Annotated in this window: 106 protein-coding genes, 1 tRNA gene, 1 other RNA gene and 1 pseudogene (2 of these 109 running past the window's edge); 27 read left to right on the top strand and 82 right to left on the bottom strand. The window is 72.3% G+C overall.

Translation table 11 applies throughout. From position 1 onward, the window contains the following. From ACWD6N_RS01600 to ACWD6N_RS01585, 4 genes are all read right to left on the bottom strand, one after another. Positions 1-163, bottom strand: the 5' end (the start) of a protein-coding gene (locus ACWD6N_RS01600; RefSeq protein ID WP_387323525.1) for a PPOX class F420-dependent oxidoreductase. Its footprint begins 626 nt before the window's first position; 163 of the gene's 789 nt are visible here — the first part of the coding sequence; its start codon is at positions 161-163; the stop codon falls past the left edge of the window. Positions 164-260: 97 nt separating this feature from the next. Continuing rightward, positions 261-1397: an epoxide hydrolase family protein gene (locus ACWD6N_RS01595; RefSeq protein WP_387323522.1), complete on the bottom strand. Its 1137-nt coding sequence runs from the start codon at positions 1395-1397 to the stop codon at positions 261-263. 129 nt (positions 1398-1526) lie between these two features. Continuing rightward, entirely contained in the window at positions 1527-2054 is a 528-nt protein-coding gene (locus ACWD6N_RS01590; protein WP_387323519.1) for a WapI family immunity protein, read from the bottom strand. A 55-nt stretch (positions 2055-2109) separates the two neighbouring features. Continuing rightward, the gene (locus ACWD6N_RS01585) at positions 2110-3258 is read right to left on the bottom strand and encodes a hypothetical protein (RefSeq protein ID WP_450004364.1); all 1149 of its coding nucleotides are present in this window, start codon (positions 3256-3258) and stop codon (positions 2110-2112) included. 240 nt (positions 3259-3498) lie between these two features. On the opposite strand from ACWD6N_RS01585, the gene ACWD6N_RS01580 reads away from it, so the two are divergent. Next, positions 3499-5049: a gluconokinase gene (locus tag ACWD6N_RS01580; RefSeq protein WP_449938805.1), complete on the top strand. Its 1551-nt coding sequence runs from the start codon at positions 3499-3501 to the stop codon at positions 5047-5049. A 69-nt stretch (positions 5050-5118) separates the two neighbouring features. Continuing rightward, complete coding sequence (locus ACWD6N_RS01575) at positions 5119-6498, top strand: serine hydrolase (RefSeq protein ID WP_450004363.1); 1380 nt, start codon at positions 5119-5121, stop codon at positions 6496-6498. A gap of 7 nt (positions 6499-6505) precedes the next feature. Here ACWD6N_RS01575 and ACWD6N_RS01570 read toward each other — a convergent pair whose 3' ends face one another. The 9 genes from ACWD6N_RS01570 to ACWD6N_RS01530 form a co-directional block, all read right to left on the bottom strand. Beyond that, positions 6506-7291, bottom strand: a complete 786-nt coding sequence (locus tag ACWD6N_RS01570) for a hypothetical protein (protein ID WP_387323511.1) — start codon at positions 7289-7291, stop codon at positions 6506-6508. 116 nt (positions 7292-7407) lie between these two features. Further along, on the bottom strand, positions 7408-8166 hold the full coding sequence (locus tag ACWD6N_RS01565; RefSeq protein WP_450004362.1) for a MerR family transcriptional regulator: 759 nt from the start codon (positions 8164-8166) through the stop codon (positions 7408-7410). Between the two features lie 50 nt (positions 8167-8216). Then, positions 8217-10568: a putative bifunctional diguanylate cyclase/phosphodiesterase gene (locus tag ACWD6N_RS01560; RefSeq protein WP_450004361.1), complete on the bottom strand. Its 2352-nt coding sequence runs from the start codon at positions 10566-10568 to the stop codon at positions 8217-8219. Positions 10569-10836: 268 nt separating this feature from the next. Beyond that, complete coding sequence (locus tag ACWD6N_RS01555) at positions 10837-11817, bottom strand: CHRD domain-containing protein (protein WP_450004360.1); 981 nt, start codon at positions 11815-11817, stop codon at positions 10837-10839. Between the two features lie 636 nt (positions 11818-12453). Further along, a complete protein-coding gene (locus ACWD6N_RS01550) occupies positions 12454-12687 on the bottom strand; it encodes a zinc-ribbon domain-containing protein (RefSeq protein WP_354962831.1) in 234 nt (77 codons plus the stop codon). Positions 12688-12798: 111 nt separating this feature from the next. Next, positions 12799-13677 carry an SRPBCC domain-containing protein gene (locus ACWD6N_RS01545; protein WP_449937757.1) on the bottom strand — a complete coding sequence of 293 codons (879 nt, stop codon included), beginning with the start codon at positions 13675-13677 and terminating at the stop codon, positions 12799-12801. Further along, positions 13670-14227: a helix-turn-helix domain-containing protein gene (locus ACWD6N_RS01540; protein ID WP_354962829.1), complete on the bottom strand. Its 558-nt coding sequence runs from the start codon at positions 14225-14227 to the stop codon at positions 13670-13672. Before ACWD6N_RS01540 ends, ACWD6N_RS01545 begins: the two co-directional genes overlap by 8 nt. Positions 14228-14318: 91 nt before the next feature. Further along, complete coding sequence (locus tag ACWD6N_RS01535; RefSeq protein ID WP_354962828.1) at positions 14319-15662, bottom strand: class I SAM-dependent methyltransferase; 1344 nt, start codon at positions 15660-15662, stop codon at positions 14319-14321. Beyond that, on the bottom strand, positions 15659-17056 hold the full coding sequence (locus tag ACWD6N_RS01530) for an FAD-binding oxidoreductase (protein ID WP_354962827.1): 1398 nt from the start codon (positions 17054-17056) through the stop codon (positions 15659-15661). The genes ACWD6N_RS01535 and ACWD6N_RS01530 overlap by 4 nt, the downstream gene beginning before the upstream one ends. Before the next feature lie 93 nt (positions 17057-17149). Here ACWD6N_RS01530 and ACWD6N_RS01525 point away from each other — a divergent pair, with 93 nt between their 5' ends. Together ACWD6N_RS01525 and ACWD6N_RS01520 are read left to right on the top strand one after the other, a co-directional pair. Continuing rightward, positions 17150-17620, top strand: a complete 471-nt coding sequence (locus tag ACWD6N_RS01525; protein WP_450004359.1) for an aminoacyl-tRNA deacylase — start codon at positions 17150-17152, stop codon at positions 17618-17620. Positions 17621-17669: 49 nt separating this feature from the next. Continuing rightward, positions 17670-17954 carry a DUF427 domain-containing protein gene (locus ACWD6N_RS01520; RefSeq protein WP_354962825.1) on the top strand — a complete coding sequence of 95 codons (285 nt, stop codon included), beginning with the start codon at positions 17670-17672 and terminating at the stop codon, positions 17952-17954. A 38-nt stretch (positions 17955-17992) separates the two neighbouring features. Here the strand turns inward: ACWD6N_RS01520 and ACWD6N_RS01515 are convergent, their stop codons facing one another. After that, the gene (locus ACWD6N_RS01515) at positions 17993-19297 is read right to left on the bottom strand and encodes an MFS transporter (protein ID WP_354962824.1); all 1305 of its coding nucleotides are present in this window, start codon (positions 19295-19297) and stop codon (positions 17993-17995) included. A gap of 53 nt (positions 19298-19350) precedes the next feature. Here ACWD6N_RS01515 and ACWD6N_RS01510 point away from each other — a divergent pair, with 53 nt between their 5' ends. Next, the gene (locus ACWD6N_RS01510) at positions 19351-20358 is read left to right on the top strand and encodes a GlxA family transcriptional regulator (RefSeq protein ID WP_387323493.1); all 1008 of its coding nucleotides are present in this window, start codon (positions 19351-19353) and stop codon (positions 20356-20358) included. Positions 20359-20382: 24 nt separating this feature from the next. On the opposite strand, the gene ACWD6N_RS01505 is transcribed toward ACWD6N_RS01510, so the two are convergent. The 8 genes from ACWD6N_RS01505 to ACWD6N_RS01470 form a co-directional block, all read right to left on the bottom strand. After that, a complete protein-coding gene (locus ACWD6N_RS01505; protein WP_354962822.1) occupies positions 20383-20844 on the bottom strand; it encodes a hypothetical protein in 462 nt (153 codons plus the stop codon). A 28-nt stretch (positions 20845-20872) separates the two neighbouring features. Continuing rightward, a complete protein-coding gene (locus ACWD6N_RS01500; protein ID WP_354962821.1) occupies positions 20873-22825 on the bottom strand; it encodes a vWA domain-containing protein in 1953 nt (650 codons plus the stop codon). Between the two features lie 2 nt (positions 22826-22827). Further along, positions 22828-24288 carry a sigma 54-interacting transcriptional regulator gene (locus tag ACWD6N_RS01495; protein WP_354962820.1) on the bottom strand — a complete coding sequence of 487 codons (1461 nt, stop codon included), beginning with the start codon at positions 24286-24288 and terminating at the stop codon, positions 22828-22830. A gap of 56 nt (positions 24289-24344) precedes the next feature. Beyond that, the gene (locus ACWD6N_RS01490; protein ID WP_450004358.1) at positions 24345-25421 is read right to left on the bottom strand and encodes a hypothetical protein; all 1077 of its coding nucleotides are present in this window, start codon (positions 25419-25421) and stop codon (positions 24345-24347) included. A 76-nt stretch (positions 25422-25497) separates the two neighbouring features. Next, entirely contained in the window at positions 25498-26148 is a 651-nt protein-coding gene (locus ACWD6N_RS01485; RefSeq protein WP_450004357.1) for a response regulator transcription factor, read from the bottom strand. Beyond that, a complete protein-coding gene (locus ACWD6N_RS01480; RefSeq protein ID WP_450004356.1) occupies positions 26145-27389 on the bottom strand; it encodes a histidine kinase in 1245 nt (414 codons plus the stop codon). Before ACWD6N_RS01480 ends, ACWD6N_RS01485 begins: the two co-directional genes overlap by 4 nt. Before the next feature lie 64 nt (positions 27390-27453). Continuing rightward, positions 27454-27960 (bottom strand): hemerythrin domain-containing protein, encoded by a 507-nt coding sequence (locus ACWD6N_RS01475; RefSeq protein WP_450004355.1) that lies wholly within the window; start codon positions 27958-27960, stop codon positions 27454-27456. Next, entirely contained in the window at positions 27957-28937 is a 981-nt protein-coding gene (locus tag ACWD6N_RS01470; protein WP_450004354.1) for an aldo/keto reductase, read from the bottom strand. Before ACWD6N_RS01470 ends, ACWD6N_RS01475 begins: the two co-directional genes overlap by 4 nt. A gap of 70 nt (positions 28938-29007) precedes the next feature. On the opposite strand from ACWD6N_RS01470, the gene mgrA reads away from it, so the two are divergent. Further along, entirely contained in the window at positions 29008-30006 is a 999-nt protein-coding gene (gene mgrA, locus ACWD6N_RS01465) for an L-glyceraldehyde 3-phosphate reductase (RefSeq protein ID WP_450004353.1), read from the top strand. Between the two features lie 27 nt (positions 30007-30033). Here the strand turns inward: mgrA and ACWD6N_RS01460 are convergent, their stop codons facing one another. The 3 genes from ACWD6N_RS01460 to ACWD6N_RS01450 form a co-directional block, all read right to left on the bottom strand. After that, entirely contained in the window at positions 30034-30963 is a 930-nt protein-coding gene (locus tag ACWD6N_RS01460) for a lytic polysaccharide monooxygenase auxiliary activity family 9 protein (protein ID WP_450004352.1), read from the bottom strand. 135 nt (positions 30964-31098) lie between these two features. Then, a tRNA-Ala gene (locus ACWD6N_RS01455) sits at positions 31099-31171 on the bottom strand. A 109-nt stretch (positions 31172-31280) separates the two neighbouring features. Beyond that, positions 31281-31871, bottom strand: a complete 591-nt coding sequence (locus ACWD6N_RS01450) for a YqgE/AlgH family protein (protein WP_354962813.1) — start codon at positions 31869-31871, stop codon at positions 31281-31283. 364 nt (positions 31872-32235) lie between these two features. Here ACWD6N_RS01450 and mdlC point away from each other — a divergent pair, with 364 nt between their 5' ends. Next, entirely contained in the window at positions 32236-33831 is a 1596-nt protein-coding gene (mdlC, locus tag ACWD6N_RS01445) for a benzoylformate decarboxylase (RefSeq protein WP_450004351.1), read from the top strand. Between the two features lie 27 nt (positions 33832-33858). Here the strand turns inward: mdlC and ACWD6N_RS01440 are convergent, their stop codons facing one another. The 11 genes from ACWD6N_RS01440 to pruA form a co-directional block, all read right to left on the bottom strand. Continuing rightward, a complete protein-coding gene (locus ACWD6N_RS01440) occupies positions 33859-34815 on the bottom strand; it encodes a hypothetical protein (protein WP_450004350.1) in 957 nt (318 codons plus the stop codon). A 55-nt stretch (positions 34816-34870) separates the two neighbouring features. Then, on the bottom strand, positions 34871-35374 hold the full coding sequence (locus ACWD6N_RS01435; protein ID WP_450004349.1) for a hypothetical protein: 504 nt from the start codon (positions 35372-35374) through the stop codon (positions 34871-34873). A gap of 134 nt (positions 35375-35508) precedes the next feature. Beyond that, positions 35509-36198 (bottom strand): hypothetical protein, encoded by a 690-nt coding sequence (locus tag ACWD6N_RS01430; protein ID WP_450004348.1) that lies wholly within the window; start codon positions 36196-36198, stop codon positions 35509-35511. Positions 36199-36317: 119 nt separating this feature from the next. After that, positions 36318-36693: a transfer-messenger RNA gene (ssrA, locus tag ACWD6N_RS01425) on the bottom strand. Positions 36694-36797: 104 nt separating this feature from the next. After that, a complete protein-coding gene (smpB, locus tag ACWD6N_RS01420) occupies positions 36798-37277 on the bottom strand; it encodes an SsrA-binding protein SmpB (RefSeq protein WP_354962808.1) in 480 nt (159 codons plus the stop codon). A 149-nt stretch (positions 37278-37426) separates the two neighbouring features. After that, positions 37427-38302: a permease-like cell division protein FtsX gene (gene ftsX, locus ACWD6N_RS01415; protein ID WP_354962807.1), complete on the bottom strand. Its 876-nt coding sequence runs from the start codon at positions 38300-38302 to the stop codon at positions 37427-37429. Between the two features lie 67 nt (positions 38303-38369). Further along, entirely contained in the window at positions 38370-39050 is a 681-nt protein-coding gene (gene ftsE / locus ACWD6N_RS01410) for a cell division ATP-binding protein FtsE (protein WP_030331491.1), read from the bottom strand. A 118-nt stretch (positions 39051-39168) separates the two neighbouring features. Next, the gene (gene prfB, locus ACWD6N_RS01405) at positions 39169-40290 is read right to left on the bottom strand and encodes a peptide chain release factor 2 (protein ID WP_450004347.1); all 1122 of its coding nucleotides are present in this window, start codon (positions 40288-40290) and stop codon (positions 39169-39171) included. A 64-nt stretch (positions 40291-40354) separates the two neighbouring features. After that, positions 40355-40870, bottom strand: coding sequence for a PadR family transcriptional regulator (locus ACWD6N_RS01400; RefSeq protein ID WP_354962805.1), 516 nt, complete (start codon positions 40868-40870; stop codon positions 40355-40357). 143 nt (positions 40871-41013) lie between these two features. Beyond that, complete coding sequence (locus ACWD6N_RS01395) at positions 41014-41817, bottom strand: tryptophan 2,3-dioxygenase (protein WP_354962804.1); 804 nt, start codon at positions 41815-41817, stop codon at positions 41014-41016. Between the two features lie 58 nt (positions 41818-41875). Beyond that, positions 41876-43504: an L-glutamate gamma-semialdehyde dehydrogenase gene (gene pruA / locus ACWD6N_RS01390; protein ID WP_450004346.1), complete on the bottom strand. Its 1629-nt coding sequence runs from the start codon at positions 43502-43504 to the stop codon at positions 41876-41878. A gap of 352 nt (positions 43505-43856) precedes the next feature. Here pruA and ACWD6N_RS01385 point away from each other — a divergent pair, with 352 nt between their 5' ends. Next, on the top strand, positions 43857-44909 hold the full coding sequence (locus tag ACWD6N_RS01385) for a hypothetical protein (RefSeq protein WP_450004345.1): 1053 nt from the start codon (positions 43857-43859) through the stop codon (positions 44907-44909). An 18-nt stretch (positions 44910-44927) separates the two neighbouring features. On the opposite strand, the gene ACWD6N_RS01380 is transcribed toward ACWD6N_RS01385, so the two are convergent. Beyond that, complete coding sequence (locus ACWD6N_RS01380) at positions 44928-45437, bottom strand: DUF6912 family protein (RefSeq protein WP_387323466.1); 510 nt, start codon at positions 45435-45437, stop codon at positions 44928-44930. 216 nt (positions 45438-45653) lie between these two features. Between ACWD6N_RS01380 and ACWD6N_RS01375 the strand changes: the two genes are divergently transcribed. Beyond that, the gene (locus tag ACWD6N_RS01375) at positions 45654-45881 is read left to right on the top strand and encodes a helix-turn-helix transcriptional regulator (RefSeq protein ID WP_354962800.1); all 228 of its coding nucleotides are present in this window, start codon (positions 45654-45656) and stop codon (positions 45879-45881) included. Positions 45882-45982: 101 nt separating this feature from the next. After that, a complete protein-coding gene (locus tag ACWD6N_RS01370; protein ID WP_387323461.1) occupies positions 45983-46738 on the top strand; it encodes an Rv3235 family protein in 756 nt (251 codons plus the stop codon). A gap of 346 nt (positions 46739-47084) precedes the next feature. Here the strand turns inward: ACWD6N_RS01370 and secA are convergent, their stop codons facing one another. After that, positions 47085-50009, bottom strand: a complete 2925-nt coding sequence (gene secA, locus ACWD6N_RS01365; RefSeq protein ID WP_450004344.1) for a preprotein translocase subunit SecA — start codon at positions 50007-50009, stop codon at positions 47085-47087. A 169-nt stretch (positions 50010-50178) separates the two neighbouring features. Here secA and ACWD6N_RS01360 point away from each other — a divergent pair, with 169 nt between their 5' ends. After that, on the top strand, positions 50179-51330 hold the full coding sequence (locus ACWD6N_RS01360) for a GNAT family N-acetyltransferase (RefSeq protein WP_450004343.1): 1152 nt from the start codon (positions 50179-50181) through the stop codon (positions 51328-51330). Next, positions 51327-52439 (top strand): GNAT family N-acetyltransferase, encoded by a 1113-nt coding sequence (locus ACWD6N_RS01355; protein WP_450004342.1) that lies wholly within the window; start codon positions 51327-51329, stop codon positions 52437-52439. Before ACWD6N_RS01360 ends, ACWD6N_RS01355 begins: the two co-directional genes overlap by 4 nt. A 78-nt stretch (positions 52440-52517) precedes the next feature. Here ACWD6N_RS01355 and hpf read toward each other — a convergent pair whose 3' ends face one another. The 8 genes and pseudogenes from hpf to efeU form a co-directional block, all read right to left on the bottom strand. Then, positions 52518-53162 (bottom strand): ribosome hibernation-promoting factor, HPF/YfiA family, encoded by a 645-nt coding sequence (hpf, locus tag ACWD6N_RS01350; RefSeq protein WP_387323449.1) that lies wholly within the window; start codon positions 53160-53162, stop codon positions 52518-52520. 247 nt (positions 53163-53409) lie between these two features. Next, a pseudogene (locus tag ACWD6N_RS01345) lies at positions 53410-54122 on the bottom strand (ComF family protein). Positions 54123-54126: 4 nt separating this feature from the next. Continuing rightward, complete coding sequence (locus ACWD6N_RS01340) at positions 54127-55905, bottom strand: LpqB family beta-propeller domain-containing protein (RefSeq protein ID WP_387323617.1); 1779 nt, start codon at positions 55903-55905, stop codon at positions 54127-54129. Positions 55906-55916: 11 nt separating this feature from the next. After that, positions 55917-57575 carry an MtrAB system histidine kinase MtrB gene (mtrB, locus tag ACWD6N_RS01335; protein WP_387323614.1) on the bottom strand — a complete coding sequence of 553 codons (1659 nt, stop codon included), beginning with the start codon at positions 57573-57575 and terminating at the stop codon, positions 55917-55919. Positions 57576-57686: 111 nt separating this feature from the next. Continuing rightward, positions 57687-58376, bottom strand: coding sequence for an MtrAB system response regulator MtrA (gene mtrA, locus ACWD6N_RS01330; RefSeq protein WP_109818783.1), 690 nt, complete (start codon positions 58374-58376; stop codon positions 57687-57689). A gap of 217 nt (positions 58377-58593) precedes the next feature. Continuing rightward, positions 58594-59871 carry an iron uptake transporter deferrochelatase/peroxidase subunit gene (efeB, locus tag ACWD6N_RS01325; protein ID WP_387323445.1) on the bottom strand — a complete coding sequence of 426 codons (1278 nt, stop codon included), beginning with the start codon at positions 59869-59871 and terminating at the stop codon, positions 58594-58596. Between the two features lie 25 nt (positions 59872-59896). Beyond that, positions 59897-61030 (bottom strand): iron uptake system protein EfeO, encoded by a 1134-nt coding sequence (efeO, locus tag ACWD6N_RS01320; RefSeq protein ID WP_387323442.1) that lies wholly within the window; start codon positions 61028-61030, stop codon positions 59897-59899. Between the two features lie 22 nt (positions 61031-61052). Then, positions 61053-62012: an iron uptake transporter permease EfeU gene (gene efeU, locus ACWD6N_RS01315; RefSeq protein ID WP_387323439.1), complete on the bottom strand. Its 960-nt coding sequence runs from the start codon at positions 62010-62012 to the stop codon at positions 61053-61055. A gap of 157 nt (positions 62013-62169) precedes the next feature. Here efeU and ACWD6N_RS01310 point away from each other — a divergent pair, with 157 nt between their 5' ends. Continuing rightward, positions 62170-62328, top strand: a complete 159-nt coding sequence (locus ACWD6N_RS01310; RefSeq protein WP_354962789.1) for a hypothetical protein — start codon at positions 62170-62172, stop codon at positions 62326-62328. 84 nt (positions 62329-62412) lie between these two features. On the opposite strand, the gene ahcY is transcribed toward ACWD6N_RS01310, so the two are convergent. The 11 genes from ahcY to ACWD6N_RS01255 all read right to left on the bottom strand — a co-directional run bounded on the left by ahcY (position 62413) and on the right by ACWD6N_RS01255 (position 72678). Further along, on the bottom strand, positions 62413-63912 hold the full coding sequence (ahcY, locus tag ACWD6N_RS01305; protein ID WP_387323436.1) for an adenosylhomocysteinase: 1500 nt from the start codon (positions 63910-63912) through the stop codon (positions 62413-62415). 275 nt (positions 63913-64187) lie between these two features. Beyond that, entirely contained in the window at positions 64188-65351 is a 1164-nt protein-coding gene (gene manA, locus ACWD6N_RS01300) for a mannose-6-phosphate isomerase, class I (protein ID WP_387323433.1), read from the bottom strand. A 3-nt stretch (positions 65352-65354) separates the two neighbouring features. Continuing rightward, positions 65355-66362, bottom strand: a complete 1008-nt coding sequence (locus ACWD6N_RS01295) for a cation diffusion facilitator family transporter (protein WP_450004341.1) — start codon at positions 66360-66362, stop codon at positions 65355-65357. Between the two features lie 67 nt (positions 66363-66429). After that, positions 66430-67626: an SIS domain-containing protein gene (locus ACWD6N_RS01290; protein WP_450004340.1), complete on the bottom strand. Its 1197-nt coding sequence runs from the start codon at positions 67624-67626 to the stop codon at positions 66430-66432. Next, positions 67623-67808 (bottom strand): Trm112 family protein, encoded by a 186-nt coding sequence (locus tag ACWD6N_RS01285; RefSeq protein WP_210793188.1) that lies wholly within the window; start codon positions 67806-67808, stop codon positions 67623-67625. Before ACWD6N_RS01285 ends, ACWD6N_RS01290 begins: the two co-directional genes overlap by 4 nt. 61 nt (positions 67809-67869) lie before the next feature. Then, complete coding sequence (locus ACWD6N_RS01280) at positions 67870-69255, bottom strand: phosphomannomutase/phosphoglucomutase (RefSeq protein ID WP_354962784.1); 1386 nt, start codon at positions 69253-69255, stop codon at positions 67870-67872. Between the two features lie 68 nt (positions 69256-69323). Beyond that, the gene (locus tag ACWD6N_RS01275; RefSeq protein ID WP_450004339.1) at positions 69324-70382 is read right to left on the bottom strand and encodes a hypothetical protein; all 1059 of its coding nucleotides are present in this window, start codon (positions 70380-70382) and stop codon (positions 69324-69326) included. Between the two features lie 163 nt (positions 70383-70545). Beyond that, a complete protein-coding gene (locus tag ACWD6N_RS01270) occupies positions 70546-71250 on the bottom strand; it encodes an endonuclease V (RefSeq protein WP_450004338.1) in 705 nt (234 codons plus the stop codon). A 50-nt stretch (positions 71251-71300) separates the two neighbouring features. Beyond that, entirely contained in the window at positions 71301-71576 is a 276-nt protein-coding gene (locus tag ACWD6N_RS01265) for a hypothetical protein (RefSeq protein ID WP_450004337.1), read from the bottom strand. 96 nt (positions 71577-71672) lie between these two features. Continuing rightward, on the bottom strand, positions 71673-72275 hold the full coding sequence (locus tag ACWD6N_RS01260; protein ID WP_450004336.1) for a DinB family protein: 603 nt from the start codon (positions 72273-72275) through the stop codon (positions 71673-71675). A 46-nt stretch (positions 72276-72321) separates the two neighbouring features. Continuing rightward, positions 72322-72678: a hypothetical protein gene (locus ACWD6N_RS01255; protein ID WP_450004335.1), complete on the bottom strand. Its 357-nt coding sequence runs from the start codon at positions 72676-72678 to the stop codon at positions 72322-72324. On the opposite strand from ACWD6N_RS01255, the gene ACWD6N_RS01250 reads away from it, so the two are divergent. Then, positions 72656-72931, top strand: coding sequence for an SUKH-3 domain-containing protein (locus ACWD6N_RS01250; RefSeq protein WP_450004334.1), 276 nt, complete (start codon positions 72656-72658; stop codon positions 72929-72931). The genes ACWD6N_RS01255 and ACWD6N_RS01250 overlap by 23 nt on opposite strands. Here the strand turns inward: ACWD6N_RS01250 and ACWD6N_RS01245 are convergent. Then, on the bottom strand, positions 72928-74367 hold the full coding sequence (locus ACWD6N_RS01245; protein ID WP_450004333.1) for an aldehyde dehydrogenase family protein: 1440 nt from the start codon (positions 74365-74367) through the stop codon (positions 72928-72930). The two genes, ACWD6N_RS01250 and ACWD6N_RS01245, sit on opposite strands and share 4 nt — an antisense overlap. 140 nt (positions 74368-74507) lie before the next feature. Here ACWD6N_RS01245 and ACWD6N_RS01240 point away from each other — a divergent pair, with 140 nt between their 5' ends. Together ACWD6N_RS01240 and gabT are read left to right on the top strand one after the other, a co-directional pair. Beyond that, entirely contained in the window at positions 74508-75944 is a 1437-nt protein-coding gene (locus tag ACWD6N_RS01240; protein WP_450004332.1) for a gamma-aminobutyraldehyde dehydrogenase, read from the top strand. A gap of 5 nt (positions 75945-75949) precedes the next feature. Continuing rightward, positions 75950-77221 carry a 4-aminobutyrate--2-oxoglutarate transaminase gene (gene gabT / locus ACWD6N_RS01235; RefSeq protein ID WP_450004331.1) on the top strand — a complete coding sequence of 424 codons (1272 nt, stop codon included), beginning with the start codon at positions 75950-75952 and terminating at the stop codon, positions 77219-77221. Positions 77222-77305: 84 nt separating this feature from the next. Here gabT and ACWD6N_RS01230 read toward each other — a convergent pair whose 3' ends face one another. The 6 genes from ACWD6N_RS01230 to ACWD6N_RS01205 all read right to left on the bottom strand — a co-directional run bounded on the left by ACWD6N_RS01230 (position 77306) and on the right by ACWD6N_RS01205 (position 82704). Then, positions 77306-77971 (bottom strand): hypothetical protein, encoded by a 666-nt coding sequence (locus ACWD6N_RS01230; RefSeq protein WP_450004330.1) that lies wholly within the window; start codon positions 77969-77971, stop codon positions 77306-77308. Positions 77972-78033: 62 nt separating this feature from the next. Continuing rightward, positions 78034-78705 (bottom strand): M15 family metallopeptidase, encoded by a 672-nt coding sequence (locus ACWD6N_RS01225; RefSeq protein ID WP_450004329.1) that lies wholly within the window; start codon positions 78703-78705, stop codon positions 78034-78036. Continuing rightward, on the bottom strand, positions 78702-79832 hold the full coding sequence (locus ACWD6N_RS01220) for a D-alanine--D-alanine ligase family protein (RefSeq protein WP_450004328.1): 1131 nt from the start codon (positions 79830-79832) through the stop codon (positions 78702-78704). Before ACWD6N_RS01220 ends, ACWD6N_RS01225 begins: the two co-directional genes overlap by 4 nt. After that, a complete protein-coding gene (locus ACWD6N_RS01215) occupies positions 79829-80857 on the bottom strand; it encodes a threonine ammonia-lyase (RefSeq protein ID WP_450004327.1) in 1029 nt (342 codons plus the stop codon). Before ACWD6N_RS01215 ends, ACWD6N_RS01220 begins: the two co-directional genes overlap by 4 nt. Before the next feature lie 120 nt (positions 80858-80977). Next, positions 80978-82042, bottom strand: coding sequence for a sensor histidine kinase (locus tag ACWD6N_RS01210; RefSeq protein ID WP_450004326.1), 1065 nt, complete (start codon positions 82040-82042; stop codon positions 80978-80980). Then, a complete protein-coding gene (locus tag ACWD6N_RS01205; RefSeq protein WP_354962769.1) occupies positions 82039-82704 on the bottom strand; it encodes a response regulator transcription factor in 666 nt (221 codons plus the stop codon). The genes ACWD6N_RS01210 and ACWD6N_RS01205 overlap by 4 nt, the downstream gene beginning before the upstream one ends. Positions 82705-82857: 153 nt before the next feature. On the opposite strand from ACWD6N_RS01205, the gene ACWD6N_RS01200 reads away from it, so the two are divergent. The 3 genes from ACWD6N_RS01200 to ACWD6N_RS01190 are packed head-to-tail and all read left to right on the top strand — an operon-like array spanning position 82858 to position 86033. Next, complete coding sequence (locus ACWD6N_RS01200) at positions 82858-84141, top strand: GAF domain-containing protein (protein WP_450004325.1); 1284 nt, start codon at positions 82858-82860, stop codon at positions 84139-84141. A gap of 42 nt (positions 84142-84183) precedes the next feature. Next, positions 84184-85689: an aldehyde dehydrogenase gene (gene adh, locus ACWD6N_RS01195; protein WP_387323379.1), complete on the top strand. Its 1506-nt coding sequence runs from the start codon at positions 84184-84186 to the stop codon at positions 85687-85689. Next, positions 85689-86033 carry a DUF779 domain-containing protein gene (locus ACWD6N_RS01190; protein ID WP_449935967.1) on the top strand — a complete coding sequence of 115 codons (345 nt, stop codon included), beginning with the start codon at positions 85689-85691 and terminating at the stop codon, positions 86031-86033. The genes adh and ACWD6N_RS01190 overlap by 1 nt, the downstream gene beginning before the upstream one ends. A gap of 157 nt (positions 86034-86190) precedes the next feature. On the opposite strand, the gene ACWD6N_RS01185 is transcribed toward ACWD6N_RS01190, so the two are convergent. The 8 genes from ACWD6N_RS01185 to ACWD6N_RS01150 all read right to left on the bottom strand — a co-directional run bounded on the left by ACWD6N_RS01185 (position 86191) and on the right by ACWD6N_RS01150 (position 94869). Continuing rightward, on the bottom strand, positions 86191-86925 hold the full coding sequence (locus tag ACWD6N_RS01185; RefSeq protein ID WP_354962947.1) for a G5 domain-containing protein: 735 nt from the start codon (positions 86923-86925) through the stop codon (positions 86191-86193). A gap of 222 nt (positions 86926-87147) precedes the next feature. Next, positions 87148-88161 carry an agmatinase gene (gene speB / locus ACWD6N_RS01180; protein ID WP_354962766.1) on the bottom strand — a complete coding sequence of 338 codons (1014 nt, stop codon included), beginning with the start codon at positions 88159-88161 and terminating at the stop codon, positions 87148-87150. Next, positions 88158-89360, bottom strand: coding sequence for a saccharopine dehydrogenase family protein (locus ACWD6N_RS01175; RefSeq protein ID WP_450004324.1), 1203 nt, complete (start codon positions 89358-89360; stop codon positions 88158-88160). The genes speB and ACWD6N_RS01175 overlap by 4 nt, the downstream gene beginning before the upstream one ends. Then, positions 89360-90781, bottom strand: a complete 1422-nt coding sequence (locus ACWD6N_RS01170) for an NAD(P)/FAD-dependent oxidoreductase (protein WP_450004323.1) — start codon at positions 90779-90781, stop codon at positions 89360-89362. The genes ACWD6N_RS01175 and ACWD6N_RS01170 overlap by 1 nt, the downstream gene beginning before the upstream one ends. Next, a complete protein-coding gene (locus tag ACWD6N_RS01165; protein WP_450004322.1) occupies positions 90778-91620 on the bottom strand; it encodes an ABC transporter permease in 843 nt (280 codons plus the stop codon). The genes ACWD6N_RS01170 and ACWD6N_RS01165 overlap by 4 nt, the downstream gene beginning before the upstream one ends. Beyond that, entirely contained in the window at positions 91617-92531 is a 915-nt protein-coding gene (locus ACWD6N_RS01160; RefSeq protein ID WP_354962762.1) for an ABC transporter permease, read from the bottom strand. The genes ACWD6N_RS01165 and ACWD6N_RS01160 overlap by 4 nt, the downstream gene beginning before the upstream one ends. After that, entirely contained in the window at positions 92528-93679 is a 1152-nt protein-coding gene (locus tag ACWD6N_RS01155) for an ABC transporter ATP-binding protein (protein ID WP_450004375.1), read from the bottom strand. Before ACWD6N_RS01155 ends, ACWD6N_RS01160 begins: the two co-directional genes overlap by 4 nt. A gap of 5 nt (positions 93680-93684) precedes the next feature. Next, entirely contained in the window at positions 93685-94869 is a 1185-nt protein-coding gene (locus tag ACWD6N_RS01150) for a polyamine ABC transporter substrate-binding protein (protein ID WP_354962761.1), read from the bottom strand. A 206-nt stretch (positions 94870-95075) separates the two neighbouring features. On the opposite strand from ACWD6N_RS01150, the gene ACWD6N_RS01145 reads away from it, so the two are divergent. The 3 genes from ACWD6N_RS01145 to ACWD6N_RS01135 all read left to right on the top strand — a co-directional run bounded on the left by ACWD6N_RS01145 (position 95076) and on the right by ACWD6N_RS01135 (position 98989). Beyond that, a complete protein-coding gene (locus ACWD6N_RS01145; protein WP_089017637.1) occupies positions 95076-95588 on the top strand; it encodes an Lrp/AsnC family transcriptional regulator in 513 nt (170 codons plus the stop codon). A gap of 663 nt (positions 95589-96251) precedes the next feature. Beyond that, entirely contained in the window at positions 96252-97598 is a 1347-nt protein-coding gene (locus ACWD6N_RS01140) for an aspartate aminotransferase family protein (protein ID WP_354962760.1), read from the top strand. Next, positions 97583-98989, top strand: a complete 1407-nt coding sequence (locus ACWD6N_RS01135; RefSeq protein WP_450004321.1) for an NAD(P)/FAD-dependent oxidoreductase — start codon at positions 97583-97585, stop codon at positions 98987-98989. Before ACWD6N_RS01140 ends, ACWD6N_RS01135 begins: the two co-directional genes overlap by 16 nt. A 28-nt stretch (positions 98990-99017) precedes the next feature. Here the strand turns inward: ACWD6N_RS01135 and ACWD6N_RS01130 are convergent, their stop codons facing one another. Further along, a complete protein-coding gene (locus ACWD6N_RS01130) occupies positions 99018-99407 on the bottom strand; it encodes a DUF3499 domain-containing protein (RefSeq protein ID WP_450004320.1) in 390 nt (129 codons plus the stop codon). 153 nt (positions 99408-99560) lie between these two features. Here ACWD6N_RS01130 and ACWD6N_RS01125 point away from each other — a divergent pair, with 153 nt between their 5' ends. Further along, positions 99561-100010, top strand: a complete 450-nt coding sequence (locus tag ACWD6N_RS01125; RefSeq protein ID WP_252419275.1) for a metallopeptidase family protein — start codon at positions 99561-99563, stop codon at positions 100008-100010. 54 nt (positions 100011-100064) lie between these two features. Here ACWD6N_RS01125 and ACWD6N_RS01120 read toward each other — a convergent pair whose 3' ends face one another. The 6 genes from ACWD6N_RS01120 to ACWD6N_RS01095 all read right to left on the bottom strand — a co-directional run bounded on the left by ACWD6N_RS01120 (position 100065) and on the right by ACWD6N_RS01095 (position 106651). Beyond that, complete coding sequence (locus ACWD6N_RS01120) at positions 100065-100322, bottom strand: WhiB family transcriptional regulator (RefSeq protein WP_007455784.1); 258 nt, start codon at positions 100320-100322, stop codon at positions 100065-100067. Positions 100323-100791: 469 nt separating this feature from the next. Next, the gene (locus ACWD6N_RS01115; protein WP_354962757.1) at positions 100792-101121 is read right to left on the bottom strand and encodes a phospholipase; all 330 of its coding nucleotides are present in this window, start codon (positions 101119-101121) and stop codon (positions 100792-100794) included. Between the two features lie 16 nt (positions 101122-101137). Beyond that, positions 101138-102532: a DUF4331 domain-containing protein gene (locus ACWD6N_RS01110; protein ID WP_354962756.1), complete on the bottom strand. Its 1395-nt coding sequence runs from the start codon at positions 102530-102532 to the stop codon at positions 101138-101140. Positions 102533-102582: 50 nt separating this feature from the next. Further along, positions 102583-102861, bottom strand: coding sequence for a hypothetical protein (locus tag ACWD6N_RS01105; protein ID WP_074316956.1), 279 nt, complete (start codon positions 102859-102861; stop codon positions 102583-102585). Positions 102862-103021: 160 nt separating this feature from the next. Further along, positions 103022-105532: a bifunctional FO biosynthesis protein CofGH gene (locus tag ACWD6N_RS01100; protein ID WP_354962755.1), complete on the bottom strand. Its 2511-nt coding sequence runs from the start codon at positions 105530-105532 to the stop codon at positions 103022-103024. Positions 105533-105715: 183 nt separating this feature from the next. After that, positions 105716-106651, bottom strand: coding sequence for a hypothetical protein (locus ACWD6N_RS01095; RefSeq protein WP_354962754.1), 936 nt, complete (start codon positions 106649-106651; stop codon positions 105716-105718). A gap of 98 nt (positions 106652-106749) precedes the next feature. On the opposite strand from ACWD6N_RS01095, the gene cofD reads away from it, so the two are divergent. Further along, complete coding sequence (cofD, locus tag ACWD6N_RS01090) at positions 106750-107751, top strand: 2-phospho-L-lactate transferase (RefSeq protein ID WP_450004319.1); 1002 nt, start codon at positions 106750-106752, stop codon at positions 107749-107751. Next, complete coding sequence (locus ACWD6N_RS01085) at positions 107748-108836, top strand: coenzyme F420-0:L-glutamate ligase (RefSeq protein WP_354962752.1); 1089 nt, start codon at positions 107748-107750, stop codon at positions 108834-108836. The genes cofD and ACWD6N_RS01085 overlap by 4 nt, the downstream gene beginning before the upstream one ends. 16 nt (positions 108837-108852) lie before the next feature. On the opposite strand, the gene ACWD6N_RS01080 is transcribed toward ACWD6N_RS01085, so the two are convergent. Beyond that, positions 108853-109839 carry a winged helix-turn-helix domain-containing protein gene (locus ACWD6N_RS01080; protein WP_450004318.1) on the bottom strand — a complete coding sequence of 329 codons (987 nt, stop codon included), beginning with the start codon at positions 109837-109839 and terminating at the stop codon, positions 108853-108855. Between the two features lie 361 nt (positions 109840-110200). Between ACWD6N_RS01080 and ACWD6N_RS01075 the strand changes: the two genes are divergently transcribed. Beyond that, positions 110201-110818, top strand: coding sequence for an NUDIX hydrolase (locus tag ACWD6N_RS01075; protein ID WP_354962750.1), 618 nt, complete (start codon positions 110201-110203; stop codon positions 110816-110818). On the opposite strand, the gene ACWD6N_RS01070 is transcribed toward ACWD6N_RS01075, so the two are convergent. Both ACWD6N_RS01070 and ACWD6N_RS01065 read right to left on the bottom strand, forming a co-directional pair. Continuing rightward, positions 110787-111878 (bottom strand): mannose-1-phosphate guanylyltransferase, encoded by a 1092-nt coding sequence (locus ACWD6N_RS01070; RefSeq protein WP_354962749.1) that lies wholly within the window; start codon positions 111876-111878, stop codon positions 110787-110789. The genes ACWD6N_RS01075 and ACWD6N_RS01070 overlap by 32 nt on opposite strands. A gap of 62 nt (positions 111879-111940) precedes the next feature. Further along, positions 111941-113086 (bottom strand): glycosyltransferase family 4 protein, encoded by a 1146-nt coding sequence (locus tag ACWD6N_RS01065; RefSeq protein WP_354962748.1) that lies wholly within the window; start codon positions 113084-113086, stop codon positions 111941-111943. Between the two features lie 154 nt (positions 113087-113240). Here ACWD6N_RS01065 and ACWD6N_RS01060 point away from each other — a divergent pair, with 154 nt between their 5' ends. Continuing rightward, positions 113241-113492 carry the start of a TIGR03089 family protein gene (locus ACWD6N_RS01060; protein WP_354962747.1) on the top strand. 438 nt of this gene lie beyond the right edge of the window, so 252 of the gene's 690 nt are visible here — the first part of the coding sequence; its start codon is at positions 113241-113243; its stop codon lies beyond the right edge, outside the window.

Raw genomic sequence — 113492 nt, 5'->3', positions numbered from 1 at the left:
GCAGCAGGGTCACGCCGATGCCGAGTTGGAAGGCGCCGATGTCGTGCACGAAGTGCCGGTGTGGCGGGAAGTCGGCCCAGGCGCTGAACGAGGCCGGCGCGAGCAGCGCCCACACCCCGACGACCGCGCTGGCCAGGCCCAGCAGGGCGGCGGCGGACCGCACGATTGTTCTCATACAGACCTGACGGGGCGACGCTTGCGGGCGTGACAGACCAAGAGCGGAGCCGGGCCGACGACCGACCCGGCTCCGCCACCTGTCACTACGGACGCAGTGAGGTGAAGAACTGCCTCAGCTCACCGGCGAGCAGGTCCGGCTCCTCCAGCGGCATGAAGTGCCCGCCCCGTCCGGGTTCGCTCCAGTGCCGGATGTCGGTGCAGGCCCGCTCGGCGATGGAGCGGGGCATGTTGGCCTGCGAGGGTTCGGTGCTCACCGTGAACGCGGCGGGCACGGTGATGTCGGGCCGCGGGGTGTTGTGGTCGAAGTCGACGTACTGCCGGAACGACGAGCCGATCGTGCCGGTGGCCCAGTAGAGCGTGATGATGGTGAGCAGGGTGTCCCGGTCGAAGCTGTTCGCCAGGTCACCGTGGTTGTCGCTCCAGTCCCGGTACTTGTCGACGAGCCAGGCGGCCAGCCCGACCGGGGAGTCGACCAGCGCCGCCGCGAGGGTGTCCGGCCGGGTGCCCATGATGGCGCTGTAGCCGCCGTCGGTCTCGTCGTACGCGGCTTCGGCGTCCAGGTAGGCCTGCTCGGCCGCGGACAGCGGTCGGGCGTCGAAGCTGGCCGGGAACGGTGGATGGATCATGTGGATGCCGGCCACCTGCTCCGGGTACAGGGCACCGAGCCAGCCGGTGACGACCCCGCCGACGTCGCCGCCGAAGGCGCCGTAACGCTCGTAGCCGAGCACGTCGGTCATCAACTCGTGCAGCGTCCGAGCGAGCATCGCGCGGGTCACCGGCTCGTCGGGTACTTCCGAGAAGCCGAAGCCGGGCAGCGACGGCACCACCACGTCGAAGGCGCCACCATGCCCGGCAGGGTCGGTGAGCCGGTCGACCAGCGGCAGCATCTCGACGAAGCTGCTGGGCCAGCCGTGGCTGAGGATCAGCGGCAGTGTCGCGGGCGCGCCGGCCGGACGGGCCGCGCGGACGTGCAGGAAGTGCAGGTTCCGGCCGCCGACGACGGCCAGGTGGTGCGGGTACGCGTTGAGCTCCGCTTCGCGGGCCCGCCAGTCGAACCCGTCGCGCCAGTAGGACACCAGGTCCCGCAGGTAGTCGGGGTCGGCGCCGCCCTGCCACGGCTGGTGGCCGCTGCGGTCGGTGAAGCGGGTACGGGCCAGCCGGGCCCGCAGGTCGTCGAGGACCGCATCGGATACGTCGATACGGAACGGGGAGAAGGTCATTGGTCCTCCGATAAGGAGGGCGCTCCCCGACGCGAAAGGTCAGCTGAGGGGGATGGCCGAGAAGAGCGCCCAGGAATGACGGTTGGTGATCACCGGGCTCACCTCCTCTCGTGGCTGACGAAGATCACTCTAGCCGAGCGGGCCGGGCATCGGATTTCGGGCCGGGAATCGGGACGGCGCGCGCGGCGGGTACGCCTCGCAGTGCTCGGTCCACTGCTCGGCGGCGACGGCCAGCACGTCGGCGGAGACGGTGAGGATCAACGGGTAGATCGCGGTGGACGGCCGGCGCATCCACGGCGGCAGTGACTCGGCGGAGAACTCCACGATCAGCTCCAGCCGGCGGCGGCGGATCACCCGGCTCCGCAGGGCCAGGTTGGGTTCGGTGAAACGGACCATCGCCGGTGCCGGGCTCGACCCGGCGGCCGCCTTCGCCTGCCCGCGCAGCCAGCCGCTCAGCGCGCGGGCCTCCTCGACCATCAGACTCGGGTAGTGGTGCGACCAGGTCTGACCGTCGGCGGTGCGGGCGTCGACCTCGATGAGCAGCCAGTCGTGCCAACCGGGCGCGGCCCGGTCGGTGTCGTCGGGCGGGTCGATGCCGGGCTGGTAGCCGACCGGGCGGATCCGCACCCGGGCGCCGTCGTCGGACCGGATCTCCACCCGATGATTCTGGCCGACCGAAGACGACGGTAGTATCGAAACCGGTATTAAACGGTCACTTCGTCACAGTTCGCCGCACGCCTCGGTGCTCGGCACACGCGTTCGACCGGCCGCCGGTCAGGCTGACCGAGCCGTCACGGCACTGCACCAGGTAGCCCCGGCCGGCCCAGAACTGCGGCACACAGTCGAACCAGTCACACACCTCGGCGGCCGGCCGGCGGATGCGGGTGCCGCCGCAGAAGTCATACCCCAGGGGGTTCACCGGCGCCCCGCAGCGCGGGTCGCGCGTCGCGGTTGGCGACGGGCGCGGCGCCTTCACCGGCTTCGGCGATGCGCGGGGCGCCAGCGGCGTGGCCGCCGGGCGGACCAGCGCGGGGACCACGCTGGGGGTGGGCGCGGGGGTGGCAGCGACCGCGACCTCGGCACCACCGGTCGGGTCCGACGGGTCCGACTCGATCAGCGCCGCCGGCACCAGGAGCGCGACGGCCGCGGCCACCGCGACGGTCCGCCGCCCACCGGGCACCAGCGCGGAGAGCCGGGCCTGCGCGGGCGTGGCCGCGGCCGGCCGGAACGGCTTGAGCTGGGCGTGCTCGGCGATCAACTCGTCGAGCTGGGCGAGCACCGTGGGGCGCTGCTCGATCGCGTCGGCGAACGCCAGCGTGAGCTTGAACCGGAAGTCCGCCGCCGCGTCGGTGGGCAGCATCAGCCCGGAGGTACGCCGCCGGTCCAGCACCTGGATCAGGGTGACCGGCGCCGCCGGGTCGTGCGCCAGGCCGGTCATCCTGCCGTACGCCCAGTCGCGCCGGCCGCGACCGCCGAGCAGCACCAGCCGACGGCTGGTGATCACCGCCATGCCGGCGTCGGTGACCCGGACGCCGTCCGGGCGGCGCGGGCGCAGCGGCCCGGACGGCGAGGCGACCGTGAGATCCGGCGCGGGCAGCACCGTGGTGTGCCGCACCTCGACCAGTTGCACGGCCGGCAGCGCCCAGAGCACCACCTCGTCGCCCGCCAGCTCCAGCGGCAGGCCCGCGCCGGCCGCCGCGGAGCCCTGGAAGTCAGCGGCCAGGGCGCGCAGCCGGCGCAACTCGTCGTCGCGTCGCCGCCACGCCGCCTCCGCGCCGCGGAACGTGCTGACCCGCCGAACGTTCTGCCGGTGCGCCCACCGGTACCGCCATGTGGAACCCGTCGAATCAGTCTTTGCCACGCCGACTCCTTCGCCGCGCAGGCCACCAACCGGGGTGTCACACGTGTTAACAGCGGCGGCGCGCCACCCGGACACGCCAGAAAGGGGCGAAGTAGCCGATCGGCGGATCGAACAGCACGATAGGGCGATAGTGCTACCGACGTTCATGCGGTCCGGCGTGCCGCCGGTCGCTGTCTCGGTAACGTCAGCCGCAGCCGGGTGGCGACGCCGCGACACCGCCGTGCGGAGGGGGTGACGATCGTGCCGCAGAGCATCCGGCCCGGGGTGGTGATCGGCGTCGACGTCGGCACCACCAGCACCAAGACCGTCGCGTACGACACCGGCGGGCGACAGCTCGCCAGCCAGTCGGTCGGCTACCCGCTCGACGGTCCGCAGCCCGGGTACGCCGAGCAGGACCCGCACCTCATCCTCGACGCGGTGCTGGAGTCGATCCGCGTGGTGGTGGCTGAGCTGGACGAACCGGCGGTCGGGCTGTCGTTCGGCTCCGCGATGCACAGCCTGATCGGGCTCGACCCGGCCGGCAACCCGCTCACCCCGTCGTTGACCTGGGCCGACGCGCGAGCCACCCGGCAGGCCGAGCGCCTGCGGGCGGTGCCGTCCGGCCTGGCCCTGCACCGGCGGACCGGGACACCGATGCACCCGATGTCGCCGCTGCCCAAGCTGCTCTGGTTCGCCGAGCAGGAGCCGAAGCTCTTCGAACGGGTCGCCCACTGGGTCGGCATCAAGGACTGGGTGCTCCTGCGGCTCTGCGACGCGCTGGTCACCGACCACTCCGTCGCCTCAGCCACCGGCCTGATGGACATCCACAGGCTGGAGTGGGACAGCGAGGCGCTGGCCATCGCCGGCATCACCGAGGACCAGCTGCCCCAACTGGTCTCCACCACCACCGTGCTGCCCGGGCTCACCCCGCAGGCCGCGGCGGCGACCGGCCTGCCGCAGCGCACCCCGGTGGTGGTCGGCGCCGGCGACGGGCCGCTGGCGAACCTGGGCCTCGGCGCGGTGCGCCCCGGCATGGTGGCCTGCACGATCGGCACCAGCGGCGCCATGCGGGCGACGGTCGAACGGCCTGGCGTGGACCCGCTCGGCGGGGTGTTCTGCTACGCGCTGACCGAGGACCGCTGGGTCGTCGGCGGCGCGATCAACAACGGCGGCATCGTGCTCCGCTGGGCCGGTGAGGCGCTCGCCCCGGACCTGGGCGAGCGCTCCGAGAAGGAGCTTGTGGCGCTGGCCGCCCGGGCGCCGGTCGGCTCGGGCGGGCTCATCATGCTGCCCTACCTGCACAGCGAGCGGGCGCCGCACTGGAGCGCGCTGCCGCGCGGCGCGTACGTGGGGCTGACCCACGCGCACCGCCGGGAGCACCTGATACGGGCCGCGCTCGAGGGGGTCTGCCAGCAGCTCGCGCTGGTGCTCAGCTCCGTGCGCGCGGCCGGCAACGAGGTCCGCGAGATCCGGGCCGGCGGTGGCTTCGCCCGCAGCGGCCTGTGGCGGCAGATGCTCGCCGACGTGCTCGGCCTGCCGGTGAGCTTCCCGGCCGGGCCCGAGGGGTCGGGCTTCGGCGCGGCCCTGCTCGGCATGCAGGCGCTGGGCCTGATCCCCAGCATCGACGTGGCCACCGACCTGGCGCGGATCGAGGAGACCGTCCGCCCGGACCCGGCCGCCGCCGCCACGTACGCGGCGCTGCTGCCGCTCTTCGCCGAACTGTACGACGCGCTGGCGCCCACGTTCTTCTCCATGCGCCGGCTCGCGCCCAGCCTGCCCACGGAGCGCTTCCCCACGGCGCCACCGACCTGACAACCGCCCGGACGGGTGACGCCGATCCCGACGACCCCACCCGCCGCTCACGCTCCATATCGTGCAAACGTGAGAAAAAGCGACAAGAAGCACTCATCTTCTCAGCTGGTCACCCCCACCCGCGTACCCCGGAAGTGGCTGATCGCGGCGGTCGCGCTGATCATGGTCGCGACGACCGGGCCGGCCACCGCGAACGGTCCCGGCGCGGGGCCGGAACACCAGGGCGAGCCGGGGTACGGGGCCGAGCAAGCGGACGGGGTCGGGCAAGCGGACGGAGCCGACCCGGGGGACGAGCCCGGGGCGGAGCCGACGCCGGAGCGGACGCCGACCAGCGAGGTGTCCTGGCTGTCGTTCCCCGGCGGGGTGTTCGCGGTGGACTCGCTCGGGCACACCGTGCGGTACCGGGCCTGCGACGGCGACACCGGCCGGGTCGCCGACCCGGACATGCGCGTCGACGCCGGGGTCGCCAGTGGCGAGGTCACCGTCGAGGGCAGGAGCTACCGGTACCGGGTGCCGCTGATCGGGCGGAGTCAGGGCACGCTTGCGGTGACCCGGCACCACCACCCGCCGACCGAGCTGACCGGCGTGGTGGTCACCAGCCCACAGCCGCCCACCGATCCGGTCGCGGGAGCCCGGCTGTTCCCGCTCAGCGGGCAGCTCGCCCGGGTGGTCGCCGACGCGAGCCTCAACCCTGCCGGGGTCACCGTCCGGGACCTGTCCGGCCAGTACGGCGATCAGCAGATCGCGGTCAACGGCTCGCTCCGCCCCAAGGCGGCCAGCGTGATCAAACTGTGGATCCTGGTCGAACTGCTCCGCCGCGTCGACTGTGGACAGGTCTCCCTCGACGACGGCGTACTGGTCACCCCGGCCGACGTGGTCGGCGGCACCGGTCAGCTGCAGTTCGAGACGTTCCCGCAGGTGGTCACCCTGCACCGGCTCGCCCAGTACCTGATCAAGTACAGCGACAACATCGCCGCGAACGTGCTGATCACCTACCTGGGCGGGTTCGCCCCGGTCAACGCGCTGATCGACTCGATGAACCAGCGGTCCACCATCCTGGCCCGCCGAATGCTCGACAGCGCGGCGGCCCAGCGCGGCGAGGAGAACTACACCAGCCCCGACGACGTGGTGTCGTTGCTCGGCGCGGTCTGGGACGGCGAGATCCTCACCCCCGCCTCCCGCGACCTGATGATCGGCTTCATGCGGGAACAGACCCTCAACACCAAGATCCCGGCGGCGCTGCCGCCCGGGGTGCCGGTGGCGCACAAGACCGGTGACCTGCCGGACGCCTCGCACGACGTCGGCTACTACCTGATCCCCGGCTCGGAGACCGCCGTCGCGTTCCTCACCGCCGGGCCGATGGACACCGGCGACGAGACGGTCCGCCGGATGGCCCGCACCGTCTACGACTACCTGGTCACCCCGACGGACGGGGCCTATGAGGAGTGAGCCGGGCTCAGGCGCCGGGGATGTTCGCCGGCGGGTCCTCGCCGACCAGGTCGGCCGCCGGCGGCTCCGCCGTCACCGGGAGACCGAAGTCCGAGTACGTCAGGTCCAGCTGCGCGGTCTGCGACTGCTCGCTGGCCAACTCGATCCGGTAGCGGACCAGCCGCCCCTGCTCGTCGACGGTGGCGGTGAACGGCACTGCCGCGGCCCGGTCGCCGAGCACGGCCCCGACCCCGCTGCCCAGCACCGCGCCGCTCTCGCGCAGGTCCAGCGTGCCGGCGTATTCCCGGACTCCGGTCTGCCGGACCTGGGCCGGCGCGGTCAACGTGCCGGCCAGTCGGGTGTTGTCCAGGCCCTGCTTGGCGGCGGGCGCGCCGGGGGCGCCGACGTGCCACCAGGTGCGGCCGTCCCAGACGGGGACCCGGCGGTCCGGGGCGGAAACCCGCACGTAGACGTCCGGCCCGGTGGTCAGCCGCTCGATCTTCACCTCGCCGGTCGGCACCTTGAGGGAGGTGGTCTCCAGGCCGCGCCGCGCCTTCGGGTCCCAGAGCACCACCGTGCCGTCCCCGCCCGCCTCCCCGCCGGCGCCCAGGGTCAGCTTGTAGGTCTGCTGGTCGATCTTCGTCGCCGCGGCGACCAGCACGCTGACCGGGTCGGTCGCGGCCGGGGCGGGTGACGCGCCGGCCGCCGGGCGACCCGCGTCGGGCTCGTCGCCCCCGGCGACCAGGGCCCACACCCCGGCGGCGATCGCCACGACCAGAACGGCGCCCGCGGCGACCAGCTTCGGCTTGTTCACGGTCATCTCCCCCGAGCGGCGCGCCCGCCGGCCGGTGGCCGATCGACGCTGACCGCGGTGCGGTCCGGCCAGACTAGCCGGACCGCACCGACCCCTGTTTCCGGTCGGCCTCCCGATCAGGCGCGGCTGATCGCGTTGGCGTGGATCGCCTCGTTCAGGTACGCCGCCAGCCCCGGGGCGATGTCCTCGTAGTGCCGGGTGAACCGCTCGTCGGCCAGGTACATGTCGGCCAACCCGGTGTGCACCTCGTACGAGCACTCGTAGAACCAGCGGCCGATGATCTGCCGGTGCTCCTCGGCCAGTTCCATCGCCTCGGGGCCGTCCGCCGGGGCGCCCGAGGCCAGCACCGCGACGATCCGCCGGCCCCAGTCCTCGTTCTCCGCCTTGATCCGCAGCCAGTCGTCCTTGGTGTAGCGCGACGCCCGCCGGTTCGACTCCCGGTACGCGTCGGTGTCGCCCCAGCGCTGCTCGGTCTCGGCCTCGTGCTCCTCGGGGTTGAAGTCACCGAAGACCTCGAACCGCTCCTCCGGAGTGAGTTGGATGTTCAACTTGCTCGCCTCCATCGCGAACTCGATCGCCGTGACCATCTCCTGCAACCGCTTGATCCGTACCGTCAGCAGCTCGTGCTGGCGGCGCAGGTGCGCGGCCGGGTCGGCCGCCGGGTCGTCGATGATGGCGGCGATCTCCTCAAGCGGGAAACCCAGCTCCCGGTAGTACAGGACGAGCTGCAACCGTTCCAGGTCCGCGTCGTCGTAGCGGCGGTAGCCGGCCGCGGTTCGCCCGCTCGGCGAGAGCAGCCCGATCTCGTCGTAGTGGTGCAGCGCTCGTACCGTCACGCCGGCGACCTTCGCGACCTGACCCACCGTGTACGCCATGGTTCCCCTCCCTTCCGGGAACCAGGCTCCCGCCTGCCGCTACGTCAGGGTCAAGGCCGATTCTGACCCACCGTGCCCGGGCCGCCCGGCCGCCCGTACAGATAGCCCTGACCGCGTGGGCAACCGATCGCGGTGACCGCCGCGTGCTGGCGCTCGGTCTCCACCCCCTCGGCGACCACCGCCAGGTCGAACGCGCCGGCCAGCCGGGTGACCATCTCCACCGTGGCGTACGCCCGCTCGTCCGCCCCCAGCCGGGCCACGAACGAACGGTCGATCTTCAGCTCGGTGGCCGAGATGCGGTGCAGGTAGCTCAGCGACGAGTAGCCGGTGCCGAAGTCGTCGATGGCGATGCCGATGCCCAGTTCCCGGAGCTGGCGCAGCCGCTCCAGCACCGCCTCGGTCCCCTCGATCAGCGCCGACTCGGTCAGCTCCAGGGTCAGGGCGCGCGGCGCCAGACCGGCGTCGGCGGTGGCCTCGGTGACCGTGGCGATCAGGTCCGGCCGACGCAGGTGCGCCGCGGAGATGTTCACCGCGATGGTCGCCTCCGGTGCCCGGTCCCGCCAGGTCGCCGCGGCCCGGCACGCCTCGTAGATGACCCAGCGGTCGATCGGCAGGATCAGCCCGGTCTCCTCCGCCAGCGGCAGGAAACGGGCCGGCGGCAGCGTCCCGAGCCGGGGGTGCCGCCAGCGCACCAGGGCCTCGGCGCTGCGCACCGCGCCGGTGGCCAGGTCGACGATGGGTTGGAACTCCAGGTGCAACTGCTCCTCGTCGACGGCCCGGCGCAGGTCGGCGATCAGCTCGGCCCGGGACACGGCCGACTCGCGCAGCGCCGGGGTGCACGTCCGGTACGCGGACTTCCCGGCCGCCTTGGCCGCGTACATGGCGATGTCGGCGTCGCGCAGCAGGTCGGTGTGGGAGGCGTGCTGCGGGCCGTACTCGGCGATGCCGATGCTCGCCGACGGATGCACGCCGACGTCCTCGTCTCCGTCAGAGGGTCGCAGGGCGTCCAGCAGCCGTTCGGCGAGTTGCTCCGGCGGCACCGGTGGGTCGCCGTGGACCAGCACTGCGAACTCGTCGCCGCCGAGCCGGGCGATGGTGCCGTCACCGTTGACCGCGGTCCGCATCCGGGCCGCCAGCCCGGTGAGCAGGGTGTCTCCGGTGGCGTGCCCGAACCTGTCGTTGACCTGCTTGAACCCGTCCAGGTCAAGCAGCAGCACGGCCACCGGGCGGCCGTCGCGCAGGGCTGTGCGCAGCCGCCGGTTGAACAACAGCCGGTTGGGCAGACCGGTGAGCTGGTCGCCGTACGCGAGCCGGCGCAGCCGGGCCACCAGCCGCAGGTTCTCGTTGGCGGCCAGCCCCTGGCGTACCGCGAGGGCCGCGACCAGCGCCATCATCGTCACGAAGAGCAGCTGCGGGGCCTGCCCGGTGGGCCGGCGGGCCAGGGCCACCGCGATGATCGCCCCACCCACCGGCAGGTACGGCAACGCCACCCGCCACCACGGCGGCGGCGACTCGGCCGTCTCGTCGGTGCCGTCGCAGTCCGGCGGCGGCGGGTACCCGGCGGCCAGGCCGATCAGCAGGTAACTCAGCGGCCAGCACAGGTCGATCAGATGACCGGCGGCGTAGTCGCCGCGCGCGACGAGCGAGACGTACCCGGCATCGGCGACCACCCGCATGGTGAGGCTGGCCGCGAGCACGCTCATCGGCCGCCACAGCGTTCGGGCCGGGCCGGCGACCGCGACCAGGATGGTGAGCTGCATCAGGTCGAACATCGGGTAGAGCAGTCCCAGCGTGCGGGCCGGGTCGGCCAGCTCGGCGGCGGCGACGTCACGGAACACCAGCACCCAGGCGATCGGCACCAGGGCCAGCGCGACGATCACCCCGTCCAGCAGCGCCCGGGCTCGCCCGACGGCGGTCCGGGGCGCGGAGGGTGAGCAGAGCAGCGCGGCGGTGCCGGTGAGGATGCCGGCGGTGAAGACCGCCCCGACCAGCGGGGTGTGCGGCAGGTCCCCGCCGCCGACCCGTTGCGCCGTCCAGATCGCCCGGCCGAGCGCGGCGAGCGCCATGGTGGCCGCGAGCAGCGTCCAGAACCGGCGCAGTGGAGCCGGGTGCCGGCGAGCCGCCCCGGCGCAGGCGCCGGTGGCCCAACCGGCGACCAGCAGCGCGCCCAGGTCGCTGACCAGCGCGGCGCCGGGTAGCGCGGCAACCAGCCAGAGCGCCTCCAGCACCACGACACCGGCCGCGGCGAGCAGGCCGGCGCGACCGGCCGGGGTTGGTACGACGGTCGTCGGTTTGGGTCCGTCCGACAGAGGGCCGACCGGCGGTGCCCCGGCCGACACGGGGCCGCTGGGGGGCGGGGCGGCGCGCGCTGAGTCGGCCTGCTTCACGTCCTGCGGCGGCACGATCGCTCCGGCTCCCTCTCATGCGGGCACCTCGACGGACGGTCCGGTCCCCGGCAAACCTGGAGAGCCTAGCCAGCGCCCGCGTGCCCTCGCCAGGGCCGAGCGGCGAGTTCCGGGCACCCCTGGCGGTCGCGTCCCCGACACTGCGGCCCCGGCAGCCCGGCCTTCCCGGTCCCGGCGGGCACGGCACCGCAGTGGGACCCGGCACGGCCGAACGCCCGACCCCCGTCATGCGGGTCGGGCGTTCAGTCGGTCGAGTGCCGATGGATCACTTCTCGTCGCTCTTCTCGTCGCTCTTCTCGTCGGCCTTGTCGTCGGCCTTGTCGTCGGCCTTGTCGTCGGCCTTGTCGTCGGCCTTGTCGTCGGCCTTGTCGTCGGCCTTGTCGTCGCCCTTGTCGTGGCCCTTGTCCGACTCCCGGTCCTCACCCTTGTCCGAGTTCCAGTCGTCGTCCTTGTCGGAGCCCCACTCGTCGTCCTTGTCGGAGCCCCACTCGTCGCTCTTGTCGGAGCCCCACTCGTCACCCTTGTCAGAGCCCCACTCGTCGCCCTTGTCAGAGCCGCTCTCGTCCCAGGCCCGGCTGTCGCTGGCGTCCCAGTTTCGGTCCTCGTCCTTCTTCTCCCGGTCCTCGTCGGTCTTGATTTGGCCCCGGATCTCGCCGTTCGGATACTTCTTGGTGTGCACGTTGACGTACGTGACACCGGCCTCGATCGCGTCGACGACTTCGTCGAACTCACCGGGTTCGATGCCCTGGTCGGCCGGGCCGACCACGTCATCCGGCTTGATCGTCCCCTTGATCGTGGCCGGAGCCTCGGGGCAGGCCTGGACGCCCTTCGACGGGCCACCCTTCCCGTCCTTGATGTTCGAGCACAGGAAGACCGCGATGCCGCCGCTCTGGTGCCGCCCACCGAAGTGGATGTGCGCCTGCTGGACGTCCTTCAGGTCGTCGTAGCTCAGCCGGTACGTGATCTCTTTGTTCCGCTCGTCGATCTTCGCCTCGAACCGCCCGTTCCCGGGCGTCGAGATCGTGAGCGGGTCCTCCTCGTAGCCGCTGAGTCTCGCCCGCACGGTCTCCTTCTTGTCCCGCCCCTTCTCATCCCGCGAGCCACTCCAGTCCCACGAGTCGTGCGATTCGCGCTTGTCGCCCGAATCGGCTCGCCCGTCGCCCATGGCCGCGGTTCCCACGGTGGTCGCGGCCACCGCCGCGCTGGCCGTTACCGCCAAAGCCCAGAGTCGAGTACGTCCCACCATCACTGCTGTTCCCTCCTAGACGAGGCCTGGGCCCGGTATCGGCAGGGGCACTTGACCACCCGTCAAGGGCGCAGGCACGCGAGGGCGGTTGGCGCCCTATGGTGAAATTGTTCCATGTTTGCCCGATACAGGAGCTGTCTTCCCTAATTCAGGCTGTCTTCCCTGATCCGACTGTCAGCGAGATTCATCGGGATTGCTCCGAATGGTCCGCTCTTCGGCCGCACGGGTGATTCGAGGGAAGGCAACGACGAAGCGCCTGACCGCTGATTCCAGCGGTCAGGCGCTTCGTTGCGGTGGTGCGCCGCGAGGTTCGAGACCTCCCGGCCGACCGGGCCCCGGGTCGGCCGGCGGCGACTACCAGCAACTGAGACAGGTCGTTGCCGCGATCCAGGCGGCCGATCAGCCGCCAGCCACCGGTATGGGCGGTGGAGGTGGGTGTGCGACGGAGGTGGTCAGCGGCCGGCGGAGCGGTTCCAGGGCGAGCGGGGCAGCGCGGTGCCGGCCAGCGGGCGGCGGGCACGGCGGCGTTTCCGCCGCCCGGGCGTGCAGGGCGCGCGCGGGACGGTGTGGACCGGAGCGCCGGCAGGCGGAGGTTGACGGCCGATCAGCCAACACAGGAAACGGGCCATCGGCGGTTCAGCCCACCGGTAGGCGCTCGGCGTCGGACCTGGAGATCTCGTACTGCGCCCCGCAGAACGTGCACTGCTGTGCGTACCGGGTGCGGATCGGGATGAGGGGGATGAAGAAGAGGGTGAACCTGGTCGACCGGCGGGTGATCACCTGCGCGGCGTGGTTGCCGCAGTTGCGGCAGACCTGCTGTGCGACACCCAAACGGTCGGCCTTGGTACGGAGACCAAAGATGAAGAACATCGCACGTCAGTACCCAATCCGGCCCGGTAAATCACCCGTGCGGCCACCGGAAGCGCGGCGAGCGCCGGCCCGTGGTGCGGTGGGCCGGCGCTCGCGGGAGCGGTTACCGCGTCAGCTGGCCGCTGCGGTGGGCTGGGGCTCCAGGCCGGGCACGTCGGCGGCGAGCCAGATCGGCTGCCAGTCCGGCACCTCGTGGAAGCGGCGCAGCTCCGCCAGGCCGGACACCGACCCGCTCCAGGCCGCGTACGGGGGGTTGCCCTCGTCGAAGCCGCTCTGCACGAAGGTCAGCGTGGTCCGGCCACCGGACTCGGCCAGCTCCCAGGTCGTGACGCCGGTGGGTCCCCAGTCGACGGACATCTTCCGGCCCGGCTCCAGGTCGACCACCTTGGCCGCGTACCCGGCGTCGAAGCCGCCCATGGCGTACCGGCCGCCGACCCAGGGCTCGATGCCGATCGGGTAGCCGAACCAGGCGCTGGCCTGCTCGGAGTCGGTCAGCGACTGCCACACCTTGTCGGCGGGGGCAGCGATGACCAGCTCGCCGCGCAGGTCGGCGGACGTGAAGTCGGTGCGCGGCAGCAGCGGCCGGCCCTCCAGGTGGGCGGCCAGGTTGGCGACGGCCAGCGCCCAGTAGGTCTGGAACACACCGCGGATGCTGGAGCCGCTCATCGCCTCAGCGAAGTCGAAGTGGCTCTGCGTCAGCGTCAGCACGGTGCTGTCCGCGCCCTCGGCGGTCAGCTGGAACTCGGTGGTGGTCTCCACCCCGTCCAGCAGCCAGGTGAAGCGCAGCGTGTGGTCGTCGGCGTGCAGCAGCCGCTGGTGCGGGGCGTCACCCTCGGGGGTGTACCGGCCCCAGAACTCGTACCGCTCGGGCAGCTCGACCTCGGCGTGCTCGGCCAGCCAGAGGCGCAGCTCGGCCGGGTCGGTCAGGGCCTGGCGGACGCGTCCGACGGGCGCCGAGAGGCGGGCCTGCACCTTCAATGGTTCACTCATGGTCGTTCCCTTTCGGATAGCAGGCCACGGCGAGCTTGAAGGCATCCCCTTCGCTGCCGCCGTAGCGGGTGAACAGGTCCTGAAGTGCGGTTTGCAGGTCGTGCAGGAACTGCTGGCGTTGCTCGGCCGGCACCCGGATCTCGCCGGAGACCCCGATCGAGGGCAGCTCGGGCGCCGCCCGGTCCAGGGCGGCGACGTCGGCCTGGACCTCTTCCATCAGGTCCAGCAGGTAGCCCAGGCTCAGCTCGTCACGGGCCCGGCGCAGCCCGATCCGGCCGACCAGCCGGGGCGAGAGCCAGTAGGAGCGGGCGACGGCCTGGTAGATGCCCTCGGTGATGCCGCGGACCTTGCGCTCGTTGACCAGCTCGACCAGGCCGGCCGCGACGAGCTGCTTGACGTGGTAGTAGACGCGCTGCGGCGTCTGGTCGAGTCGGGCCGCGACCTCGGTGCAGGTGCGCGGTTCGGCCAGTTGCCGCAGCACCTCGACGCGCTGCGGCTTGAGCAGGACCTCGGCCTGCTCGATCTGCTCCAGGTACAGGACGTCTCTCATGGCAAAATCAGTTTGTACGTACAAAACTTGTTTGTCAATCGCTTCGCGAGAAGCCGCGCCGACTTTTCGGCGCGGCTTCAGGCGGCGACGGTCAGGGCAGCCAGTCGGGCCGCAGCGGATAGCTGCTCCGGCCCTCCGGGCCGTTGTGGGTGGCCAGCACCTGGTGCAGCTGGATGCCGTTGCGCTCGAACGCCATCCGCGACCCGGCCATGTACAGCCCCCACACCCGGGCGGTGCCCGCACCCACCTCCGAGACGCAGAAGTCCCAGTGCTCGACCAGGTTGCGGCACCAGGCGGCCAGCGTCAGCGCGTAGTGCTGGCGCAGGTTCTCGTCGTGGTGCACCTCCAGTCCGGCGTCGTGCACCTCGCTGATCAGCCGACCCGGGCCGGCCAGCTCCCCGTCGGGGAAGACGTACCGGTCGATGAACGCGCCGGAGCGGTGCGGCGCGCGATTGTCCGCCCGCGTGATGCAGTGGTTGAGCAGCCGGCCGCCCTGCCGCAGCCGGTCGCGCAGAGCCCCGAAATAGGCCGGGTAGTTGCGCACCCCGATGTGCTCGGTCAACCCGATCGAGGAGATGGCGTCGAACTGCTCCGCGGGCGCGTCCCGGTAGTCCAGGTGCCGCACCTCGGCCAGCTCGGTCAACCCCTCCCGCTCGATCGCGGCCTGCGCCCACTGGGCCTGCGCCTTCGACAGGGTCACCCCGAGCGCCTTGACGCCGTACTCGCGCGCGGCGTGCCGCACCATGCCGCCCCAGCCGCAGCCCACATCCAAAAGCCGCATCCCCTTCTTGAGCGCCAGCTTGCCGGCGACCAGGTCGTACTTCGCCGCCTGGGCCTGCTCCAGCGTGTCCTCCGGAGACCGGAACACCGCGCAGGTGTACGTCATCGACGGGCCGAGCACCTTCTCGTAGAAGGCGTTGGAGACGTCGTAGTGGTGCGAGATCGCCGTGCTGTCGCGCACCCGCGAGTGCCGCAGCCCGTTCATCACCCGCTTCCAGCGCGGTTGCGCCTCCTGCGGCGGGGCCGGCGGCGGCAGCAGCCGCTCCCAGCCCAGCCCCCGGACCAGCGTCAGCCCATCGGCCAGCGACGGTGGGCGCAGCCGCAGCTCGTCCTTGAGCACCCGCAGCGCCTCGTACGGGTCGCCCGGATGCACCCCCTGCAACGCCAGGTCACCACTGACGTAGGCCCGGGCCATGCCCAGGTCGCCGGGGGCCGTGAGCAGGTACGACAACCCCCGCTCGGTACGGATCGACAGGGTGATGCCGGCATCGGTCGGGCCGACGGCGCTGCCGTCGTACCCGGTGATCCGCACCGGCAGCGGCCCCGCGGTGACCGCGCGGACGACATCCGCCACGGTCGGACCCGTATGCCGGCCCCCCGCCGGCGGGGTGGCGGGGACGCTCGCCGCCCCCTGATCTCGGTCGGTCAGGCTCATGCTCGTGCTACCGCCTTTTCGTACAGTCCCGTCAGCCGGTGGTCCGGGTCGTAGCGGTCCTTCACCGCGCGCCACGTGTCGCCGCCGTAGAGGCGATCGAAGGCGTCCCGGTCGTAGTACGCGTCGGAGTAGAGCGACTTGTGCCCGCCCGACTCCGACACCCTGCGTTCGATCGTGCGGTTGACGTCGCCGTCGGCGGCGCCGGACGCGATCGGCACGCTCCCCCAGAACCCAATGTTGACGTAGTCCTGCCCCGGCCGGAGGGGATACAGCGGCCACGACCGCGCCGAACCGGGACCCGCCGGCTCGCGCAACCGCAACGGACAGAGCCACACCGGGTTCATCCCCACCGCGCCGGCGAACCAGCGCAGGAAGTCGGCGGTACGTTCGAGCGGGATCTCCACGTCCTGCACCACCCGCTCCCGGGCCGGCTGGCCGCGCAGCCGGTCGATCCGGGCGGCCACCTGGTGCCGGTGCTCGAGCCGGACCAGTCGGTGGTAGACGTCGCTGCGCCGGTAGCGCGCCGGCCAGAGCCGCCGCATCACCGGGTGCTGGGCGCCGAACGCCGCCGAGCACCAGAACCAGTCGGTGTCCCAGCGCCACAGATAGTCGTACGCGGTGAGCACGTCACGGGTGCGTTGGCGCAGCGACCGGTAGTAGATCGCCTGGCCGGTGTAGTCGCTGGGCGGCTCGGCCGCGTCGGTGAACGTGGCCAGCACCAGGTACGCCTCGCCGGGGCTGAACATCACCCCGTCCATCGCGTCGACCGGTTCGCCGGCCCAGGACCGGGTCGCGGTCACCTCGGCGATCGCGTCGGTGAGCGCCTCCAGCCGGGTGAACCGGATGTTGCGCAACGCCACGTACCGGCCGATCGGTTGCAGCTCGATGCGGAGCCGGGTGGCGTAGCCGAGGCTGCCCAGGGAGTTGGGGAACGCGGTGAACAGGTCCGCGTGTTCGCCCTCCGGCCGGGCGGTGATGATCTCGCCGGAGCCGGTGAGCACGTCCAGCTCCCGTACCGACTCGTGTGGCAGGCCGTTGCGGAAGGAGGTCGACTCGATCCCGAGGCCGGTGACCGCCCCACCCAGGGTGATGGTGCGTAGCTGCGGCACCACCAGGGGCATCAGCCCGTGCGGCAGCGTCGCGTCGACCAGGTCCTCGTACGTGCACATGCCCTGCACGTCGGCGGTGCGCCCGGTCGGGTCGACCGACAGCACCCGGCCGAGGCCGCTCACGTCGAGGCCCGGGGTCCGGGGAGCGGACCGGGGGCGGAACAGGTTGGAGGTGCGTTTGGCGAGCCGGACAGGCTCGCCCGTGGGCACCGCGGCGTACGACCGCCGCAGCGTGTCCACCGCTTGATCATGGTCAAAGGAGTGATCCACACGCTCAGCGCGCATGTGATCACCTTACGCCCGTACCCCGGAAACCGTGGGATGCCGACGGTGGCCATTTCCCGTCCGGTGCCAGGCCCGACGGTTACCGTGGCGGGCATGCCGTCGCCCGCGATCACCGCCCTGGACTCCGCCGGCCTGCCCTACCGTCTGATCTCGCACGGCGCGGTCGGCAGCCTGGCGGAGGCCGCCGCCGTCCAGGGCGTGGCCGTCCCGGACGTGGTCAAGACGATCGTGGTCCGCCGCGGCGCGGACGACCACCTGTTCGTGCTCACGCCCGGCGACCGGGTCATCTCCTGGCCCAAGTTGCGCACCCTGCTCGGGGTGCACCGGCTCTCCATGCCGGACGCGGCGGGCGCGCTCGCCGCCACCGGCTACGAGCGCGGCACCATCACCCCGTTCGGCGCGAGCACCGCCTGGCCGGTGATCGCGGACGAGCGGCTGCACGGCCGGGAGATCACCCTCGGCGCCGGCGAGCGCGGCCTCGCCGTCGCGGTCGACGCCGACACCGCGATCGCCGCGCTCGCGGCCACCGTGGCCGACGTCACCGATCCACAGCCGACCCGCTGAGCCGCCGCGACCGCTGCCGCCGTCGGTGCCACGGCCTAGTCTGGGTCGTATGCCGAAAGCTGTGTGGAACGACCTGGTCGTCGCCGAGAGCGACGACACCGTGCTGGTGGAGGGCAACCACTACTTCCCCCGCTCCGCCCTGCGCGACGACCTGATCCGCGAGTCCGCGACGCACACCGTCTGCCCGTGGAAGGGCACCGCCTCCTACTACACCCTCGAGCACGAGGGCAGCACCAGCGAGGACGCGGTCTGGTACTACCCGGAGCCGAAGCCCGACGCCGAGATGGTGCGTGACCGGGTGGCGTTCTGGAAGGACGTCCGGGTCGTCGACTGACGTCGGGCTGGCATCGGCCCGCCGAGGTGGGTGGCGCCTCAGCCCCGGAAGCTCCAGGCCCGGGGCGCGGTCGCGGCGACCAGCACGGCTTCGGCCACCGGCTTACCCGGCCGCCGGCGCAGCAGCAGCGACAGCCCGGCCGCGCCGATCGACAGTCCGCCGGCCACGTACCAGGCCATGGCGTAGTCGCCGAGCTGGTCCCGGACCAGCCCCGCGCCGGTCGCCGCGACCGCCGCGCCGAGCTGGTGGGCGGCGAACACCCAGCCGAACACGACCGCCCCGGCGGTGCCGAAGTACTCCCGGCACAGCGCCACGGTCGGCGGCACGGTGGCCACCCAGTCCAGGCCGTAGAAGATGATGAACACCAGCATGCTGGGCTTGGCGGTGCCGGCGAACAGGGTCGGCAGCAGCAGCAGGGACGCCCCGCGCAGCGCGTAGTAGGCGCCGAGCAGCAGTCGGCTGTCCACCCGGTCGGTCAGCCAGCCGGAGGCGATCGTGCCGACGATGTCGAAGAGCCCGACCAGGGCGAGCAGCCCGGCGGCGGTGGTCTCGGGCATGCCGTGGTCGTGCGCGGCCGGCACGAAGTGCGTACCGACGAGGCCGTTGGTGGTCGCGCCGCAGATCGCGAACCCGCCGGCCAGCAGCCAGAACGGCCGGGTCCGGGCCGCGGTGGCGAGCGCGCCCAGCGCCCGGGTCGCCGCGCCGCCGGTCGCGGGTGGCGCCGCGACGACCTCGGTCGCGCCGTAGGCGGGCAGGTCGAGATCCGCCGGGTGCTCGCGCAGCAGCCACACCACCAGGGGTACGACCGCCAGCGCGGCTCCGGCCACGACGAGTGCCGCCGTACGCCAGCCGTGGTCGCGCACCAGAACCGCGATCAGCGGCAGGAAGACCAGCTGCCCGGCCGCCCCGCCCGCGGTCAACACCCCGGTGACCAGGCCCCGTCGGCGGACGAACCAGCGCCCGGTGACGGTGGCCACGAAGGCCAGCGCCATCGAGCCGGTGCCCAGCCCGACCAGCACGCCCCAGCAGAGCAGCAGCTGCCAGGAGGCGGTCATGAAGACCGTCAGCCCGCTGCCCGCGGCGACCAGCAGCAGCGCCACCGAGACCACCCGGCGGATGCCGAACCGGTCCATCAGCGCGGCGGCGAACGGCGCGGTGAGCCCGTAGAGCAGCAGGTTGACCGAGACGGCCGCGGAGATGGTGGCCAGCGGCCAGCCGAACTCCTCGTGCAGCGGGTGCAGCAGCACCGAGGGAGTGGCGCGGAAGCCGGCCGCGCCGACCAGCGCCACGAAGGCGACGGCGGCGACCAGCCAGGCGGGATGCAGGCGGCGGTTCTTTCTCACGCGGACCAGTCTGGGCGGCGCCGCCGGCACCGACGAGTGGCCGGAAAGCCATCATGCGCAATAATCGGGCCATGACCGTACGCCCGCACCGGATCGCCGTACTCGCCCTCGACCAGGTCGTCGGCCTGGACCTCGGCACCCCGTCCCAGGTGTTCAGCACTGCCCGGGCCGCCGACGGGACGTCCTTCTACGACGTGCGGATATGCACTCCGGGCGGCCAGCCCGTCCGCAGCACCGCCGGCTTCCAGGTGGTCCCGGACCACGGGCTGGAACTGCTCGACACCGCCGACACCGTGATCGTCGCGGGCATCCACGACGGCAGCGCGCTGACCTCGGGCACCGTCGAGCCGGAGGTGGCCGAGGCGCTGCGCTCGGCGTACGAGCGGGGCGTTCGGGTGATGTCGATCTGCACCGGGGCGTTCGTGCTGGCCGCCGCCGGGCTACTCGACGGGCGTCGGGCCACCACCCACTGGGCGTACGCGGAGCAGTTCCGCCGGCTGCACGACCGGGTGGACCTGGACCCGGGCGTGCTGTTCATCGCCGACGACCGGGTGCTCACCTCGGCCGGAGTGGCCGCCGGCATCGACCTCTGCCTGCACGTCATCCGCCTCGACCACGGCAGCGAGGTGGCCAACCGGGCGGCCCGCCGCTGCGTGATGCCGCCCTGGCGCGACGGCGGCCAGGCGCAGTACATCGAGCGGCCGGTGCCGAAGGCCACCGACACCAGCACCGCCGGCGCCCGGGAGTGGGCCCGGCAGCGGCTGCACGAACCGATCGCGCTGCGCGACCTGGCCGACCAGGCCCGGATGAGCGTGCGCACCTTCACCCGGCGCTTCCGCTCGGAGACCGGGCTGAGCCCCGCGCAGTGGCTGCTCCAACAGCGCACCGACCACGCTCGACTGCTGCTGGAGACGACCGACCTCACCGTCGACCAGATCGCCCACCGCTGCGGCTTCGGCACCACCGCCGCCCTGCGCCAGCAACTCCACCAGCGCATCGGCGTGGCCCCCTCCGCCTACCGCCGCACCTTCCACCCCCGCGCCGAGCCCGTCAGGAGCTGACGCCCGACCACCCGCCCACGGGGGTCAGGTGCGGAGCATGTGGAGTTGGGCCTGGTGTTTGGGGAGGTGGACGCGGGTGTGCAGGTCGAGGGTGCGCGACCAGGGCAGCGTGTCCTCGACGATGAGGTCGAAGCCCTCCCGCAGGTGGGTCTCGACCGGGGTTTCCGCGGCCAGGCCGAGCTGGTCGACCAGCTCGCACAGGCGGTCACTGGTGCCGTGCAGCAGCGCGGCCAGGCCACGCAGGCCACCCTGCTCGGCGACCAGCGCGTCGAGCTGCGGACGGTGCATGTCGTCCAGGTCGTAGTAGGCGAACGCCGACCCGGCCAGCAACGCCTCGGTGGCCTGGATCATCAGCTCGTCGTTGGCCACCAGGTGCGCCACGATCTGCTCGGCGCTGAGCTGCCCCTCCGGCGGCGGCCCGAACCCGGCCCCGTCGATCTCCGCGAACACCGCGTCGTACGCCCGCCGCAGCCCCCCGCTCTCCACACCCCCAGTCAACCCCGCCGGGCGGGGGTTAGCGGCGGGATTGGCGGGAGCGGAGGTAGTCGCTGACCACGTACTCGCCCAGGTCGTCGGTGTCCGGGGTGAACATCCGGCCTCGGCTGCGCCGGGCCACCGCGTCGACGAAGCGGCGCAGGCCCGGGTCGTCGCCGAGCATGAACAGGTTGAGGGTGGCGCCGTAGCGGCTGAGCCGGTCCACCTCGCGGACGGTCGCCTCGATCGTCTCCGGCAGCGGCGGCCAGTGGAACAGCGCTTCCCCGTCGTCCGGATCCAGGTGGGCGGTCGGCTCGCCATCGGTGACCACCAGCACCACCGGCTCGGCGTCCGGATGCCGACGCAGGTGCCGACCGGCCAGCCGCAGCGCGTGCTGGAGGTTGGTGCCCTGCTCCATGTCCGGCTCCACGGCGGCCAACTCCTGCTGACTGAGCGTCATCGCCTCCCGGCCGAAGCCGACGATCTGCAGGGCGTCCTGCGGAAAGCGCGTCTCCATCAGGTGCGCCAGCGCCAGCGCGGTCTGCTTCATCGGCCCCCAGCGCCCCTGGGAGATCATCGAGTACGAGAGGTCGACGCAGAGCACCACCGCCGCAGAGGCCCGCTTCTCGGTCTCCACCACCTCGAAGTCGTCCACCGCGAGCTGCACCGGCACGCTCGGCCCGGCCCGGCTCACCGCCCGGGTCAGCGTGCGGACCACGTCCAACGGCTGCTCGTCGCCGTACTGCCAGGGTCGGGACCCGCCGCTGACCTCGCCGGCGGCACCCGCCGAACGCAGATCATGCTGGCCCCGCGGCCCAGCGGTCAGGTCGGCGAAGACCCGCCGCAGCGCGGTCCCGCCGAGCCGGCGCAGCGCCTTCGGGCTCAGCGTGAGCCCGTCCGCGTCCCGGCTCACCCAGCCCTGCCGGCGTAGTTCCCGCTCCAGCTCACGCAGCCGGCGGACATCGTCGGCCGCGCTCCGGCCCAGCGTCCGGGCCACCGCGTCGACGTCCACGTCGTCCAGGGTGGCGCCGGGGTGTTCCTGGTCGAGCTGGTCCAGCAGGTCGTCCAGCTCGCCGATCTCGCCCAACGCGCCGGCCGCGTCGGCGTAGCCCAGCGGCTGCTCGCCCCGGACCCGCTCGCCGCGCCCCCACCGCAGGTCCGGCCGCAGCGCCCGCAGGTTGGCGTCGAGCGCGGACAGCTCCCCGGCAAGCTGGTCGCCGAGCGACTGCCGCATCAGCCCGGCCAGCTCGGCGCGCTGCCGGTCGGAGAGCGAATTCATCAGCCGCTCGCCCGCCGCCGAGCGCCGGGCCAGCACGTCGATCAACTCGTCGACGGTCTCCGGCCGCTCCGGGAAGAAGTCGCCGTGCCGGCGCATGAACTCGGCGAACGCGTCGGTGGTGTCCTCCGCGCGGCCGTGCCGGGCCAGCAGGTCGTTCAGGTCGCTCATCATCTCGGCGAGCCGCGCCTGGACGGCCGGGTCGGCGGAGGCGCGCACCGCGTCGCGCAGGCCGGCGAAGCGCTGGCCGAGCACGTCGCCGCGAAGCTGGTCGAGGATCTGCTGGTACGACTGCCGGGCGTCCGCGCTGGCCCACTGGTAGCCGGCCAGCTCCTCCACCGCCCGTGCCGTGGAGCGGGGCAGGTTGTCCAGCACCGACTCGGCGAACCGCGCGCCATCGTCGTCGCGGCCGCGCAGCTCGTCCCGCTCGGCGGCGAGGGCCTGGTCGAGCAGGGCCCGCGCCCGGGTCACCGCGCCGTCCAGGTCACCCCGGCGCAGCGCCTCCCGGCGCAGCCGGCGGGCCCGGGCGGCCAGGTCGTCCAGCCCGCCACGCCCCTGCGGACCACGGCGCAGCAGGTCGCGCAGTGCCTCCCGCAGGCTGCCGCCGGCCAGCACCTCGGCGCCGACCGCGTCCACCGCCTCGCGCACGTCGTACGGGGGCGCGAGCGGGTCGGGGCCGCCGCGCCACTGCCCGTACCGGAACCGGTTGCCGGCCACGGTCAGCCCCGGCCGCCGTAGACGGTGCGCCCGGAGTCGGTGACGTCCTTGCCGAGCCGGCGGGTCAGGTGCAGCCCCTCCAGCACGAACTCGACACCGGCGGCGGCCTCCTCCGGGGTGGGCGCGTCGCCCAGGCCGAGCCGGTCCAGCACCTTCGCCAGCCCGGGCACGGTGCCCACCTGGCGCAGCAGCTCGGCGGCGCCGACCAGCTCGCCGGTCTCGATCGCCGCGCCGTCCTCGACCAGGCCGGTGAAGCCGGACAGGTCCAGCCCGGCCAGGTGGGCGCGGAACGTCTCGGCGGTCGCGGTCCGCAGCAGGTGGGCCAGGATCTCGATCTCCCGCCCCTCCTCGCCGCTCTCGAACTCGACCTTGCCGCGCAGGGTGCTGGTCGTCGACACCGCGTCGCCGACCCGGGCCACCGCGGCCTCGGGGCGTCCTTCCGGGGTGCCGGTCGCGGCGAGCAGACCGGCACGGCGCAGCGCCGCACCGGCCACGGTCTCGGCGGCGGCGATGGCGAACCGGGCGGAGACGCCGGAGCGCGGGTCCACCGACGGTGACTCGCGCACCGCGCGGGCGAACCGGGCCAGGACCTCCAGGACGTGCTCCGGCACCTCGGCGACCAGGTCGGCCTCCTGCCGGATCAGCTCCAGCTCCAACTCCAGGTCGAGCGGGTAGTGGGTACGGATCTCCGCGCCGAACCGGTCCTTGAGCGGGGTGATGATCCGGCCCCGGTTGGTGTAGTCCTCCGGGTTGGCGCTGGCCACCAGGAGTAGGTCCAGCGGCAGCCGCAGCTGGTAGCCGCGGACCTGGATGTCCCGCTCCTCGAGGACGTTGAGCAGCGCCACCTGGATCCGCTCGGCCAGGTCGGGCAGCTCGTTGACGGCGAAGATGCCCCGGTTGGTACGGGGCACCAGCCCGAAGTGGATGGTCTCCGGGTCGCCGAGGGTGCGGCCCTGTGCGATCCGGATCGGGTCGACGTCACCGATCAGGTCACCGACGCTGGTGTCCGGGGTGGCCAGCTTCTCGCCGTAGCGCATCGAGCGGTGCAGCCAGCCGACCGGCTGGTCGTCGCCGGCCTCGGCCATCTGGGCGCGGGACGCCGGGGTGAGCGGGTGCATCGGGTGTTCGTTGAGCACCGAGCCGGGGATGACCGGGGTCCACTCGTCGAGCAGCGCACCGAGGGAGCGGATCAGCCGGGTCTTGCCCTGGCCCCGCTCGCCGAGCAGCACCATGTCGTGCCCGGCGAGCAGCGCCCGCTCGACCTCGGGCAGCACGCTGTCGTCGTAGCCGACGATGCCGGGGAAGCGGGCCTCGCCGGCACGCATCCGGGCCAGAAGGTTGCCGCGGAGTTCCTGCTTGACGGTGCGGTACTGGTGACCGGCCGCCCGAAGCGCGCCGAGCGTGCCGGGCAGGTCGGCCGGTGGAACCGGGATTACCGGGGAGGGCGCAGTCACCCGACCCACGCTAGCTCACATTCGCGGGGGCGCCCCGGCATCGGGGGGCACCCCCGCTCCCACCATCAGCCCCGACCGCAGCGCCGGCAGGCTCCGCGGCGGCGCAGGTGGTACGCGTAGGTGGCGGCACCGAGCGTCACCCCCCAGAACGGCCAGAGCAGCATCGGCGCCCCGGCCAGGCTGAACCCGTGGGTGAGCTGCCAGAACTCGGGGTTGCTGAGCAGCCCCAGGGTGGCCGCGGTCACCGCGACGGCGACCAGGGTGGCCGGCACCACGGCCAGCTTCACCGGCACCCGGCTGCCGGCCAGCCCGAGCATCCAGCGGGGGAACCGCTCGCCCCACCGCTGCACCAGCCCGAGGGTGAGGATCGCGCCGACGGTGGCGAACGCGCCCAGCCCGAACCCGGCCCACACAAGTCCGGTCTCGCGCATCTCGATCAGGAACTCCCGCGAGATGCCCAGCGGGATGCCGGCTGCCCAGGCGAACCGGGTCAGCGCGTACGCGAACGGGATGGCCGCGGCGATGCCGGCGGCCCACCGACCCCAGCGCGCAGCGGCGGCCGGGGTGGTCCAGCCCCGGTCGGTGTCGTGGCGGCCGCAGCCGACGCAGGCCCCGGCGGTGCGGCGCTGCCAGGCGAGCACCGCCCCGGCCAGCAGCAGCCCGCCGACGAGCGCGGCGAACCGGGCGAACAGCGCCCAGTTGAGGATTTCGGCGTAGTCGACGGGCGGCCAGCCGAACGGCGCCCCGATGATCAGCATCGGCAGGTAGCCGAGGATGACCAGCACCCGGGCGTCCGGAACGACCACGGCGAGCACGAACGCCACCGTCCAGCCGTATCCGGCGAGCAGCGCCCGCAGCGCGCCGGGCGGGCGTACGGCCGGACGGCTCATCGCCAGCGCCGCCACTGCGGCGGTCAGCAGCACCCCGGCGAAGAGCGGGGTGGCCAGCTGCACCGGCACCAGGCGCAGCAGGTTGACGTCGCCGCCGTGCGGGTCGTTCGCGCCGAACGGGTAGCCGGCGCCGGTGAGCGTGCCGAGCAGGGCGAGCACGCCCCACAGGCCGAGCCAGCCGGCGGCCAGCGGGGCCAGCCGGTCGGGCCATCGGGAGTCGGGACGGGGTCGGGAGGCAGTGATCGTCGTCATGCTCCCAGCCTCGACCGGTGGCCGGCCGGGCGGCTCCCGGGCGGCGGTGAACCCGCTCCCCCGGGAGAGGGACCGGTCAGCCGGACGGGGTGACGAAGCCGGACTCGTAGGCGGCGATCACCGCCTGGGTGCGATCGCGTACGCCCAGCTTGGCCAGCACGTTGCCGACGTGCGTCTTGACCGTCTCCACCCCGACCACCAGATGCGCGGCGATCTCCGGGTTGGACCGGCCGGTGGTCATGAGCCGCAGCACCTCGGCCTCCCGCTCGGTGAACCGGGCGGCGGTCAGCCGGTCGCCGCCCGTCGGCCCGTACGCGCCGGCCAGCCGGCGGATCGCGGCCGGGAAGAGCAGCGACTCCCCCGCCGCGACCACCCGGACCGCCTCGACCACCTCGGCCGGCCGGGCCCGTTTGAGCAGGAACCCGGCGGCGCCGGCGCGCAGCGCCTCGTAGACGTACTCGTCGTTGGCGAAGGTGGTGACCACCAGCACCCGCGGCGGGTCGGCGGAGGTGGCCAGCAGGTGTCGCGTGGCCTGGATGCCGTCGATGCCGGGCATCCGCACGTCCATCAGCACCACGTCCGGCCGGTGCCGGGCGACCAGCGGCGGCACCTCGGCGCCGTCGGCGGCCTCGGCGAGCACCCGCAGGTCGGGTTGGGCGTCGATGATGGCCCGCAGCCCGACCCGGATCAGCTCGTCGTCGTCGACGATCAGCACACCGGTGGTCATCGCGTCCCCTCGTACGGCAGGCGAGCCCGGATCAGCCACCGGCCGCCGTCCGGGCCCACGCTGAGCAGGCCGCCGAGCAGCAGCACGCGTTCCCGCATCCCGTCCAGGCCGCGGCCGCCCCGCCCCGGGTCGGCGCGGCCAGCGCGGCCCACCGCGTTGGCCAGCTCCAGCTCCAGCGCGTCCGGGTGCAGGTCCAGCCGCAGCGTCACCGGCCCGTGGCCGTACCGTGCCGCGTTGGTCAACCCTTCCTGGACGATCCGGTAGCTCTCCCGGGAGACCGCCGGCGGCACCCGCGCCGGGTCGCCGGTGCGCTGCGCGTGCACCGCCAGCCCGGTCGCGCGGGTGTCGGTGACCAGCCGGTCCAGGTCGGCGAGGGTACGCTGCGGCGCCACCGCGGGCCGGTCGCCGCCGGTCTCCCGAAGCAGCCCGAGGACATGGTCCAGCTCGTCCATCGCGGTCCGCCCGGCCTCCTCGATGGCGGTGAGCGCCCGCCGGACGAATTCCGGGTCGGTGTCGAGCACCTCGCGGGCGGCCCCGGCCTGGAGAGTGGCCACCGTCAGCGCGTGGCCGACCGAGTCGTGCAGTTCCCGGGCCAGCCGGTTGCGTTCGGCGAGCCGGGTGGCCCGCGCCTCCAGTGCGGCGATCCGCTCCGCCGGGGTCGGGCCGAGCAGCACCGGTGCCATCGACCCGGCGAGCGCGCCGAGCCCGGCCACGGCGTAGCCGAGACCGGCCAGCAGGACCACCCCGGTCAGCGTCAGCCAGCCGGTGTCCCGCCCGTCCAGTGGCCCGAACCGTTCCCGGCTGACCAGGTCGGCGCCGATGCCGAACTGCTGGGCGATGAAGGCCAGCGCCATCGGCACGGCCGTGATCAGCGCGACCATCACCAGCGCGCCGATGGTGAGGTGGGTGGCGATCCACAGGGCGCTGCGCAGCCGGGTGTCCCGGTCGCCGCGGTGCCCCGGCGCGGGGTCGGGCAGGTCGACGCCGAGCAGCGCCCGTACGGCGGCGATCTCCAGCGCCCGGCTGCCGTCGAGCAGCAGCGGCACCACGGCGATCACCAGCGCGATCACCAGCAGGGCGAACACCAGCGGACGGGGGACCTCCGAGCCGGTGAGCAGCTGGGCGAAGGTCACCGCGAGCAGCCCGTACGGGAGCGCCAGCACGCCGCCCAGCAGCAGGAACACGCCACGCCGCCAGGTGCTGCCGGCGACCAGCGGGGCCAGCGCCGCTCGGGGAGTCACCCCGCCATTCTGCTGCCGTCACCGGCCTCCGCGACTCCCCCGTGCCGGGGAGATCGAGCCGCGTTCAGCGGTGGTCGGCCACGTACGACTGCGGGTCCTTGTCGCGGAACGCCAGGTCACGCCCGTTCTTGTGCTCGCCGTAGAAGGTGAGCCAGCGGTGGCCCAGCTCGGCGCGCAACTCACTGCTGGCATGCCGGCGGAAGTCGGGTAGGGCCTCGTCCTCCTCCTCGGCCAGGTGCTCGCTGTTCTCCCGGCGGGCCGTGCCGACCGCCGCCCACCAGCGTTCCGAGCCGACGGGGTGCAGCTTGGACTCGGCGATGGCGTCCCTGATCTTGTTGTGGTCGCCGATCGCGTCGGCGGTCTCGTCCTCGCCGTCGTCGCCGTGCTTGACCAGGTGCGGGTAGAGGATCGCCTCCTCGGCCTCGGCGTGGATGTCCAGGTGCAGGGCGAGTGCGTCCCAGATCGCCAACAGCTCCTGCTCGTCGCGGGCGTCGTCTAGGCGGGCGAAGCCGCGCCGGAAGGCGGCGTGGTCGTCCAGGATCAGTGCGGTGATGTCGTCCACTGTGCTCACTTTCCCGTCGGACTGGTGAACCGGGCGCGCAGCATTCGGGGCATCGCGGCGAGGCCGGTGATCGGGCGGAACCGTTTGGCGGCCTCGGCCAGCGCGGCGTACTCGTCGTCGGCGAGGTCGATGTCTGCGGCGGCGGCGTTGCGTTCCATCTGCTCCACTCCGGACGCGCCGGGGATGGCCAGCACGTTCGGGTGGCGCAGCACGTAGGCCAGCGCGATCTGGCTGGGGGTGGCGTCGTGCGCGTCGGCGACCTGGCGCAACGTGTCGATCAGGGCGCTGCCCCGCTCCAGGTTCTCCGGCAGGAAGTACGGGTTGGCCCGCCGGACCGCGCCGGTCGGCGGGTTCTTCGCGTCGTACCGGCCGGAGAGGAAGCCCTGGGCCAGCGGGCTGTACGCGATGACCACCCGGCCGGCCTCCCGGGCGTACGGCAGCAGGTCCTGCTCGGGCGCGCGGTCCACCATGCTGTAGCGGACCTGGTTGCTGAGCACCCGCCGGCCGAGCGCCGCCTCGGCGACCTGCCAGCGGCGCAGCCCGTAGTTGCTCACCCCGACCTCGCTGACCAGCCCGACGTCCTGCAACGCGCGCATGCCGCGCATGGTGGTGTGGTCGGCGACCAGCGGGTGGGGCTGGTGCACCTGGTAGAGATCGAGGGAGGTGACGCCGAGTCGGGCCGCCGAGGCGACCGCCCGCTGCTGCACCACCGCGGCCACCGGCCAGACCGGGAAGAGCTTGGACGCGACCACCACCTTGGGCCGGTCGTCGCCGAGCGCCGCGCCGAGGATCCGCTCGCTGCGCCCGAAGCCGTAGACCTCAGCGGTGTCGAAGACGGTCACGCCCAACTCGAGGGCCCGCCGCACGATCTGCGCCGCCTGGCGCTCGAATTCCGGGCCGTAGCCCCACTCCCGGGAGCCGAACTGCCAGGTGCCCAACCCGATCTTCGACAGCGGTTTGGGAGTGTCGAGCGCAATGAGACGCATGGCCTCGAAGCTACCCCTTTGTCCGGCTCCACGCGCCCGATCCCGCGTACCCCGAGCCGGAGCTAGGCTCATGATCGTGACCTACCTCGCCGCCGCGGATGACCGCTACGACACGATGACCTACCGGCGCAGCGGACGCAGTGGCCTGCGGCTGCCCGCCGTCTCCCTCGGCCTGTGGCACAACTTCGGCCCGGACCGCCCGTACGAGCGCCAGCGCGACATCGTCCGGCGCGCCTTCGACCTGGGTGTCACCCACTTCGACCTGGCCAACAACTACGGCCCGCCGCCCGGCGCCGCCGAGGAGAACTTCGGCCGGATGCTCGCCACCGACCTGAAGCCGTACCGGGACGAGCTGGTGATCTCCAGCAAGGCCGGCTACCTGATGTGGCCCGGCCCGTACGGCGAGTGGGGCTCGCGCAAAAACCTGATCTCCTCGCTGGACCAGTCGCTGAGCCGGATGGGACTGGACTACGTCGACGTCTTCTACTCGCACCGGTTCGACCCGGACACCCCACTGGAGGAGACGATGGGCGCGTTGGACGCCATCGTCCGCTCCGGCAAGGCCCTCTACGTGGGCATCTCGAACTACAACTCCGAGCAGACCGCTCGCGCCGCCGCGATCCTGGGCGAGCTGGGCACGCCGCTGCTGATCAACCAGCCGTCGTACTCGATGCTCAACCGGTGGACGGAGGCCGACGGCCTGCTCGACACGCTGGAGCAGGTCGGCGCCGGCTGCATCGCGTACAGCCCGCTGGCCCAGGGTCTGCTGACCGACCGCTACCTGGCTGGCATCCCGGCCGACTCCCGGGTGCGCACCAGCGTCTTCCTCAACGAGAGCGACCTCAGCGAGGAGAAGATGGCCACCATCCGGGGGCTGGGGGCGGTCGCCGAGCGGCGCGGTCAGTCACTGGCCCAGCTCGCGCTGGCCTGGGCGCTGCGCGACCCGCGGATGACCAGCCTGATCATCGGGGCGAGCAGCGTGGAGCAGCTGGAGACGAACATCGCCGCGCTGGACAATCTCGACTTCAGCGCCGAGGAGCTGGCCGAGATCGACCGGCACCTGGGCTGAGCGCCGCCGGGCCGCTGGCGGGCCGGGTCACCAGATCCGGCGCCGCCCGGCCCGGTGGTTGCGCACCCCGCACTGCCGGCCGACCGGCGCGACGCCGGCGCGACGCAGCCGAGCCGCGCCGACCAGCAGCGCGATCACCAGCACGGCGGCGGCACCGGCCAGCATGGGCCACCGGCTGCTGAGGTCGGTCACCGACGCCACGGGCACGCCCGGGTCGGCCGCCGCCGCCACCGCCGGCTCGGTGGCGGCCGGCCGGCTCGCGGCGGTACGCGGCACCGCCGGCGCGCCCTTCGTCGCGGCGGCCGGTTTCGGGGTACCCGTCGCCGTGCCGCCGCGCGCCGCGCGGAACACCACGTCGGAGCAGGAGTAGTAGGTGTCCGGGGTGTTGGAGTTCTGCCAGATCGTGTAGATCAGGTGTCGGCCGTTCCGGCCCGCCGGCAGCCGGCCCGGCAGTTGGTACGCCCCGGCCCGCACCGGCGGGTCGGTCACCGTCAGAAACGGGCGCGACTCCAGATCCGCCCAGGTCAGCGGTGCCCGCGGGTCATAGCCGGGCCGGGTGACGTAGAGCCGGAAGCTGCCTCGGTGCTCGATGGTGGTCCGGTACCGGAAGGTGAACCGGGCGCCGGCGGTCAGCTCGGTGCTCGGCCAGTCGGTGCGGGGCAGGTCCAGCCCCCGGTACGCGGAGAGCCCTCCGCTGCACAGCTCACCGTCCGGGATCTTCTCCCGGTCCCGGCCGTTGATCGCGGCGACCCGGACGTTGTCCCACTCGCGTACCGCCGCACCCGCCTCGACCGCCGCCCGGCAGGCGCTGGTGGCCGCGTACCGGCCCTCGGGTCCGCACGCCGCGGCCCGGCTGACCGGGCTGGTCGGGGCGCCGTGCGCGGCGGCGGGCGCGGCGCTGAACGGCACGGCCGCGACGGCGACCAGCACGGCGGCGAGCACTCGGCGCACGGTCATGGTGTGACCTCCCGCGCAGTGGTACGGGCGCGGGGCGACAAAGGTTCGACGTCGGGGCGGCCGGGAATCGCGGACCCCTGACCTACAGCCGAAAACGCCCTGACCGGATACTCCCGGTCAGGGCGTTTCGCAAGGTGGAGCCGAGGGGACTCGAACCCCTGACCCCCACACTGCCAGTGTGGTGCGCTACCAGCTGCGCCACGGCCCCTTGCTGTGTCCCGGCCGCCCGGGCACTGGGAAACTATACACATCCCGTTCGGCATGGTCATCTCGCGGGGTCCCCGCCGACGCCACCCCCGGGCTCCCGCCGAACCGGGTCAGTTGAGCGCCACGTCCGGCGGGAAATGGGCGACGGCGGCCATCATCCCGCCCTGCCGGCGCAGCACCATCGGCCACAGGTCGTCCGGCCGGTCGACGAAGGCGTCACCGGGCAGCGCGTCCAGCAGGAACCAGGAGCCGTCGGCGATCTCCTGCTCCAACTGGCCGCTCCCCCAGCCGGAGTAGCCGGCGAAGACCCGGATGCCGCCGATGCTCTCCCGCAGCCGCTCCGGGTCGACCGAGAGGTCGATCGTGCCGACCGCCCCGGAGACCTGGTGAAAGCCCTTGACCCGGCGCAGCGGGTGGCGCATCCGCGCCAGGCAGATGGCCGAGTCGGGCTGCACCGGGCCACCCTCGAAGAGCACCGCCGGGTGACGGGCCAGGTCGTTCCAGTCGCCGAGCACCTCGGCGACCGGCACCTCGGTGGCGCGGTTCAGCACCACGCCGAGCGCGCCGCCCGGCTCGTGGGCGACCAGCAGCACCACCGTACGGTCGAAGTTCGGGTCCTTGAGGGCCGGAGTCGCGACCAGCAGCCGCCCGGTCATCGACTCCATCGCCCGTCCGCCGATCGCCTGGCCCTCTCCCTGCATCCCACACACCCGTCAACCGTGAGCCCGCGCCGGGGATCCGCAACCCACCGGATCCGCACGGTGCACCGGGATCATCCGTGCTGTCAACGCCATGCCTGGCACCATAGCCTGCGTCCCGGGTGCTGGCTAAGGTCTGACCGGCGGGTGATCGGACAGTTGAGACGGAGGGCCGATCGGCACCGACGGCGGGCGTCGCGGTGATCGACGGATCGCGTTCCCGTCCGGGGCACGGCCGGATACGCCAGGGTGCGCGCCCGGTCACGACGCCCGGGAAACGCCCGAAAGGTCCGTCACATCCCGATAGATTCGGCTGATCGAGAGGGCGGCGCGGTCGTCCCTGCGCGCGACACGGAGGCAGGTGGCGATGGCAACGGTCCGGGACGCGACGTACGACGTGCTCCGCACCCTCGGCATGACCACCATCTTCGGCAACCCCGGCTCCACCGAGGAGCCGTTCCTGCGGGACTTCCCGGCCGACTTCCACTACGTCCACGCCCTGCACGAGGCGACGGCGGTCGCGATGGCCGACGGCTACGCCCAGGCCACCGGCGCACCCGCCCACGTCAACCTGCACACCTCCCCGGGCACCGGCAACGGCATGGGCAACATGGTCACCGCCTGGCACAACAAGACCCCGCTGATCGTCACCGCCGGCCAGCAGACCCGCGAGATGTTGCTGCTCGAACCCCGGCTCACCAGCCGCCGGGCCGCCGAGCTCCCCCAGCCGTACGTGAAGTGGGGCTACGAGCCGGTCCGGGCGCAGGACATCCCCGCGGCGCTGCTGCGCGCGTACGCGACCGCGGTGCAGCCGCCGGCCGGGCCGGTGTTCCTGTCCCTGCCGATGGACGACTGGGACCAGCCGGCCGACTCCCCACCCGCGCCGCGCACGGTGGCCACCCGGTTCGCACCGGACCCGCAGCGGCTGGGCGAGTTCGCCCGGGCCCTGGCCGGCAGCCGCGACCCCGTCCTGGTGTTCGGGCCCGGGGTGGACCGGTCCGGGAGTTGGTCGACCGCGATCGCGCTGGCCGAACGGCTGGCCGCGCCGGTCTGGTCGGCCCCCGCCCCGGAACGGGCCGTGTTCCCGGAGGACCACCCGCAGTTTCGCGGGGTGCTGCCGTTCGCCATCGGACCTTTGGCCGAGGCGCTGCGTGGACACGACACCGTCCTGGTGGTCGGCGCTCCGGTGTTCCGCTACTACCCGTACGTGCCGGGCGATCACCTGCCCGACGGCACCCGACTGCTGCACGTGACGGACGACCCGGACGAGGCCGCCCGGGCCCCGGTCGGGGACAGCCTGCTCGGCGATCCCGGGCTGACCCTGGCCGCGCTGCTCGAGCTGGTGCCGCCGGCCGACCGGCCACCACCGGCGCCTCGGGCCGCCCCGGCGCCGCCGGAGGTCACCGCGCCGCTGAGCGCGGACGCGCTGTTCGCCGCGTTGGCCGCGCACTGGCCGGCGGACGGAGTGCTGGTCCAGGAGTCACCGTCCAACCTGTCCGCACTGCGCCGCCGGCTGCGGATCGCCCGCCCGGCGTCGTACTTCACGATGGCCAGCGGCGGTCTCGGCTACGGCCTGCCGGCCGCGGTCGGGGTGGCGCTGGCCGAGCGGGACACCGGGCGCGGCCGACCGGTGGTGGCGGTGGTCGGCGACGGCTCGTTCCACTACTCCGTGCAGGCGCTGTGGACCGCCGCCCGGCTGTCCCTGCCGGTGGTGGTGGTCGTGCCGGTCAACCAGCAGTACGCGATCCTCAAGGCGTTCGCCGAACTGAAAAAGACGCCCGGGGTGCCCGGACTGGACCTGCCGGGCCTGGACATCACGGCGATCGCGGCCGGCTACGGCTGTGCCACCGAGGTGGTCGAAACACCCGACCAGTTCGGCTCGGCGCTCGCCGCCGGACTGCGCGCCGACCGCCCCACCGTGCTGCCGGTGCCGATCAGCACCGACGTGCCCACCATCCTCTGACCGGCACTCCCGGCCTGCCTCAGCCGGTCAGCGCGGGGCGATCGACAGCGGGGTGCCGGTGGAGACGTCCAGCACCGGCCGTGCGCCCAGCGGCGCGGCCAGGGTGACGGTGACCGGCTCCAGTTTGAGCAGGTCGGGACAGGGGCCGGTGGACCGGGCGGTGAAGCCCCCGCCGACCACCACCACGTCCGGCCGTTCCTGCACGAGCGGAGTGATCCCGGTGTCGCAGGCGCCGACACCGAGCCGGACGGTCAGCCGCGCGCCGTCGACGGCCGTCAGGTCCTGAGCGGACAGCAGTCCGTCCGGCAGCGGCCGCGCCGGGGCGGTGGGGTCGGGGACTGGAACGATCGCCGTCGGCGCGACGGCGAGCCGCGCCACCGGAACGGCCAACTCCTCGACGGTGAACAGCCAGGCCGGGACCTGCGCCTCGCCCCGGCTGGTGCGGACCGGCACGGTGCCGAGCGTGACGCCGGTGACGGTCAGCGGAAGGCAGGCGGTCTCGGGGCCGCTGCTGACCCAGCCGTCCGGGCCGGGTTCGATGGTGGGGCCGGGGGTCGGCAGTCCGGGCCGCTTCGGTCGCCCGGGGCAGGGCAGCGGGTCACCCTGGTGGAGCTGCCGGTACGCCTCCGCCGCGCTCACCAACGGCAGGGTCAGCCGGCCGTCCGGGAAGCGGATCTCCCCGCCGACCCGGGTGGGCGGGATGGGCACCTGCTCCCGGTACCAGCCGGCCCGGAAGGCGGCCTCGGTGTCGGGGGTGAAGCGGGGGTCGCCGGTCAGCACCGTCGGCCCCTGCAACGGGACGTACCCGGTGCGCCATTCGGGGCCGGGGCGCCACGCCTCCGCGACCTCGGTGGCCCGCTGGTCGAAGGTTTCCGACCGGTGCGCCGGGGCGGTGGGTCCGTCGGCCGGGCCGCCGCCCGTCGGGGCGCAGCCGACCGCGAGCAGCAGCAGGGGCAGACCGAGGAGCAGAAGCGATCGACGCATGCGGGTTTCGACGGTCCCGTCGACGCCCTGGTTCCCGCCGTCGGCGGGCCCACGCTCAGGTCTCGCCACCCAGGTCCGTCTGGTACGCCTGCCACAGCAGGTCCGCGCCGCGCCGCCGATGCCGTGCCAGCGTCCGCAGCAGGTACGCGGCCCGGTGGCGCAGCTCGTCCGGGCTGGCGTCGGACTGCTCGGCGACCCGCTGCACGGCCAGGAGCGCGGCGCCGATCGCGGTGTGCTCCCGGGTCAGCAGCCGGACACCGTGGCAGAGCCGGGGCGCGTGGGTGAGCAGTTCCCGGTAGAGCCCGCCGGGGCCCTCGGTGACCTGGACGTGCTCGGTGAAGCCCTGCCTGACCGGGTGCAGCCGCAGCAGCACGCGTTCGCGCCAGTGCGGCTCGGTCGGCGCCGCGGCGACAGCACGGGCGAGCACGTGCACGTCACCGGTGAGCCCCGCCGGGCGCGGGTCACCGGGCAGCCGCTCGGTGGGGAGGCTGGCCGGATGCGGTTGCGCGGCGGGCGGCCGGGCGACGACTGTCGGCTGCTGAACCGGACCGGTGACCATGGGCACCTCCCGCGCTTGCGCTGCTACCGCATACCGCGATGGTGAACCCGCCCGTCCGCCCCTGTCCAGGGCCCCTGGCCGCCTCTTCTGCCCCACCCGCCGCAGTGGTCCCGCGCGCCCCACCCGTATGCGGCTCAACCGCCGAAGGGGTGCTCCGCGAGGCGACGCAGCGCGCCGGCGACGGCGTGCGCGTCGCCGTCACGGCCGTCGGTGGGACGCCCGGTGGTGATCGCGTCGGCCAGCGCCCGCAGCTCGGACGGGGGCAGGGTGGGCAGCCCCATGCCGTGCAGCGGGATGGTGAGCCGCCGTCCGCTCTCGTGGTCGGTGGCGACGATGACGGGCGCGCGGTGCCCCCGCGCCCGCGGGTCGTCGTCCCCCGCCCCGCCGTACGGCATCATCCCGGCGTCGATCCGGGCGGTCGCGAGGTCGACGGTGCGGCTGCCGAACGCGCCGCGCACCCGCACCCGACTGCCGTCCAGCCAGGCGGCCGTCCGCAGCACCCGCAGCACCAGGTAGACGCCGAGCAGGGCGAACGGCAGCCCGCACAGCCCGACGAGCCGGCCGGACCCGGACTGGTCCCAGCCGCCACCGCCGCCGGAGTCCCGCAGCGCGGGCGGCAACATCCCCGGTGGCACGTCGCGGGCTTCCTCATAGGAGGCGAACCCGTCGCCGGGGCCGGTCAGCTGGCGCAGCAACCCGTCAGCGACCAGGGGCAGCAACACGAACGCGGCACCGACGGCGGCGACGAACACGCCGGCCAGCACCGAGACGGTGCGCTGGCCGGGTGACGCGCCGACCGACAGGCGCAGTTCCTCGATCCGCACAGCCGGCAGCCTAGGCGAGCCGGGCTGTCGGCCGCGTGCTGGCGTCCGCCGGGTGCGAAACCCGGGCGGGATACGACGATGCGCCCCGGCCGGTGGGCCGGGGCGCATCGCTTTCGAGGTGGTGGAGGTGCCGGGAATCGAACCCGGGTCCTTCGCCGGTTTGTCAGGGCTTCTCCGAGCGCAGCTCGCTGTGCCTCTACTCGGCCCCACCGCTCACGCGAGCAAGTTGGTGTGACGGGCCCAGTCGCTGATTAATCTCGCCGCACGGACCCCGCGACCGGGTCCGATTGGCCAGCCTCCTAGCTGATGCCGGCTACTGGGACGAAGGCGTTCCCAGGCCGACAGACTTAGCTACTCGCCTCAGGCGGCGAGAGCGAAGTCAGCGCGATTGTTCTTGGCGCTTATAAGTTTCCGACGACCGATTCTCGAGACGACGTCGGCTTCCTCGGCTCGCTTCCCCTGTCGCTGCGTACGAAGTCGAAACCAGTCACCCCCTCGACAGGCCGCCGATGTGGCGGCACTGACAAGACTAACGCCTGCCGCAACGGGTTTCATCCCGAGCCCCGGGTCGGCGTGCCGACCCGGACAAACGGGACAAACTAGTCGTCCATTCCCTTGCCGCGTCGACCGCTGACCCGGGCGATCTCCCGGTCCGCGTCCCGCTTGGCGAGGTCCTGCCGCTTGTCGTACGCCTTCTTGCCCTTGGCCAGGGCGATCTCCACCTTGGCCCAGCCGTCGGAGAAGTAGACCTGCAACGGGACCATGGTCAGGCCCCCCTCGCGGGTCTTGCCGATCAGCCGGTCGATCTCCCCACGGTTGAGCAACAGCTTGCGGGTACGCCGGGGCTCGTGGTTGGTCCAGGTGCCCTGGGTGTACTCCGGAATGTGCATCGCGTGCAGGAACAACTCGCCGTTGCGCTCCTGGGCGAACGCGTCCACGAGCGACGCCCGCCCGGCCCGCAGCGACTTGACCTCGGTGCCGGTCAGCGCCATGCCCGCCTCGTACGTGTCGAGGATCGAGTAGTCGTGGCGCGCCTTCTTGTTGGAGGCGACCACCTTGCGCCCCTTTTCCCGTGGCATCGGCGCCACCCCCTCTCCTGATCATCGCCCGCCGGGGTCACCCCGGCCGGACAACCGATCATGCTACCTGAATCACAAGGACCCTCCCGCGCCGTTTATTTCCGGCGCGGGAGGGTCCCCGGGAGACGACGGGACGACCCGTACGGTCGCTACACCCGCAGGTAGAAGCGGAGGGTGGTCCAGGCGGTGACGGCGCTGATCAGGCCACCGACGCCGGCCATCAGCGGGAAGATGAACAGGATGTCCCCCCAGCTGATCGGCGAGAGCAGGCCCTCCAGGGCCTTGAGCGACCCGTCGAAGAGCAGATACTTCGCCGCTATCAGTGCCGCCAGGCCGAGCAACGAGCCGATCAGGCCGGCCACGACGGCCTCCAGCACGAACGGCGCCTGGATGAACCAGTTGGATGCGCCGACGAGTTTCATGACCGCCACCTCACGCCGCTTGCTGTACGCGGCCACCTGAATGGTGTTGGCGACCAGCAGCAGCGCGGCGACAGCCATCACGATGGCGGCGGCCAATGCGATGTTCTGGATCGCGGTGAGGATGTTGAAGATCTTGTCCAGCAGTCGGCTCTGGTCGACGATCTCGTCGACGCCCTCGGTGTCCTTGTACTGGTCGTAGATGTTCTTGTACTGCTCCGGGTTGTTCAGCTTGATCCGGAACGACGGCGGAAGGCTGTCCTCCTTGACGGCGCTGATCAGATCCGGCGCGTCCTGGAACATCTCCTGGAACCGCTTGTACGCCTCGGCCTTGTCGACGTAGATGACGTCGCTGACCAGCGGGTCAGCCTCGAGCTTCGCGTTCATCTGCTCGCGCTGCTCGTCGGTCACGTCAGTCTGAAGGAAGATCGAGACCTGGATGTTCTTGTAGTAGAGGTCCTTCATGTCGTCGACCTGGCGGTACATGAGACCGCTGGCGCCGAGCATGGTCAACGAGACCGCCATCGTGATGATCATCGCGACGGTCATGGTCACGTTGCGCCACAGTCCGACCAGTACCTCGGACAGGACGTATTTCACGCGCATCGGGGGTTCCTCCGGGTCTCCGGCATGAAGTGTTCGTCGTCAGGCTGCGCAGGGGTGGAGCGCCGGCTCACCCGTAAACGCCGCGAGCCTGGTCACGGACGATGCGACCGCTCTCAATCTCTACGACGCGGCGGCGCATCTGGTTCACGATGTTGGAGTCGTGGGTGACCATCACGACGGTCGTGCCGGTGCGGTTGATCCGGTCCAGCAGACGCATGATCTCGATCGAGGTGTCCGGGTCCAGGTTTCCCGTGGGCTCGTCCGCCAGGAGGATCAGCGGACGGTTCACGAACGCCCGGGCCACGGCGACCCGCTGCTGCTCACCACCGGAGAGCTCGTGCGGGTAGCGGTGCTCCTTGCCACCGAGCCCGACCAGCTCCAGCACCTCCGGCACGACCCGACGGGCAACCGCCTTGGTCTTGCCGATCACCTCAAGGGCGAACGCCACGTTCTCATACGCGGTGCGGTTCGGCAGCAGCCGGAAGTCCTGGAAGACGCAGCCGATCGAGCGCCGGAAGTGGGGTCGCTTCCAGGAGCGCATCGAGGTGACGTCCTTGCCGTTGACGACCACGCGCCCCTTGTTGGGGGCGACCTCGTGCAGCAGCATCTTGATGATCGTGGACTTGCCGGAGCCGGATGGACCGATGAAGAAGACGAACTCGCCCTTCTCGATCGAGACGGACACGTTGTCGAGCGAAGGCCGGGACGCCTTCGGGTACGTCTTCGTCACTTGCTCAAGCTGAATCACGGGTGGTGAGTCTACGCGGTGTGACGACAGAGCCAAGCCCCACGCCCCGCACAGACGGTGCGCGTCCTCGAATTAGGGTCTTACCGGGAGATCGACGACGCGCTCCGCCTGCGTGTGATCACGCACCGTCGCCGGCGATCTGACGCTGCTTGCGCCAACGGATACCCGCCTCGATGAAACCGTCCAAGTCGCCATCGAAGACCGCGCTCGGATTGCCGGTCTCCTGCTCGGTTCGGAGATCCTTCACCATCTGATACGGGTGCAGAACGTAGGAGCGCATCTGGTCGCCCCACGAGCCGGCGGCGTTCTCCTTGAGACCCTCAAGCTTGGCCTGCTCCTCCTGGCGCTTGCGCTCCAGCAGCCGAGCCTGGAGCACCCGCAGCGCGGAGGCCTTGTTCTGCAGCTGAGACTTCTCGTTCTGGCAGGTCACCACGATGCCGGTCGGAATGTGCGTGAGCCGGACCGCCGAGTCGGTGGTGTTGACGCTCTGCCCGCCCGGGCCGGAGGAGCGGTAGACGTCGACCCGCATCTCGTTCTCCGGGATGTCGATGTGGTCGGTCTGCTCGGTGACCGGCAGGACCTCCACGCCCGCGAAGCTGGTCTGCCGGCGGCCCTGGTTGTCGAACGGGCTGATCCGGACCAGCCGGTGGGTCCCCGACTCGACGCTGAGCGTGCCGTACGCGTAGGGCACCTTGACCGCGAAGGTGGCCGACTTCAGGCCCGCCTCCTCGGCGTACGAGGTCTCGTAGACCTCGGTCGGGTAGCCGTGCCGCTCCGCCCAGCGCAGGTACATCCGCAGCAGCATCTCGGCGAAGTCCGCCGCGTCCACGCCGCCCGCCCCGGCCCGGATGGCGATCAACGCCTCCCGGGAGTCGTACTCGCCGGAGAGCAGGGTGCGGACCTCCATCTCCTGGATGGCCTTGGTCAGCCCGGTGATCTCCGATTCGACCTCGGTCAGCACGCCCGGGTCGGACTCGGCCTCGGCCAGCTCCAGCAGCACCTGGGCGTCGTCAAGCTGGGCGCGCAGGCTGCCCAGCTTGCTGATCTCGCCGTTGACGTACGACAGCTGCGAGGTCACCTGCTGAGCCTTGGCCTGGTCGTCCCAGAGGTCCGGGGCGGAAGCCTCCTCCTCCAGCCGGGCCTTGTCCTCGTGCAGACGGTCAAGGTTGAGGACGGCCTCGATGTTTCGCAGGGTGGCGTCGAGTTCCTTGAGCTGTTCGGCGTAATCGGCAGCGGTCACGACAAACAAGCGTACTGTGCCGTGGGCAGCTCAGCTCGTTCCGTATGCGTGAACCCGCCGATCGTCACCCGACGGGGGCGGACTTCAGCCACGACAGGGCCGCGCGGTGGTAGGCGACGGCGAACTCCAGCGCGCTGGCGTCGTACGTCTCCCCGTCCCGTTTGGCGTTCTTCACCTGTTCCCGCACCTGGGCGAGGGCCTCCGTGTGGTATTCGTTGGCGGAGGCGTACAGGCCCTTGAGCTGGCTGGCGGAGTGCAACTCGCCGAAGGCCATCCGGAGCGCTATCGGGTTGCGGATGGTGTCCCGCCCCGGGTTCTCCGTCAACCAGCGGGAAAATGTCCGTTTCCCGCTGGCGGTGAGCGAGTACGGCTGACTCATCCGCGGCCCGGGCTTGCCGAGCCGCACAAAACCCCGCTCGGCCAGCACCGGCAACTCGCGGTAGACCTGACTGCGGGTCATCGACCAGTACGGCGCCAGCCGACGCTCAGCGGCGGCCATCAACTGGCCACCTGTCATGGGACCCTCGTGCAGCAGCCCGAGCAGGGCCGCCGCCGTGGGGTTGACTCCGGAATCCGCCATGCCCACTACGCTGCCACTTTGCGCTCCCGGCGTCCAGGATTTGCCGGTTTGCCACCCGACAGGACTTCCTATGTGCACTGTCGGTCGCAGACAGTCCATTGAGGACCATCGATGGATTGCGCGGACCGGTCGCGCCGACCCGGTCAGAGCCGGCTGCGCAGCTCCCACAACTCCGGATAGAAACGCGTCTCCACCCGGGACCGCAGGTAGGCGCCGCCCGCCGACCCGCCGGTGCCCGGCTTGGTGCCGATCTGCCGCTCGGCCATCAGCACGTGCCGGGCTCGCCACAGGGAAAATGCCTGATCGTGGGCGACCAGCGCCTCCGCGAGGTCCCAGAGCGGCCCGAACCGCTCCCGGTCCGCGGCGATCCTGGCGTACGCCGCGAAGCGCGCCTCGGCGTCGCCGACCGGGAACCCGGCCCGGGCGAGCACGGCCAGGAAGCCGTCCCAGAGGCTCGGCTCGACCAGTCGCCGTTCCAGTCGGTCCCGTTCGGCCGGCGGCAACCGGCGGAACCGATGAAGGAAATCCGGGTCCTTGAGCCCGGAGAGGAACTCGATCTCCCGGAACTGCACCGACTGGAACCCGCTGGCCGGGGCGAGCTTGGTGCGGAAGGCCAGGAAGTCCTGCGGCGTCATCGTGTCGATCACGTCGACCTGCCCGACCAGCACCCGCTCCACCACGTGGCAGCGTTCCAGCCGCACCCGGGGCAGGTACGTCTCGCCGGCCAGCATGCGGTCCCGGGCGTCGGACAGCTCGGCGAGCAGCAGCTTGAACCACAGCTCGTACACCTGGTGGATGGTGATGAAGAGCAGTTCGTCGTGGGAGGCCGGGTCGGACTCCGGCACCTGCGCGGCGAGCAGGTCGGCCAACCGAAGGTAGTCGCTGTAGGTGAGCAGGCCGCCCTGCTCGCCGAAGCGAGGGTCGGGCGCGGGGGTGGGGTGCGTCACCCCGGCCAGGCTACCGCCGGCGGCAGCGCCACGCGCGCCGCCGGCGGTCGACCGCCTCTCAGCCCATGTGGGGGTACGTGTGGTCGGTCGGCGGCACGAAGGTCTCCTTGATCGTCCGCGGCGACACCCAGCGCACCAGGTTGAGCCAGGACCCCGCCTTGTCGTTGGTGCCGCTGGCCCGGGCGCCACCAAAGGGCTGCTGCCCGACGACCGCGCCGGTGGGCTTGTCGTTGATGTAGAAGTTGCCGGCCGCGTACCGCATCCGCTCACCGACCGCGTCGACCACCCGACGGTCGGTGGCGAAAACCGACCCGGTCAGCGCGTACGGGGCGATCGACTCGGCCTGCGCGACCACGTCGTCGAAACGGGCGTCGTCGAAGACGTGCACGCCCAGGATCGGCCCGAAGTACTCGGTGGTGAAGGTCTCGTGGGCGGCATCGCTGCACTCGAAGAGCGTCGGCCGGACGAAGTACCCGACCGAGTCGTCGGCGGTGCCGCCGGCCAGCACCCGGCAGGTGTCGTCACCGGCGATCAGCTCCAGCGCGGCGGTGTGCCGCGAGAACGCCTTGTCGTCGATCACCGCGCCACCGAAGTTGCTGAAGTCGGCCACGTCGCCGTAGGTGAGCGAGTCGGCGGTGGCGGCCAGCCGGTCCCGCAGGCCACCCTCCCAGAGCGAGCGCGGCACGTACGCCCGCGAGGCCGCCGAGCACTTCTGGCCCTGGTACTCGTAGGCGCCGCGGATCAGCGCGGTGTGCAGGGCGTCCACGTCGGCGCTGGTGTGCGCGACCACGAAGTCCTTGCCGCCGGTCTCGCCGACCAGACGGGGGTAGCCCCGGTAGCGGGCGATGTTGTCGCCGACGGTCCGCCACAGCTGCTGGAAGACCTTGGTCGAACCGGTGAAGTGGATGCCGGCCAGGTCCGGGTCGGCGAGCACGACGTCCGAGACCTCCTCGCCCCGGCCGGTGACCATGTTGATCACGCCGGGCGGCAGGCCGGCGGCCTCGAACAGCCGCATGGTGAAGTGCGCGGCGAACTGCTGGGTCGGGCCCGGCTTCCAGATCACCGTGTTGCCGAGCAGCGCCGGTGCCGAGGGCAGGTTGCCGGCGATGGCGGTGAAGTTGAACGGGGTGACCGCGTAGACGAAGCCCTCCAGCGGGCGGTGGTCCAAGCGGTTCCAGACGCCGGGCGAGGAGCTGGGCTGCTCCTCGAGCAGGCGCCGGGCGAAGTGCACGTTGAACCGGAGGAAGTCGATGAACTCGCAGGCCGCGTCGATCTCCGCCTGGATCGCGGTCTTCGACTGCCCGAGCATGGTGGCGGCGTTGAGCGTGTCCCGCCACGGACCGGCGAGCAGCTCGGCGGCGCGCAGGAAGATCGCGGCGCGCTCCTCGAACGGCAGCGCCCGCCACATCGGGGCGGCGTCCTTGGCCGCCTTGATCGCGGCGCGGGCGTCGTCGTGGGTGGCGTGCGCCGTCACACCGAGCACGTGCGCGTGCTTGTGCGGCTGCACGACGTTGATCGGGTCGCCGGCGGCCATCCGCTGCTCACCGCCGATGGTCATCGGCAGGTCGATCCGCTCGGCGGCGAGCTCGGTCAGCCGCCGCTGGAGCCGGTCCCGGTCGGGGCTGCCCGGCTCGTAGTTGCGAACCGGCTCGTTGCGCGGCTCGGGTACGGAGAACACGGCATCCATCAAGGCTCCTGGCGATCTCGACAGCGGTGGCGAAACCGGACCCGCGGGCACCGACCGGACGGTCGAACACCGGACGCCGCACGGGAGGGCCGAGCTGCGGCGGGACCTCCCACGATTCTTCCATGCTGGGGTGCCCGCCTCACCTCCACCACCGCCGTCCCGCCAAGGACCGCCCCACCCCTCCTCTCCTTACCGATGAGACGCGGGCGGGTGAGCCGGCCCGGACAGCGGGCACCCGTCCGGCGTGAGCCGCGCCGGTCGGCACCGGTCGCGGCCGTCCCGTGACGGCGGAAGGTCCATCGGGCCCGCGTACCCTGAATGGTCGGTGACCTGCCGCCTCGAAGGGGAGACGATGACCAAGCAGCCCGGCCGCGTCCCGGCCGCGGAGTCGGACGAGCCGGCGGTCGACCCGGCCATCCCCAGCGGTCGGCCCGTGGCCGCGCCCGGCGCCGCCGTGCTCGCGCTGCTGGCGCTCGGCTGGCTGGCCGCCATGCTCTGGTCGACCCGGGAGGCCATCGCCTCGTCGGCGGCCGGGGTCACCGCGATCAGCCTCTCCGCGTTCGCCCTGCCCGGCGTGATCTCCGCCGCGCTGGTGGCCGGGGCGGCCGTCGCCCTGGCCTTCGGCAACCTGCTGTCCCGCCGGTACGGCGACGGGGTCACCCTGCGCTTCGTCGGCGCGATCGGGGCGGGGATGGTGGTCGGCCTGGCCGCCGCGCTCGCGATCAACCTCACCTACTTCGACACCTCGACCACCAACGTGATCGCGGGCACCACCGCGGCTGCGGCGATCATCGGTGGCGCGGTGGCCGGCGCGCGGACGGCACCGGCGGTCGGCGCGGCGACGGCCGCCGCGCTGGGCACTCTGGTCTTCGTGGTCGTGTTCAGCCGCGCCCGGGACCCGCTCTTCGACCTCTTCGGCGCGGGCGACAGCCAGGAGTCGCTGGTCAACGCGGCGAAGTGGGTGTCGCGCACCGAGTCGCTCGCCGCCGGCCTACTGGCCGGGCTGCTCGCCTTCGGCTACCTGCGCTGGGCACGACGACAGGCCGTGCGGCGCGATCCCGGCGCGCCGGCGCTGCGCTGGCCCGCGTACCTGCTCGCCGGGGCAGGGCCGGGGCTGCTCCTGCTGCTCGCCGAGGTGATCATCCGGATCGGTGGACGGTCGCTGCTCGACCTGGCCGGCGCGCTGAGCGAGGCGGACGCGGTGGCGCAGACCTCGCTGGGCACCTCGCGGGTGGACAACGGCATCTGGGTGCTCTTCGTGGGCGCGCTGACCGCGCTCATCGCGTTCGGCCGCACGCTCGGCCCGGCTCGGCCCGACGACGAACCCGTTGCGGCCGACGACTCCCCCGCACTGGACGCCGACGCGGACGACGCGGACCCGGCCGAGGTGGACCGGGCCCGCTGACCCCGGCCGGCGTCCGGCTCAGCCGGCGGACCGGAGCAGCTGGTCCAGCTCGCTCACGTCGTACCACTCCAGCTCGTGGTCCTCGGCGCCGTCGACGGTGAACTGGGCGTCCGGGTCACCGGCGGCGGCCTCGGCCACCACGTCGGCCGCGGCGGCGACCTCCTCGACCGCGTCCGTGCCGTCCACGTGGATCGCCGCGACGGCGCCCGCCGGCACCGCGTCGGCCAACGTCACCGTGCTGGAACCCAGCTCACCATCACCGCGCCCGAGCGCGGCGCGCGGCAGGTCGGCCGAGATGACGACCCGGCGGCGGGGCGCGGCCGGATCGGCGCGGAGCAGGTGCAGCGCGTCCTGGGCGGCCCGGGTGAACGCGACGTACTCCAACTCCTCCTCATCGCCCTCGGCGTACCACTCGCGCAGCGCCGGGGTCACCGCGTGCGCCTGGTCGGCGGTCAGCCCCTGCTCACGCAGGTGGGCCAGCATCGGTACGGTCGCCGGCACGTACACCCGGACAAGCTCGTCGGTCACCGGTCGTCTCCCCGCTCAGTCCTCCACCGGCGGCCGCCGGCACGGGCGCAGATCATGCCGCACGCCGTGACCGTCATACACCTCGCATCCAGCCGGTGGAAGTTCCCCGCCGGTGTGTCCCGCCACGCCTGGCTCGTCGCCGGGCCGTAGGGGTGCTGGGCGGTCCGGGCTGTCGATGGCAAACTGAGGCAAACGACAACAACCCCGGGAGTTCCTGTGGAGCCGAGGTTCCTGCTGCTCTCCGACGTCGCCGCCGAGCTGAACGTGTCGGACTCGCAGGTCTACCACATGGTGCGCAGCGGGGAGCTGCCGGCGATCAAGATCGGTGGTCGTGGCCAGTGGCGGGTCGAGCGCGCGCGGCTGGAGGAGTACATCGCGCACAAGTACGCCGAGACCGCCGACTGGGTCCGCGGCAACCCGCTCGTCGACCGCGACACCGAGTAGCCACCGCTATCCGCTGTGCCATTGACCGAGGCCGTTCCATGGCCCGGAGTTGAGTGAGTCGAAGGCAAACGAAGGCAAACGCAAGATCAGAAGGGGCAGCGATGAGTGAATCGCGATCCGGTCCGTCCCGGCCACCCGTGCGGCTGCGCCCCGTCCCGCCCATCGACCCTCCGTACGCCGACGAGGCCGACGGGGCGTACTGGCCACCGACCCACGGCCAGCTCGCCCTCGACCTGTTCGCCTCGACCAGGCCGGACCCGGTCCGGCCGCCGGACCGCCGCGCCGCCCTCCGCCGGGTGCCGGCGCGGCCCGGCATCCACCCGGTTCCGCCCTCGCCGCCGGCGACCACCCCGGAGTCGATCCGGGTCGCGCACCGCTTCGTCGACACCTGCCTGGAGGTGGTCAACGGCTACCGCTCGCCGGCGCAGTTGCGACCCCTGCTCGACCCGGCCCGGGCCGGTGACCTGCTCACCGAGCTGGCCCGCGCCACAAGGCGAGCCCGGGCCACCGCCTCCGGCTCGGACGCTGCCTCCGGGCGGACCGATGCCTCCGGGCGGACCGATGGGTCCCGGCGGGCCAGCGTCTCCGGGCGGGCCGGTGTTGAGGGGCGAGTCGGTGTTGAGGGGCGAGTCGGTGCCGCCGAGAGGGTCGGGCAGCCGGGGCGAGCCGGGATTTCCCGCCGCCGTGCCGAGCGACCGGTGGTCCGGCTGCGCCGGCTGCGAGCCTGTGAGCCCCGGGAGGCCGCGGTAGATGCTGCCGCGGTGCTCACCGGCGCGGGCGGCCACAGCTGGGCGATGGCGCTGCGCCTGGAACACCTCCGGGGCCGCTGGCTCTGCACCGCCCTCCAGGTCCTCTGACCCGCACCTCCGACACCGCGACGCCTCGGGACCGCACGCGCGCAGGCCGGCGCCTGCCTGCGTGCCGCCGGCCACGGGCTACAGACCAGATGATCGCCCCGGTTTACCGGAAATCGGGTCGTCGGCAGACTGCTGACACCCGACTTTTCCGTGGCCACCGTCCGGCAGTCGTGTGCCGAAAGAGGGCTATACCTGTGAGTCATAGATATGACTCACAGGTATAACGCTCATCAGGAACAGGTCGCCCCGGGAAGCCGAGCCATGGCGCGCCGGACGGGCACACGCGGGGTCCGGGGACACGAACAGGCCCCGGCCGATTGGCCGGGGCCCGTCGAGGTGCTGTCGGTCAGCCGCCGTTGGGGGCGCCGTGGCAGCGCTTGTACTTGCGGCCCGAGCCACACGGGCACGGCGCGTTGCGGGACGGGCCGTTGCTGGCCTCCGCCTGGTTCGGCGCGGGCCGTCGGGCGGCGGCCGACGGGACCGCCGGGCCACGCAGCCCGGAAGCCGGCCGCTGCGGAGCCGACGGAGCCGTCCGCCCCGGCGCCGCCGGGGCACCCGGGGCCGGTCGACCCACACCGAGCGCCGGGGCCTGCTGCTCGGCCTGCTCGACAGCCACCGCACCGGGGCTGGACTCACCGTCGATGGTGGGGGCGGAGTATTGCAGGCCCTGCCGCTGCGGCGCGCGGTTGAGGCCCTTCGCCCGGATCTCGACCGGCTTGTCGAGCAGCGTGACCTCCTCCGACTCCGCGGCCGGCTCCGGCTCGGTCACCTGGACGTCGACGTTGTAGAGGAAGCCGACCGTCTCCTCCTTGATGCCGTCCATCATGGTGGCGAACATGTCGAAGCCCTCGCGCTGGTACTCCACCACCGGGTCGCGCTGGGCGTACGCCCGAAGGTTGATGCCCTCCTGGAGGTAGTCCATCTCGTAGAGGTGCTCGCGCCACTTGCGGTCGATCACCTGGAGCAGCACCATCCGCTCGAGCTGGCGCACCCCCTCGGTGCCGACCTGCTCCTCACGGCGGTCGTACGCGGCGTTCGCGTCCTCCTTGAGGCGGGCAACCAGGAAGTCGGCGTCCATGCCGGCCCGGGAGCCGCCGGCCTCCTCCTCCAACTCCTCGATCGTCACGCCGACCGGGTAGAGCTGCTTGAGGCTGGACCAGAGCTGCTCAAGGTCCCAGTCCTCGCCGTAGCCCTCGGAGGTGGCACCCCGCACGTACGCCTCGACGGTGTCGTCGATCATGTTGCGGACCTGCTCAGAGAGGTCCTCGCCGTTGAGCACGCGGCGCCGCTCGGCGTAGACGACCTGGCGCTGCTTGTTGAGCACCTCGTCGTACTTGAGCACGTTCTTACGGATCTCGGCGTTCTGACCCTCGATCTGGGCCTGGGCGCTCTTGATCTGCCGGGTGACCATCTTCGACTCGATGGGCACGTCCTCCGGGATGTTGAAGCGCTCCATCACCGCCTCGACCGCACCGGCCCGGAAGCGCCGCATCAGCTCGTCCTGCAGCGACAGGTAGAAGCGGGACTCGCCCGGGTCACCCTGCCGGCCGGCGCGACCGCGCAGCTGGTTGTCGATCCGCCGCGACTCGTGCCGCTCGGTGCCCAGCACGTACAGGCCACCAGCGGCGGTGACCTCGTCCGCCTCGGCGTCGCAGGCCTGCTTCCACGTGGGCAGGACCTCCTCCATCGCCTTGGCGTACTCGTCCTCGTTCTCCAGCGGGTCGAGGCCGCGCTGGCGCAGATCGTTCGCGGCGAGGAACTCGGCGTTGCCGCCGAGCAGGATGTCGGTGCCACGGCCGGCCATGTTGGTGGCCACGGTGACCGCGCCCTTACGCCCGGCCTGGGCGACGATCTCGGCCTCCCGCGCGTGGAACTTGGCGTTCAGCACGTTGTGCGGGATGCCCCGCCGGCGCAGCAGCTGGGAGAGGATCTCGGAGTTTTCCACCGAGACGGTGCCGACCAGCACCGGCTGACCCATCTGGTGCCGCTCGGCGATGTCCTCGATGACCGCGTTGAACTTGGCCTTCTCCGTCTTGTAGATGACGTCCGGCCGGTCCTCGCGGACCATCGGGCGGTGGGTCGGGATGGTCACGACGCCGACCTTGTAGACCTTGTTGAACTCGCTCGCCTCGGTCTGCGCCGTACCGGTCATCCCGGACAGCTTGCTGTAGAGGCGGAAGTAGTTCTGGAGGGTGATGGTGGCCAGGGTCTGGTTCTCCTGCTTGATCTCCACCCCCTCCTTGGCCTCGATCGCCTGGTGCATGCCCTCGTTGTAACGGCGGCCGTGCAGGATGCGACCGGTGAACTCGTCGACGATCAGGACCTCACCGTCGCTGACGATGTAGTCCTTGTCGCGCTTGTAGAGCTCCTTGGCCTTGATGGCGTTGTTGAGGTAGCCGACCAGCGGAGTGTTCACCGACTCGTACAGGTTGTCGATGCCGAGCCGGTCCTCGACCTTGGCTACACCGCGCTCGGTGACCGCGATGGTGCGCTTGGAGTGGTCGACCTCGTAGTCGCCCTCGCCGTCGGTGCCGGGCTGGAGCCGGGCCACCACGCCGGCGAACTCTCCGTACCAGCGGGCCGAGTGCTCGGCCGGGCCGGAGATGATCAGCGGGGTACGCGCCTCGTCGATCAGGATCGAGTCGACCTCGTCGACCACCGCAAAGTTGTGCCCGCGCTGCACCAGCTCGTCCTTCGACCAGGCCATGTTGTCGCGCAGGTAGTCGAAGCCGAACTCGTTGTTGGTGCCGTAGGTGATGTCGCACTCGTACGCGGCCTTGTGCTCGCTGGCCGGCCGGTTGGGCAGCACCACGCCGACGGTCAGCCCGAGAAACTCGTGCACCCGGCCCATCCAGGCCGCGTCGCGCTGGGCGAGGTAGTCGTTGACCGTGATCACGTGCACGCCGTCGCCGGAGAGCGCGTTGAGGTAGACGGCCATGACCGAGGTCAGCGTCTTGCCCTCACCGGTCTTCATCTCGGCGATGTTGCCGAAGTGCAGCGCCGCGCCGCCCATCACCTGGACGTCGTACGGCCGCTGGCCGAGCACCCGGGCGGCCGCCTCGCGGGACACCGCGAACGCCTCCGGCAGCAGGTCGTCGAGGGTCTCCCCGTCGGCGAGCCGCTCGCGGAACTGCTCGGTCATGCCCCGCAGTTCCTCGTCGGTGAGGTTGACGTAGTCGTCCTCGATCGAGCTGACGGCGGCGGCGATGGCCTTGAGCCGGCGCACCATGCGGCCCTCGCCCGCGTTAAGGACCTTTTCCAGAATCGACACGGATCAACGCTCCCCTAGACAGTCTCGAACCATCGTAGGCGCTCCATCGGCGCGATGGTCACTGGTGGCGGTGGTCCACCCCGCCGAACCCGACATAACTCGCGTAGCGGGTGCGGACCGGGACGTTATCCGGTTACGCCGTTGGCGAACGTTCCGGCACGATGCACTGGTGGAGCCTGTGGAGATCAACGAGGACGGCCTGCTGCTGCGGCCCTGGCGAAGCAGCGACGCCGACGCGGTGCACCGTGCCTGCCAGGACCCGGACATCCAGCGCTGGACCACCGTACCCCGCCCGTACCGACCGGAACACGCGCACGGATTCGTCACCGACCTGAGCGGACGGGCCTGGGCGGAGGGCACGGGCGCGCCGTTCGCGGTGTGCGACCCGGCCACCGGCGACCTCCTCGGCTCGTGCGGGCTGGTCTCCATCGACGCCGGCGGCACCGGTGAGATCGGCTACTGGACGGCGCCGTGGGCGCGCGGTCGAGGCGTGACCGTGCGGGCCGCCCGGGCGGTGGCCCGCTGGTCCTTCGGCACGCGGGGGTTGCGCCGGCTGATCTGGCAGGCCGAGGTGGGCAATCACGCCTCCCGGCTGGTCGCGCTCCGCGCCGGGTTCCGGATCGACGGCCGGCTGCGGTTGGCCGACCCGGCGCCGGAGGGCGGCGCGGACGGCTGGATCGGGTCGCTGTTGCCCGGCGAGGTGCCGGCGCCGGGTTCGACCGGGCCGGCCGGACCCGGCACGCTGGCCGCCCGACGGGCCGCCGTGTTCGGCCGCCCGCAGCCCACCCTGTTCGCCACCGCCGGGCCTGGCGAGCTGCGGCTGCGCCCGATGGAGGAGCAGGACCTGGGCGCCGTCGTGGAGACCTGCCGCGACCCGGAGACCGTCCGCTGGACCACCGTGCCGGACCCGTACGAGCACGCCGACGCGCAGTGGTACCGCGGCTTCAGCCAGGAGGCCTGGGCCCGGGGAGACGCCGCCTGCTACGTGCTCGCCGACCCGGACGACCGGTACGCCGGCTCGATCGACCTGCGGCTCTCCCCCGCGGATCCGCTGCTGGCGGACGTGGGCTTCATGACCGCCCCGGCGGCCCGCGGCCGGGGTTACATGCCGGTCGCGCTGGCCGCGCTGAGCGCGTGGGGCTTCACCACGCTGGGCTTGGCCCGGATCGAGTGGAGAGCGAACGTGGGCAACACCGCCTCCCGCCGGGTGGCCGAGAAGGCGGGCTTCGCCTTCGAGGGGACCGCCCGGGGCGGGGTGCAGCACCGGGGCGAGCGGATCGACGCCTGGGTGGCCGCACTGCTCCCTGAGGACCTGACGTGACGCCGCAGCAGGTCGTCGAGGCGCACGGGGTACGGCTGCGCCCGTTCCGCGCGGATGACGCCGCCGACGTGGTGGCCGGCTGCGCGGACCCGGTGAGCCAGCGGTTCGTGCCGAGCCTGCCGGCGCCGTACACCGAAACCGACGCCCGCTGGTGGATCGGCTCGGGTGCCCCGGCGGCCTGGACCGGGGGCGGCGCGGCGTACGCGGTCGCGGACCCGGCCACCGACCGGCTGCTCGGCGGGATCGGGCTGAGCTACCCGGTGCCCGACCGGGGTCAGGCTGAGATCGGCTACTGGGTGCGGCCGGAGGCGCGCGGGCGAGGGGTGGCCGCAGCCGCCACCCGAGCGCTGGGCGAGCACGCGTTCGCCACCGGGACGATCCGGCTGGAGTTGCTCACCGATCCGGAGAACGGGCCCAGCCAACGGGTCGCGCTGGCCGCCGGCTTCCGCTACGAGGGGGTACGCCGGTCGGCCGGCCCGAGCCGGGGCGACGGCCGGCGCGACCTGCTGGCCTGGGTACGCCTCGCCGGCGACCCGCCCGGGCCGACCGCCCGGCTGCTGCCCGACCTGCCCGGCGGGGTGCTCACCGACCAGGTGGTGGCGCTGCGCCGACTCGCCCCGGACGACGCCGAGCTGATGTACCGGCTGCACAGCCGGCCCGAGGTGGTGGCGAACCAGGCGCCACCGGTGCCGCCGGAACGGGCCGCGATCGAGCGGCGCTGTCGGCTCGCGGAGAGCGGGTGGCTGACCGGCGACATCGCCCGACTGCTGATCACCGACCTGGCCACCGGCGAGCCGGCGGGCAGTTGCGGGTTGTCGTACACGGATGTGGCCAGCGGGGAGGCGTCGCTGGGCTATGCGTTGCTGCCCGACTGGCGGGGCCGGGGTTACGCGACCCGGGCCGTCCGGCTGCTCGCCGGCTGGGCGTTTGGGCCGGCCGGTATCGCTCGGCTGACCGCCGGCACCGTGCCGGAGAACACCGCGTCCCACCGTGTGCTGGAGCGGGTCGGCTTCCACCGCGAAGCCTTGCAGCGTGCCCGGCTCCCCGGCCTGGCCGGCACCCGCCTCGACGACCTGACCTTCGCCCTGCTACCCGCCGACCTCCGCTGACAGATCACGGAGTCGTGGTGGGCGGTCCGCACCGTTTCGCGGTCGCCGCGCCCACCACAACTCCATGATCAACCTGGGTCAGGGCCGGTCGATGGCGAGGGAGATGATGCCGTAGTCGTAGGCGTGCCGGCGGTAGACGACGCTGGGGCGGCCGGACACCTTGTCCTGGAACAGGTAGAAGTCGTGGCCGACCAGTTCCATCTCGAAGAGCGCGTCGTCAATGGTCATCGGCTCCGCCGGGTGCACCTTCTCCCGGGCGATGTGCCACGGCTGCCCGTCGTGCTCGTCCTCGACCCGCTCCACGAGGGCCGTGCCGGACCGGGCCCCGTCACCCGGCCCGCTCAACGGGGCGGCCACCAGGTCCTCGACCGGCAGGCCGGCGGTGGCGGCGGCGACGGAGATCGGCGCGTGCCGACCCCGATGTACGCGGCGGCGGTCGGCCGCGCGGCGCAGCCGGGTGTCGAGCTTCGCGATGGCCGCGTCGAGCGCGCTGTAGAAGTCGTTCGTGCACGCCTCGGCCCGGATCACCGGGCCCCGGGAAACGCAGGTGATCTCCACCCGCTGGCAGTGGTCGGCCTGGCGCGGATTGCGCTCGTGAAACAGCTCGACATCGACACGAATGAGTTTGTGGTCGTAGCGTTCGATCTTTGCGAGTTTCTCGGCTACGTGCACCCGGTAATGGTCCGGCACTTCGACGTTTCGGCCCTTGACCACGATGTCCACGTGACCTCCCTTGTTCGGACGGTCTTCGATCCGGTTTACCCGGCCGCGCGCCCTGGGGAGCCCCGCTGGCGTCGACCGGTCAGTGCGGCTACGCCTCCTCTCACCGTCGAGGGCGGGTGGGAATGACCTCCTACCCCCGACAGCGAAACGCTAACTCGTGTTCGTGCGGCAGTCACCCCATGTTGCCGAGACCGCCGGTGATTTTTCGCAGCTCATACACCAACGGGTGAAACGGAAACACGAACGGTTACGAAGGACGTCTCTTCTCGGTTGCCGCGAGCACCGCGGCGACGCCCGGCGCCTGCCCGGTCGCGGCCAGCACGCGGGCCGCCGCGGCCAGGGTGACCCCGGTGGTGACGATGTCGTCCAGCAACACAACACGACGACGGGCGCCACGCCCGAGGTGCCGCCCCCGCGCCGAGCACCGGAACGTGGCCGGAAGGCCGCCTCGGCGGCCGCCGCCCGGCCGGCGCTGTCCAGCGTCACCGAGTCGGGCCGGGGCAGCGCCCGCAGCGGCCGGTGCACCCGGACCGGCCAGCCGGCCCGGGTCAGCCGCGCCGCGCAGTGCCGGGCCAGCCGGTCCAGGTGGTCGCCGTAGCGGGCCCGGGCCGCCGCCGCGGTGTCCGGCACCGCCACCAACGCCAGCGGACGGGCCCCGCCGACCGCCGCCGCGACGACCTCGGCGAGCAACGCGCCGAGCGGGCGGGCCAGCCCGTGCCGGCCGTGCTCCTTGTACGCCAGCAGCGCCTCGCGCAGCGGACCGGCGTACGGGCCGAGAGCGACGCAGGGCGGCAGGCCCGGTGGGGCGGGCGTGGGACGGACGGGACGGGGACGCAGCGCGCCCAGCGCCGTCACGCAGGTCGGGCAGATTCCGTGCCGCAGACCGGGCCGACGCTCCCGACAGCCCGCGCAGTCGGTGGGCAGGACCAGGTCGCCAAGGTCGGCCCAGAGCCCGCGCACGACGTCAGTAGAGGAAGAACGGGGCCGACGGGTTGCTCGGGCGGAGCCCGGCCGGCGGTGGAGCGATGTCCCGTACCCGTGCGGCCTCGATCCGCTCGAACGGGCTGCTGCGGTAGGCCACCCCGTTCGCCTCGTACATGTATCCCCCGCTGGGTGACGGCACCTCGCGGTTGGTCGGGTACGCCGTCAGGTGGTTGACCTTGGCACCCACGTCGGTCTTCAGCGGCGTCTCCAGGGCCCCGTCCACGCTGAGCCCGTAGATCGCCGGTTGACCGGCCGACCCGGCCACCACCAGGCGGTCCTCCCCGCTCCAGTCCAGGGCGCTGAGGCTGGTCAGCGAGGTGACGAGCGCCCGGGGCGGGCCGATGGAGACCCCGCCGCCGTCCAGGTTGACCGCGGCGACGTAGAGCCGGCCGCCGGCGATCAACGCGACCCGCTGGCCGTCCAGCGATGCGGCCACCGCGGTGACCTCGGCGGTGGGCAGGTTGAGTGGCACCTGGTACATCCCGGCGTCCTCGTCGAAGCGGTAGAGCCGGCCGTCGGCCACCACCAGGCCCCGGCCCGGGCGGGAGTCGACCGTGCGCAGCCAGACCGGACGGCTGATCGAGGCGTAGTCGTTCCCGCTCCGTTTGAGCCCGGGGCCGGTGCCCACCGCGAGTCGATGCCGGCCCTTGCCGCTGTTCACCACCATCGCGGCGAGGATCCGGCCCTCGGCCCGCGCGAGGCCCGCGGAAACGATGTTGCGGTTGACCTCGGCCGACAGCGGCACGGCGCCGCTGGGCTCGCCAGCGAAGTCGAGCGGGCGGATGGCGCCCTCGTAGACGCCGAACCGCTGCGGGCCGTCTGTGATCGGGTAGAGCTGGTCGGAGTTTCGGCGCGCGTCCAGATCCTGCACGGGCAGCGAGTTGTTGCGGATCCTCAGCGCCAGCTCGCCCCGCAGGTCGCCCAGCGACCAGGCCAGCTGGGTGATCAACCGGTCGATCTGGGTCTGGTCGTCACCGGACATGTCCAGGTTGACCTCCCACCGGTTGTTCGCGCCGGTGGCGTTGTTGACCAGCTCGGTGCGGTCGGGCAGCCCGACGACGCCGGGGCGCAGCCAGTCGGACGGGCCACCGACCAGCCACTTCACCACCTCGTTGACCCGGCGTTCGTCCGGTACCGCCGCCGGCAGATAGCGCTGATCGGGCACCAGACGGCTGCCGTCGGAACTCCAGAAGTAGATCGACTCGTCCTGGTAGTACCGCTGGAGGGCATTGTCGCTGAGCAGCAGCACGTTCGGCGGGTCGAGGACGTACAGGCCGGCGCGCTCGTCGTCACCGCCGAACGCCGCGCTGCGCACCCGGAACTCGTACCCCGTCTCGGTCGCCACCGGCGGGGCCAGGGTGCCGTTGGCCCGCAGCAGGCCGAGCTGTTGCACCTTGATCTTCACGGTGGTGGTCGAGTCGCTGTTGCCGGTGAAGACCGCCTCACGCAGCCGGACCACGTTCAGCGCGACCTCGCTGCCCTTCTTCTCCTTCAGTTGGGTCTGGTGCTCCGGAGCGACGAACAGCTTGACCCGCTCGTAGGCCCGGTCCGGCTCGCCAGCGGCGGCGTCCAGGAAGTTGCGCACGAACGCGTCGATGTCGCTGCCGCTGGCCGTACGCGTCGGCGGCTCGCTGCGACGGCCGTTGTCCCTGCCCGCCTCCGTCGCGGTCCCGCCCTTGCCGTCCACCCGCACGTCGGACGACGCCGGGATGCCGCACCCCCCGCCCAGCAGCAGCGCCGCGCCGAGTGCCCCGACCATGACCTGGCGCCTCACGATCGCACCTCCGCACGGTGTCCGTCCTCGGCCGGCGCCGGGTCGATCGCCAGCGTGCCGCCGGCGCCGGGCCCGATGGCCAGGGGGCCGCCGTCCCGGGGACCGCCGAACGGCAGCGCGGCGTCGGCGGGCACCAGCCGCAGCGGCGAGGTGGTCAGCCGGTCACCCGCGCGGGCCGGCAGGGTGAGCCGGAACTGCGCGCCCTGCCCGGGCGCACCCCACGCCTCCAGCCAACCGCCGTGCAGCCGGGCGTCCTCGAGGCTGATGGACAGGCCCAGACCGGTGCCACCGGTCTGCCGCGCCCGGGACGGGTCCGCCCGCCAGAACCGGTTGAACACCAACTTCTCCTCGCCCACCTTGAGCCCCACGCCACGATCCCGAACGGTGATCGCCACGGCGGTCTCGTCGATGCCGAGAGTGATCAGCACCGGACGTGCCTCACCGTGCTCGACGGCGTTGCCGACCAGGTTGCGCAGCACCCGCTCGACCCGGCGCGGGTCGACCTCGGCGATCACCGGCGTGCCCGGCAGGTCCAACTCGATCGGGACGCCCACGCGCTCGGCCAGGCCGGCGAGCCGGTCGACCACCCGGTGCACCACCGGCACCAGGTCGGTCGGCTCGGCGTCCAGCATGGCGAAGCCCGCGTCGAACCGGCTGATCTCCAGCAGGTCGGTGAGCAGCTCCTCGAACCGGTCCAGCTCGGCCTGGAGCAGCTCGGCGCTGCGGGCCACCGCCGGGTCGAACTCGTCGCGCTCGGCGAAGATCAGGTCGGCGGCCATCCGGACCGTGGTCAACGGGGTACGCAGCTCGTGCGAGACGTCGGACGTGAACCGGCGCTGCAACCGGGACATCTCCTCCAGGCGGAGGATCTGCCGTTGCAGGTTGGTCGCCATCTGGTTGAACGACGCGGCGAGCAGAGCGAGGTCGTCCTCGCCGTTGACCACCATCCGCTGGTCGAGCAGGCCGGCGGAGAGCCGCTGGGCCGTCCGCGCGGCGACCCGGACCGGATTGACCACCAGCCGGGTGACCAGGGCCGCGAGCAGCCCGAGCAGGATCACCAGGGCGACCCCGGTGGCCACCACGGTGGCTCGGGCATCGGCGGCGGTGCCGTCCTGCCGGGTCAACGGCACGAGGTAGTAGAGCTCGATCTGGCCGAACCGGGTGGGCACCGGCGAGCCGTAGACCAGATATTTGGTGGGCTCTCCGGTCAGCCGGCCGGTGCGGATCTGACTGGCCACCTTGCCGCTGGCGACCGCGGCCCGTAGCTCCTGGCTGATCAACGGCTGGACGTTCGCCGCAGGCGCGGTGCGGGTCTGGATGACGTTGGGATAGCCGTCGGCGGTGATCGCCACCACCACACCACTGATCTGCTCGGGGTCGCCGCCGGCCAGGTAGTTGACGGTGTCCTCGATGGTCTCCTGGAGCTGCGCCTCCTGCGGCTGGCCGTACAGGGAGACCTGCTTGGCCGCGTAGCCGGCGCCGCTGTTCACGCGCTGCTGGACGTCGGTGCGGGCGCTGTCGAGCAGGATGGTGGTGATCTTGTCAGCGATCAGGTACGCGAAACCCCCGACCAGCAGGCTGGAGGCGACCAGCGTGATGGTCACCACCCGCACCTGGAGCGAGCGGCGCCAGGTCTGGTGCACCCGCGCCACCATCCGGGCGGCCCGCCCGCTCAGCGCACGCCAGAGCTCCCAGGCGGCGGACGGCCGGCGGGCAGCCGTCGTCTGAGGGGGCGGGGGCGGGGAGGTTGACACAGTGTGACCAGGTTATCCGGTCCCCGCCTTATAGCCCACGCCCCGCACGGTGAGGATGATTTCCGGCCGCTCCGGGTCCGGCTCGATCTTGGCGCGCAGCCGCTGCACGTGCACGTTGACCAGCCGGGTGTCGGCTGCGTGCCGGTAGCCCCAGACCTGCTCCAGCAGCACCTCGCGGGTGAAGACCTGACGCGGCTTGCGGGCGAGCGCGACCAGCAGGTCGAACTCCAGCGGAGTCAGCTTCACCTCCTCGCCGTTGCGGCTCACCGTGTGCGCCGGCACGTCGATGGTGATCTGGTTGCCAGGCGGCCCGATGGTCAGCATCTCCGGTGCCACGTCCTCGCCCCGGCGCAGCCGGGCCCGCATCCGGGCGACCAGCTCCTTGGGCTTGAACGGCTTGACCACGTAGTCGTCGGCGCCGGACTCCAGGCCGAGCACCACGTCGACGGTGTCGCTCTTGGCGGTCAGCATGACGATCGGCACGCCGGACTCCGCTCGGATGGACCGTGCCACGTCGATGCCGCTCATCCCAGGCAGCATCAGGTCAAGCAGGACGATATCGGGACGACTGTCGCGGAACGCCGCCAACGCCCGCTCGCCGTCGGCCACGAACGAGGGCAGGAAGCCCTCGCTACGCAGCACGATGCCGAGCATTTCGGCGAGCGCGGGGTCGTCGTCGACCACCAGTACCCGGGCTCTCATGGGATTAATATTGCATCCCCGTTCAGTTCGGTGGGACCGGCGTCAGCCGGTAACGGATAGCGCCGCCGGCAAGCGTGTCACCGCGAACCGCGGCGGCGCCACGTGGTGCGGGGCCCGGCACGGACGGATCCCCGCCGGGTTACCCATGATCCCCCTTCGGTGCCGCCCGGCGCCACCGCCGCTTCGGCCGGTCGCCCTGTCACGATCCGGACGACCGTCAGCCGAAGAGTGCCCGACCCCAGTGGTCGCCGCCGTCGCGCACCCCGGGCGGGCAGGCGAACAGGCCGCTGGAGACGTGCCGGAGGTATTCGTTCATCACGTCGTGCCGCGCCAACTGGGTCTGGATCGGCACGAACTGCCGGCGCGGATCCCGCTGGTAGGCGATGAAGAACAGACCCGCGTCGAGCCGGCCGAGGCCGTCCGAGCCGTCGACGAAGTTGTAGCCGCGGCGCAGCAGATGAGCGCCGTTGTTCCGGCTGGGGTGGGCCAGCGTGACGTGGGCGTGCTCGGCGATCACCGGCTGCCCGTCGGCGCCGCGGGCCGCGAAATCCGGCTCGTCGAACTCGTCGGTGCGGCCGAGCGGGGCGCCGCTGCCCTTCGTCCGGCCGACGATCTCCTCCTGCTCGGCCAGCGAGGTCCGGTCCCACGTCTCGACCAGCATCCGGATCTTGCGGGTGACCAGGTACGAGCCGCCGGTCATCCAGTCCGGCCCGTCGCCCGGCTGCACCCACAGCTGGTCGCGCAGCAGGTCGGTCTCCTCGGCCTTGAGGTTGGCCGTGCCGTCCTTGAAGCCGAACAGGTTGCGCGCGGTGGCCTGGTCCCGCGAGGTCGACGAGGTACGGCCGAAGCCGAGCTGCGACCAGCGGACGCTCACCACCCCCATGCCGAGCCGGGCCAGGTTGCGGATCGCGTGCACCGCCACCTGCGGATCGTTCGCGCAGGCCTGGACGCAGAGGTCGCCCCCGGAGAGCTGCGGCTGCAACGCGTCGCCGGGGAACTTCGGCAGCTCGGCCAGCGCGGCCGGGCGTCGGTCGGCGATGCCGAACCGGTCCCGGCCGTCGGCGTCGCGGAACAGGGTCGGCCCGAAGCCGATGGTCAGGGTGAGCTGCGAGGGGGGCAGGCCGAGCGCTTCGCCGGTGTCGTCCGGCGGGGCCTCCGGCATCCCACCCACCGCACCGAGCACCCCGGCGTCACGCCCGGCGGTCATCCGCGCGGCGGCGGCCGTCCACTCCTGGAGCAGCTCGACCAGCCGGGCGCGATCCTTGGTGATCACGTCGAAGGCGACGAAGTGCAGCCGGTCCTGGGCCGGGGTGACGATGCCGGCCTGGTGCTCGCTGTGGAACGGCACGGCTCCCGCCGGGTGGTCGCTGGCCGCGGCCGGGTCACGGGAGCCGCTGATCAGCGCGCCCGCGCCGGCCGCCACCCCGGCGACTCCGGCCACCCCCGCACCGGCGAGCGTGATCGCTCGCCGCCGGGTCAACCTGCTCCCGCTCATCGACTCGACCCTCCCTGACGCCCGGTCACCGGGCGACGACTGCGGCGACTTTGCTGATCGGCTCGGCGAGGGCGTTGATGCCGTCGGAGAGCTCCTTGAGCTCGGCCTTGCTCAACGCGGTGTGCAGCTTCCACCCGTCGCCGTCGCGGTGCTTGCCGAGCAGCGCCTCGACGTTGGTGAACTCGGTGTCCAGCTGCTTGACCAGTTCCGGCGAGCGCTGCTCCAGCGCCGGGCGGAGGGCGGACACGGCAGCCTTGGAGCCCTCCAGGTTGGCCGCGAAGTCCCACAGGTCGGTGTGCGAGTAGCGGTCCTCCTCGCCGGTGATCTTGCCGCTGGCGACCTCGTCGAGCAGTTCTTTGGCCCCGTTGGCGAGCTGGAGCGGGGAGAGCTTCTCCGCGTTGGCCTTGGCCACGATCTCCTTGACGTCGACCAGCAGCCGGTCGGCGATCGGGCCGTCCTTGCTGATGTCGCCGGACTGCCAGAGGTCCTTCTCGATCCGGTGGAAGCCGGTGAACTCCATCCCCTCCTCGATGACCTCCTCGCGGCCGTCGATCTTGGGGTCGAGGTCGCCGAAGATCTCGGCCACCGGCTCGATCCGCTCCCAGTAGGTGCGGGCCACCGGGAAGAGCGCCTTGGACTTCGCCACGTCGCCGGCCTTGACCGCGGCGACGAACTCCTCGGTCTTGTCCAGCAGCGCGGCGGTCTGGCTCTTGACGTAGCGCTGGTAGTTGTCGGTCGCGCCGGCCAGCGCGGCGTCGGCGGTCAGCGGCTCGGCGGACCCGCTGACCTTAAGCGCACCGCGGATGCCCTTGCCGCTCATCCCGGGCTTGCAGGCCGTCTCGTACGTGCCGGCCGGCAGCTCCACGTGCAGCTCGCGGCTCAGCCCGGGGGCGATGTTCTCGACCTCGCCCATCACCCGGTCGCCGGAGGCGTACACGTAGAACTCGGTCACCTTCGCACCGGAGTTGGTGATCTTGAAAGTGGCGGTTCCGGCGCCGAGGTCGGTGGTGCCGACCTCGCAGGCGGTGTCGGTGGCCTTGACCACGATCGGGCCGCCGGACCCGGCCGCGTCACCCTTCTCGGAGTCGGAGCAGGCGGCGACACCGGTCGTCGCCAGCACGCCGGCAGCGGCCAGCGCGAAGAATCGGGCGGTACGCATCTGAGCTGTCTCTCCTCGTGGGTCAGGCACGCTGCGGCGTGGACGCCGCCTCGGCCTCGGTGCCGGTGTCGGCCCCGCGCTCGGTGACGGTGGTGGTGGTCGTCGCGGTGTCGCTCGCGCCGGTCGTCGGCGCGTTCTCGGCCTCGGGGTCGGCCGGCGCCGCGACCGGTGCCGGCGTACGACGGGCCGGGCGCAGGAAGAGCAGGAGGACCGGTACGGCGTACCCGATCCAGGCGATCGTCTCCAGCACGGTGGGCGCGGGGGTCACGTTGAACATTCCGGCGAGCAGCGCGGCGTACCAGGTGCTGGGGTCGAGCGCGGTGGTGATGTCGAAGGCCAGGTCGTTCAGGCCGGGCAGGACCCCGGCCTCCTGGAAGTCGTGCACGCCGTACTTCAGGATGCCGGCGGCGACCAGGATCAGCAGCGCCCCGGTCCAGGTGAAGAACTTGCTGAGGTTGATGCGCAGGGCGCTGGCGTAGAGCAGCACGCCGAGCGCCACGGCCGTGGCGATGCCACCGATCAGCGCGAGCAGCGGGCCGCTGTCGCCGGCCGCGCCCTGGGCTGCGGAGTAGAAGATCAGTGCCGTCTCCAGCCCCTCCCGGATCACCGCGAGGAAGGCCATCCCTGCGACCGCCAGGGACCCGACGGCCAACGCCTCGGTGAGCTTGCCGCGCAGCTCGCCGGCGATGGTGCGGGCGGCCCGCCGCATCCAGAAGATCATCCAGGTGACGAAGACCACTGCGGCGACGGAGGTGATCGCCTCGAACAGCTCGCGATCCTCGGAGCGGGCCAGCAGCGAACTCGAGGTGTACTCGATCAGCCAGCCGAAGAGCACCGACAGCGCCACGGCCAGGGCGACGCCCGCCCAGACCTGCGGCAACCGGTCCCGGCGCTGCGACTTCACCAGGAAGGCGACCAGGATGCTGACCACCAGGGTCGCTTCCAGGCCTTCCCGCAGGCCGATCAGGTAGGTGGCGAACATCGGGGCTCCGAAATCATTAGGTACGCCTCAGCTAACTTAGGGCAGCCATACCTTCCTCCAGTTCAGAAGCCTCGTCAAGTCGTTCTTGACCTGCTCACCGGCCGCCCGCCGGTCGACGTTCAGCCACCCGCGGTCCCGCTGTGGAAGGATCCCCGCCGTGAAGGGATTACTGCCGTGGTTGACGGTGCTGGCCGTGGTGCTGCTGCTCAGCGCGCTGCGCCTGCGGCCACTGGCCACCGTCGTGTCACTCGGCTGGCTCGCATGGTGCGTCTGGACCTGGTTCCGCCCCGCCCGCCGCGGCCCCCGCTCGCGCTGACACACCCGCCGGGCCGACCCGAGCCGGCACGGAGACGACGAACCGGGCCGGCTGCGAACAGCCGACCCGGTACGGGAGCGTCGATCAGTAGCGGTAGTGGTCCGGCTTGAACGGCCCCTCGGTGGAGATGCCGAGGTAGGAGGCCTGCTCCTTGGTCAGCGTGCTCAACTTGGCGCCGAGCGCGCCCAGGTGCAGCCGGGCGACCTTCTCGTCCAGGTGCTTGGGCAGCACGTAGACGCCGATCGGGTACTCCTCGGTCTTGGTGAAGAGTTCGATCTGGGCGATCGTCTGGTTGGCGAACGAGTTCGACATCACGAAGCTCGGGTGCCCGGTGGCGTTGCCCAGGTTCAGCAGGCGGCCCTCGGAGAGCACGATGATGGCGTGCCCGTCGGCGAAGCGCCACAGGTCGACCTGCGGCTTGATGTTGACCCGCTCGACGTCGGAGCGCTTGGCCAGGCCGGCCATGTCGATCTCGTTGTCGAAGTGGCCGATGTTGCCGACGATGGCCTGGTGCTTCATCCGGGCCATGTGCTCGTTGGTGATGACGTTGAAGCAGCCGGTGGCGGTGATGAAGATGTCCGCCTGCTCGACCACGTCGTCCAGGGTGGCCACCTGGTAGCCGTCCATCGCCGCCTGGAGCGCGCAGATCGGGTCGACCTCGGTCACCACGACCCGGGCGCCCTGGCCGCGCAGCGACTCGGCGCAGCCCTTGCCGACATCGCCGTAGCCCATCACGACGGCCATCTTGCCGCCGATCAGCACGTCGGTGGCCCGGTTGATGCCGTCGATCAGCGAGTGCCGGCATCCGTACTTGTTGTCGAACTTGCTCTTGGTCACCGAGTCGTTGACGTTGATCGCCGGGAAGAGCAGCGTTCCGGCGCGGTGCATCTCGTAGAGCCGGTGCACACCGGTCGTGGTCTCCTCGGTGACGCCCTTGATGCCCGAGGCGATCCGGGTCCAGTGCTGGTTGTCCTCGGCGATCGAGCGGTGCAGCAGCTCGAGGATGACCGCGTACTCCTCCGAGTCCGCGGACTCGACCGGCGGGACCACTCCGGCCTTCTCGAACTCGGCGCCCTTGTGCACCAGCAGGGTGGCGTCGCCGCCGTCGTCGAGGATCATGTTCGGGCCCTGCCCGTCCGGCCAGGCGAGCACCTGCTCGGTGCACCACCAGTATTCCGGCAGCGTCTCGCCCTTCCAGGCGTAGACCGGGACGCCGGCGGGGGCGTCGGGGGTGCCGTTCTGGCCGACGACGATCGCGGCGGCGGCGTGGTCCTGCGTGGAGAAGATGTTGCAGGACGCCCAGCGCACCTGCGCGCCGAGCGCGACCAGCGTCTCGATCAGGACGGCGGTCTGGATGGTCATGTGCAGCGAGCCGGTGATCCGCGCGCCGGCGAGCGGCTGTGCCTCGGCGAACTCCCGGCGGATCGACATCAGGCCGGGCATCTCGTGCTCGGCGAGCTGGATCTCCTTGCGCCCGAACTCGGCGAGCGACAGATCCGCCACCTTGAAGTCGCCCTCGGCGAGCGTGCTCGGCCGGGCCTCGGACGGCGTACCGCTGGCGGACGCCGGGAGGGTGCTGGTCATGAAAGCTCCTGTCGAACGATGTCTGCGCCGACCCTCCACCTTACGCGCGCCGGCGACGGGCGCCCGGGGGACGGTCGACGGACAGCGCACGGGGCGGTCGGTGGTGGACGGAAACACCGTCCACTCCCGCCGCCCCGTGCATCCCCCCGGTTTGGTTCCCCGCACGTTGTCGGACCGTCGTCGCGATAACGCTGCGTACTCATAGAGTCACACTCAGCCAAGGAAGCGTCAAGCCATTCCGGGAAAGTCGGACTTGCGGCGTGGCGCCGCGTCTGTCAGCCCAGTCCGGCAGTTGCCACGTACGCCTCACCATCACCGCTGACCCGCAGCGGCTCGCCGGCCGCGGTACCGATCGCGGCCTGGCCGGACGCGAGCGTCAACGCCCCCGCCCCGTCGTCCACGGTGACCGAGCCGGCGCCGCAGAGCACCACCCGGGGACCGGGGAGCGGCAACGTCACCGAGGGAACGGCCGTCCCGACCCGCACCCGGTGCAGCGCGAAGTCGTCCACCGGCACCGGCCAGCACTCCACCCCCGGCCCGACCGGCTGAGCGGCCCGTACCGGATCCTCGAGCACCTCGAAGCGCAGCACCCGCAGCAGCTCGTCCACGTCGACCCGCTTCGGGGTCAGCCCGCCGCGCAGCACGTTGTCGCTGGCCGCCATGATCTCCACCCCGCAGCCGCTCAGGTAGGCGTGCAGATTGCCCGCGGGCATCCAGATCGCCTCCCCCGGCGTCAGGCGCAAATGGTGCAGCAGCAGCGCGACCAGCACACCCGGGTCCCCCGGGTAGGCCGCCGCCAGCCGGTGGGCCAGCTCCGCGTCCGGGCCGTCGGCCGACGCCGCCAGCACCGAGCCCAGCAACTCGTCGCGCTCCGCGACCGGCCAGGCGAGCAGCGTCTGCACCGCCGCGCGCAGCCCCACCGGCCCCGTCCGCAACGCCGCGACCACCGGAGCCAACGCCGGCACGCCGAACGCGGCGAGCGCCTCGGCCGACACCGTCGGATCCCGGAAACCGCACAGCGCCTCGAACGGGGTGAGCGCCACCAGCAACTCCGGCTTGTGGTGCGGGTCGGAGTAGTTGCGCTCCCCCGGCGGGCGCCCCGCGTCCGCCGCGTAGCCCGCGCGGGCCTGTTCGGCGTCCGGGTGGGCCTGCAGGCTCAGCGGAGCGTCGGCGGCGAGCACCTTGAGCAGGAACGGCAGCCGGGTGCCGAAGCGCTCGGACACCCGCTGGCCGAGCCACTGCCCCGGCTCGTCGCGGACCAGGTCGCAGAGACTGACCCGGAGGCCGGCCCGCTCCACGCTGGCCGGGGCGCCCGGGTGGGCGCCCAGCCACAGCTCCGCCTCCGGGCCGGCACTGGGCACCGGCCGCCCCTGCAGCAGGGCGATCGCTGAGCGGGACCCCCAGGCGTAGTCCCGGATCGGGCCGTACAGCAGCTCCACCCGTCAGCCCCCGGGCCGCCCGGCCGCCTCGCCGGACGCATCCTGGGGCTGCGGTACGGCGGTGTCGGCGGCGGCACCGGTGCCGGCTTCGGCAGCGGCGGCGCTGAAGATGTCCGGCTCCAGGTAGATCACCCGGGCGATCGGCACCGCGGCGCGGATCCGCGCCTCCACGGCGTTGATGCCCCGGGCCAGATCCTGGGCGCTCTCGCAGGCCGGCACCCCGATCTTCGCGGCCACCATCAGCTCCTCCGGACCCAGGTAGAGCGTCTTCATGTGGATGATCCGCTCCACCTCGGGGCCGTCGGTGACCGCGCGCTCGATGGCGGCCACGTCGGTGGACTCGGCGCCCTCACCGAGCAGCAGGCTCTTGGTCTCGATGGCCAGCACGATGGCGATGGTGACCAGGAGGATGCCGATCATCGCGGTGCCGGCGGCGTCCCACCGGCCGTTGCCGGTGATCAGCGTCATGCCGACGCCGAACAGCGCGAACACCAGGCCGACCAGCGCGCCGAAGTCCTCCAGCAGCACCACCGGCAGCTCAGGCGCCTTGGCCCGGCGGATGAAGCGCACCCAGGACTGGTTGCCCCGAATGTGGTTGGACTCCTTGATGGCGGTCCGGAAGGAGAACGACTCCATGATGATCGCGGCCACCAGCACGACCACGGGCAACCAGTGCCAGGACTTGATGCCGTGCGGGTCGTCCCACTTGTGGTACGCCTCGTACAGGGCGAACAGGCCACCGATGCTGAACAGCACGATGGACACGATGAACGCGTAGATGTAGCGCTCCCGGCCGTACCCGAACGGGTGCTGCGGGGTCGCCTCCCGCCTGGCGCGCTTGCCACCGAGCAGCAGCAGGCCCTGGTTGCCGGAGTCGGCGACCGAGTGGACCGCCTCGGCCAACATCGACGACGAGCCGGAGAGCAGGAACGCGATGAACTTGGTGACGGCGATGCCGACGTTGGCCAGCAGGGCGGCGACGATCGCCTTCGTCCCGCCGTTGGCGCTCACGCCGTCGCTCCGCTCTGCCGCACTGCGCTGCCCGCTGCGCGCATGGCGAGCCGTCCCCTACGTCCGTTCACTGGTTCGACAGCTCCTTCATCTCGGTGATGGCCGGTACCGCCATCGGGTCCAGCCCGTGGGCCAGGGCAAGGTAGATCGAGGCGAAATCCGGTACGGCGATCAGCGAGGCCAGCCGCTCCAGCGCGGACCCACCCTCAGCGGTCACCACGTCGCAGCGCACACCGCGGCGTTCGGCGAGGGTCTGCACCGCGTCGGCGCGGCGCTCCTCGACCGCCAGCGGCTCGTCCGTGTCGTCCTCGGCGTTGAGCCCGCCGTCGCGCAGCAGCACCAGCCGCAGCCGGGTGCCTTCGCCGTCGTCCTCCGCCGGATCGGCGAAGATGTCCCGCTCCCCCTCGGCCAGGCCACCGAAGACGCCGTCCAGCAACCCGACCCGGCCCCGGCCGGCCTCGCCGAGCGCCCCGGTGACCACCGGGTAGCGGGCGTTCGCCGACAGGGTGTCACCGAACCGGCGGGCCGCCACGGTGGCCAGCGGCGACGAGCCCCAGACGATCGGGACCGAGCCGGCCAGGCCCAGGGCCAGCGACTTCGCCGGGTTGACGAAGGACTCCGCGGTGGAGCGGCAGCGGTCGGCGTCCGCGTCGAGCCGGGCCGCGGTCTCCGCCAGGTCCGCCTCGTTGACCTTCACCAGCCCCAGGGAACGGGCGGCGAGCAGAACCGGCACGGTGAGCGCCCAGAGGCTGGCCCGGGCCGGAGCACGCCGGGGCACCGGGATGAACGGCGCGCGGGCCCGCTCGGCGACCGACTGCAACTGCGAGTCGGGGGCGCCCACCGCGACCAGCCGGGCGCCACGCCGGTGCGCCGCCTCGGCGGCGCCGAGCGCCTCCGGGCTACGACCGGACGCGCTCACCGCGATGACCACGTCGGCCGCACCGACCCAACCGGGAACACCAGCGCTGCGGTGCGCGATGACCGGCACCGGGCAGCGCGGCCCGGCGACCGTGGCCAGCACGTCTCCGGTACGCCCGGCGGTGCCGATGCCGGCGATGACCACGGCCCGGGGCCGCCCGTCGTCGGCGAGCACCGCCAGGTTCGCCTCGGCGGCCAGCGCGGCCGTCTCGCGGACCTGCGCGCCGGCCGAGGCGGTGTGCCGGAGCATGCCGCCCGGGTCGTGCTCGGCCAACGCCTCCGGGCTATCGAGCAGGGCCTCGTCGGCGTCGCGGCGTCCGCTGACCCCGGCCGTACCGTCGATCATGACGGCTGCCCGGGGCCGCCGCGCGCCTCGTCGAGCAGCAGCACCGGCACGTCGTCGCGGACCTCGAAGATCCGGCCGCACTCCGTGCAGGTCAGCGTCTGCGCGTCGGCGTCGTAGGTGAGCGGGGCGTGGTGCGTGTCCGGACAGGCGAGAATCTCGAGCAACTGCGGGTCCAGGGCCATGGCACGGCTCCTTCCACGTGTGCGGCTTTACCGGCGGCGGTGCCGACCGGCGCAGGCGATCTTATCGGCGAACCCGGCCCAGCACCTCGTCCCGGAGCGAGACCATCCGCTCGCGGGTGGGCGCCTCGACGTTGAGCCGCAGCAGCGGCTCCGTGTTGGAGGCTCGCAGGTTGAACCATGCGCCGTCCGGGAAACGCAGCGTGAGCCCGTCCATCTCGTCGGCCACCGCCTCGGGGTACGCGGCGCGCACCTCGGCCACCGCCGCCGCCTGGTCGACGACCGTCGAGTTGATTTCACCGGAGGCGATGTAGCGCTCGTACTCGCCGGCCAGCACGGACAGCGGCAGCGACTGCTCGCCGAGCGCGGCCAACGTGTGCATCGCGGCGAGCATCCCGGTGTCGGCGAACCAGAAGTCCCGGAAGTAGTAGTGCGCCGAGTGCTCGCCGCCGAAGACGGCGTTGGTGCGGGCCATCTCCGCCTTGATGAAGGAGTGCCCGACCCGGGCGACCACCGGCTCCCCACCGTGCTCACGAATGATCTCCGGCACCGCGCTGGAGGTGATCAGCCCGTGGATCACGGTGGAACCCGGGTGCTTGGCCAGCTCCCGAGCGGCGACCATGGCCGTGATCGCCGACGGTGAAACCGGCTCACCACGCTCGTCCACCACGAAGCAGCGGTCGGCGTCGCCGTCGAAGGCGAGCCCGATCTCGGCTCCGTGCTTGACCACGGCGCGCTGGAGGTCGACCAGGTTCGCCGGGTCCAGCGGGTTGGCCTCGTGGTTGGGGAAGGTGCCGTCCAGCTCGAAGTAGAGCGGCACGATCTCCAACGGCAGGGCCGACAGGGCGGCGTCGCCGAGCACGGTGGGGACGGTGAAGCCGCCCATCCCGTTGCCGGCGTCGACCACCACCTTCAGTGGCCGGATACCGGAGAGGTCGACCAGCTTGCGCAGGTAGGCGGCATAGTCGGGCAGCAGGTCGCGCCGCTCGGCCGGCCGGACCGGGTCGCCGGCCGGGCGGGCCTCGCCCGAGTCCAGCAGGGCCTGGGCCCGCTCACGGATCTCCGTCAGACCGCTGTCCTGGCCGATCGGGCGGGCACCCGAGCGGCACATCTTGATGCCGTTGTACTGCGCGGGATTGTGACTGGCGGTGAACATCGCACCCGGCAGATCGAGTGAGCCGGACGCGAAGTAGAGCAGGTCGGTGGAGGCCAGCCCGATCTCGATCACCGAGCGCCCCTCGGCGCGGACGCCGGCCGCGAAGGCCGCTGCCAGCCCCGGCGAGGTGGCTCGCATGTCGTACCCGATGACGACCGCGTCGCCCGGCTCGTCGGTGCTGTTGAGAAGCTGGGTGAACGCGGCTCCCAGGGCTTCGGCGACCCGCTCGTCCCACTGGTCCGGCACCGTCCCTCGGACGTCGTACGCCTTCACGATCTGGGACAGATCAGACACGGGTTCCGCTCCTTGGCCGCAGGTTCCACCGGACCTGAGCGTATCGGAGGGTCCGGGTCCGGCCCCGCTCAGCCGGGCAGCCGAGGCATGAAGACGGTGTGGTCGCCGCCAGCGGCGGCGGGTGGCTCGTCGGGGCCGGGCCGGCCATCAGGAGCGTCCGGCATGGCCTGCGTCGCGTCGGGCGGCGACGGGGGCCCGGCCGGTGGGGCGCCGTAGACCCCGCCGGTTGCGGGCCGGGGAGCCGGCACCGCGCCGTAGCCGCCGGGCGGCGGCTGCTGGCCGTACACCTGGCCGGGCTGGCCGGGCGCGGCCGGCGACCCACTCCCGGAGCGGTAGGTGGTGCCACCGGGGTTGCCCGGCAGCGGTCCGGACAGCTCGTCGGCCGGCTTCCGGTCCTGACGCGAGCGACGGAACAGCAGCACGATGAGCAGCAGGCCGACCGCCACCATCGCGATACCGAAGAACATCACCGGCGAGCCGCCGGATGATTCGGCCGCGGTCGCCGTGGTGTCGGGTACGCCGGACACGCCACCCAGCACGGCCTGGTTCACCGCGTCGTCGGTCGGGGCGGCCTCGATGGTCGCGCTCGGGGTGGGCGACGGCTTCTTCGACGGGGTCGGCGACGCCGATGCCCGGCTGGTCAGCTTCGACGAGCCGGAACCCCGACCCAACTCCTGGCCCATCGCGCTGAGCGCCACGCCGGTCACCGCGAGCCGGCCGGCGGGCGCACCGGCGGCGAACGCCACCCGGTACCGCACGGTGATGCCCTTGCCCTTGCACAGGGTCGGCTTCGCCGGCGAGGTCTGCCCGGTCGCCACGCTGCCGCCACCGCCGGAGACAACCACCGGGAACCAGCGCCCGCCCGCGTTGACCTGCACCGACACCTGATCTGGCTGGAGGCCCGAAAGACGCAGGCCCAGGGCGGTACGCAGCAGGACGCACCCGTCAGAGCGCTTGCGCACCGCGACGTTCACCCCCTGCGGGGAGCCGCCGGCGGTGAAGCTGCGGGCCACGCTCACCCGGACCGAGTCGTCGTCGGCCAGTGCGGGGGACGCACCGAGCAGCACCAAGCCGCCCACCAGACCGCAGACCGTCGCGAGACGCGCCGCGCGCCGACGAACCGTCATGATCACCTCACCGTTCCTCCCCGGGTGGGGTCCGCGAGTCAGGCTACTACCGGCCCACCCCCATCACCGGTCATAGAGCGGCCCGCATGTGTGCGGCGTTACGGTTTCCGACCCCAGCCCGCCGACCTGCGGCGGGTGCCTCGTGCCGTCGCTCTCCGACCGGTCAGACCGCCGCCGCGAGGGCGTCCCGGCAGAGCCGGTCGGCGGTACGGGTGGTCTCCGGCAACCGGTAGCGCGGGGCCAGCGCGAGCACCTGCGCGGTGGCGTTGGCCAGGCTCATCCGATGCCCGACGCTGACGAAGACGGGCTTCACCCCGGCCTGGGTCCGCAGCACCCGACCGACGACGTCGCCCCCGTCACGCAGTGGCGACCAGGCGCCCCGCTCGGTGGCCGGCGGAGCCCACTCGCCGACCAGTGGCGTCTTCCCGACCCCGATCGCGGGCAGCCCGGTGACCACCCCGAGATGACAGGCGAGCCCGAACCGGCGCGGATGGGCCAGCCCGTGTCCGTCGCAGACCAGCAGGGCCGGGAGAGTGGTCAGCCGGTCCAGCGCGGCGAGCAACGCGGGCAGCTCACGGAAGGCGAACAGCCCCGGGACGTAGCCGAACGCGGGCCGGCCCACGCTGACCGCGGAGTCCACCACGGCCAGCGTCCGGGCGTTCAGCACGGTCACGGCCGCCGCGAGCAGGTCACCGCTCTTCGCGTACGCGACGTCCAGGCCAGCCACCGTGGCCGGCGCGGCCGGCCCCGGCCCGACCAGGTCGACCAGCGGCCGCAACTCCTCCTGTACGGCCACCGCCTCCGCCGCACTGCGCGGCCCCGCCTCCTGCCCCGCTTCCTGCCATGATCCACTCGGTTTCAGCGACATCGGGCTGTCCCGCTGCCCTCGATGCCGCGATATCCCTGATCCGGAGTCGTTCATCCTTGGCGCGAGCCGCCGGGATCGTCCCCAGTGGCGCTGCCCTCCGGCCCGCCCCGAGTCGGGCCGCTCCCGGTAGTGCCGGCGTCGCCGTCCGAGTCACCGCCGGTGCGGCTCTCGGGCGGTTTCCTGGTCGCACCGAAGGCGATCGCGAAGGCGATGCCGCCCGTCGAACCGAGCAAGGGGATGCCGATGGCCAGACCGAGCAGGATGCCCACCGGCCAGGCCCAGGCATTGGACTGACTCTTCTTCTCCGTCCCCGGTTCTGCTGCCATCCCTGGATGTTATTCCGCCGCTCCCGGGCGGCGTGCCGCGCGCACCGGCCGTGCCGCCGCCGCGACACCCAGGCCGAGCCGGACTCCGCTGGACGCTCACTGACCGACCCGGCCATCGATCCGCTCGCGAAACAGGTCGGCGTGGCCGTTGTGTCGCGCGTACTCCTCGATCATGTGCACCAACAGCTCACGCAGCACGATGGTGTTGCCCTTGCGCTGCCGCCCCTGCACCCCGAGATCGGACGCCTCGACGAACCGCTCGGCGAAGTCCACCTCCGCTCGCCAGGCACGCCACGCCTCCGCGACCACCTCCGAATCGGCCACCGCACCGTCGAAGTCGCCGTCGGGATCGTCGTCCGAGCAGTAGAGCTTGGGCGCGTCCTGACCCGCCATCGTCCGCCGGAACCAACCGCGCTCCACCTCGGCCAGGTGCCGGATCAGACCGAGCAGCGACATCGTCGACGGCGGAACCGGCCGCCGGGCCAACTGGTCGGCGTCCAGACCGTCGCACTTCAATTGGAAGGTCAGACGCTGGTTGCGCAGAAACTCGATGAGGACGGTCCGCTCGTCGACGATGTCGCTGCCGGAGCGGGGGTCGTCGTCCGGGTGGACGAACCTGGCCAACCATTCGAAGGTTCTGCCCGGCTCACTGCCGGAGGTATTCGCTTCGGGGCCGGGGTCGGTGAGGGAATCAGCCATACGGCGACCCTCGTCGATCCGCGACGGAAGCCGCAATGGGTTCTGCCTAACTCGCCGCCAGCCCGGGGTCCGCGCCCGGGTCACCGGCAGCTCGGAGCTGCTCCTCGAACATCACGAAGGTACGCCGCCGGATGCCGGTCACCAGAGCGATCTCCTCCTGCGTTGGGTACCACCGCTCGCGTGCCTGCGCGTCGTTGATCGCCCGCACCGTCTCGTACAGTGCGTGGATCGGCCCTTCGCCGCGGAGGCAATAACCGCGCTCGTACTCGGTCTGCTGAATGAACTCATCCCTGGTCAGCTGGTCAATCTCATCACCGCCTACGAACAACAGCTTGTCGACGAGATCGTTGGTCGGCGCCCGGCGTGGCCCGGGCGAGCAGGTGTGGATCTCCCGCTTCGACATCCGCCCGCACACCATCGCGCACACCGCCGACACCCTCGCCGACTTCGGGGCGGTGCTCGGCGTACGGCTCTTTCCGATCGGCACCGAGCAGCAGGACAGCATTCTGGCGGTGGACGAGCACGGCCGGGTCTTCGCACTGGACCAGGCCGGCGAGTGGTTCCTCGGCGACACCATCGACGCCGCGCTGACCACCCTGCTGCTCGGCCGCGCCCCCGCCCGGGTCCGGGACGACGGCACCTGGCAGGTGGGCTAGAGCGCGAGTCCCGTCAGCACCATGACCCGCGGCTCGGTGTAGTCGTCCATCGCGCTGCGCAGCCCCTCCCGGCCGACGCCGCTGCCCTTGACCCCGCCGTACGGCATCTGGTCCGCCCGGTACGACGGCACGTCTCCGACGATCACCCCGCCCACCTCCAGCGACCGCGCGGCGGAGAAGGCCACGTCCAGGCGCCGGGTGAACACGCCCGCCTGCAACCCGTACGCCGAATCGTTGACCGCGGCGAACGCGGCCTGGTCGTCGGCGACCGGGGCGACCACGAGCACCGGGCCGAACACCTCCTCGGCGACGACCTTGGCGCCCGCCGGGACGCCGGTGAGGACGGTCGGGGGGTACGTCGCGCCGTCGCGCTCGCCGCCCACCTCGACGGTGGCGCCGGCCGCCACCGCCTCGGCCACCCACGTCTCGACCCTGCGGGCCGCGTCCTCGGACACCATCGGGCCCACGTCCGTCAGCTCGGAGGCCGGGTCGCCGGTGCGCAGCGCGCGCACCGCCGCCACCAGGCGCGGCAGGAAGTCGGCGAACAGGTTGTGGTGCACGTACACCCGTTGGACGGCGATGCACGACTGTCCGGCCTGGTAGTTGGCGAAGGTGGCGATCCGCTGCGCGGCGAAGGCCAGGTCCTCGTCGGCCGTCCAGTCCGCGCAGATCACCGCGGCCGCGTTGCCGCCCAGTTCCAGCGTCACGTGCTTCTCCGGCGCCTGCCGACGGATGGCCGCGCCGACCGGCCCGGACCCGGTGAACGACACGACCGGCAGTCGGGGGTCGGTGACGAGCTCGGCGGCGCGGGAGTTCGGCAGTGGCAGGACCGAGAACATGCCGGCCGGCAGCTCGGTCTCGGCCAGCAGCTCGCCGAGCAGCAGCGCGGACAGCGGTGTCGCCGGGGCCGGTTTGACGATGATCGGCGCGCCGACCGCGATAGCCGGCGCCACCTTGTGCGCGACCAGGTTGAGCGGGAAGTTGAACGGCGCGATGCCCAGCACGGGGCCCTTCGGCACGCGCCGGACCAGCGCGATCCGCCCGCTGGCGGCCGGGTCGGTGTCGAGGCGTTGCAGCTCACCGGAGAAGCGCCGGGCTTCCTCGGCCGCCCAGCGGAAGGTGGACACGGCCCGTCCGACCTCGGCGCGGGCCCACTTCAGCGGTTTGCCGTTCTCGGCGGTGATCAGGGCGGCGACCGGGTCGGCACGTTCGGCGAGCCGCCGGGAGACGTGGTCCAGGGCCGCCGCGCGGGCGTGCGCGGGCAGGGCTGCGGCCTGCGCGGCCACTCCGGCCGCCGCGGCGACGGCGGCCTCGACCTGGTCGGCCGTGGCGAGGGTGGTACGCCCCACCGGGCGACCGTCGTACGGGTGGTGGACGGTCAGCTCGCCCTCGCCGTGGGCGGGGCGGGAGGCGACGAAGAAGGGTGCGGGCTCCACGCCGAGCAGCGTAGACGAGAGAGCAGCCGACGGAAACAGTCGCCGCAGCCCTTGTCTGCCGCGAATTCGGTGGCCAAGATGGCAGACAGATTGCGATAACCGCCGCAGACCGCACCCGGCCCCCTCGGAGAGATCCAGTTATGAGTGACCAGCAGCAGCTGCGCAACTTCGTCAACGGCTCCTACGTCGAACCGGCCGACGGTGGCTACGCCGACCTGATCGACCCCTGCACGGGTGAGGTGTTCGCCCAGGCCCCGGTGTCCGGCGCGGCGGACGTGGACGCGGCGATGACCGCCGCCGCGACCGCCTTCGAGAGCTGGCGGGACGTCACCCCGGCCGAGCGGCAGCGGGCGATGCTCAAGCTCGCCGACGCCGTGGAGGCCCGGGCGGCGGAACTGGTCGACGCCGAGGTCCGCAACACCGGCAAGCCGCGCCAGCTCACCGCCGAGGAGGAGCTACCGCCGGCGGTGGACCAGTTCCGCTTCTTCGCCGGCGCCGCCCGTCTGCTGGAGGGGCGGTCCGCCGGGGAGTACCTGGCCGGGCACACCTCGTACGTGCGACGCGAGCCGATCGGCGTCTGCGCCCAGGTCACCCCGTGGAACTACCCGCTGATGATGGCGGTCTGGAAGATCGCCCCGGCGCTCGCCGCCGGCAACACGGTGGTGCTCAAGCCGTCGGACACCACGCCGGTGTCGACGCTGCTGCTCGCCGAGATCGCCGCGGAGTTCTTCCCGCCGGGGGTGTTCAACGTGGTCTGCGGCGACCGGGACACCGGCCTTACCCTCGTCTCGCACCCGACCCCGCAGCTGGTGTCGATCACCGGTTCGACCCGCGCGGGCATGGAGGTCGCCGCCGCGGCGGCCCCCGACCTGAAGCGGACCCACCTGGAACTGGGCGGCAAGGCCCCGGTGGTGATCTTCGACGACGCGGACGTGGCGGCGGCGGCCGAGGCCATCGCGCTGGGCGGCTACTTCAACGCCGGGCAGGACTGCACGGCGGCCACCCGGGTGCTGGCCGGGCCGGGCATCCACGACGACTTCGTGGCGGCGCTCGCCGAGCAGGCCCGCACCACCAGGACCGGCGCACCGGACGACGCCGAGGTGCTCTACGGCCCGCTGAACAACGCCAACCAACTCGCCCGGGTCAGCGGTTTCGTCGACCGGCTGCCGGACCACGCGGCGATCCAGACCGGGGGCTCCCGGCAGGGCGAGCGCGGCTACTTCTACGCGCCGACCGTCGTCTCCGGGCTGCGCCAGGCCGACGAGATCATCCAGGACGAGGTGTTCGGGCCGGTGATCACCGTGCAGCGGTTCTCCGACGAGGACGAGGCGGTGCGCTGGGCCAACGGCGTCGACTACGGCCTCTCGGCGTCGGTCTGGACGAGGGACCACGGCCGGGCGATGCGGATGACCCGGCGGTTGGACTTCGGCTGCGTCTGGGTGAACACGCACATCCCGTTCGTCTCCGAGATGCCGCACGGCGGGTTCAAGCACTCCGGGCACGGCAAGGACCTGTCGGTCTACAGCCTGGAGGACTACACCCGGATCAAGCACGTCATGCACAACATCGAGAGCTGATCCAGATGGCATCGTCGGAGGATCTGCACAAGCGGCGCGGGGCGGCGGTCGCCCGAGGTGTCGGCAGCGTGATCCCGTCCTATGTCGACCGTGCGTCGGGCGGAACGCTCACCGACGTCGACGGCCGGGAGTGGATCGACTTCGCCGCCGGCATCGCGGTGACCAGCGTCGGCAACTCCGCGCCGAAGGTCGTCGAGGCGGTACGGGCGCAGGTCGAGCGGTTCACCCACACCTGCTTCATGGTCGCGCCGTACGAGTCGTACGTGGCGGTGTGCGAGCAGCTCAACGCGCTGACGCCGGGCGGGTTCGAGAAGCGCTCGGCCCTGTTCAACTCCGGCGCCGAGGCGGTGGAGAACGCCGTGAAGATCGCCCGGCACGCCACCGGGCGGCCGGCGGTCGTGGTCTTCGACCACGCGTACCACGGCCGGACCAACCTGACGATGGCGTTGACCGCGAAGAACATGCCGTACAAGCACCGGTTCGGGCCGTTCGCCGGTGAGATCTACCGGGTGCCGATGTCGTACCCGCTGCGCGATGGCGGGCTGTCCGGCGCGGACGCGGCGGCGCGGGCGATCGAGATGATCGAGAAGCAGGTCGGCGCGGAGAACGTCGCCGCGCTGCTGATCGAGCCGATCCAGGGCGAGGGCGGCTTCGTGGTGCCCGCGCCGGGTTTCCTGCCGGCGCTGAGCGGCTGGGCGAGGGCGGCCGGGGTGGTCTTCGTCGCCGACGAGATCCAGACCGGCTTCTGCCGTACCGGCGACTGGTTCGCCTGTCAGCACGAGGGTGTCGAGCCCGACCTGGTCACCCTGGCCAAGGGCATCGCCGGCGGCCTGCCGCTGGCGGCGGTGACCGGCCGGGCCGAGCTGATGGACGCGGTGCACGTCGGCGGGCTCGGCGGCACGTACGGCGGCAACCCGCTCGCCTGCGCGGCCGCGCTGGCGACCATCGAGACCATGCACGAGCTGGATCTGGCCGGCGCGGCCCGTCGGATCGAGGCGGTGCTGGCGCCCCGGCTACGGGCCATCGCCGAGCGGGACCCCCGGATCGCCGAGGTACGCGGTCGGGGCGCGATGCTCGCCGTGGAACTGGTGCAGCCGGGCACGCTCATTCCCGACCCGTCGGCCACGGCGGCGATCTCGGCCGCCTGCCACGCCGCCGGCCTGCTCACCCTGACCTGCGGCACGTACGGCAACGTGCTGCGCTTCCTGCCCCCGCTGGTGATCTCCGACGCCCACCTGACCCGGGGCGCCGACATCCTCGACGCCGCCTTCGCCTGACCCGAAGGAAGGGCCCCTTCTTAACGCCTGGTGCATAAGAAGGGGCCCTTCCTAACGGCAGTGTCAGCTTCTGACGGCCGATCGTCAGCGGAGCACCTCGACGGTGTTGCGGCGGACCACGTTCTTGCCCGGCTCACGGATCTGGTCCATCGCCGCGGTGTTGAGCAGCACACAACTGCCCGACGGGCCGGTCACCGTCACCGTGGTGACCTTGTTGTTGTCCAGGTTGGTCACCCGCAGCCGCGTACCCACCGGGAACTGCCCGCTGGTCGCGGCCGGCGTCCCGCCCTCGGCGAAGAAGGTGACCGAGCCCGAGCAGGCCGAGCGGGGTGCCGGGCCCGGCGCGCCGGGAGACGCGGACCCGGGCCGGACCGTGCCGGCTGCCGGCGGCGCGGCCTCGCCGTCCAGCCGTTCCACCACGTTGCGGCGGATCACGTTCTTCCCCGGCTCACGGACCAGCTCCATCGCGGCGTCGTTGAGCAGCACACAACTGCCCGACGGGCCGGTCACCGTCACCGTGGCCGCCCGGTTGTTGTCCAGATTGGTCACCCGTAACCGCGTACCCACCGGGAACCGGTCGCTGGTCGCCGCCGGCGCCCCGCCCTCCGCCGAGAAGGTGACCGAGCCCGTGCAGACGGACTGCCGTGCCGGTGCGGTCCCGGCGAACCCGAAACCGGTCCCCACCGCCACGCCCGCCGCGGCGAGCACCGCCACGGTCGCCGCCAGCACGTGCTTGCGCTGCACCCTCATCGCCGTCACTCCCGTCCTCGGTGGTTTCTTACCGCCTGGTACGGACGGGAGCGCCCTACCGTTCAGCCGACACGGGCACCGATCGCCGCGGCGGCCAGATCCACCGGTCCGTACCGGGTGCGCGGCGCCCCGGTGGTCACGGCCCAGTAGCGGTCCCCGTACGACCAGTGCCACCACTCGGTCGGGTAGTTCACCAGCCCGGCGCCACCGAGCGCGTCCACCATGATCTGCCGGTGCCGCCGGGCGGCCCCGTCGATGGTGGGGGCGTCGGTGAAGCAGGCGTCCGCGCTGTCCTCCGGCGTGGCGTCGACGGCCGTGCCGAGATCCAACTCCACGCCGTCGTCGGTGCACAGGGTCAGATCCACGGCCCCGCCGGTGCTGTGCGGGGCCACCTCGACCGGCGAGACGAACTTGGTGGTCTCCCGGTGCAGCCGCTCCGGGGACCAGTCCGGGTGCCGCCGGCGCAGCTCATCCCGGTAGCCGGTGAAGATGACCAACTGGGCCTGGTACGGCCGGTACCCCTCGATGACCAGCAGCCGCACCCCGGCGGGCAGCGCACGCTGCGCGGCCAGGAGCCGGTCCGCGACGCCGGCGCGCAGCCGGGCGTACGCGCCGGACGGGTCGGCCGCTCGCCGGTCCAGTCGCAGCTCCGGCAGCTCGCGCAGGTCCACCAGCGGGTCGCCGTCGTCGGCGCTGGGCACCGCCGCCACCCGGGGATCGGAGAGCAGGATCATCGGCCGCTCCTGGTGGCGGTCACGGGTCGGCTCGCGTGCCGGGTACGGGCCAGCTCGACCAGCCGGTCCACCACCTCCCGGTAGCCGACGCCGGCCGCCGCCCACACCTTCGGGTACATGGAGTGCGCGGTGAAGCCGGGCATCGTGTTCAGCTCGTTGACGTACAGCTCACCGGTCGTCTCGTCGTACAGGAAGTCGACCCGGGCCAGCCCCCAGCCGCCGATCGCGGCGAACGCGCGCAGCGACAGCTCGCGAACCCGCTCGGTCACCTCCTCGGGCAGCACCGCCGGGACGATCATGGGGTCGGCGTCGCCGAAGTACTTCTGCTGGTAGTCGAACCAGCCGCCGGCGACGCGCACCTCCCCCACGGCCGACGCCTCAGAGCGCCAGCCGCCGAGCACCGCGCACTCCAACTCCCGGCCGGTGACCCCCTGCTCGACGATGACGAGCTGGTCATGCCGGAGCGCCTCCTCGACCGCGGCGGCCAGGTCGTCGCCCTCGTCCACCCGGGAGATCCCGATGGAGGAACCCATGCTGGCGGGCTTGACGAACAGCGGCCGGCGCAGGCCGAGCACCAGCTTCTCCGGGTCGTCGGTCGCGCGGTAGGTGTGCGCGTCGAACGCGACGTGCGGGGTGGTCGGGATGCCGTCGGCGCGCAGCGTCCGTTTCATCGCCACCTTGTTCATGCCCACCGCGGAGGCCAGGATGCCGCACCCGACGTACGGCACGTCGAGCGACTCCAGCAGCCCCTGCACCACCCCGTCCTCACCGAACGGGCCGTGCAGCACGGGGAAGACCACGTCCAGCTCCGCGTGCACCGCGCCGGGGGCGTTCACCGCGGACACCTGCACGGTGCCCGCGCGCGGGCCGGAGCGCAGCTCGACCGCCGGCCCGGTCACCGTCAGCCGGTCGTCGATCGCCCGCTCGGCGGCGGGCCGGTCGCGCAGCTCGGCCAGCAGCGCGTCCGGCATCAGCCGGAACGCACCGGTGCGGGTGACGCCGATGGCGACCGTGCGGTACCCGCCGCCGGCCAGCGCCCGGGCCACGCCGAGGGCGGAGGCGCAGGAGACCTCGTGCTCCGCCGACGGGCCGCCGAACAGGATTCCGATCCGAGTTGGCGCGCTCATGCCGCCGCTCCTTCCACAGTCGTCAATTCGGCGAGCCGCTGGACCGTCAACCGGGCCACCAGCCCCGCCTCCACATTTCCGCCGGTCAGCACCACACCGACCGTTCGTTGCCGCGGCACACCGGCCTCGGCGGCTAACCGGAGCGCACCGGCCAGACCGGCCGCTCCGGACGGCTCGACCAGCACCTTCAGCTCCATCAGGAGCAGCCGGAAGGCCGCCGCGATCTCGTCGTCGTCGACCCGGACGACCCCGCGCAGGGCGGTCCGCAGGATGGCGAACGGCAGTTCACCCACGCAGGACGGCCGCAGCCCGTCGGCGATCGTGGGTGCCGGGGCGACCGGAACCCGCTCGCCGGCCGCGAGGCTGCGGGCCAACGAGTCGCAGCCCACCGGCTCCACGCCGTACACCTCGATGGCGGTGCCGGCGGCGGCCAGGCAGGCGCCCGCCACCCCGCCGCCGCCACCGACCGGGAGCACCAACGCGTCCAGCGGGGTGCCGGCGCGCTCGGCCTCCTCGATCAGCTCGAGGCTGGCGCTGCCCTGCCCCGCGATCACGTCCGGGTGGTCGTACGCGTCGATGACGGGGTGACCGGTCTCCTCGCTGAGCCGCCGGGCCGTCGCCACCCGCTCGTCGACGCCGGTGCCGGCGAACACCACCCGCGCCCCCGCCGCCCGGGCCCGCTCGACCTTGGTCGGCGCCGCGTCGACCGGTAGCACCACGGTGGCCGCGAGCCCGTGCTGCCGGGCCGCCAACGCCACGGCCACCGCATGGTTGCCGGTGCTCTGCGCGATCACCCCGTCGTGCCCGGCCGTGGCGAGGCGGCCGACCGACCGCAGCGCGCCGCGCATCTTGTACGAGCCGCCGTCCTGGAGGTTCTCCGCCTTGAGCAGGACCCGGGCCCCGGCCAGCCCGTCGATCACCGCGGACCGCAGCACGGGGGTGCGGACCACCCGGCCGGAGAGCCAGTGGGCGGCCTCCTCGACGTCGGCACGGCACAGGCCGGCCGGAGCAGCGGTGCGGGACATGGTTCTCCTTCTGTCGCGCTGGGGCCGGGACCGGGTCCACGGCTGGCAGACGGTTGTTTTCGGGCACGCCGAAGGCAGGGATGCCGCGACACGCGGATCCCGGGAGGGCGGGTGGGAGTGCTAGGGCGGAGTGGGTAGCTGGACGTCCACCCGCAGGCCGCCCTGCTCGCCGGGTCGGGCAGCGATGATGCCGTCGTGCGCCTGGGTGATCGAGCGGGCGATGGCCAGGCCGAGGCCGGCGCCGCCGCCGTGCGAGGTGCGATCCCGGGCGAGGCGGCGGAACGGCTCGAAGAGGCCGGCAACCGCCTCGGCCGGCACGGGCTGACCGGTGTTGACCACGGACAGCGCGGGCGAGCCGCCGACCGTGACGGTCAGCGAGCCGCCGCGCCGGTTGTACTTGATCGCGTTCTCCACCAGGTTGGTGACCAGGCGTTCGAGCAGCACCCGCTCACCGACGACGACCCGGGGCGTGAGGTGGGCGTCGATCGTCACGGCGGCCTCCCGGGCACGGTCCCGGTATCCGGTGAGCACCGCGGCGGTGATCTCGTCGAGCCGCTGTGGGGTACGCGAGCGCAGGCCTTGGTCGCTCTCGCTGAGCGCGAGCAGGCCCTCGATCAGCCGCTCGTTGCGCTCGTTCGTCTCCAGCAGCTGGCCGGTCAACAGCTCCAGCTGCTCAGCGGTGAGCGACCGCGCCATCCCGACCTCGATCAGCGTGCGCTGCACCGCCAGCGGGGTACGCAGTTCGTGCGAGGCGTTCGCGGCGAACCGCCGCTGCCCCTCGTACCCGGCGGAGACGCGCTCCATCATCTCGTCGATCGCCCGGGACAGCCGGGCCAGCTCGTCGCGGCCTCGGGGCCGGATCCGGTGGCCGAGGTTCTGCGGGCCGAGGTGCCCGATCGGCTCGGCCAGGTCGCGGACGGGACGCAGGCACCACACCGCGCCGAACCAGAGCGCCACCAGGGTGGCCAGAACCACGACCAGCGTGGCCACCACCGGCAGCACGAACCCGCCCTGGTGTGCCGACGCGCAGACCTCCATCAGGCCGGGCAGCGGCAGATCGCAGATCTGCTGCCCGCGGGTCCAGATCAGCCCGCTCAGCCACTTGCCGACCCTCGGCAGGAGCGGCCCGGCCAGCAACGCCAGCAGGCCCACGAGCAGCACCCGGCGACGGGGCGTCCAGCTCACGCCGGGCCGCCGAGCCGGTAGCCGGCCTTGGGCACGGTGTGGATGACCGCCGGGTCGCCGAGCTTCTTGCGCAGGGTCATCACGGTGACCCGTACGGCGTTGGTGAACGGGTCGGCGAACTCGTCCCAGGCCTGCTCCAGCAGCTCCTCGGCGCTGACCACCTGCCCGGCGGCGCGCAGCAGCACGTGCAGCACGGCGAACTCCTTCGGGCTCAGCGCCAGCGGGCGGCCATCCCGGGTGGCCACGTGCCGGGCCACGTCCAGCACCACACCGTCCTGAGCCAGCACCGGCGGAAGCGCCGGGGTGGACCGCCGGCCGAGGGCCTGCACCCGGGCGACCAGCTCGGCGAAGGCGAACGGCTTGGTCAGGTAGTCGTCCGCGCCGAGGTCCAGACCGGCCACCCGGTCCCGGATGCCGGCCGCCGCGGTGAGCAGCAGCACCCGGGTGCCCACCTGGGAGTCGGCGATGGTGCGGCACACCTCGTCTCCGGTGTGCCCGGGCATGTCCCGGTCCAGGACGGCCACGTCGTACCGGTTAACTCCGATCCGCTCCAGCGCACCGTCGCCGTCGTAGCAGACGTCGACGGCCATCGAGAGGCGTCGGAGCCCCTCGGCCACCGTGTCCGCCAGCAACCGCTCGTCGTCCGCCACCAGCACCCGCACGTTTCCGCTCCCCGTGGTTCCACTCGTCCGGCATACCGTCGCAGGCCGGGGTTAAGGGTTCTGTAAGCACTCTGCGTCATCCGTCCCCGGCGGATCGGACGGTTGGCGATCAGGGGTGAGCTGCGTCACGATGGGAGCCGAGGAGGTCGCCCGATGGCTGACCCGTGGCTCGCCCTGGAATTCGGCGTCGATCCGGCGGAGCGGATCGCGCAGGTCGGCGCCGCCCACGAGGCGTTCCTCGCCGCCGGCGCCGCGCCGCACCGGGTGCGGGAGGTGGTACGCCGCTCGTGGGAACGCTCGGCGCGGCTCGACCCGGAGGCCACCCCGCCGGTCGACCTGGTCGACGACGCGCTGGCGAGCTACCGGTCCGCTCACCCGCTGGCCCGGGTGCTGCCGCTGTTCCGGGACCTGCTGGGCGGCATCGCACAGGACGGCGCGCACCTGATGGCGGTCTGCGACGCGTACGGGCGGCTGCTCTGGGTGGAGGGCCACCCGGGAGTGCGCCGGCACGCCGAACGGATGAACTTCGTGCCCGGCGCCCTGTGGGACGAGAGACACGCCGGCACCAACGCCCCCGGCACCGCGCTGGCCGTCGACCACAGCGTGCAGATCTTCGCCACCGAGCACTTCAGCCGGCCGGTGCAGCGCTGGACCTGCGCCGCGGCGCCGATCCACGACCCGGTCACCGGTCGGCTGCTCGGCGCCGTCGACATCACCGGCGGCGACCACCTGGCCAACCCGCACAGCCTGGCGCTGGTCCGGGCCACCGCCCGGGCCGCCGAGGCGCAGCTCGCCACCGACCGACCGGTGGAGCCCGGCGTCGCCACCGTGACCGCGCTCGGCCGGGACGAGGCGGAGCTGCGGGTCGACGGGCGGCGGATCCGGCTCGGCCGCCGGCACAGCGAGCTGCTGGTGCTGCTGCTGCACCATCCCGAGGGGCGCACCGGCGAACAGCTCGGCCTCGACCTGTACGGGGACGACCGACTGCACCCGGTCACCCTGCGCGCGGAGCTGTCCCGGCTGCGCCGGGTGCTCGGCCTCGAACTGCTCGACTCCCGCCCGTACCGGCTGCGCGGCACCGTCCGCGCCGATTTCACCACCGTCGCGGACCGGTTGGACCAGGGCGATCCGGCGGGCGCGCTCGACGCGTACTCCGGGTCGCTGCTGCCCGGCTCGGACGCACCGGGAGTGACGCGACTACGTCGGCTCATCGACGGTCAGCTCCGCGCGGCCGTGCTGGCCACCGCGGACCCGGCGCTGCTCGCGACCTGGACCGCGACGTCCGCCGGGGACGACGACCTGACCGCCTGGCAGGCGCTGGCGCGGGCGTTGCCGGCGGGCGCGCCACGCCGGCCGCTCGCGCTCGCCCGCATCGACCAGCTCGCCGGGGAGTACGACCTACCGCGCGCAACGTGGCTGCAACGTTCCGGAAACTAACGTCGCCGTCGGCACACCCGCACAACGACGGCGGAGGTAACCATGACGCGCTACGACGCGCCCACCCACTGGCAGTCCCGTTACGACCACTTCATCGGCGGCGAGTACGTCAAGCCGCACGGTGGCGGCTACTTCGAGAACCCGACCCCGGTCACCGGGCAGACCTTCACCGAGGTGGCCCGGGGCACCGCACCGGACATCGAGAAGGCCCTGGACGCCGCCCACGGCGCCGCCGACGCCTGGGGGCGCACCTCGGTGGCCGAGCGGGCCCTGATCCTCAATCGCATCGCCGACCGGATGCAGGAGAACCTGGAGTCGCTGGCCATCGCCGAGAGCTGGGAGAACGGCAAGCCGGTCCGCGAGACGCTGGCCGCCGACATCCCGCTCGCCATCGACCACTTCCGCTACTTTGCCGGGGCGATCCGGGCGCAGGAGGGCTCGCTCGGCGAACTCGACGACGACACCGTCGCGTACCACTTCCACGAGCCGCTCGGCGTGGTCGGGCAGATCATCCCGTGGAACTTCCCGATCCTGATGGCCACCTGGAAGCTGGCGCCCGCGCTGGCCGCCGGCAACGCCGTGGTGCTCAAGCCGGCCGAGCAGACCCCGGCATCGATCCACTACTGGCTGTCGCTGGTGGCGGACCTGCTGCCGCCCGGCGTGCTCAACATCGTCAACGGCTTCGGCGTGGAGGCCGGCAAGCCGCTGGCGTCTTCGGCGCGGGTGGCAAAGGTGGCGTTCACCGGTGAGACCACCACCGGGCGGCTGATCATGCAGTACGCCAGCGAGAACATCAAACCCGTCACCCTGGAGCTGGGCGGCAAGAGCCCGAACATCTTCTTCGACGACGTCAGCGCTGCTTCTGATGCTTTCCTGGACAAGGCGCTCGAAGGCTTCACGATGTTCGCCCTCAACCAGGGCGAGGTCTGCACCTGCCCGTCGCGGGCGCTGATCCAGCAGGGCCACTACAGCGACTTCCTCGCCGCGGCGGTCTCCCGCACCGAGCAGATCGTGCAGGGGCACCCGCTGGACACCGACACGATGATCGGGGCGCAAGCCTCCAACGACCAGCTGGAGAAGATCCTGTCCTACCTGGACATCGGCCGGCAGGAGGGCGCCAAGGTGCTCACCGGCGGGTCCCGCGCGGACCTGGGCGGCGAGTTGTCCGGCGGGTACTACGTCCAGCCGACGATCTTCGAGGGCGACAACTCGATGCGGGTCTTCCAGGAGGAGATCTTCGGACCGGTGGTCTCGGTGACCTCGTTCGCCGACCTCGACGACGCCGTCAAGACCGCCAACGACACCCTGTACGGGCTGGGCGCGGGCGTCTGGACCCGGGACATGAACACCGCGTACCGGGCCGGGCGGGCCATCCAGGCGGGCCGGGTGTGGACCAACTGCTACCACGCGTACCCGGCGCACGCCGCGTTCGGCGGGTACAAGCAGTCCGGCATCGGCCGGGAGAACCACAAGATGATGCTGGAGCACTACCAGCAGACCAAGAACCTGCTGGTCAGCTACTCGACGCAGAAGCTCGGCTTCTTCTGATGTCCGTCGTCTCCGTCACCCCCGCGGCGGCCGAGTTGATCCGGTCGCTGCGGGGGCGGCACGGGCCGCTGATGTTCCACCAGTCCGGCGGCTGCTGCGACGGCAGCGCCCCGATGTGCTACCCGGCGGGCGAGTTCCGCACCGGCTCGTCCGACGTCCTGCTCGCCTCGCTAGCTGTGGACGGGGTGCCGGAGCCGGTCGAGTTCTGGATGTCGACCGCCCAGTGGGACCTGTGGAAGCACACGAGGCTGACCGTGGACGTGGTCCCCGGTCGAGGCAGCGGCTTCTCCCTGGAGGCCCCGGACGGCGTCCGCTTCCTGATCCGCTCGCGCCTCGCCGCGTGACATCGGCTCCGGCGCGGTGGGGCGTGGGTGGCGGAGCCGCCCGCACTGGAGAGCGTTATACCTCTGAGGTATAGATATGACTCAGAGGTATGACGCTCGAAACCCAGTCCTACCCCGCGTGGGATGACGCTGTGTGACCGTTAAGCCCGCCGCAGGATCAGTCGCAGCCGTAGCCGTCGTTGTCGCGGTCCAGGTCGTAGATGTCGTCGCCGATGACCTTGACGGGGCCTGTGACGTAGGCGGGGCCGTTGCCGCTGCCCGGTAGGCAGTCGACGTCGCTGGCGATCGGGACGCAGCCGCCGTAGTTCGGGTCGCACTTCGCCTGCTGCGGCTTCTTGGTGCCGACGGCGACGACCTGGGTCACCGGTTGCTTCGTCACGACGGACTTGACCAGCTTCTTGGCCGTCCGCACGCCGTCGGTGGTGGTCACCTCGTAGGTCAGGGTCTTCACACCGTTGACGCCCTTGGTCCGCACGACCCGCTTGCCCTCGGCGAGGGACGAGTCCTTGACGGTCCGTTGGCCGTACCGGATGGTGGCTCGCTCCGTCACGGTGGTCACCTGCACCACGGGTGCGGGCGCGGCGCTGGACTGGCTCGGCGAGGCGGGCGCGGTGGAGGGTTCGGCGACCGGCGGCACCTCCTGCGCGGGGGCCTCCTCGGTCGGCTCGGCGGGCGCCGCCACGATGGGCTGCTGCGGTTGCTCGGCCGCGGTGCCGGTCCGGGAGGGCTCCGGCTCGCCGACCAGCGCGCCGACGATGGCGGTACCGGCGCAGCAGAGCAGAAGCAGCGACAAAGCCACCGAGCCGAGGATCACGGCGAGGCGGCGGCCCGGGCTGGCCCGGCGGAACCAGTTCGGGGCGGCGGGCGGTCGGGGCGCGGGCGGTGGATACATCGTCACGGCGATGAGTGTCGTCGCAAACACGGCATGCAATATCCACCGTAGCGCTCGTCACCTGCGCCGTTCGCTCCCTCGCCGCTGATCGAGGGGCGAAGCCCCGCCCCCCGACCGTTCCTGGCCGGCGACCGGACGACATGCCGGACATCCGCTCGGCCGGATCGGGCAGGGCCGATCGTGTGGCCCCACTCGGGCATCAACTTCGCGAATCACCCTTTGTCAGCGGGCGTCCAGGAGGGGCTGTCGCGGATTCCACGGTGGACCTCCGGCCGCGTCGCGGCGGCGGCGGGCGATCGCCGACAGTGCCTCCAGGACCACGCGATTGCCCAGGTACGCGGTGATGTCGGCGTGGTCGTACGGCGGGGCGACCTCGACCACGTCCACCCCGACGACGGGCAGCTCATAGCAGACCCGGCGAACCGCGTCGAGCAGTTGCCGGGAGGTCAGGCCGCCCGGCTCCGGGGTGCCGGTGCCCGGCGCCATGCCGGGGTCCACCACGTCCACGTCGACGGAGAGGAACACACCCTCGCACTCGTCGACCGCGATCGCGAACGCCTCGGTGAGGCACGTGTCGAGCCCGCGCGCGACCAGCTCGGTCATCTCGTACGACCGCATCCGCTGCTCCGCCATCCAGGACAGGACGTCCGGCCCGGGCCAGTAGCCGCGCAGCCCGATCTGGAGGAACCGGTCGCCGCGTACCGCGCCGGACTCGATGAGCCGACGCATCGGCTGGCCGTGCCCGTGCAGCGAGCCGAACTCGATCTCACCGGTGTCGGCGTGCGCGTCGAAGTGCACGAGCGACACCCGGCCGTGCCCGTGCTGCCGGGCCACACCGGTGGCGTCGGGCAGCGCGATGGAGTGGTCCCCGCCGAGCACCACCGGGATGGCGTCGGCGGACGACACGGCGTGGACGGCGGCTTCCAGGGCGGCCAGCGAGCGCTCGATGTCACCGGAGAACATCTCGACGTCGCCGGCGTCGTACACGCGCAGGTCGCGCAGCGCGTCGACGCGCAGCGCGAGGGACGGGCGGGAGCCGTCGTGGGCGAGGTAGCACGCCTGCCGGATCGCCGACGGTCCGAACCGGGTGCCGGGCCGGTGCGAGGTGCCGCCGTCGAAGGGCGCCCCGACGATCACGACGTCGGCGTCGGCGTACGACGCCGGGTCGTCGAGCGTGCACCGGTCCACGCCGAGGAAGGTGATGTCCGGCCCGTACATGGCCCCGTAACGGCTCATCGCTCCTCCATCCCCCACGGCGAGCCGTAGGCGTTCAGCAGGTCGAGGAACGGCACCGGGGGCAGCGCCTCCGGGCCGAGCACCCCGACGCCGGACCAGGCGCCGGTGGCGAGCAGTTCCAACGCCACCACCGGGTTGACCGCGGTCTGCCAGACCACCGCCTGGTGGCCGTACTCCAGCATGGACCACTCGTTGTCGACCACGTGGTAGAGGTAGACCTCCCGGGGCTGCCCGTCCGGACCGAGGCCGCGCACCCAGGTGCCGGCGCACGTCTTGCCACGCATCCGCTCGCCGAGGGTGGCCGGGTCGGGCAGGCAGGCGGCCACCACGTCCCGCGGCGACACCTGGACGCCGCGCACGCTGACCGGCGCGGTCGAGTCGAGGCCGAGCTTGTGCAGCGTCCTGAGCACCTCGATGAACTCGTCGCCGAGGCCGTACTTGAAGGTGACCCGGCGGGCCTTGACCCAGCGCGGGATGAGCAGCACCTCCTCGTGCTCGACGTTGACGCACTCGACCGGCCCGATCCCCTCCGGGAAGTGAAAGACCTCCGGCTCGGAGAACGGTTCGGTGGTGTACCAGCCCCGGTCCCGCTCCCAGACCACCGGCGGGTTGAGGCACTCCTCGATGGTGGTCCAGATGGAGAACGACGGCGCGAAGTCGTAGCCGTCCACGGTGAGGTTCGCCCCGTCCCGGACGCCGATCTCGTCGATCTCGCTGAACAGCTCGTCGGCGGCGTACCGGGCGAAGACGTCGGACAGGCCGGGTTCGACACCGATGCCGCACAGCGCCAGCCGGCCGGCCGCGGACCAGTCGTCGGCCAGCGCGAACTGCGCGTCGCCGAGCAGCACCCCGGTCTCGACGTACGGGCGGGACGGATGCGGCCGCGACAGCGACATCGCCATGTCCAGGTAGTCCGCGCCAGCCGCGAACGCACCGTCGAAGATCGGCATGACGAAGCGCGGGTCGACGGCGTTGAGCACGTGAGTGATCCGGTGCTCCCGGCAGAGCGCGGCGACCCCGTCGGCCGAGGACGCGTCCACCTGGGCGGCGACGAACCGGTCACCGTGCCCGGCGACGGCACGCTCGGCGCGGCCCGGGTCGTGGTCGGCGACCACCATGGTCTCGAAGAAGGACCGTCGGGCGGCGATGGCTACGGCGGCGGAGCCGACGCCACCGGCGCCGACGAGCAGGACACGCATCAGGAATCAAACCCCAAACCGAGACGATCGAGAGTACGGAGCCAGAGGTCGCGCCGGCCCTCGCGCGCGTCGGCGCGGGCCAGTGACCAGCGGGTGAGATTGATGCCGATGGAGCGGACGGGTTCCGGCGGGAACGGCAGCGGCTTGCTGCGGACCAGGTCGAGCCCGGTCAGCGGGGTGTTCCCGCCGGCCAGCAGGTCGAGCAGCACGCGGGCACCGAAGCGGGTGGCGCCCACGCCGAGACCGGTGTAGCCGGCCGCGTAGGCCAGGCGACCGCCGTACGCGGTGCCGAAGAACGGGCAGAACCGGGTGCAGGTGTCGATGACGCCGCCCCAGCGGTGGCTGAAGCGCACGTCGGCGAGCTGGGGGAAGGTGGTGAAGAAGTGCTGGGCGAGGGTGGTGAAGGTGGCGGGACGCTGCTCCAGCTCCGGCGCGACCCGGTTGCCGTAGTGGTAGACGGCGTCGTACCCGCCGAAGAGGATCCGCCCGTCGGAGGTGATCCGGTAGTAGTGGAACTGGTTGCCGGTGTCGGCCAGTCCCTGCCGGTTGCGCCAGCCGATCGCGTCCCGCTGCGTCGGGGTGAGCGGCTCGGTCATCAGCACGTGGTCGTACACCGGCACCAGGTACGCCCGCAGCCGGCGCAACAGCGGCGGGAAGGCGTTGGTGGCCAGCACCACCCGCCGGGCCCGTACCGACCCGGGCGCGGCGTCCGGCCCGCCGGCCGTCCGGGCGTACAGCGCCGCGCCGTCGGCGCGCAGCCCGGTCACCCGCGTGTGCTCGTGCACCCGCACGCCGAGGTCGAGGCAGGCACGGCGCAGCCCCCACGCCAGCTTCGCCGGGTCCAGCATGGCCACCCGGTCGGCGTCGACCATCCCGCCGAGGTACGTCGGCGAGTTCACCTCGGCGCGAACCTCGTCGCGGTCCAGCAGCCGCACCTGATGGCCGTACCGGCGGGCCAGCTCCGCGTCAGCGGCGAGCCCGGCCAGCTGGTACGGCTCGACGGCGACGGCCAGCTCGCCCGTGCGTTCGAAGTCGCAGTCGATGCCGAATTCGGCGATGGTGGCGGCGATGGCGTCCAGGTTCTCCCGGCCGAGACGGTCCAACTCGCCGACCTCGTCGGGAAACCGGTCGACGCCGTTGGCCAGGCCGTGGGTGAGCGAGGCGGCGCAGAACCCGCCGTTGCGCCCGGACGCGGCCCAGCCGCAGGTGCCCGCGTCGACGAGCAGCACGTCGCGGTCCGGCTCGGCCTGCTTGGCCAGCACGGCGGCCCAGAGCCCGCTGTATCCGCCGCCGATCACCAGCAGGTCGGCGTGCTGCGGGCCGGCGAGCGGCGGCAGCGGGTCGGGGCGGTCTGGACGGTCGAGCCAGTACGGCACCGGGGCCGCGTCGGCGAGCGCCCGGCCGGTGTGCGGGACGGTCATGACGGCCGGTGCGCCGGACGGCCCTGCCCCGTGCTGGCCAGCAGGTTGGCGCGGCGGGATCGCCGACCGCGCAGCGAGCTGAGCCCGACCAGCAGCAGCGCGATCGCGAACATCGCGGTGCCGATGACGTTGACCTGCGGCGGGATGCCCCGCTGGGCAGCGCCCCAGACGTACATCGGGAACGTGACGGTGGTGCCGGCGTTGAAGTTCGTGATGATGAAGTCGTCGAAGCTGAGCGAGAAGGCCAGCAGCGCGGCGGCCACGATGCCGGGCAGCACCAGCGGCAGGGTGATCCGCTGGAAGGTCTGCCACTCGCTGGCGTACAGGTCCATGGCGGCCTCCTCCAGCCGCCGGTCCATCCCCGCGAGACGCGCCTTGACGGTGACCACCACGAACGAGACGCAGAACATCACGTGCGCGATGACGATGGTCCAGAAGCCCTGCGGCACCCCGGCGGAGACGAAGAGGGCCAGCAGCGAGGTGCCCATCACCAGCTCCGGGGTGGCCATCGGCAGGAAGATCAGCACGTTGATGCCGGAACGACCACGGAAGCGGTGCCGGACCAGCGCGAACGCCATCAGGGTGCCGAGCACGGTGGCGACCACGGTGGCGATGAAGCCGATCTGCACGCTGCGGACCACCGCGTCGCACATGTCCGACGTGGCGCACGGCTGGCGCCAGTTGTCCAGGGTGAACTCGTTGAAGTCGTACGACAGCCGGCTCGACGGGCGGTTGAACGACAGCCCGGCCACCACCAGGATCGGCAACGCCAGGTAGCCGAGCACCAGCAGCGCCACGATCATCACCCAGCGGTCTGCCAGCCAACGCGACAGCCTCACAGCACCTCCTCCGTGCCGGCCCTGCGCAGGTAGCCGAAGACCACCGCGAGGATCGCCGCCATCAGCAGGAACGACAGCGCGGCGCCCTGCGGGTAGTCCAGCCGGACCAGGAACGCCGAGTCGATGACGTTGCCGATCATGTACTCGTTCGGGGTGCCGAGCAGCTCGGCGTTGATGTAGTCACCGCTGGCCGGGATGAAGAACAGCAGCGTGCCGGCGACCAGACCCGGCATGGACAGCGGCAGGGTCACCCGGCGGAACGCCTGCAATCCGCTGGCGTACAGGTCACTGGCCGCCTCCAGCAGTCGGTGGTCGAGCCGCTCCAGGCTCGCGTACAGCGGCAGCACCAGGAACGGCAGGAAGTTGTACGTCAGGCCGAGCACCACCGCGAACGGGGTGGCCAGCAACCGACCGTCCGGGGCGAGCAGGTGCACGTCGCGCAGCAGGCCGACCAGTGCGCCGTTGTCCGACAGGATGGTCTTCCAGGCCAGCGTGCGGACCAGGAAGCTGGTGAACATCGGCGCGACCACGCAGACCAGCAGCAGGTTCTTCCACCGGCCGGCCTTCTGCGCGATGGCGTACGCAAGCGGGTAACCCAGCACCAGCGCCAGCACCAGGGCCACGCCGGCGTAGCCGAACGAGCGCAGGAACTGCGGCCAGTACGCCTGCAACACGTCCGGGTAGTTGCCGAACGCCCAGGTCAACGCGTACCCGGTGGAGAGCGAGCCGCTGGGGTCGTAGAGGCTGGCCGCGGCGAGCTGCACCAGCGGCACGCCGAAGAACACCAGCAGCCAGGCCGCGCCGGGCAGCAGCAACAGGTACGGCAGCAGGCGGTGCCTCCCCGACCGGGCGGCCGGCGGCGTGGGCGGCGGCTGCCCCGATCCCGTGGGCACCTGGGCCAGGACGCTCACGACGGCGCACCCACCGGCTCGTCGACCACCGGGGAGGTCCGGTCGCTGTCGGCGGCGTCCCGGGGCAGCAGGAACGCGTGCCGTGGATCCCAGTACGCCACGGCCTCGCTGCCGACCGGCACCTGAGCCGCCGCCCCGCTGTTGGCCGTGAACACCGACAGCTCGGTGCCCCAGCCGGTGCGCAGCAGGTACTGCGTGCTGACCCCCACGTAGGAGGCGTCGCTGACCACCCCGGTGACGTGCTGGTGGCCCGCGGGCACCTGGTCGGCGGAGCCGACCAGATGCAGCTTCTCCGGGCGTACCCCCAGGTGGATCGGACCACGGTCGGCCCGGGACCGGCCGGCGGGCACCGAGAAGCGCGCGCCGTGCGCCCTCACCGCCACCTCGCCGCCCGCGGTGCCGGCGGCCTCGCCGGCGAGCAGGTTGGACTGGCCGAGGAAGTTCGCCACGAACGCGGTGGCCGGGAACTCGTAGATATCGGCCGGGGCGCCGAGCTGCTCGATCCGGCCGGCGTTCATCACCGCGACGGTGTCGGCCATGGTCATGGCCTCCTCCTGGTCGTGCGTGACGTGTACGAACGTGATGCCCACCTCGGTCTGGATCCGCTTCAGCTCGATCTGCATCTGCCGGCGCAGCTTGAGGTCGAGAGCGCCCAGCGGCTCGTCGAGCAGCAGCACCTGCGGCCGGTTGATGAGCGCGCGGGCCAGCGCGACCCGCTGCTGCTGGCCGCCGGAGAGCTGGGCCGGGCGGCGGTTGCCATAGTCGTCGAGCTGCACCAGCGACAGCATCCGCAGGACCTCGTCGTCGACCGAGCGGATGCCGCGCCGACGCAGCCCGAAGGCCACGTTCTCGAAGATGTTCAGGTGCGGGAAGAGCGCGTAGCTCTGGAACACGGTGTTGACCGGTCGCTTGTACGGCCGCAGCCGGGCGACGTCGCGGTCGCCGAGCAGCACCTGACCGCTGGTCGGCTCCTCCAGACCGGCGATCATCCGCAGCGTGGTGGTCTTGCCGCAGCCGGACGCGCCGAGCAGGGCGAAGAACGAGCCCTGCGGGATGGTCAGGCTGAGGTCGTCGACCGCCGTGAAGATCCCGAACCGCTTGGTGAGGTTGGCCAAGCGCAGGTCGCCGGCAGGTGTCTCGCGCGCCATCTCCGTCACGCCCCGATGACCTGCTGGTACTTGCCCTCGTACTCCTTCTCCTGCTTCTCGTCCAGGGCCATGAACACCTTGGACTTCGACAGCAGCGCCTCGTCGGGGAAGATCAGCGGGTTGGCGGCCAGCTCGGGGTCGATCTTCTCCATCTCGGCCTGGGCGCCCTTGACCGGGCAGATGTAGTTGACGTACGCGGCGAGCGTCGCGGCGACGGCCGGCTCGTAGTAGTAGTTGATCAGCGCCTCGGCGTTGCCCTTGTGAGTGGCCTTGTTGGGGACCATCATGTTGTCGCTGAACAGCATCACGCCGGAGTCAGGCGCGACGAACTGCACCTTGGCGTTCTCGCTGGAGAGCTGGATGACGTCCCCGGACCAGCCGATGCACGCGGCGATGTCACCCTTGGCCAGGTCGGGTGCGTAGTCGTTGCCGGTGAACTTGCGGATCTGTCCCGAGTCGACGGCCTTCTTGAGCTTGTTGAGCGCGTCGTCGAACTGGGCGGTGGTGAAGTTGGCCGGGTCGTGCCCGTTGGATCCGAGCAGCAGGCCCATCGTGTCGCGCATCTCGCTGAGCGCGGTCACCTTGCCCTTGAGGTCGGGACGGGTGAGCAGCTCGTCGACGGTGCGCAGCTCCTTGGTGACGTCGCCGTTGTACGCCAGACCGGCGAGGCCCGACTGCCACGGGATGGAGATCCGGTTCTCGGTGTCGAAGGAGCGGTTGAGCAGCGACGGGAGCAGGTTGGCCTGGACGTTGGGAATCTTCGCCGGGTCGAGCTTCTGGATCCAGCCGAGCCGGATCATCCGGGCCGCCATCCAGTCAGTCAGCACGATGAGGTCCCGGTCCGTGCTCTGGCAGGCCGCGAGCTGGTTCTGCACCTTGCCGAAGAACTCGTTGTTGTCGTTGATGTCCTCGGTGTACGTGACCTGGATGCCGGTCTTGGTGATGAACCCGTCGAGGCTGGGTCGCTTGGACTCGTCCTTCTCGTCCACGTCCATGTACTGCGGCCAGTTGGAGAAGGCAAGCTTCTTCTCGGTGCCGGAAAGGTCTTCGCTGACGCAGCCGGCCTCGGTCTGTTGCGCGCCCTTGGTGCCGCAGCCGGCGAGGCTGCCGCCCGTGGCGAGGAGCGCGGCCGAACCGAGAGTGCCGGTGAGCAGTCCACGCCGGGTGAAGGGCCGGAGGGGAGTACGCATGACGACTCCTAAAGGGTCATCGTCGGCGGGCGGGACGGGGGTGGCGCGCCGGCGGGAGGGTCAGGTGCCATGGACGACTGATCCTGACATGAGGTGACCTTCCTTACAAGGGATTCCGTTGCGGGGTTAGCGATGCACGACGAAATACGCCAGACTGCGCGAGGACACACGCGCGACATCACGATTCGGTACATGGGGAGCGCACGATGACGAACCGGCAGCACGAGAACGGCAACGGCGGTCGACGCGTCGCTGTCCGTGAAGGTGCCAATCACGCTCTGCTGGATGATGTGGCCAAGCGGATCATCGAACAGCTCCAGGAGGACGGCCGGCGACCGTACGCCACCATCGGCAAGGCGGTCGGGCTCTCCGAGGCGGCGGTTCGCCAGCGGGTGCAGCGGCTGCTCGACTCCGGCGTGATGCAGATCGTCGCGGTGACCGATCCGCTCCAGCTCGGCTTCCCCCGCCAGGCGATGATCGGCCTGCGTACCGACGGCGACCTGGAGGCAGTGGCCGACCGGCTGGCCGAGTTGGAGGAGGTCGACTACGTGGTCATCACAGCCGGGTCGTTCGACCTGCTCACCGAGGTGGTCTGCCGCAACGACGACCACCTGCTGGAGATCCTGCAGCGACTGCGCGCGGTGCCCGGGGTGCTATCCACCGAGGCGTTCGTCTACCTCAAGTTGCGCAAGCAGACCTACACCTGGGGCACCGCCTGACGCTCACGGCCTCGTGATCCACTCGACTTCCAGGAAGTCGGGGTGTCCGGGCCGCCCGGACACCGCGACTTCCGTGATCCCGAGTGGATCAGCGGGCCGCCTGGCGAACTGCCCCAGAGACGCCCCGCCCCCGTCCCGGCTGCTCCACTCGCTTGATCCACTCGACATCCTTGATATCGCGGCATCAACCCCGCCCCGACACCCCGACATCGGCGATATGGAGTGGATCGTGGCCGGCGGGCCGGCGGGCCGGCGGGCCAGCGGGGCGGCGGGGCGGCGGACCGGCGGGGCCGACCGGGCCGGGGCGACCGGGCCGGCGCGACCGGCGCGACCGGCGCGACCGGGGCATTGTGTGGCGCTCTTTGCTCTGCTTCACCCGGCGCAACACCCGGTGTCCGAATACCGGACGTGCGGCGTTGCGTCCGTTGAAGCAGAGCAAAGGACCGCGAACCAGGGTCACCAGGCCGTCGCCGGGCGGCGACGAACAGGGCCCAGCCGCCATGCGGATTCCGTCGCCGCCGAGGCTCATCCTCGCTGAATTCGTCGCCGACAGGCCCGAGTACAACCGATCACACTTGCGTCGCCGCCTCGTACTGTGCGATAACCGTGGGCAGAGCGGCCGGCCTCACCCCTTTGACCGGCCCGACGACCGATGGGGCTGACATGGCCAACGCCACCGACCACCTCTGGATGCACTTCACCCGGATGGCGAGCTACTCCGCCGGCGAGGTGCCGACCATCGTGCGCGGCGAGGGCGCGTACGTGTGGGACGCGCAGGGCCGCCGCTACCTGGACGGGCTCGCCGGGCTCTTCGTCGTCAACGCCGGCCATGGCCGCACTGAACTGGCCGAGGCGGCCGCCAAGCAGGCCGGCGAGCTGGCCTACTTCCCGCTCTGGTCGTACGCCCACCCCAAGGCCGTCGAGCTGGCCGAGCGGATCGCCTCGCTCACCCCCGGCGACCTGAACCGGGTCTTCTTCACCACCGGCGGCTCCGAGGCCGTCGAGGCGGCGTGGAAGCTGGCCCGGGCCTACTTCAAGCGCACCGGCCAGCCCAACAAGTACAAGGTGATCAGCCGTTACATCGCCTACCACGGCACCTCCATGGGCGCGCTGTCGATCACCGGGTTGCCGGGCATCAAGAGCGACTTCGAGCCGCTGGTGCCCGGAGCGATCAAGGTGCCGAACACCAACTTCTACCGGGCGCCGGAGCACGGCGACGACCCCGAGGCGTTCGGCCGCTGGGCCGCCGACGAGATCGGCCGGGCGATCGAGCGGGAGGGGCCGGACACGGTCGCCGCGGTCTTCCTGGAGCCGGTGCAGAACTCCGGCGGCTGCTTCCCACCCCCTCCCGGCTACTTCGAGCGGGTCCGGGAGATCTGCGACGCGTACGACGTGCTGCTCGTCTCCGACGAGGTGATCTGCTCGTGGGGGCGGCTCGGCGAATACTTTGGCGCCGTGCGCTACGGCTACCAGCCGGACATCATCACCACCGCGAAGGGCATCACCTCCGGGTACGCCCCGCTCGGCGCGATGATCGCCAGCGAACGGCTGATGGAGCCGTTCCTCACCGAGACCGGCATGTTCGCCCACGGGGTGACCTTCGGTGGCCACCCGGTCTCCTGCGCGGTCGCCCTGGCCAACCTGGAGGTCTTCGCCCGCGAGGACCTCATCGGGCACGTACGGGCCAACGAGGACGCGTTCCGGTTCACTCTGGAGAAGCTCAACGACCTGCCGATTGTCGGTGACGTCCGCGGGGACGGCTACTTCTACGGGATCGAGCTGGTCAAGGACAAGACGACCCGGGAGACCTTCGACGAGGCCGAGTCGGAGCGGTTGCTGCGTGGCTTCCTCTCTACGGCCCTGTTCCAGGCCGGGCTCTACTGCCGCGCCGACGACCGTGGCGACCCCGTCGTGCAGCTCGCCCCGCCGCTGATCGCCGAGCAGCAGCACTTCGACGAGATCGAGCAGATCCTGCGTACGGTGCTCACCGAGGCATGGGCACGACTCTGAGCGGCGACCCCGCCGGGCACTACCGGGAGCTGTCGCACTGGCTGTCCACCCTGGACGAGCCGCTGACCCCGCGACCGGCGCTGCCCGGCGACGCGGACGCCGACGTAGTGATCGTGGGCGCCGGCTACACCGGGCTGTGGACGGCGTACCACCTGGCCCGGGCCGAGCCGGCGCTGCGGATCATCGTGCTGGAGAAGGAGATCGCCGGGTACGGCGCGTCCGGCCGCAACGGCGGCTGGTGCTCGGCGCTCTTCCCCACCTCGCTGACCGGCCTGGCCCGCCGGCACGGCCGGGACGCGGCAATCGCCATGCAGCGGGCCCTGCACGAGACGGTGCGCGAGGTGGGCCGGGTGGTCGCGGCGGAGGGCATCGACTGCGACTGGGCGGACGGCGGGACGGTCACCCTGGCCCGCACCGGCCCCCAGCTCGCACGGGCCCGGGCCGCCGTGGACGAGGCCCGCGCGTTCGGCTTCGGCCCGGAGCACCTGGCGCTGCTCGATGCCGGCGAGGCCGCCGCCCGCTGCGCCGCCGAGGGGGTACGCGGTGGGACGTACACCCCGCACTGTGCCGCCGTGCACCCGGCGAAGCTGGTCCGTGGCCTGGCCCGGGTGGTGGAACGGCTCGGGGTCACCATCCACGAGCGGACGCCGGTCGCCGCGATCCGGGCCGGTGCGGCGGTCACCGCGGCCGGGACGGTACGGGCGCCGGTGGTGGTCCGGGCGACCGAGGGGTACACGCCCACGCTGCCCGGTCAGCGACGGGCCGTGGCACCGGTGTACTCGCTGATGGTGGCCACCGAGCCGCTGCCAGCGGAGACCTGGGCGCGGATCGGGCTCGCCCAGCGCGAGACGTTCTCCGACCACCGGCACGTGATCATCTACGGCCAGCGCACCGCGGACGGCCGGCTGGCCTTCGGCGGGCGTGGCGCTCCGTACCATTTCGGGTCGCGGGTCTCCCCCGGCTACGACCGGGAGCCGCGGGTCTTCGCGGCGCTGCGGCGGACGCTCGGGGAACTCTTCCCGGTGCTCGGCCCGGACGTGCCGGTGACGCACACGTGGGGTGGCCCGCTCGGGGTGGCCCGGGACTGGGCGGCCTCGGTCGGCTTCGACCGGGCCAGCGGGCTGGCCTGGGCGGGTGGCTACGTCGGGGACGGGGTGGGCTCCAGCAACCTCGCCGGCCGCACCCTGGCGGACCTGATCCGCGGCGAACGCACCGAGCGGACCGCCCTGCCCTGGGTCAATCGTCGCTCCCCCCGCTGGGAGCCCGAGCCCATCCGCTGGCTGGCCGTCAACACCGCCCTACGCGTGATGACCAGGGCGGACGCAACGGAACTCCGCACCAACCGCCCCTCCCGCCAGGCAAAAGCCCTCTCCCGCCTCCTAGGCAACTAACCCCACCCGCCCCGGGCAGGGGTGGGGGTTAGTGGTTGGGGGGGATTACGCGGAGGTGGCCTCGGCGGCCGGTGGAGTGGGACTGGTCGGGGTGGGACCGGTCGGGGTGGGACCGGTCGCGCGGGTCCTCGGGGGGCCTCGGGGCCGGGCGGGCGGCCTCGCGGACCGCCTCGGCGAGCGCAACCAGGTCGTCCGTGGTGGGCGGCGGCGGCTCGAACTCGCCCTCGTGCCGGACCACGTCCCAGCCTCGCGGCGCGGTCAGGCTGCGGGCGTGCGGCTCACACAGGTCGTACGTGTGCGGCTCGGCGAAGGCCGCCAGCGGACCCACCACCGCTGTCGACTCGTTGTAGACATAGGTCAATGTGGCGACCGCTTGCCGGGGGCAGCCGTTACGGGAGCAGCGCCGTGGTGACCTCACGGCGGCAGGGTATCTCCATTACCGGGTCCGGCGCATCGCTTCGCGTTGCGACACGCCCGTCGTGGTGATCACAATCCACCCGCCCGGCTCACGCCGCGCCACGGGAGCGGCGCTGCCGCTGGCCAGCCCGACGCGGGGGCTACCCTTTCCCTCATGACGAGCCCGGAACACCGCCGCCCCGGTTCCGGCCGGCGCGGCCACCGTGACCGGCACGGGCGCGGGCTGCGTGGGCGGTTGGTACCGGCGACCGTGCCGCTGGCGCGGACCAAGGCGGAGGTCTTCGACGACCTGGTCCTGGACACCGTCGAGACGCTGGAGCGCCGGTTCGCCAAGGAGTTGGCCGGTGTCGAGTTCGCGGTCGAGGACGTCCCGCCGGATCTGAACGTCTACGACTCCGATGTGCTGGAGGACGGCGAGGTCCCGCTGGCCCGGCTCCTGCCGGGCCGTCCAGGCCGACAGGAGGTCCCGCCACGGATCGTGCTGTACCGGCGACCTCTGGAGTTCCGGGCGATGGACCGCGAGGACCTCGCCGACCTGGTGCATGACGTGATCATCGAACAGGTGGCGAACCTGCTCGGGGTCGACCCCGACGAGCTGGCCTGAGCCGTCCCCGCGCGGGCGAGCCGGGCGGCCCCCACCGCCCCGACTCCGCACCGCTCAGGCGGCCCGCCGCTTCAACTTGCGCCGTTCCCGCTCTGAGAGCCCACCCCAGATGCCGAACCGCTCGTCGTGACCGAGAGCGTATTCGAGGCATTCGGTCTTGACCTCGCAGCGCGAGCAGATTCGCTTCGCCTCGCGGGTCGAGCCGCCCTTCTCGGGAAAGAACGCCTCGGGGTCGGTCTGCGAGCACAGCGCCCGCTCCTGCCACTCCGGCGCGTTTCCGAGCAGGTCGGCCACCTCAAGCTGGCCGTCCATCAAATGCCTCCTTGTCGCGCACCGGCGTCATCGCCGCTGCAACCCCCCACGCGAAAGGCGTGCTTGTCCGTCCGGTCCCGTTTTGTTGCGTTCCGTGCGAACAACCCCATTCAAATTACACGCGTGTAATGCGTGCGCCGTCAAGCCAAACTTGATAATGGAGTCGCCCTCCCGACACCTCCGGCCGGCCACTCGGGCCGTCCAGCCTCGCAACCTGCCCTATCGATTCAGACCCCGGCTGAGTAACGCCCTCTCCGGCGAGTTGCACGACTTTTCTGCCGTGGCGCCCCCTCGGCAGGCCGCTCCCGCGACGACGCCTGGAGCACAGGGTGACCCCTCCCAACAAAGCTGATCTTGGTGGGAGACAGGTTAACGCGGCGCGGCCCAGACCGCCCGTCGAGCAACAGACACCGCACGCGCCCAGTCCACATTGTGGACGGGGCGCGACGGAAAGAGGGAGCCGATTTGGTCAGCCGGTGACCCCGAATGCGCTGCTCGGCCACACGAACTCGGCAATCACTCCACCATGGACGGTTACTGTCCCTACGGGCGTACTCTCGTCCCACCAGACGGTATAGATGCCGGCCGGGAGATCGGGGTAGACCGCACTGTGGAACGAGCCGTCCCGCACCCGGCGCTCCCGCACCGCCGAGTGGGTCCGCCGGTCCTCGGCCCGACTGATCTCGATTTCCCGGCCGTGCAGATCCCGGCCGGTGTGAATGATCAGGGCGCCGGTCTCGCCGCCCAGATCGAGGACGACGCTCCCGGTCTCCGACGGCCCGTACGCGTGCTCGTGCATCCGCCGCTCCCCGCGGTCAGGACGACGCCGGCGGGTTGTTGAACCCGTCGTACGGCGTACCCAGGTAGGGGAAGTTTCCGAGGAACGGTGCGGTCACGTCGGCGGCGCTCAGCCCGGGGGTGAGAGCGGCGGTCGCCGCGTCCGGGCGGAACGTCTTGTCCACCAGCGGGACGGTCAGCCCGGCGATCGCCCGCAGCGCGATGCTGACCACGTCGTCGGCGACCCGCCGGCCGTTCGGGAAGCCGGCCAGGTCACCGCCGAGCACGCCGAAGCGGTCCGGTCGCCGGGTGGGCGGAATCGCGGTGTTCAGCCGCAGCATGTCGGCCTGCACGTCGCCGGTGGCGTTGGTGAAGCCGTCGATCAGCCCGGCCGGCACGCCGGTGAGCAGGATCGCCACCAGATCCGCCCGGGGCTTCTTCGCCTTGCTGAGCTTGTCCAGGTTGGGAAAGACGTCCGGGTAGAGCGCCGGCAACAGCGCGGCCAGCTCCGGCTGCTCGACGAACCGCAGGAACCGCTTGTCCTCTGACGGCGGAAGGGAGTTCCACAGGTCCTTCTTGGACATCGGCACGATGACCTCGTTGAACAACGGGTTGCCCAGCCTGGAGACCTGGGTGAACGGGCCGGCGGCGGTGTCCGCGGCCGCCCGGTCGCCCAGCACCCGGACCTGCCGGCGCGACGCCGACGTCCACACGCCGATCACCGACGCCCGGTCGGCCGCGCTGTACCGGTTGGCGCGACGGCGCACCCGGCTCAGCGGCACCTGCACGGCGATGCTGTGCACGTTCATCCGGTCGGTGGCGTTGACCGGCTCCCCCTCGGCCTTGAAGACCTTCTTGCCGGCCACGTGCAGCTGCTGGAACGGCCGTAGCGTACCGAGGTCGAAGATCGCACCCAGGTCGACGAAGAAGCCGTCCGCGCGCTGCCCGGCGAAGACCCGCTCCCCGGTGGAGAGCGAGTAGGTGGCCTGCCGCACCAGCTCCGCGTACTTCGGGGTGGACAGCGGGCCGACGTTGCACGGCGGGCAGGGCAGCTTGTGCGCCAGCCGGTGTTCCCGGCCGTCGGCGATCCGGGTCAGGCTGTAGAACTGCCGCCGGTTCCAGTTCTCGCTGTCCAGCGAATCGATCGGGCCGGTGTTGTAGAGAAAGCTGTTCGGATTGGTGATCTCGGTCGTGAATTCGAACCGGTAAGTGACATCCGGACTGCCGTCGCCGTCGTTGTCGATATGGATCTCGTATCGCACGTCGTCGCCGAACTCGAAGAAGTTCGGGCCCCCGGAGGGGAGCTGCAACGGCACGTAGTTGGCGATCAGCGTGACCGAGTCGGGCTTGTCGGGGCTGACGAACGCGTACAGGTCGGAGCTGTCGGCGACCGGATCCTTGGCTATCTCCGGGGCCTCGCGGTGGGAAGACATGGCGGACCAACCTCACTGGGCGGGGACAGGATGGCGAGCGGAACGTCGGGTCAGCGCCGGGCGGCGCGCCGCAGCCGATCCGCCAGGCCGCGGTCGCGTACCTCGATCCGGGAGTCACCGACGAAGACGTCCATCGTTCCGGAGGCGGCGTCCCGCAGGTGCACGACGATCGGGTCGTCGGCCCGCCCGGCCGCGCCCGGAGCGTTCTGCGCGGCCGACAGGCCCGGCACGGTGAGCGCGGCGGCGCCGAGGGTGGCGCTGGCCGCGGCGGTCAACGTCTGCCGGCGGGTCAGTCGCGGCCAGGGCCGCTTCCGCTGATCACTGGTCATGGGCAACCTTTCCGGCGGTGGCGCGAACGCGCCCGCGGGGACGGACGGGTCCGGTGCCGCCTACCGACGCCGCCGGGCCCTGGGGGACGCCGGCGGCGATCCTCGCCGCGACCGCCACCGGCACCGCTTGGTACGGCCGGTGGCGGGAAAAGGTTCGAACTCAGGGCCGGACGTGACCGTACGCGGTCGTGCGCTTGCGGGCCGGCCGACCGGCCGCCGTGGCGATCGCCCGCAACTGCTCCTCGGTACGCGCCGACCCGTTGTCGGAGCCGGCCATCCGGGAGATCGTCTCCTCCATCAGCGTGCCGCCCAGGTCATTGCAGCCGCCCTGCAGCATCGCCACCGTGCCCTCGTCGCCCAGCTTCACCCAGGAGCACTGGATGTTGTCGATCCGGCCGTGCAACAGCAGCCGGGACATCGCGTGCACCACCCGGTTCTCGCGCCAGGTCGGCCCGGGCCGGGCGATGCCGGCCAGGTAGATCGGGGCGTTGGTGTGCACGAACGGCAGCGCGACGAACTCGGTGAACCCACCGGTGCGGTCCTGCACGCCCGCCAGCACCCGGAAGTGCGCCAGCCACTGCCCGGGATGGTCGACGTGGCCGTACATCATCGTGGAGCTGGACCGGATGCCCAGCTCGTGGGCGGTGCTGACCACCTCGACCCAGGCGGCCGCCGGGAGTTTGCCCTTGGTCAACACCCAGCGCACGTCGTCGTCGAGGATCTCCGCGGCGGTACCCGGGATGGTGTCCAGCCCGGCCTCGCGCAACTGGGTCAACCACTCGCGCACCGACACGCCCGCCTTCGCCGCGGCGGTGACGATCTCCATCGGGGAGAACGCGTGCACGTGCATCCCCGGCACCCGAGCCTTGATCGCACGCAGGATGTCGGCGTACCCGGTGACGGGCATCTTCGGGTCGATGCCGCCCTGAAGGCAGACCTCGCTGGCGCCGGCCGCCCACGCCTGCTCGGCCCGGTCGGCGACCTGATCGACGGAGAGACGGTACGCGTCGGCGTCCCGCTCGCGCTGGGCGAAGGCACAGAACCGGCAGCCGACGTAGCAGACGTTGCTGAAGTTGATGTTGCGATTGACCACGTAGGTGACGTCGTCGCCGACCGCGCTGCGACGCACGTCGTCGGCGAGCCGGCACAACTCGTCGAGCGCCGGCCCGTCCGCCCCGAACAGCGCCAGCGCCGCATCGGTGTGCCCCGGCTCCAGCAGCGCGGCCGGGTCGTCGGCGGCGAGCCGCAGCCCGGCCCGCAGGTCGTGGTCGCCGGCCAGGGCGGTCGGCCCGGCCGTCACCTTCGTGGCCACCTCCGCCCAGTCGCCGTAGACGCTGTCGAAGTCGCCACGCCGGTCCTCCGTACGACCGGTGGTGTCGATGGTCGTGTGCAGGTCGGTCCGGCCGCCGAACACCTCCTCCGGCTCCTGCCAGGGGCGACCATGCGGGCGGGCCGACTCGACCGCCAGCCCGGAGCCCGGGTCGGCCAGCGCGCCCACGTGCGGCAGCAGCCGCGGGTCGAGCCACGGGTCGCCGGCGCGCACGTACTCGGGGTAGATGGTCAGCCGCTCGCGCAGGGTGAACCCGGCCAGCTCGGTGTGCCGGGCCAACTCCTCGATCTGCGGCCAGGGGCGTTCCGGGTTGACGTGGTCCGGGGTGAGCGGGGAGACACCGCCCCAGTCGTCGATGCCGGCCCGCAGCAGCAGGTCGTACTCGCCGGCGATCAGGTTCGGCGGAGCCTGGATGCGGGCCTTCGGCCCGAGCAGCAGCCGGGCCACCGCCACCGTCGTGGCCAGGTCGTGCAGCTCCGCGTCGGGCATCCCGCGCATCGCGGTGTCCGGCTTGGCGCGGAAGTTCTGCACGATCACCTCCTGGAGGTGCCCGTACTCCCGGTGCGCGCGACGGATCGCGAAGAGCGCGTCCACCCGCTCGGCCGGGGTCTCCCCGATGCCGATCAGGATGCCGGTGGTGAACGGAACCCCGACCCGGCCCGCGTCGTCGAGCACCCGCAGCCGGACCGCCGGTTCCTTGTCGGGCGAGCCGAAATGCGGGCCGCCCGGCTCCGACCAGAGCCGGGTCGCCGTGGTCTCCAGCATCATGCCCATGCTCGGTGCGACCGGCTTGAGCCGTTGCAGCTCCGACCAGGACAGCACCCCGGGGTTGAGGTGGGGCAACAGCCCGGTCTCCTCCAGCACCGCCACCGCGCAGGCACGCAGGTAGTCCAGAGTGGAGTCGTATCCGCGCTCATCCAGCCAGCTCCGCGCCGCCGGCCAGCGCTCCTCCGGCCGGTCGCCGAGGGTGAACAGGGCCTCCTTGCAGCCCTGCGCGGCACCTGCCCGGGCGATGGCCAGCACCTCGTCGCGATCCAGGAACGGCGCCGGCAGCCGGTGCGGCACCGTGGCGAACGTGCAGTAGTGGCAGCGGTCCCGGCAGAGCCGGGTCAGCGGGATGAAGACCTTCTTGGAGTACGTGACCACGCCCGGCCGCCCAGCCTCACGCAGCCCGGCGTCGCGGATCCCACCGGCCACCCGAAGCAGCTCGTCGAGCGCGTCCCCGCGGGCGGACAACAGCGCGGTCGCCTCGTCGACGTCCAGCGCCCGCCCGGTCGCGGCCCGACCCAGGGCACGCCGCACGCTCGCCTCGCTCGGGCCGGAGTGGGTGCGATCAACCATCCGCTCAGCCTATGCGCTGCCCCCACCAACCCCACCGGTCCCCACCGACACCCGCGCCCGCTCCCCCCGGACCACCCCCGGACCACCCTCGTTGATCATGGAGTTATTGCCACGACACGCCGTGCCGACGGACAACAACTTCATGGTCAACGGGGGTGGGCGGCCGGGGGCCGTGAGGGGGGGTCAGCGGGGTGGCTGTTGGGGGTTGTCGCCTGGGTTGATGTGCTGGGTGCGGTCGGCGTCCGTGTCGCCGGGGCGGGGGATCGCCTGGGTCGGGTCGGCGGACTGGCGCGGAATCGCCTGGGTCGGGTCCGCCGACGGCGGCTGGCCGAACGGCGGCGCGGACTGCGGGGCCGGCGCGAACGGCGGGGCGGACTGCGGCGCCGGGTTGACCGGCGGCGGCGACTGCGGTGCGGACCCGAACGGCGGTGCCGACTGCGGCGCCGACCCGAACGGCGGCGAGGGCTGGCCGTACTGGCCCGGGTGCTGCCCCTGCGGGTACCCGCCCGGCTGGCCCGGGGCGGGCCAACCGCCGCCCGGCTGGGCTCCGGGCTGCCCCGGAGCCGGCCAGCCGCCCTGCTGCTGCGGCCAGCCCGGCTGGGGCTGGCCGTAGACGCCCGGCTGAGGCTTCGGCCGCGGCACGTAGTACAGCTTCCGCCAGACCGCGTAGACCACCCAGGCCGCGGCCGCGAAGATCATCAGCCAGGCGAACCGGGTGAGCACGCCGAGCAGCGCGTCGAGCACCTCGGCCTCGGCCAGCCGGCCCACCGTCCAGATCAGCATGGTCAGCCCACCGAGCAGCGCGCTGACCGCGTACTCGCCGAGGGCCATCTGGGTGATCAGCTTCGCCTTCGGCAGCACCGGCGAGACGTGGGTGGCCAGCAGCACGGCCAGCAGTGGCAGGCCCACCGCCTCCAACCCGATGAACGTGAAGAAGGTGCTGCCCGCACGGTCGGTGAACGAGCTGTAGTCGTTCGGGCTGAGCAGCCGGAGCAGGCCCACGAAGAGGAACACCGCGTTGGCGCCGAGCAGCGCGAGCGCACCCAGTTCGCGTAGTGGCTTGGTCAGCTGGCGGGCCTGGGTCGCGTCGGTGGACGCGGGCTCGGCGGGGCTGGTCACGAACTCCCCCTCGGGGCATGGACGGACAGGGCGCACGTGAGCCTAGTCTCCCGGACCACCGGCGGACCGGAGGCGTCACGTGCGCGAGGATGGTCGACATGCGCATCGTGGTTCTGGCTGGCGGCATCGGCGGCGCCCGGTTCCTGCTCGGCGTCCGGGCGTACGCCCGAGAGGTCGGCGCCGAGGTGACCGCCGTCGTCAACGTCGGCGACGACCTGTGGCTGCACGGGTTGAAGATCTGTCCCGACCTGGACAGCGTCATGTACACCCTCGGCGGCGGCGCCGATCCCGAGCGGGGCTGGGGCCGGGTCGGGGAGAGCTGGACGGTCAAGGAGGAGCTGGCCGCGTACGGGGCGGAGCCGACCTGGTTCGGCCTCGGCGACAAGGACATCGCCACCCACCTGGTGCGCAGCACCATGCTCAACGCCGGCTACCCGCTGCACGCGGTCACCGAGGCGCTGGCGACCCGCTGGGAGCCGGGCGTACGCCTGCTCCCGGCGACTGACGACCGGCTGGAGACGCATGCGGTCGTGAGCGCGAGGAGTGAGCTTGCGAGCCCCGCAGTCGCGAACAGCGCCGGCACGGTTGAGGATGACCAGGGCCAGCGGGCGATCCACTTTCAGGAGTGGTGGGTGCGGTACCGGGCAGACATCCCCACCCACCGTTTCGTCTTCGTCGGCGCCGAGACGGCCAAGCCGGCGCCCGGGGTCCTGGAGGCGATCGGCGCGGCCGACCTGGTGCTGATCGCGCCGAGCAACCCGGTGGTGAGCGTGGCGCCGGTGCTGGCCGTGCCGGGGCTCCGGGAGGCGGTGGCGGGGGGCCCGGCCCCGGTGGTGGGCGTCTCTCCGATCATCGGCGGAGCGCCGGTCCGCGGGATGGCCGACCGCTGCCTCTCCGTGCTCGGTGTCGAGTGCAGCGCGGCCGGGGTGGGCCGGCTCTACGGCGGCCGGGCGGCCGGCGGGCTGCTGGACGGCTGGCTGGTGGCCGAGGAGGACGCGGGCACGCTGGTACCGGAGGTGACGGTCCGCGCGGTGCCGTTGCTGATGACCGACGAGGCGGCGACGGCGGCGATGGTCCGCGCCGCGGTGGAGTTGACGTGAGGCTGGAGATCCTGCCGGTGCTGGGCATCGGCCACGTGACCGAGGGCGACGACCTGGCGGCGCTGATCGCCGGCGCCGCGCCCTGGCTGCGCGACGGCGACGTGCTGGTCGTCACCAGCAAGATTGTCTCCAAGGCCGAGGGGCGGTTGGTCGACGTCCCGGCGGACGGACCCGAGCGGCTCGCCGCGCGCGACGAGGTGCTGGCTTCCGAGACCGCCCGGGTGGTGGCCAGCCGGGGGCCGACCCGGATCGTGCAGACCCACCACGGCTTCGTGATGGCGTCCGCCGGCATCGACGCGTCGAACGTGGACAAGACCCGGCTGGTGCTGCTGCCGTTGGATCCGGACGCCTCGGCCCGGGCGCTGCGCGCCGCGTTGCGGGCGCGCTACGACCTGGACGTCGCAGTGATCATCAGCGACACCATGGGCCGGCCCTGGCGCAACGGGCTGACCGACGTGGCGCTCGGGGTGGCCGGGATGCCGGCCATCCGGGACCACCGTGGCGAGGTTGACCCGTACGGCAACGAGCTGCAGCTGACCCAAATGGCTGTGGTGGACGAGCTGGCGGGCGCCGGCGAGCTGATCAAGGGCAAGTGCGACCAGGTCCCGGTGGCGGTGGTGCGCGGCTACCTCTCCGCCACCGGCCCGGACGACTCCGCCGGGGCGCAGGCACTGGTCCGCGATGCGGCGCAGGACCTCTTCTCGCTCGGGACCGCCGAGGCGCGGGCGGCGGGGCTGGCCGACGCCGCCACTCTGACCGACGCTCCCGGTCCCACGCCGGCCGACCCGGCCGCCGCGCGGCGTGCGATCGACGCGGTCGCCGGGGTGGTCGCCCCCGGCACGGTCTTCACCCTGGTCGACGAGGCGGACGTACGTGCCGGCCTGGTCGCCAAGGTGCCCGGCTGGCCGGACGGGGCAACCGCCCTGGTGCTCGGCTCGCCACCGGCTCCGGTGGACCCGATGGACCTGGTCCGCTTCGGCGCCGACCTGCACCGTCTGCAGGTCGCCCTGGCCGCGGAGGGTGTCGGGTCGACCCTGCTGCCCCCGCCCGCCGGCAGCCCGGCCAGCGCCACACTCGCCCTCTGACGGGCAACCGGCCGGGTCAGGCGTCCAGCATGGCCCGGCCGAGCGGGGTCAACGTGTGCAGCACGGTGTTGCGGTCCCGCTGACTGACCAGCAGGCCGGCGTTGCGCAACACGGTCGCGTGCTGACTGGCCGCCGCCGGTGAGATGTTGAGCTTGCGGGCCACCTCTCCCGTGGTGCAGCCGTCGTCGCTGGCCTGCAACACCGCCGCCCTGGTCCGGCCGAGCAGCGCGGCGAGCGAGTCGCGGCCGGCCGGACCGGCCCCGTCGGCCGCCACCAGCCCACCCAGCCGGTCCACCGGGTAGACCAGAACCGGCGGCAGCGCCGGGTCGAGCAGGGCGACCGGGGTGGCGGCGCAGAAGAACGACGGCACGAGCAGCAGACCCCGACCGTCCAGGTGCAGCTCCCGGCTGTGCGGGTAGTCGCGGACCTCGAGCACCCGGTTCTCCCACCGCATTGCCGGCCGGAGGCTGGTGAGCAGCCCCTCCATGCCACCGTCGAGCAGGGCCCGGGCCCGGCGGGACCGGTCCGCCGCCACCGCGGACTGGATCCGGCTCCAGTACGGGTTGATCGCCAACGACCGGTACTGCTCCATCGACTCGGCGAGGTGACGCAACGCCCCCACCTCGCCCCGGGCCAGCGCGCCGGCCGAGGATGGCAGCGAGTTCTCGGTGGCCAGCACGCTCAGGTCGCGGTGCAGCCGCTCTGTCGGGGTGCTGCGGACCGCTTCCAGCCCGGCCTCGAAGCCGTCGACGCTGGCGTACGGGGTGAGGAAGTCGGGGAAGTAGCCGCGCGGCGGGCTCAGGACGAAGAGCAGCCGGAGCTGGTCGGAGGCGGCGTCCTGGCGCAGCCCTCGGGACACCGTGCGCCGCCAGTTCTCCGTCAGCGGGTCACGGCCGCGGCCCTGCAACAGGTGCAGGCTGAGGACCAACTCCCAGACCGGGTCCGCCGCCGGCGCCACCCGGGTCCGGAGGATGTCCTCGCCAGAAAAGTGGATCTTCAGCATGCAGCGCTCCTGAGCCGCCGGGCAGGGGGATGCCGGGTGGCTGTTCGACTCTACCTGGCCGGCACTTATCTCCATCTTTAAGCCTGGACTGAAAAACCTCGACGCTTCCCGGGCCGGTTCGGCATGCTTCCATTGCCCGAGCACGGCACCCACGCGTCACGTACGCGCGCGGCGCCTGGCACCGGGACCGGGGGAGGACCGGTGATCGGGCGGCACCACGAGGGTCTGCGGCCCCTTGCTCCGCAGAGGTGCCGTCCGGTCACCCCGCCGTGCGCCGTGCACGCGCAGCGACGCCACGATTTCGAGGACTCGCAGGGTCACCGCGCCAGCGTACGGAGCGTGCCGCTCGTAGAGTGGCGGCGTGCCCGACACCGCGCTCACCGGATCCTCCGCCCACCCGACCGACTCCGAGACGTACGCGGCGCTGCACTCCGACGCCATCGCGCTGCTCGACGGCTGGCGGCCCACCAGCCCGGCCGCTGCCGCCGCTCGGGACCGAACCCGCGAACTGCTCGACGGCGGGCCCGTCACGATGAGTCGGCCGCACCGCCCCGGGCACATCACCGCCAGCGTGCTGGTGCTGGACGCCACCGGCTCGCGGGTGCTGCTCTGCCTGCACGGCAAGTTCGGGCGCTGGGTGCAGCTCGGCGGACACTGCGAGCCGACCGACCGGACCCTGGCCGGCGCCGCGCTGCGCGAGGCCACCGAGGAGTCCGGGATCGCCGGCCTGCGCATCGACCCGGTGCCGATCGACGTGGACATCCACCCGGTGGGTTGCCAGGGCGGCTCCCTGCACCACGACGTCCGGTTCGCCGTGCTCGCCCCGCCCGGCGCCGTCGAGCAGGTCAGCGACGAGGCCGAGGCGCTGGGGTGGTTCCCGCCGGACCGCCTCCCCGAGCCACTGGCCGGCGGGACCGTGCAACTGGTCGCGCCGGCCCTCGCGGCTCTCAGACGTAGCCCTCTTCGCCTCGCTCCTTGAGCTCGTCGACCAGGGCCTTGACGTCCTGGGCCCGATCCCGCGGGCAGACCAGCACCGCGTCCGGGGTGTCCACCACGATCAGGTCACGCACCCCGAGGGCAGCCACCAACCGGCCGGACTGCGGCACCACCACCAGGTTGGCGCTGTCCCGCAGCAGCACTCCCGGCTTGGCGTCGGCGCCGAGCACCACGTTGCCCGACGCGTCGGCCGGCAGCACCTCGCCGAGGGTGTGGAAGTCGCCGACGTCGTTCCAGCCGAAGTCGCCCGGCACGGTCGCCACCCGGCCCGCGGTAGCCGCGCCCTCCATCACCGCGTAGTCGACGGAGATCTTCGGCAGGGTCGGCCAGACCGTACCGAGCACATCGTCCTGCTCCGGGGTGCCCCAGGCGGCGGCGATCGCGGTGACCCCGGCGTGCAGCGCCGGCTGCTGGCGGAGCAGTTCGGCGAGGAACACGTCCACCCGCCAGACGAACATGCTCGCGTTCCACAGGTGCCGGCCCGAACGGACGTACGCCTCGGCGACCTCGGCGGCCGGCTTCTCCTTGAACTCGGCCACCGGACGCCACGGGGCGTCCTCAACCGGATCGCCGGTCTCCAGGTAGCCGTAGCCGGTCTCCGGCCGGGTCGGGGTGATCCCGACCGTCATCAGCATGCCCTGCTCCGCTCCGCGGACCGCCTCCCGGACCGTTCGCACCCAGCTCTCCGGGTCGCCGATCAAGTGGTCGGCAGCGAAGCTGCCCATCACCGCGTCCGGATCGCGCAGCGCGATCACCGCGGCGGCCAGCGCGATCGCCGCGCAGGAGTCCCGGGGTGAGGGCTCGACCAGGATGTTCTCCTCGGGCAACCCGGTCAGCTGCCGGGCCACCGCCGCGACGTGCGCGGCTCCGGTGACCACGAGGATGCGGTCCGGTGTGGTCAGCGGCGCCAGCCGCGCCACGGTCGCCTGGAGAAGCGACGCGTTGGAGCCGGTCAGCGGATGGAGGAACTTGGGATGACCAGCTCGGGACAACGGCCACAACCTCGTGCCGCTGCCACCCGCCGGGATGACCGCATAGAGCATCCGCACATCATGCCCGACGGACCCCGGCAGGGTGGGCGGCTCGCCATCCGGCGCCCGGACGGTCACGACCGGGCGCGGCTCCACGCGGCGATGTGCACCTCGGCGCTGGACTCCCAGGTGAACTCCTTGGCCCGGTCGAAACCGGCCTTCGCCAGCGACAACCGGCGCTGCTCGTCGTCCAGCAGGGCGGCCAGGTCGGTGCCGATCTGCTCCGGATCCTCCGAGGTGTACGCGACGGCGTCGCCGCCCACCTCGGGCAGCGAGAGCCGGGGCGTGGTCAGCACGGGGGCGGCGCAGGCCATCGCCTCCAGGATCGGCAGCCCGAACCCCTCGCCGTAGGAGGGGTAGGCCGCGACCAGCGCGCCGCCGAGGAAGCCGGGCAGGTCGCCGTAGCGCAGGTAGCCGGGGCGCAGCAGCCGCAGGTGGGACGGGACCTCGGCCACCGCCCGGTCGATGTCGTCGTCGTGCCCCTGGCCACCGGCGATCACCAGGGCCGGTGGGTCGACCCGGTCGGCCACCGCCCGGGCCCAACCGCGGATCAGGTTGGGTACGTTCTTGCGCGGCTCCTTGGCGCCGAGGAAGGCGATGTAGCTGCTGTTGCCCAACCCCAGGCGGGCGCGCACCCGGGCCTTCTCCTCCTCGCTGGGCGCGTGGAAGGCGGCGTGGTCGACCCCGTGGTAGGCCACGTCGATCCGGGTCGGGTCGGCGTCGAGCAGCCGGATCAGCTCGTCCCGGGTGGCCTTGCTGGGCACGATCACCCGGTCCGCCCGGCGCAACGAGGTCTTGATGGCGCTGCGGAAGAAGGTCCGGCGGGACTTGTCGTAGTGCTCCGGCTCGGTGAAGAACGTCGCGTCGTGCACGGTGACCGTAACCGGGCACCCGGCCCGCAGCGGGCAGGTGTAGAAGGGCGAGTGCAGGACTTGCGCGCCGACCTGCTGAGCGAGCAGCGGCAGGCCGGTCTGCTCCCAGGCGAGCCGCGCCGGGCGGTGCGCGACGGCGGCCGGGGCGGGGATGATCTCCGCGCCGGGCAGCATTCGCGTGTACCGCTCGAGGTCGGTGCGGAGGCTGACCACCGCCAGCTCCACCCCCGACCCACACACCTTGCCGAGGGCACCGAGCAGACCATCGACGTATCGACCGACACCACCACGGTCGGCGGGGACACTCGTGGCGTCGATGAGCACGCGGGGCGGGCGACCGGCGGTCACGGGGCGACTCCTTGCACTGGCGGGTCCGTGGGGAACAACACTCCGGGGGGCAAGCCTACGCCGGAGCACGGGGCCGACGCTGACTGCGACCCGACGGTACGCCGACTTGTCATCGTCTTCGAGTACGGCCCACAGGGGCGTATCGTTCGCGCCGATGGCCGACAATATTGCCCAGGTGTTCGCCGACGCGATCGCGACCGACCCGACCCGACCGTTGCTGACCTGGTACGACGACGGCAGCGGCGACCGCACCGAACTCTCCGGCGCCACACTGGCGAACTGGGTGGCGAAGACCGCCAACCTCCTCGTCGACGAGGTGGCCCTCGCCCTGGGTGATCCGGCCGGCGTGCTCCTGCCGCCGCACTGGCAGACCGCGGCGGTGCTGCTGGGCTGCTGGTCGGCCAAG

The sequence above is a fragment of the Micromonospora sp. NPDC005163 genome (genome assembly GCF_053599835.1).
Note: the sequence above shows the minus strand (reverse complement) of the source record. Positions and strands in the feature narration are given on the sequence as shown.

What these genes read in the sequence shown, in the direction of transcription:
- ACWD6N_RS01595 (WP_387323522.1), bottom strand. Translation starts at nt 1,397, where the DNA reads ATGACCTTCTCCCCGTTCCGTATCGACGTATCCGATGCGGTCCTCGAC.
- ACWD6N_RS01565 (WP_450004362.1), bottom strand. Translation starts at nt 8,166, where the DNA reads ATGGCGTACACGGTGGGTCAGGTCGCGAAGGTCGCCGGCGTGACGGTA.
- ACWD6N_RS01555 (WP_450004360.1), bottom strand. Translation starts at nt 11,817, where the DNA reads ATGGTGGGACGTACTCGACTCTGGGCTTTGGCGGTAACGGCCAGCGCG.
- ACWD6N_RS01550 (WP_354962831.1), bottom strand. Translation starts at nt 12,687, where the DNA reads ATGTTCTTCATCTTTGGTCTCCGTACCAAGGCCGACCGTTTGGGTGTC.
- ACWD6N_RS01545 (WP_449937757.1), bottom strand. Translation starts at nt 13,677, where the DNA reads ATGAGTGAACCATTGAAGGTGCAGGCCCGCCTCTCGGCGCCCGTCGGA.
- ACWD6N_RS01540 (WP_354962829.1), bottom strand. Translation starts at nt 14,227, where the DNA reads ATGAGAGACGTCCTGTACCTGGAGCAGATCGAGCAGGCCGAGGTCCTG.
- ACWD6N_RS01535 (WP_354962828.1), bottom strand. Translation starts at nt 15,662, where the DNA reads ATGAGCCTGACCGACCGAGATCAGGGGGCGGCGAGCGTCCCCGCCACC.
- ACWD6N_RS01530 (WP_354962827.1), bottom strand. Translation starts at nt 17,056, where the DNA reads ATGCGCGCTGAGCGTGTGGATCACTCCTTTGACCATGATCAAGCGGTG.
- ACWD6N_RS01525 (WP_450004359.1), top strand. Translation starts at nt 17,150, where the DNA reads ATGCCGTCGCCCGCGATCACCGCCCTGGACTCCGCCGGCCTGCCCTAC.
- ACWD6N_RS01520 (WP_354962825.1), top strand. Translation starts at nt 17,670, where the DNA reads ATGCCGAAAGCTGTGTGGAACGACCTGGTCGTCGCCGAGAGCGACGAC.
- ACWD6N_RS01510 (WP_387323493.1), top strand. Translation starts at nt 19,351, where the DNA reads ATGCGCAATAATCGGGCCATGACCGTACGCCCGCACCGGATCGCCGTA.
- ACWD6N_RS01490 (WP_450004358.1), bottom strand. Translation starts at nt 25,421, where the DNA reads ATGACGACGATCACTGCCTCCCGACCCCGTCCCGACTCCCGATGGCCC.
- ACWD6N_RS01485 (WP_450004357.1), bottom strand. Translation starts at nt 26,148, where the DNA reads ATGACCACCGGTGTGCTGATCGTCGACGACGACGAGCTGATCCGGGTC.
- ACWD6N_RS01470 (WP_450004354.1), bottom strand. Translation starts at nt 28,937, where the DNA reads ATGCGTCTCATTGCGCTCGACACTCCCAAACCGCTGTCGAAGATCGGG.
- mgrA (WP_450004353.1), top strand. Translation starts at nt 29,008, where the DNA reads ATGATCGTGACCTACCTCGCCGCCGCGGATGACCGCTACGACACGATG.
- ACWD6N_RS01460 (WP_450004352.1), bottom strand. Translation starts at nt 30,963, where the DNA reads ATGACCGTGCGCCGAGTGCTCGCCGCCGTGCTGGTCGCCGTCGCGGCC.
- ACWD6N_RS01450 (WP_354962813.1), bottom strand. Translation starts at nt 31,871, where the DNA reads ATGCAGGGAGAGGGCCAGGCGATCGGCGGACGGGCGATGGAGTCGATG.
- mdlC (WP_450004351.1), top strand. Translation starts at nt 32,236, where the DNA reads ATGGCAACGGTCCGGGACGCGACGTACGACGTGCTCCGCACCCTCGGC.
- ACWD6N_RS01440 (WP_450004350.1), bottom strand. Translation starts at nt 34,815, where the DNA reads ATGCGTCGATCGCTTCTGCTCCTCGGTCTGCCCCTGCTGCTGCTCGCG.
- ACWD6N_RS01435 (WP_450004349.1), bottom strand. Translation starts at nt 35,374, where the DNA reads ATGGTCACCGGTCCGGTTCAGCAGCCGACAGTCGTCGCCCGGCCGCCC.
- smpB (WP_354962808.1), bottom strand. Translation starts at nt 37,277, where the DNA reads ATGCCACGGGAAAAGGGGCGCAAGGTGGTCGCCTCCAACAAGAAGGCG.
- ftsX (WP_354962807.1), bottom strand. Translation starts at nt 38,302, where the DNA reads ATGCGCGTGAAATACGTCCTGTCCGAGGTACTGGTCGGACTGTGGCGC.
- ACWD6N_RS01400 (WP_354962805.1), bottom strand. Translation starts at nt 40,870, where the DNA reads ATGGCGGATTCCGGAGTCAACCCCACGGCGGCGGCCCTGCTCGGGCTG.
- pruA (WP_450004346.1), bottom strand. Translation starts at nt 43,504, where the DNA reads ATGGATGCCGTGTTCTCCGTACCCGAGCCGCGCAACGAGCCGGTTCGC.
- ACWD6N_RS01385 (WP_450004345.1), top strand. Translation starts at nt 43,857, where the DNA reads ATGACCAAGCAGCCCGGCCGCGTCCCGGCCGCGGAGTCGGACGAGCCG.
- ACWD6N_RS01370 (WP_387323461.1), top strand. Translation starts at nt 45,983, where the DNA reads ATGAGTGAATCGCGATCCGGTCCGTCCCGGCCACCCGTGCGGCTGCGC.
- ACWD6N_RS01340 (WP_387323617.1), bottom strand. Translation starts at nt 55,905, where the DNA reads ATGGTCGGGGCACTCGGCGCGGCGCTGCTGCTGGGCGGGGGGTGCGGC.
- mtrB (WP_387323614.1), bottom strand. Translation starts at nt 57,575, where the DNA reads ATGGTGGCGCGGGTGCACCAGACCTGGCGCCGCTCGCTCCAGGTGCGG.
- mtrA (WP_109818783.1), bottom strand. Translation starts at nt 58,376, where the DNA reads ATGAGAGCCCGGGTACTGGTGGTCGACGACGACCCCGCGCTCGCCGAA.
- efeB (WP_387323445.1), bottom strand. Translation starts at nt 59,871, where the DNA reads ATGAGCGGGAGCAGGTTGACCCGGCGGCGAGCGATCACGCTCGCCGGT.
- efeO (WP_387323442.1), bottom strand. Translation starts at nt 61,030, where the DNA reads ATGCGTACCGCCCGATTCTTCGCGCTGGCCGCTGCCGGCGTGCTGGCG.
- efeU (WP_387323439.1), bottom strand. Translation starts at nt 62,012, where the DNA reads ATGTTCGCCACCTACCTGATCGGCCTGCGGGAAGGCCTGGAAGCGACC.
- ahcY (WP_387323436.1), bottom strand. Translation starts at nt 63,912, where the DNA reads ATGACCAGCACCCTCCCGGCGTCCGCCAGCGGTACGCCGTCCGAGGCC.
- ACWD6N_RS01290 (WP_450004340.1), bottom strand. Translation starts at nt 67,626, where the DNA reads ATGATCGACGGTACGGCCGGGGTCAGCGGACGCCGCGACGCCGACGAG.
- ACWD6N_RS01285 (WP_210793188.1), bottom strand. Translation starts at nt 67,808, where the DNA reads ATGGCCCTGGACCCGCAGTTGCTCGAGATTCTCGCCTGTCCGGACACG.
- ACWD6N_RS01275 (WP_450004339.1), bottom strand. Translation starts at nt 70,382, where the DNA reads ATGACGGTTCGTCGGCGCGCGGCGCGTCTCGCGACGGTCTGCGGTCTG.
- ACWD6N_RS01270 (WP_450004338.1), bottom strand. Translation starts at nt 71,250, where the DNA reads ATGTCGCTGAAACCGAGTGGATCATGGCAGGAAGCGGGGCAGGAGGCG.
- ACWD6N_RS01265 (WP_450004337.1), bottom strand. Translation starts at nt 71,576, where the DNA reads ATGGCAGCAGAACCGGGGACGGAGAAGAAGAGTCAGTCCAATGCCTGG.
- ACWD6N_RS01260 (WP_450004336.1), bottom strand. Translation starts at nt 72,275, where the DNA reads ATGGCTGATTCCCTCACCGACCCCGGCCCCGAAGCGAATACCTCCGGC.
- ACWD6N_RS01255 (WP_450004335.1), bottom strand. Translation starts at nt 72,678, where the DNA reads ATGTCGAAGCGGGAGATCCACACCTGCTCGCCCGGGCCACGCCGGGCG.
- ACWD6N_RS01240 (WP_450004332.1), top strand. Translation starts at nt 74,508, where the DNA reads ATGAGTGACCAGCAGCAGCTGCGCAACTTCGTCAACGGCTCCTACGTC.
- gabT (WP_450004331.1), top strand. Translation starts at nt 75,950, where the DNA reads ATGGCATCGTCGGAGGATCTGCACAAGCGGCGCGGGGCGGCGGTCGCC.
- ACWD6N_RS01230 (WP_450004330.1), bottom strand. Translation starts at nt 77,971, where the DNA reads ATGAGGGTGCAGCGCAAGCACGTGCTGGCGGCGACCGTGGCGGTGCTC.
- ACWD6N_RS01225 (WP_450004329.1), bottom strand. Translation starts at nt 78,705, where the DNA reads ATGATCCTGCTCTCCGATCCCCGGGTGGCGGCGGTGCCCAGCGCCGAC.
- ACWD6N_RS01220 (WP_450004328.1), bottom strand. Translation starts at nt 79,832, where the DNA reads ATGAGCGCGCCAACTCGGATCGGAATCCTGTTCGGCGGCCCGTCGGCG.
- ACWD6N_RS01215 (WP_450004327.1), bottom strand. Translation starts at nt 80,857, where the DNA reads ATGTCCCGCACCGCTGCTCCGGCCGGCCTGTGCCGTGCCGACGTCGAG.
- ACWD6N_RS01200 (WP_450004325.1), top strand. Translation starts at nt 82,858, where the DNA reads ATGGCTGACCCGTGGCTCGCCCTGGAATTCGGCGTCGATCCGGCGGAG.
- adh (WP_387323379.1), top strand. Translation starts at nt 84,184, where the DNA reads ATGACGCGCTACGACGCGCCCACCCACTGGCAGTCCCGTTACGACCAC.
- ACWD6N_RS01190 (WP_449935967.1), top strand. Translation starts at nt 85,689, where the DNA reads ATGTCCGTCGTCTCCGTCACCCCCGCGGCGGCCGAGTTGATCCGGTCG.
- ACWD6N_RS01185 (WP_354962947.1), bottom strand. Translation starts at nt 86,925, where the DNA reads ATGTATCCACCGCCCGCGCCCCGACCGCCCGCCGCCCCGAACTGGTTC.
- speB (WP_354962766.1), bottom strand. Translation starts at nt 88,161, where the DNA reads ATGAGCCGTTACGGGGCCATGTACGGGCCGGACATCACCTTCCTCGGC.
- ACWD6N_RS01175 (WP_450004324.1), bottom strand. Translation starts at nt 89,360, where the DNA reads ATGCGTGTCCTGCTCGTCGGCGCCGGTGGCGTCGGCTCCGCCGCCGTA.
- ACWD6N_RS01170 (WP_450004323.1), bottom strand. Translation starts at nt 90,781, where the DNA reads ATGACCGTCCCGCACACCGGCCGGGCGCTCGCCGACGCGGCCCCGGTG.
- ACWD6N_RS01155 (WP_450004375.1), bottom strand. Translation starts at nt 93,679, where the DNA reads ATGGCGCGCGAGACACCTGCCGGCGACCTGCGCTTGGCCAACCTCACC.
- ACWD6N_RS01150 (WP_354962761.1), bottom strand. Translation starts at nt 94,869, where the DNA reads ATGCGTACTCCCCTCCGGCCCTTCACCCGGCGTGGACTGCTCACCGGC.
- ACWD6N_RS01145 (WP_089017637.1), top strand. Translation starts at nt 95,076, where the DNA reads ATGACGAACCGGCAGCACGAGAACGGCAACGGCGGTCGACGCGTCGCT.
- ACWD6N_RS01140 (WP_354962760.1), top strand. Translation starts at nt 96,252, where the DNA reads ATGGCCAACGCCACCGACCACCTCTGGATGCACTTCACCCGGATGGCG.
- ACWD6N_RS01135 (WP_450004321.1), top strand. Translation starts at nt 97,583, where the DNA reads ATGGGCACGACTCTGAGCGGCGACCCCGCCGGGCACTACCGGGAGCTG.
- ACWD6N_RS01125 (WP_252419275.1), top strand. Translation starts at nt 99,561, where the DNA reads ATGACGAGCCCGGAACACCGCCGCCCCGGTTCCGGCCGGCGCGGCCAC.
- ACWD6N_RS01120 (WP_007455784.1), bottom strand. Translation starts at nt 100,322, where the DNA reads ATGGACGGCCAGCTTGAGGTGGCCGACCTGCTCGGAAACGCGCCGGAG.
- ACWD6N_RS01115 (WP_354962757.1), bottom strand. Translation starts at nt 101,121, where the DNA reads ATGCACGAGCACGCGTACGGGCCGTCGGAGACCGGGAGCGTCGTCCTC.
- ACWD6N_RS01110 (WP_354962756.1), bottom strand. Translation starts at nt 102,532, where the DNA reads ATGTCTTCCCACCGCGAGGCCCCGGAGATAGCCAAGGATCCGGTCGCC.
- ACWD6N_RS01105 (WP_074316956.1), bottom strand. Translation starts at nt 102,861, where the DNA reads ATGACCAGTGATCAGCGGAAGCGGCCCTGGCCGCGACTGACCCGCCGG.
- ACWD6N_RS01100 (WP_354962755.1), bottom strand. Translation starts at nt 105,532, where the DNA reads ATGGTTGATCGCACCCACTCCGGCCCGAGCGAGGCGAGCGTGCGGCGT.
- cofD (WP_450004319.1), top strand. Translation starts at nt 106,750, where the DNA reads ATGCGCATCGTGGTTCTGGCTGGCGGCATCGGCGGCGCCCGGTTCCTG.
- ACWD6N_RS01080 (WP_450004318.1), bottom strand. Translation starts at nt 109,839, where the DNA reads ATGCTGAAGATCCACTTTTCTGGCGAGGACATCCTCCGGACCCGGGTG.
- ACWD6N_RS01070 (WP_354962749.1), bottom strand. Translation starts at nt 111,878, where the DNA reads ATGCTCTATGCGGTCATCCCGGCGGGTGGCAGCGGCACGAGGTTGTGG.